Genomic DNA, 115343 nt, shown 5'->3' with positions numbered 1-115343 from the left:
CGGGAAGTCCACGGAGGTCGCGGCCTGCACGGTGGCCGCAGCGATGCCCGGCCAGCTGAAGACGGTCTCCACCAGGAGCGCCCCGGTGATCAGTTCGGGCACACGCGACCCGATGAGCGTGAGGACCGGGAGCATGCCGGAGCGCAGGGCGTGCCCGAGCAGGACGGTCCGTTCGGCGAGGCCACGCGCGCGTGCCCCGCGCACGGGGTCGTCGCCGAGCGCGTCGCCGACGCCTTGACGCACGTAGAGGACGAACCAGGGCAACTGCGAGACCGCGAGCACCCCGGCGGGCAGCACCAGGTGGCTCGCGACCTGCCCGGCGCTCACGGTGGAGCTGGCCGTGTCGGTCAGACCGCCCGAGGGCAGCACGCCGAGCTTCAGCGCGAACAGCCAGACGGCGAGCAGGCCGAGCCAGAACGGCGGCGCCGCTTCGAGGGTGTACGCGAGCGAGGTCACGGCGCGGTCGAGCCAGCCGCCGGGGCGGCGCGCGGCGAGGACGCCGAGCGCCGTGCCGAGCAGGATCGCGACGAGGAACGCGGTCGCGGCGAGCAGCACGGACCAGCCGACGCGCTCGCCGATGACGTCCGCGACGGGCTGGCGCAGCGTGCTGGAGTCGCCGAGGTCGCCGGAGAGGGCCGAGGTCAGCCACTCCCACCAGCGGGTGGCGAGCGGCCGGTCGACGCCGAGGTTGGCGCGCAGCTGGTCGAGGTTCTCCTGCGAGGCGGTGAGCCCGGCCGTGCCCGCGTACGCCTTGACGGGGTCGAAGGGCGAGGCGGCGGCGATGGCGAAGACGCCGAAGGTGACGACGAGCAGCACGGGCACCGCGAAGAGCGCCCGCCGTCCGGCGAGGCGGGCCATCGGCCCCCAGGGGAGGCGACGGCCGGTCGCCTCCCCTGGGGCCTTGGATATCGCCGACGTCACTTCTTCGGCTGCCAGTCCTCGACGTTCCACCAGGGACCGGAGGCGAGGCCGTGGTCGTGCGGCTCGACCTGCGTGGTCAGGTCGCCGAGGCGCTTGTCGACGACGTAGAGGTGGTCGATGTGCGTGAGGAAGGTGTAGCCGGGGTTCTTCACGAGCTCGCGCTGGATGGTGTCGTAGGCGGCCTGGCGCTTGGCGTGGTCGCCGCTCCGGCGGGCGTCCTCCAGGGCCGCGTCGACCTTCTTGTTGTCGTAGTGCGCCATGTTGTTGAAGCCGTCACCGGCGAGGGAGGACTTCAGGAGCGTGTACTGGTCGAAGTCGGGGTCGGCCGGGGAGCCGCCGCCCGCGAGGACCGCGTCCTTCGGCATGCGCGGCTGGATGACCTCCCACGTGCCGGACTGCACCTCGACCTTGATGCCGAGCTTCTTGGCGTCGGAGGCGTAGGCGAGGGCGTGGTCCTGGCGGAGCTTGTCGCCGGAGAGGTACCAGAGGGGGAACGTCGCCCGGACGCCGTCCTTCTCGCGGATGCCGTCCTCGCCCGGCTTCCACCCGGCGTCGTCGAGGATCTTCTTGGCCTTGCCGGCGTCGAACTTCCGCTCGGTGCCCTTGGTGAACCAGGGGCTGTCGGTCGGGACCGGCCCGTAGGCCTCCTTGCCCGCGCCGTCCAGGATCGAGTCGACCATGGCCTTGCGGTCGACGCCGACGTCGAGGGCGCGGCGGATGCCGGTGTCGCCGGTGACCTTGTTGCCGGTGGGCAGCGTCACGACGCGGTAGTCGAAGGTCTTGGCGGCGTACGTCTTCCTGTCGCCGTCGTGCTCGTACTTCTTCGCGAGGTTGGGCGGCAGGATCGCGCCGTCGAGCTCACCGGCGTCGAGCCGGGTGGCCCGCACGTCGTCGTCCTTGATGATCGCCATCGTGAAGTTCTTGATCTTCGGCGCGCCGCCCCAGTAGTCGGGGTTGGCCTTGAAGCTCAGCTTCTCGCCCTTGGACCACTGCACGAGTTCGTAGGGGCCCGTACCGACCGGCTTGGTCGTGAAGGCGCCGGTGTTCACGTCCTGCTTGCCCGCGACGTGCTCGGGGGCGATGGGCAGGACGGTGCGCTCGGCGAACGGCGCGTAGGGGTACTTGAGGTGGAAGACGACGGTGTCCCCCGCGGAGCCCTTCGCCTCGACGCTCTTGATGGCGTCCAGCTCGGTCTTGGACGCGTTGTTGGTCTTCTTGTCGAGGATCGTCTCGTATGTGAAGACGACGTCCTTGGCGGAGAAGGGCTTGCCGTCGCTGAACTTGACGCCCTCGCGCAGCTTGTACGTGTACGTCTTGCCGTCGTCGGTGACCTTGGGCAGCGCGGCGGCGAGCGCGGGCTTCAGCTTCATGTCGGCGTCGTGCGTGAGCAGCCCGTCGAAAATCTTCGAGTTGCCGTCCTTGCCGTAGCCGAGGAGCGGGCTGAGGGTCTCGGGCTCGTACGCGATGCCGACCACCGCCGAGTCCTTCGCGCCCTCGGCGCCGCCGCCGTCGCCCGGCGCCGAGCAGGCGGTGGCCGCGACCGCTATCGCGATGGCCGCGGCCACGCCGCCCGTGCCCCGTATCGATCGGGCCCTCATGCTCCACACCCCTACTGAAGATCAACCGTTATTGCGAACGGCTCGCAATTATGCCCTACGCAGTAGCGGGGCAGAGCCGCGGCCCGCACCCGGCAGGTGTGGGCCGCATCGATCTCTCTCGGGGTGTGTACGCAGGTCAGGGCGCCGGAAGGGCGACCAGCCCGGCCAGGGCCGCACGGTGGTGTCCCGCCGTGCCGTAGGCGATCGAGTCGGCCTTGGCACGCTTCAGGTAGAGGTGGACGGGGTGCTCCCAGGTCATGCCGATGCCACCGTGCAGCTGCAGCGCCTCCTCCGCGGCGCGCACCGCCACCGGTGCCGCGTACGCCTGCGCCAGCGCCGATGCGAGGCCCGGCTCGTCGCTCCCCGTGGCCAGCACGTCCGCCGCGTGGCGCGCGGCGGCACGGGTGTTGACCACCTCCAGCCACAGCTGGGCGAGCCGGTGCTTGAGCGCCTGGAAGGAGCCGACGGGCCGGTTGAACTGGTGCCGCTCCTTCACATGGCGGACCGTCTCGGTCAGGCACCACTCGGCGACGCCCAGCTGCTCCGACGCGAGCAGCCCCGCGCCGGCCCGCAGCCCCTGCGCGACCGCTGGCCGCGCGTCCGGGGCGAGGGCACGCGCGCGTGCCCCGTCGAAGGTGACGGCGGCGAGCGGGCGCGTCAGATCGAGCGAGGACTGCGGTGCGACGTCCACCCCGCTGTCCGCGGCGTCGACCGCGAAAAGCCCTGTGTCGGTGGGCACCAGGAGCACGTCGGCCACGGCGGCGTCCGCCACGCCCGTCACCCGGCCGCGCAGGGCGCCGCTCTCCTCCCGTACGGCGAACCGCCCGTCTACGGAGCCGCTCGACAGCGGCATCGCGAGCACGCCGACCCTGCGGCCCGACGCGAGCGCGGCCAGCAGTTCGCGCGCCGCGTCGCCGTCGCAGGCGAGCAGCGCCTCGGTCGCCACCACCGCGCTGGTCAGATACGGCACGGGGGCGACGGCCCGGCCCAGCTCCTCAAGGACCACGGCGGCTTCGCGGTGCGTGGCGCCCTGGCCGCCGAGCTCCTCGGGGACCAGGAGACCGGCGAGGCCCATGCCGTCGGTGAGCACCTTCCACAGCTCGCGGTCGTGCGGCTCGGCGCTCTCGGTGCGGGCCACGACGGACGCGGCGTCGCAGTGGTCGGTGAGCAGGTCGCGCACCGCGGAGCGCAGTGCCTCTTCCTCTTCGGAATACAGCAGGTCAGTCATCGCGCGAGGTCCTTCCAGGCGACGTCCTTGTCGGTGCGCGGCTCGGAGGGCAGGCCAAGGACGCGCTCGGCGACGATGTTCAGCAGGACCTCGCTGGTCCCGCCCTCGATGCTGTTGCCCTTGGACCGCAGATAGCGGTAGCCCGCGTCGCGGCCGGTGAAGTCGACGATTTCAGGCCGCCGCATCGTCCAGTCGTCGTACAACAGCCCTTCCTCGCCGAGCAGTTCCACTTCCAGGCCGCTGATCTCCTGGTTGAGGCGGGCGAAGCCGAGCTTCATGCCGGAGCCCTCAGGGCCCGGCTGGCCCGCGACGAGCTGCTGGCGCAGCCGCTCGCCGGTGAGCCGGGCGACCTCGGCGTCGACCCAGAGCTTCATCAGGCGCTGGTGGAGATCGTGGGTGCGCAGCTCGGGCCGCTCGCGCCAGACCTCGGCGAGCAGGCCGATCATGCCGCCCTCGCGCGGGATGCGCATGCCGCCGATGGAGACGCGCTCGTTCATGAGCGTGGTCTGGGCGACCTTCCAGCCCTCGCCGACCGCGCCGAGGCGGTGCGCGTCGGGGATGCGTACGTCGGTCAGGAACACCTCGTTGAACTCGGCCTCGCCGGTGATCTGGCGCAGCGGCCGCACTTCGACGCCCGGGTCGCTCATATCGCACACGAAGTACGTGATGCCGCGGTGCTTGGGCTGCTCCGGGTCGGTACGGGCGATGAGGATGGCCCAGCGCGCGGTGTGGGCGCTGGACGTCCACACCTTCTGGCCGTTGACGATCCAGTCGCCGCTCGCCTCGTCGCGGACGGCGCGGGTGCCGAGCGCGGCGAGGTCGGAGCCGGCGCCCGGCTCGCTGAAGAGCTGGCACCACACCTCCTCGCCGGTCCACAGCGGCCGCAGGAAGCGGTGCTTCTGCTCCTCGGTGCCGAAGCCGAGTACGGTCGGCGCGGCCATGCCGAGGCCGATCCCGATCCGGCGGGGGTCGTTGTCGGGCGCGCCCGCGGCCTCCAGCTCGGCGTCCACGACCGCTTGCAGGGAGCGCGGCACGCCTAGGCCGCCCAGGCCCTCGGGGTAGTGCACCCAGGCGAGTCCGGCGTCGAAGCGGGCCTTGAGGAAGTCGGCGCGGTCGGTGCTCTCGGGCGGATGTGCGGCGAGGAACTCCCGCGTACGGGTGCGCAGTTCGGCGGCGTCGGTCATGCGGCACCGCCGTACGGCAGGACGGCCACGCGTCCGGTGGTGACGCCGTCGGCGACGCGCTGCACGGCCGCGGCGGCACCGGCCATCGGCACCCGCTCGCTCACCAGCGGCTTGATGGCGCCCTTGGCGGCCAACTCGGTCAGCTCCTCGTGGCAGCGCGCGATCGAGCGTGGGTCCTTGGTGTTGTACAGACCCCAGTGCAGGCCCATGATCGCGTAGTTCTTCACCAGGGCGTGGTTGAGCGCGGGCGAGGGGATGGCGCCGCTCGCGAAGCCGACGACGACGATCCGGCCCTCGAAGGCCACGCACTTCGCGGACTTGGCGTACGCGTCACCGCCCACGGGGTCGTAGACCACGTCGGCGCCACGGCCGCCGGTGGCCTCCTTGACGCCCGCGACGATGTCGTCCGCGCGCCGGTCGAGGACGAGGTCGCAGCCGAGCTCACGCGCGACCTCCGCCTTGTCCGCGCCGCCGACGACGCCGATGACCTTGGCGCCCGCGGCCTTGCCGAGCTGCACGGCGGCGCTGCCGACGCCGCCCGCGGCCGCGTGCACGAGGAGGGTCTCGCCCTCCTGGAGGTGCGCGCGCCGGTGCAGGCCGAACCACCCCGTCTGGTAGCCGATGTGCAGCGCGGCGGCCTGGGCGTCGTCCAGCGCGTCCGGCGCGGGCAGCAGGGCGGCGGCGTCCGCGACGGCGTACTCGGCGAAGCCGCCGTACGGCAGCGCCGGGTTGGCGATCACGCGCCGCCCGTCCTCGGTCTCGCCGCAGATCTCCACGCCCGGGGTGAAGGGCAGCGGGGGCCTGACCTGGTACTGGCCGCGGCAGAGCAGGGCGTCGGGGAAGTTGATGTTCGCGGCGCGGACCTTCAGGAGCACCTGCCCGTCGCCGGGCCGCGGGCGGTCCACCTCCGCGAGGCGCATGACCTCGCCCGGCTCGCCGTTCTCGTGCACTTGCCATGCCTGCATGCGGGGCCTCCACGGGGCTCTCGTAGACCGGGCTCGTCCGCATACTAAGCGGTCGCTTGCCGCAGGGGAACCGTCAATCGGGAACAGCCACCGGAAGCCGTCAGTCCTGCTTCTCCTTGCGCGTGGGCCGCGCCCGTACGTGCATGCGCTCGCCCTGGGGTCCGAAGAGGCTGAGGAATTCGGCTCCTCCCTCGCTCGTGGCGCCGAACCAGTGCGGGACCCGGGTGTCGAACTCCGCGGCCTCGCCCGGACCGAGCAGCACGTCGTGGTCGCCGAGGATCAGCCGCAGCTTCCCGGACAGGACGTACAGCCACTCGTACCCCTCGTGCGTCTGCGGCTCCGGGGCCGGGGAGGTGCGGGCGGGCTCTATCACCTTGTACGCCTGGAGACCGCCGGGCTGCCGGGTGAGCGGCAGCATCGTACGGCCGTGCCGGACGATCGGCTTGGCCCGCACCCGCGGGTCGCCCACGGGCGGGGCGCCCACCAGTTCGTCCAGGGGGACCTGGTGGGCGCGGGCGATGGGCAGCAGCAGTTCGAGGCTGGGCTTGCGGTTGCCGGACTCCAGGCGGGACAGGGTGCTGACCGAGATGCCGGTGGCGGCGGAGAGCCCCGCGAGGGTGGCGCCGCGCTCCTTGCGGATGCGGCGCAGCCGGGGCCCGACCTCGGTGAGGACCTGGTCCATCTCCTGCGGCGCTTCCGTCTCTTCGTCTTCGCTCATGGCTCCATCATGTCATTTTTTGCGATACCGGCAAGGACGTTTGTCAATAACGCACCTCAGGAGTGATGGTCCAGGGGTAGGCGACGAGAGGGAACCAGATGACGAGAGGAAACCAGATGTCGTACGACGTAGTGGTCATCGGAGGCGGCGCGGCGGGCCTGAGCGCGGCACTTGTACTCGGCCGTTCGAGGCGGCGGGTCCTGGTCGTCGACGCGGGCGAACCCCGCAACGCGCCGGCCGCGCACATGCAGGGCTACCTGTCGCGGGACGGCATGCCGCCCGCCGAGTTCCTCGCCGAGGGGCGGCGGGAGCTGGAGCAGTACGGAGTGGAGGTGGTGCGGGGCCGGGTGGCGGAGGTGGTGCCGGACGGCGATGGGGAGTTCGGGGTGCGGCTCCTGGACGGCGGGGCGGTGCACGCGCGGCGGGTCGTCATGGCCACGGGCCTGGTGGACGAGCTGCCTTCCGTGCCGGGCGTGGCCGAGCGCTGGGGCCGCGACGTGCTGCACTGTCCGTACTGCCACGGCTGGGAGGTGCGGGACGAGGCTTTCGGCGTCCTCGCGTCGGAGCCGTTCAACGCTCACCAGGCGTTGCTTGTCACCCAGTGGTCCAAGGACGTGACGCTCTTCCTGCACACCGTGCGGGAGCTGCCGGACGCGGAGTGGGAGCGCCTGGCGGCCGCCGGGGTCTCCGTGGTGGAGGGCGAGGTCGCCGGCCTGGAGGTGACGGACGACCGCCTGACGGGCGTACGGCTCGCCGACGGCCGGGTGGTCCCTCGCTCGGTCCTGTTCGTCGCGGCGAAGCCGGTGCCGCGCGACGACCTGCTCACCGCTCTCGGCGCCGAGACCAGGGAGACCCCGGTCGGCCCCTACCCGACCGTGGACGAGACGGGCCGCACCACGGTCCCCGGCGTGTGGGCGGTCGGCAACGCCGCGGGCCCGATGGAACAGGTCATCAACGCGGCATCCGCGGGCTACCGGGCCGGCCTCACGATCAACGCCGAGCTGGTCATGGCAGCCATCGACGCGGAGGCCGCGCGTCGCCGGTCAGGCGTCTTCACACCGGAGGCGGAGGCTGCGGTGGCCAGGGTGGTGGCGGGCGGCCGGGAGCACGAGGTGCCGGGCGACCGCGAGCACCAGGTGGCGGGGCGGGTTGCCGCGTGGACTGCCGGCTCCAGGCGTTGAGCCCTCAGCGGCTGAACACCTCGAACCCCACCGCCGGCCTGCCGCCGAAGCGCGGCGCCAGCGCCTGGGCGTTGCCCGTCAGGAACGTACGGCAGTACTTCTCGGGGTCGTCGTCCGTCAACACCTCGATGTACGTACGGTGTTCGAGGAGCGAGGCCACCGAGCGCTCAAGCCCTGCCGACGCGTCCACCGCGTGCGTGGGCGTCGACGAACCCGCGACGGCGACCCACCGCACGCCGTCCCAGGGCTCCAGGCCCTGCTCCTCGATCAGCTCGGGGAAGATCCAGCGGTTGCCCGCGTCCCCCGCCGCGTCCAGCGTGGCACGGCCCACCGCCACGTGGTCGGGGGTGTTCCAGGCGACGCCGCCCCACGTGTCGCGGTGGTTGAGCGTGATGACCAGCTCGGGGCGGTGTCTGCGGATCGCGGCGGCGATGTCGCGGCGCAGCGCCGTGCCGTACTCGATGACGCCGTCCCTGTGGTCGAGGAACTCCACCGTGCCGACGCCGACGACGGCCGCGCCGGCCCGCTGCTCCCGCTCGCGCAGCGGACCGCAGGTGGCGGGGTCGATCGTGTCGATGCCCGCCTCGCCGCGGCTCGCCAGGAGGTACGCGATCTCACGGCCCCCGTCCGTCCAGCCGGCGATGGCCGCCGCGCACCCGTACTCCAGGTCGTCGGGGTGCGCGACGACGGCGAGCGCACGCCGCCAGTCCTCGGGCATGGGGACGAGCTGGGCGGGCTGTGCGGGCGCTGCGGCCTCGGCCACGGGCTGCGACTGCGACTGCGACTCGGTCATGACCGCAGCCTAACCGCCGCCTCTGACAACGAGTTGTCCCACGCCTCGCACCGGGACGGACCTCACGCCTCCCCGCGCGTCAGCGCGAGCAGCCGGTCGAGCACCCTCGGCCCGCCGACCCGCAGCCCGTCGTGCTCGAACTCGTCCGTCACCCAGGTGCGCAGCCCACGGATGGCACGGGCGGTGCGCAGCGAGTGCTCCGTGTCCACGTACATGTCGTCGTGGTAGACCGACGCGGCCACCGGCACCTCGTTCGCCGCGAGGCGGTCCAGGTCGTACAGGCGCGGCCAGTCGGTGCGCGCGGCGAGCAGCTCGGCGGTCTCGCGCAGCGGACGCAGCGCCGGGTCGCTGTCGAACATCCAGCGCTGCACGGCCTCGCCGGTGAACAGCAGAGGATCGTCGCCCGCGAGCGCCTTGCCCGCGTCGAACTGCGGGAATTCGGCACGCACCCGCTCGGCCGCCCAGGCCGTGGGCCGCTCCCCCTGGCCGTAGATGGCCTCGTGCAGCACGGCGAAGAGCGGGTTGCCCGCGTACGAGAGGGCGGCCTGCACGTTCTCCTGGAACGCGTCGGAGAGCGCGGTCCCCGACGGCGTACGGACGAAGGCGTCCTCCAGGAGGTAGTGCAGCCGGTGGCTGCCGTCGCCCATGCCGAGCAGGATGCCCAGGGACTGGAAGGCGGGGACGGTGAGTCGGTAGCCGCCGTTCAGGACCGGCTCGTGCTCGGCGAGGTACGCGGCGACGCGGCGGACGCGCTCGACGTCCTGCGGGTAACGGGCGTAGTGCGCGGCGCTCCTGCGTTCCATGCGCGGGTAGGCCGCGCGGTACACGTCGTCCGCGTGGCCGTCGAGGGTGGGCAGGCCGCCGGTGATGAGCGCGGCGGCCAGGCCCTCGGGCGCCGCCGACAGGTAGTGCGTGGCGCAGAAGCCGCCGAAGCTCTGCCCGAGGACGGTCCAGGGGGCGCCGCCCGTCACCTCGGGGCGGATCGCCTCGCAGTCGCGGACGATGGAGTCGGCGCGGAAGCGGGCCAGGTAGTCGGCCTGTTCGCGGGGGCCGCCGCGCAGCGGGAGCGTCTGGCGGTTGGCGGGCGTGGAGCTGCCGGTGCCGCGCTGGTCGATGAGGAGGACGCGGAAGTCCCGCAGGGCTCGGCCGAGCCAGGACTCCTTGCCGTGGAAGCGGGTCGCGCCGAAGCCGGGGCCGCCCGTGAGGTAGACCAGCCAGGGCAGGTCGGCGCCGCCACGTGACGCGGAGACCACTTCGCGGGCGTAGATCTCGATCCGCTCCCCCGCCGGCTCGTCGTGGTCGAGCGGCACGCTGAAGCGACGGTCGGTGAGGACGACTCCCGGCTGGCGGTACGTGACGGTCAAGGCTGCTCCTCGGCGCTGCGACGAAAGCTGATCTTCCCGCCCCAGTCCAGCACACCGGCGGCGCAGCCGGAACCGGCGCCCAGGAGCTGCACGGCTCCGCTCAGCGCGACGCCAGGCTGGAGCGTCGTACGACCAGCTCCGGAGTGAGCACGACGCGCCGGTGCTCATGCCCTGCCGCGTCCCCCGACTCCGTCTCCTCCAGGAGGAGTTCCGCCGCCATCGCGCCCATGGTGACGGCGGGCTGGCGCACCGAGGTGAGCGGTACGACGGCGGCGGCCGCGAACTCGATGTCGTCGTAGCCGACGATCGCCACGTCCTCGGGGACGCGCACCCCTGCCGCGTACATCGCCTGGAGCACCCCGAGCGCGAGCAGGTCGTTGGCGCAGAAGACGGCGGTGGGCCGCTCCGCGAGGCCGAGGATGCGGGCGCCCGCGTCGCGGCCCGCGGCCACGTCGAGGCGCTCGGTCGGCAGCTCCCGCAGCGCCGACGCGCCGAGGCCGCCCTCGGCGAGCGCCTGGAGCGCGCCCTGGCGGCGGTCCTTGACCTGGTTGAGCCCGGGCGGGCCGCTCACGTACGCGATGCTGCGGTGCCCCGCGTCCACGAGATGGCGGGCGGCGAGCGCACCGCCCATCACGTCGTCCACGGAGACCGAGCACTCGGTGGCCCCCTCGGCGACCCGGTCGACGAGGACGAACGGGATGTCGTGCCTGCGGAAGGCCTCGATGGTCCGCCCGGTCGCGTCGGCCGGGGTGAGCAGGACGCCGCGGACCCGCTGCTCGGCGAAGAGCGCCAGATACTCGGCCTCCTCGGCGGGGCTCTGCCCGCTGTTGCACACCATGACCCGCAGCCCGGCCTCCCGGGCGGCCCGTTCGGCGCCCCTCGCGACGTCCACGAAGAACGGGTTGCCCATGTCCAGGACGAGCAGCGCCATGATGCGGCTGCGCCCCGCCCGCAGCTGCCGTGCCGACTCGCTGCGTACATAGCCGAGCCGGTCGATGACGGCCAGCACGCGGTGCCGGGTCTCTTCGGAGACCATGTCCGGGCGGTTGATCACGTTCGACACGGTGCCCACCGACACCCCGGCGTGCTTCGCCACGTCTTTGATGCCGACCATGCGTTTCAGGTGCTCCATCCTGCTGTGCGGCCGTCCCCGGCCCTGCGGTCCAGCCTACGTTCGTACGGGGTATGAGGCTCAGAACCTGTACCGGTCGACGTTCTTCTTGTCGAACACGGTGGGCTGCCCGAGGTCGACGACGCCGCCGTCGCCGATCGTGAAGGCGCCGAGGTCGCCCGCCTTGAACGTCTCGCCCTCCTTACCGGTGTGGGAGATGAACAGGATCGCGGCGCCCTGTTCGCGCAGGGTGCGTACGACGCCGAAGAGGCGGGCCACTTCGCTGCCGGTGAGCGCGGCGGTCGGCTCGTCCGTGATCAGTACGCGGGCGCCAAAGGACAGCGCCTTGGCGATCTCGACGATCTGCTGATCGGCGACGGAGAGGTCGGGAAAGAGCGTCGGTTGCAGCGAGACGTCCTGGAGAGCGCGGACGGCTCCGAAGGACTTGCTCAGGCCGTACGCGGCCAGGACAGGAGGCTCTCTCATGGGTAGCACCGATCGGTGACGACGGACGACGGGACGACGAGGGATGGTCATGAAAGGTTTCAAGCGAGTGCACGGAAGCTAGACCCGCGCCATCTTCACCGTCAATGGGAACGACGCGATATCTCTGAACCAGCCACCAGGCACCGGGCAAGAAGCCGAACCCCTTGACAGGCGGAATCCGCCTCCCTAACTTCGCCCTCTGTGAAACGATTCATCAGCGAGTCGTCACGGAGCCCCGTTGTGAGTCGGCCCGCTTCCTTACGAAGGGGTTCCTGCGGATGGCGAACGGCTGTGCCGTCTACGCCGCCGCCTCCGGCACCCACCATTTCTCCAACCGACCCACATCGAACAACGCTTGGAAGGCTGCGTGATGACCGCCGGAACCAGTAAGGACGCCGTGAAAGCGGCACTCACCACCCAGGCCTTGGAGACACCGTCCTGGGCGTACGGCAATTCCGGCACGCGCTTCAAGGTCTTCGCGCAGCCAGGCGTCCCCCGCACGACACGCGAGAAGCTGGACGACGCGGCACGCGTGCACGCGTGCACAGGTGTGGCGCCGACCGTCGCCCTGCACATCCCGTGGGACAGGGTCGACGATTACGCGGCGCTCGCCGCGTACGCCGGGGAGCGCGGCCTGAGGCTGGGCACGATCAACTCCAACGTCTTCCAGGACGACGACTACAGACTGGGCTCGGTCACCAACCCCGACCCGGCGATCCGCCGCAAAGCGGTCGGCCACCTCCTGGAGTGCGTCGACATCATGGACGCGACGGGCTCGAAGGACCTCAAGCTCTGGTTCTCCGACGGCACCAACTACCCCGGCCAGGACGACCTGCGCGCCCGCCAGGACCGTCTGGCCGCAGCACTCCGCACGGTCTACGACCGGCTCGGCGACGACCAGCGGATGCTCCTGGAGTACAAGCTCTTCGAACCCGCCTTCTACGCCACCGACGTGCCCGACTGGGGCACGGCGTACGCGCACTGCCTCAAGCTCGGCCCCAAGGCCCAGGTCGTCGTCGACACCGGCCACCACGCACCGGGCACCAACATCGAGTTCATCGTGGCGACGCTGCTGCGCGAGGGCAGGCTCGGCGGCTTCGACTTCAACTCGCGGTTCTACGCCGACGACGACCTGATGGTCGGGGCCGCGGACCCCTTCCAGCTCTTCCGGATCATGTACGAGGTGGTGCGCGGCGGCGGCCTGGCGGCAGGGGCCCCCGGCCAGCCCCCGGTCGCCTTCATGCTCGACCAGTGCCACAACATCGAGGCGAAGATCCCCGCGATCATCCGCTCCGTCATGAACGTCCAGGAGGCCACGGCCAAGGCGCTGCTGGTGGACGCCGAGGTACTCGCCGAGGCTCAGCGCACGGGCGATGTGCTCGCCGCGAACGGGGCGGTGATGGACGCGTTCAGCACCGATGTGCGTCCCCTACTGGCGGAAGTCAGGGAGGAGTTGGGGTTGGACCCTGATCCGCTGAGGGCGTACGAGCGGTCAGGATGGCACGAGCGGATCATCAAGGAGCGGGTCGGCGGCGAGCAGGCCGGGTGGGGGGCGTGAGCGACATGGAGCAGCAGGCGACAGAGCGGCGGCACACGAGTGTCAGGGAGCTGCTGGACCGCGCCCACGCGTTGGGCGCGGATCCGCGCAACACGAATTACGCGGGAGGCAACGCCTCGGCGAAGGGCACCGCACCGGACCCGGTGACCGGCGACGACATCGACCTGATGTGGGTCAAGGGCTCCGGCGGCGACCTCGGCACGCTCCAGGAGTCCGGCCTCGCGGTGCTGCGCCTGGACCGGCTCCGCGCGCTGACGGGGGTGTACGGCGGCGTGGAGCGCGAGGACGAGATGGTCGCGGCCTTCGACTACTGCCTGCACGGCAAGGGTGGGGCCGCGCCCTCCATCGACACGGCGATGCACGGCCTGGTCGACGCGGCGCACGTCGACCACCTCCACCCCGACTCCGGCATCGCGCTCGCCTGCGCGGCCGACGGCGAGAAGCTGACCGCCGAGTGCTTCGGCGACACGGTGGCGTGGGTGCCGTGGCGCCGGCCGGGGTTCCAGCTGGGCCTGGACATCGCGGCGGTGCGGGCGGAGCGGCCGCAGGCCATCGGCTGTGTGCTGGGCGGGCATGGCATCACCGCGTGGGGCGAGACCTCCGAGGAGTGCGCGGAGAACTCCCTACTCATGATCCGCACGGCGGAGCGGTTCCTCGCCGAGCGCGGCAAGGCGGAGCCGTTCGGCGCGGAACTGACCGGGTACGACGCGCTTCCCGCGGCGGAGCGGCACGCGAGGGCGGCGGCCCTGGCCCCCGTCATCCGTGGCCTGGCCTCCCAGGACCACCCCCAGGTGGGCCACTTCGACGACACACCCCCGGTCCTCGACTTCCTCTCCCGCACCGAGCACCCGCGCCTGGCCGCCCTCGGCACATCGTGCCCCGACCACTTCCTGCGTACGAAGGTCAGGCCGCTGCTCCTCGACCTGCCGCCGACCGCTGCCCTGGACGAGGTGATCACCCGCCTCAGGGAGCTGCACGCCGAGTACCGCGAGGAGTACGAGGCGTACTACGCACGGCACGCCGAGCCCGGCTCCCCCGCGATGCGCGGCGCGGACCCGGCGGTCGTGCTCGTGCCCGGCGTGGGCATGTTCAGCTTCGGCAAGGACAAGCAGACCGCGCGCGTGGCGGGAGAGTTCTACGTCAACGCGATCAACGTCATGCGGGGCGCGGAGGCCGTCTCGTCGTACGCTCCGATCGAGGAATCCGAGAAGTTCCGCATCGAGTACTGGGAGCTGGAGGAGGCGAAGCTGCGGCGCATGCCCGCGCCGAAGCCGCTCGCGACGCGTGTGGCGCTCGTGACGGGTGCGGGCAGCGGCATCGGCAGGGCGATCGCGCACCGCCTGGCCGCCGAAGGTGCCTGCGTCGTCGTCGCGGACCTCAACGGAGAGGGCGCGGCAGCCGTGGCCGAGGAGCTCGGCGGGCCCGACCGGGCGGTCGCCGTCACCGTAGACGTGACGAGCGAGGAGCAGATCACCGCGGCGTTCGAGGCGGCGAGCCTCGCCTTCGGCGGGGTGGACCTGGTCGTCAACAACGCGGGCATCTCCCTCTCCAAGCCGCTCCTGGAGACCACGGCCCGCGACTGGGACGTCCAGCACGCCGTCATGGCACGCGGTTCGTTCCTCGTCTCCCGCGAGGCGGCCCGGTTGATGCGGGCGCAGGGCCTGGGCGGCGACATCGTCTACATCGCTTCCAAGAACGCGGTGTTCGCGGGCCCGAACAACATCGCGTACTCGGCGACCAAGGCCGACCAGGCCCACCAAGTTCGCCTGCTAGCCGCCGAGTTGGGCTCCGAGGGCATCCGCGTGAACGGCGTGAACCCGGACGGCGTGGTGCGCGGCTCGGGCATTTTCGCCGGTGGTTGGGGCGCACAGCGCGCGGCGGTGTACGGCGTGCCGGAGGAGAAACTGGGCGAGTTCTACGCCCAGCGGACCCTCCTCAAGCGTGAGGTCCTCCCGGAGCACGTGGCAAACGCGGTGTTCGCCCTGACGGGCGGCGACCTGTCCCACACGACGGGCCTGCACATACCGGTGGACGCGGGGGTGGCAGCGGCGTTCCTGCGGTGACGCGGGCGGGGATGCGGGCGGGGATGCGGGCGGCAATGTGGGCCTACGCCACCCCCTCAGCAACCCGACCCACGCCGCCGCCACCATCCCCCCTCCCCCTCCACCCCAGTACCCTCCGCACCCTTGAGAGCCGCCCCATGGCCCGTACCCGCCCCCAGCCGCCCGCTCCCCGCTTCGCCGCCGTCGATCTGGGTGCGTCCAGTGGACGTGTCATGGTGGGGCGGGTGGGTCCCGACATCCTGGGCTTGGCGGAAGCGCACCGGTTTCCCAACACGCCGGTGCGCACCGGTTCCACCCTGCACTGGGACATCCTCGCGCTCTACGCGGGCGTGCTCGACGGGCTGCGGGCAGCCGGGGAGGTGGCTTCCGTGGGGGTCGACAGCTGGGCCGTCGACTACGGGCTGCTCGACGCGGACGGCGCCCTCCTCGCCAACCCCGTGCACTACCGCGACCGCCGCACCGAAGGCATCGCCGAGAAGGTGTGGGCGAGCGTCCCGGCCGCAGAGCTGTACGCGGCGACGGGGCTGCAGTACGCCCCTTTCAATACTCTGTACCAGCTCGCCGCGGCGGAAGGGACCGTTCAACTCGCGGCGGCGAGACAGTTGTTGCTGATCCCCGACCTGCTCACGTACTGGCTGACCGGCCACCTCGGCACCGAACTGACCAACGCCTCGACCACGCAGCTCATCGACCCCCGTACCAGGGACTGGTCGCGCGAGACGGCCGACCGACTCGGCATCGACCTCGCCCTGTTTCCACCCCTGCGGCAGCCCGGCGACCCCGCGGGCCTGCTGCTGCCCCACGTCCTGGAGGACATCGGCCTGACGGGCCCCGTCCCCGTGACGGCGGTGGCCTCGCACGACACCGCCTCCGCCGTGGCGGCCGTTCCCGCGAAGGACGGCACCGACTTCGCGTATCTCTGCACCGGCACCTGGTCCCTGGCCGGGCTCGAACTGGACGCCCCCGTCCTCACGGAGGAGAGCCGGAAAGCGAACTTCACCAATGAGTTGGGGATCGACGGCACCGTCCGCCACCTGCGCAACATCATGGGCCTCTGGCTCCTCCAGGAGTGCCTGCGCGCCTGGCGCGAGTCCGACCTCACGGCCCTGCTCGCCGCGGCATCCGGGGCGAGGCCGCTGCGTGCGGTCGTGGACGCGAGCGCCCCGGAGTTCCTGGCGCCCGGCCGGATGCCGGACCGCATAGCGCAGGCCTGCCGCGTGACAGGCCAGCCCGAACCCACCACCCGCGCCGAGACGACCCGCTGCGTCCTCGACTCCCTGGCGCTCGCCCACCGCCGGGCCCTGGCGGACGCCCAGCGCCTGACCGGACGCTCGGTGGACGTGGTGCACCTGGTCGGCGGCGGCGCCCGCAACGCCCTGCTGTGCCAACTGACGGCCGACGCCTGCGGTCTGCCCGTCCTGGCCGGCCCGGCGGAGGCGGCCGCGCTGGGCAACGTCCTCGTACAGGCGCGGGCGCACGGAGTGCTGAGCGGCCGCGCCGAAGCACGCGCCCTGGTGGCCCGCGCCCAGCCGCCGACCCGCTATGAACCACGCGGTGACACCGCCCCGTGGCAAGCGGCACAGGAACGGCTGCGCACGGCATGACCACCGGCGACTCCCGCAACGCCGCGCTCGCGCGTACGCTGCACCCATCCGATGATCGACGAGGAGGAACCCGCGATGCGTGTCGCCCTGTTCCTGACCTGTGTCAACGACACGCTCTATCCGGACACGGGCCGCGCGGTGGTGAAACTGCTGACCAGACTGGGCGTTGAGGTCGACTTCCCGATGGCGCAGACCTGTTGCGGGCAGGCGCACTACAACACGGGCTATCGGCATCAGGCGGAGCCGCTCGCCCAGCATTTCTCCGATGTCTTCGGTTCGGACGCGTACGACGCGATCGTGACGCCGTCCGGTTCGTGCGGGGCGATGGTGCGGGAGTCGTATCCGCGGATGGGTGAGCGGGCGCGGGCCGAGGGCCGCGGGGGCGGCCTCGCGCAGAAGCTCGCGCCGGTGGTCCCGAAGACGTACGAGCTGACCGAGTTTTTGGTGGACGTCCTCGGGGTCACGGACGTCGGGGCGTACTACCCGCACCAGGTCACGTACCACCCGACGTGCCACGGTCTGCGCGGCCTCGGGCTCGGCGAGCGGCCCGACCGGCTGCTCGGGGCCGTCAAGGGACTTGAGCTGGTGGAGTTGCCCGGGGCCGAGGAGTGCTGCGGCTTCGGCGGCACCTTCGCCGTGAAGAACTCCGATGTCTCGGCGGCGATGGGCGCGGACAAGGTGCGCCACGCCGAGTCGACCGGGGCCGAGGTGCTGTGCGCGGCGGACAACTCCTGCCTGATGCACATCGGCGGCACGATGGCCCGGCTCAAGAGCGGGGTACGTCCCGTTCATATCGCGGAGATCCTGGCGAGCACGGAAGAGGAGCCCCTGTCATGAGCGGCGGCACATTCGTCGGCATGCCCGCCTTCCCCGAGGCGGCCCGGGAGGCGGTGGGGAACAAGACGCTCCGCGCGAACCTCCGGCACGCCACGCACACCATCCGCGACAAGCGCGCCCGCGCCGTCGCCGAGCTGGCGGACTGGGCGGAGCTCCGCGAAGCGGGCAAGCACATAAAGGACCACACGCTGCGCCACCTGGACCGCTATTTGGTGCAGTTGGAGGAGTCCGTGGTCCGTGCCGGCGGCACCGTGCACTGGGCGGCCGACGCCGACGAGGCGAACCGCATCGTCACCGGCCTCGTCAAGGCGACCGGCGAGACGGAGGTCGTCAAGGTCAAGTCGATGGCCACGCAGGAGATCGGACTCAACGAAGCCCTCGAAGCCGAGGGCATCCACGCCTACGAGACGGACCTCGCCGAACTCATCGTGCAGCTCGGCGAGGACCGCCCCTCGCACATCCTCGTCCCCGCCATCCACCGCAACCGTGGCGAGATCCGCGACATCTTCCGCGAGAAGATGGCCGACTGGGGCCGTCCCGCGCCGGAAGGGCTGACCGACACGCCCGCCGAGCTCGCCGAGGCCGCGCGCCTGCACCTGCGGGAGAAGTTCCTGCGCGCCAAGGTCGGCATCTCCGGGGCGAACTTCATGGTCGCGGAGACCGGCACCCTGGTCGTCGTGGAGTCGGAGGGCAACGGCCGGATGTGCCTCACCCTGCCCGAGACGCTGATCTCCGTGGTCGGCATCGAGAAGACCGTCCCGGCCTGGCGCGACCTGGAGGTCTTCCTCCAGACGCTCCCCCGCTCCTCGACGGCCGAGCGCATGAACCCGTACACGTCGATGTGGACCGGCACCACCGACCAGGACGGCCCGCGCGCCTTCCACCTGGTCCTGCTCGACAACGGCCGCACCGACACCCTCGCCGACGAGGTGGGCCGCCAGGCACTGCGCTGCATCCGCTGCTCCGCGTGCCTGAACGTGTGCCCGGTCTACGAACGGGCGGGCGGGCACGCGTACGGCTCCGTCTATCCCGGCCCCATCGGCGCCATCCTCAGCCCGCAACTACGCGGCACGCGGAGCGAGATCGACGCCTCCCTCCCCTACGCCTCCTCGCTCTGCGGGGCCTGCTACGAGGTATGTCCGGTCGCCATCGACATTCCCGAAGTCCTCGTGCATCTGCGGGAGCGGGTCGTGCAGGGCGGCGAGGTCACACGGCGCGGCGTGAAGGTGACGCTGAAGCCCGCGAAGGGGCACGCGGCGGAGCGGGCGGCGATGCGCGCGGCGGGCCTGGCCTTCGCCCGCCCGCGGGCGCTGCGCCTGGGCCAGCGCCTCGCTTCGCGCACCCGGCGGCTCCACCCGCGCACGCTGCCGGGTCCCGGGCGGGCCTGGAGCGCGAGCCGGGAGCTGCCGAAGGTTCCCGCTGAGCCGTTCCGCGACTGGTGGCAGCGCACGCGGGGCGGCAAGAGCGAGGGCACCGGCGAGGGGAGCCAGAGGTGAGCAGCAGGGACCGGGTCCTGGGCCGGGTGCGGCGGGCGCTGGCCGATGTGCCGGACGACGACATCCCGTACGAGCGGGCGGTGGGCCGCGACTATCTGCGTGAGCACGGCGGGCTTACCGTCCGGGAGACCGTCGACCTGCTCGCGGAGAATCTGGCGGAGTACCGCGCGCTGGTGCACCGGTGCGCCGACGAGGACCTGTCGGGGCTGCTGACGCGCCTGCTCGCGGAGCGCGGCTCGCAGACCGTGCTCGTGCCGCCCGGCCTGCCCCCGTACTGGCTGAAGGGCGCCGGCCCCACCCGCGTCCACGACCGCGCCGCGAGCACTGCGCACGAGCTGGACCGGGTGGACAGCGTCGTCACCGGCTGCGCGGTCGCCGTCGCCGAGACCGGCACGCTCGTCCTGGACGGCTCCCCGGACCAGGGCAGGCGCCGCATCACTCTCGTCCCCGACCACCACATCTGTGTCGTACGCGTCCCCGACCAGGTCGTCCCGTCCGTGCCGCAGGCCCTGGAACGGCTCGATCCGGCGCGGCCGCTGACCTGGATCTCGGGGCCGTCCGCGACCAGCGACATCGAGTTGGACCGGGTCGAGGGCGTGCATGGGCCGCGCACCCTGGAGGTGGTGCTGGTGAGCGGTGGGTGACGGGCGGGGCTAGCGTGAGGGCATGATCCGGTTCGAGCAGGTGACCAAGCGCTACCCGGACGGCACGACGGCCGTGGACGACCTGTCCTTCGAGGTCGCCGAGGGAGAACTGGTCACCCTCGTCGGCCCCTCCGGGTGCGGCAAGACCACGACGATGATGATGGTGAACCGCCTCATCGAGCCCACGTCGGGCCGCATCTTCGTGAACGGGGAGAACATCGCCGACGTCGACCCGGTGCGGCTGCGCCGCCGCATCGGCTATGTCATCCAGCAGGTCGGCCTCTTCCCGCACCGCACGGTCCTCGACAACACGGCGACCGTCCCCGCGCTGATCGGCTGGAAGAAGTCCAGGGCCCGGGCGCGGGCGGCGGAGCTGCTCGATCTGGTGGGCCTGGACCCGAAGACCTTCGGGTCGCGCTACCCGGAGCAGCTCTCGGGCGGGCAGCGCCAGCGCGTCGGGGTGGCCCGCGCGTTGGCCGCCGATCCGCCCGTGCTTCTGATGGACGAGCCGTTCGGCGCGGTCGATCCGGTGGTGCGCGAGCAGTTGCAGGACGAGTTCCTGCGGATGCAGGCGGCCGTCCGCAAGACGGTCCTTCTCGTGACGCACGACATCGAGGAGGCGGTCCGCCTCGGTGACCGCATCGCGGTGTACGGCCAGGGACGCATCGAACAGTTCGATACTCCGGGTGCGGTGCTCGGGGCGCCGAGGACGCCGTACGTCGCCGAGTTCGTGGGCGCCGACCGCGGTCTGAAGCGGCTTTCGGTCACCGAGATCCAGACGGACGATCTGGAGGAGCCGCCGATCGCCCGCCTCGACGAGCCCGCCGCGCAAGCCGCGGCCCGGCTGCGTGAGGAGGAGGCGCGCTGGGCCGTCGTCCTGGACGAGGCCGGCGATCTGCACGGCTGGGTGGGCGTCGACGAGGTCGGGCTGGCCGGCACCGGCGGCACGGTCGGCGACCTGGCGCACCGCATGAACTCCTGGGTGCCGGTCGGCGCCCCGCTGAAGCAGGCGTTCGGGGTGATGTTGCAGCACGACGCGGGCTGGGTCGCGGTCCTCGACGGGGCACGCTTCCTCGGCGTCCTGACCCCGGCGAAGCTGCACGAGGCGCTGCGCCGTTCGGTGGACGCGGACGCGCAGGGCGTGGGGCGGGACGAGGTCGAGTTCGACTCGGTCTCCGACGCGTAAGGCGCCCCCTAAGCACTACAGCAGGCCCTTCTTCTCCAGATATGCCTCTGCCACGTCCTGCGGCAACCGCCGCCAGCTGTCCACCCGTTCGTTCATGGACGCCAGGTCTGCCGTGGTGAGGACGGAATGGAGTCGCCCGAGCGCAGCCGCGACGCCCTCGCTGCCCGCCTGGGAGCGGTTGACGACCGGCACGATGTAGTCGGCGTTCTGCAGATGCTTGTCGTCCTTGAGGAGCGTGAGCCCGAAGTCGTCGAGGGTGGCGTCCGTGGACGTGGTGAGCACCATCTGGTCCCGGCCGCTCTGGACGGCCTTCTTCGCCTGGGTCGTACCGACGCCCTTCGGGTCGACGCCAGTGATGTCGATGCCGTAGACCTTCTCCAGCCCCGGCGCGCAGTAGGGCCGCTGTACGCACTCGTCGCCCGCCGCGAGGCGCACCCTCAGGCCCGCCTTCCCGACGTCGCTGAGGGTTTTCAGGCGGTGCCGCGCGGCGTACGAGGCGGTGACGGCGAAGGCGTTCTGGTCGACCGCCTTGCCCGGGTCGAGGACGGTCAGGCCGCGCGGGGCGGCGAGGCGGCGCAGGGCCCGCATGGTGGTGCCGAGGTCGGGCGAGCCGACGGGCCGCGCGTCGGCGCCGTTCTTCTTGGCGTTCAGCCAGTCCGCGAAGGTCGCCGCGTACTCGGGGACGACGTCGATCTGGCCGGACTCCAGGGCGGGTTCGTACAGCTCGCGGTTGGCCACGGAGAGGATTCGCGTACCGTATCCGGCCTTCCTCAGGAGCAGCGCGTACATCTGGGCGAGCAGGTCGGACTCGGTGAAGCCCGCGGAGCCGATGACGAGGTTCTCGCTGTCGCCGGGGGGCGCGGTGACCTCGCCCCGGTTCTCCAGCGAGGGCCCGGACGCGCAGCCCGCAGTCGGGGTGAGGAGGCCCGCCACCAGGGCGAGGAGGGCGGCGGCCGGGGCGGCGCGCCGCCTCATCCGGCGCTCCCCCGGCCCCGCGCCCACCCGGGCGCGACCCGCTCGGCCACCTCGAAGACGCCCTCGACGAGCAGCGCGAACACGGCCACGAGCACGGCGCCCGCCACGACCTGCGGCGTGCTCGCCAGGTTGAACCCCGCCGTGATGATCCGGCCGAGCCCACCGCCGCCGGCGAGCGCGGCGATGGTGGCGGTGGCGACGAGCTGCACGGCGGCGATGCGGACGCCGCTGAGCACCAGGGGCAGCGCGAGCGGCAGTTCGACCCGCCAGAGCATCTGGCGTCCGGTCATCCCCATGCCGCGTGCCGCGCGCACCACGCTGCGGTCGACGCCGCGCATCCCGACGTACGCGTTGGTGAGCAGCGGCGGCACGGCGAACAGTACGAGGGCGACGACGGTCGGCCCGTCGCCCCACGTGCCGAGCGGGGTCAGGAGGAGCAGGACGAGCACCGCGAAGGTGGGCACCGCGCGGCCGACGTTGGAGATGTTCACGGCGAGCGCGCCGCCTCTGCCGAGATGGCCGAGGACGAGTGCGACGGGCAGGGCGATCAGACAGCTGATCAGCAGGCAGACGACGGTGAGGACGAGGTGCTGGGTGAGCCGGTGCCCGATGCCGTCGTCGCCGGCCCAGTGCGCGGAGTCGGTGAGCCACATCCAGGCGTCGCCGAGTGTCTTCATGCGCGGGCCGCCCGCGTCCAGGGAGTCAGGAGGCGCTGGACGCCGAGCAGCAGCACGTCGGCGGTGACGGCGATGACGACGCAGAGCACGGAGGCGGTGAGCACCTGGGCCTTGAAGTAGGTGTTCATGCCCGTGTAGATGAGGTTGCCGAGCCCGCCGAAGCCGACGATCGCGCCGACGGTGACGAGGGAGACCGCGGACACCATGGCGATGCGCAGTCCCGCCATGGCGGCGGGCAGCGCGAGGGGCAGTTCGACGGTGAGGAGGAGGCGGACCGGGCCGTACCCCATGCCGCGCGCGGCCTGCCGCGTCTCGTCGGGGACGGCTTGGAGCCCGGCGAGGATGTTCCGTACGAGCAGGGTGAGCGAGTAGAGGACGAGGCCCGCGACGACGAGGGACGCGGAGAGCCCGTACACCGGCAGCAGCAGCGAGAACATCGCGAGCGAGGGGATCGTGTAGAGGACCGTGGTGAGCGCGAGGACGGGGCTCGCGGCCCACGGCCAGCGGCGGGCGAGCACGGCGAGGGGCACGGCGACGACGAGCGCGATCAGGACGGAGAGGGCGGTCAGCTGCAGATGCTGGAGGACCGCGTCCAGGACGATCTGGCGGCGCGTGCTCAGATACTCACCGCAGATCCATTCGTTGCGCGCGAGGCAGTCGTCGGGAGGCGCGGTCACCCGTCCATTGAAGGCCGGGGCGGCGGGCGCGGCGCGTTCTGGTGGCCCGTACGGGCGTGTGCCTCGGCTCAGCCGCCGACCGGCCGTACGCCCGGTTCGCGGTTCCTGCTTGATCGGGTGGGCTTCGACGCAGCCGCCCTCTTCGAGGCGGAGCTGGACGGACTGCTCGCCGGAGCCTGAGGGCTCCGGTCAGCGCGAACGCGCCACGAGCAGGGCCACCAGCCGTTCGGTCTGCTCGCGGGGGTCGGGCGCACCGGCCCACCCCGTCATCAGGAGATGGTGGACGGTGCCGACCAGGGCGAGCGCCATCGTGGCGGTGTCGGCGCCGTCCGCCAGGCGGCCGAGCCGCACTTCGGCGTCCAGGTATTCGGTCAGCGCGTCCTGAATCGCGGCGAAGCCCGGCGCGCCCGCCGCCAGCGCCGCGCGGATGTTCCGGGAGGTGGCGTGGCTGGCCATGGCCAGCCCGACGACGCCGGGATCGAGGGAGTTCAGAAGCGCCAGCGCGACCCCGACCAGGTTCTCCTCCACGGCGTTCCGCCCCGCGCGCGCGGGAAGCTTCGCGGCTTCCCGGGCGGTGCGCGCGAACCGGTCGAGCACCAACTCGGCGACGAACGCGTCCACTCCCCCGAAGTGCGTGTGCAGCACCCCCTTGGCACAGTCCGCCTCGCCCGTGATCGCCCTGCTGGTCAGGGCCGACGCACCGTCGCGGACGACGATCCGCTCGGCGGCGGCGAAGAGCCGCTCACGAAGGTCGGGGATCGCTACTCCGCGCGGTGACATGGATTCCGGATTCTCCTCGTACGACAGGGACGCCCCTTGCCAGTATGGGCGCTCGCCCATACTCTATGGGCGAGCGCCCATTCTAGCTGGGAGAGGCGCCTCGAAACCCGAGGGGGCAGGGACATGCGGGACGCACGGACCATGCGGGACATCGTCAACACCGAACAGGCACAGGCGTGGAACGGGTACGAGGGTGACCACTGGGCCCGCAACCAGGACCGTTGGGACGCGGTGAACGCGGGCTTCAACGCCCCGCTCCTGGCAGCCGCGTCGATCGGCGAGCAGGACCGCGTCCTGGACGTCGGCTGCGGCGCCGGGCAGACGACCAGGCTGGCCGCGCGCCGGGCGAGCGGCGGTCACGCCCTCGGCCTGGACCTGTCGGCACCGATGCTGGAGCGAGCACGCGTGACCGCGCGGCGCGAATGCCTGGACAACGTCACCTATGAACAGGGCGACGCCCAGGTCCACCCCTTGCCGGACGGCGCGTACGACATCGCGATCAGCCGCTACGGCGTGCTGTTCTTCGCCGACCCCGCGGCCGCCTTCGCCAACATCGGACGGGCACTGCGCCCCGGCGGGCGCGCGGCGTTCGTCTGCGGCGCGTACGCGCGGGACAACGAGTGGTTGCGGGCCTTCGCCTCGCTGAGCGACATCCTTCCCATCGACGGCTTCGGCGCGCCCGGTGGCCCGGGCATGTTCTCCCTCGCGGACGTCGACAGGACCCGCGGCCTGCTCTCCACCGCCGGGTTCGAGAACGTCGGGACGACGCGTGTGGAGGCGTACGGAATCTGGGGGCGGGACGCGGCCGACGCCGCCGACTTCCTCCTGGGCTCCGGCCCCGGACGCCATCTGACCGGCCAGGTCACGCCCGAGATCCAGGAGCGGGCCCGCCACAGGCTCACGGAGATCCTGCGCCCCTACGAGCGTGACGGCGCCGTCCGGCTGCTCAGCACGGCACTCCTGGTGACCGCCACCCGCCCGAACCAGATGTACCCGGCGGCCAGCAGCTCACCATGATCAGCGACGTTACGGCAGACTCCTCACCATGACCACGTCCACATCCGCATCCGCATCCACATCCACATCCACATCCACATCCGCATCGGACTTCAAGACCGACCTCCGCCTCTACCTGCAGGACGCGCGTGACGCGCTGCTGTGGAAGCTCGAAGGCCTGTCGGAGTACGACATACGCCGCCCGCTGACGCCGACCGGCACCAACCTTCTGGGCCTGGTCAAGCACGTGACCAGCGCCGAAGCCCTGTACTTCGGCGAGACGTTCGGGCGGCCCTTCGACGCGCCGCCCCTGTGGATCACGGGCGACGCCGAGGCGAACTCGGACCTGTGGGCGACCGCCGACGAGACCCGGGAGCAGATCGTGGGGCTCTACCGGAAGGTGTGGGCCCACTCGGACGCGACGATCGAGTCCCTGGAGCTCGACGCGGTCGGCCGGGTGGCCTGGGGCGAGCGGCATGAGGTGACGCTGCACCGCATCCTCGTCCATGTGATCGCCGAGACCGACCGCCATGCCGGGCACGCGGATGTCGTCCGCGAACTGATCGACGGAACCGCCGGCCTGCGGCAGGGCAACGACAACATGGCGCAGGGCGACGGGACATGGTGGGAGGCGCACCGGGACCGGGTGGAGCGGGCGGCGCGTGAAGCCGACGGGGACGCCGGGCGCGCGCAGGGCCCCGGCCCCGGCCCCGCATGAGCCGCGTCAGGTCAGCAGGTCCGTGACGAACTTCCGCAGTCGGCCGTCACGTACGGGCCGCACCCCGTGGATGACCTGCGCTCCGTAGGCGACGGCGACGCCCGCCCCGGCGTCGGTGAGCCAGCGGGTCCGGTCGGCGGCGGCCAGCCAACCGGGGATGCTGTGGTGCGGGCTGCTGTCGGGACCGGGGGCGTGCGGCACGCTCCTGGTCAGCGGCGTCCCCGGAAGGAAGTTCTCCTTCTCGCCCACGACTTCGCCGCTCCAGATGCCGTCGTCGGCCGTGGTCTCGACGTAGAACTCCCCTCCACTGTCCGCCTCCTCCAGTACGACGCCGATCCTGCCGAGACGGCAGTGCTCGGCCCCCGCGTCCGGTATGCCGTCCACGTGCGTGGGCACGCGCCGTCCGGCTGTCAGTACGGTGTAGGCCCAGGGCGCGGCGTAGCGCAGGGACGGGATGGCGCGCCGGAGGGCGGGCAGGGCCCTGGTGGTGGCGTGCTGGAGGATCTCCTGGGCCTGCGGAGGGGCGGTGACGACTTCCGCCTCGAAGCGGGGCGTCCACTCGGCGAGCTGCGGGTCGGAGTCCATGATCTTGCCGAGGGTCGTCAGTTCGTCGGGGGTGAGGAAGCCCTCAACGGTCTGCAGCACGAGGGATTCGCTGATGTGGATCACGGGCGTCTCCTCTGTCGAAGGTGCCGGAGGTGCCGGAGGTGATGCTCCGTCAACCGTCCGGCGTACCGACGAGCCCGTCCATGGCGCCGACACGTCGTTCGGGGGCACGAGGGGCGGTCGACCGGGCGGGCGGGGCGCGGGTGTGCGCCGGTGAGCGCCCGACACTCCGAGCCGAACAGGGGCCGTGGCCGAGGGATGCCCGCGTGCGGCGGGGTCGAGACCTGGGCGGCGGCCTCGTTCAGTCGCGGAGACCCAGTACGAGATTGCCGGGGGCAGCCGCGTCCGTACCCGTACCCGTAGCCGTATCCGAACCGGTATCTGTGCCCGTACCCGTACCCGCAGCGGTATCCGTGTCCGCGCCCGTGTAGTAGTCGATCACCGCCCGCTGCCACTCCTCGACCGTGACCCGCCCGTCCCCGTCGCGGTCCAGCGCGGCGAAGGCGTCCCGGGCCATGGCCGAGGACATACCGGCCGCGCCCTGCGAGCGGATGAACTCGTCCAGCTCGACCGAGCCGCTCCCGTCCCTGTCGACGAGCATGACGTGTGCCTCGACGGACGGGCGCAGGAGTTCGGCGATGGTCCCCTGCCCCTCCGCCCGCTCCAACGCCTGTACGTAGCCGTCCTCCGTCAGCCGACCGTCCTCGGCCACGCCGGCCAGTTCGGCCAGCTGCTGCCAGTACGCCTCGGCGGCCTCCAGGACGGCGACGGCACGCGGCGACCTCATCGGCTCGTCCATGCCGGCGATGAGCCTCTCGGCGCGCCGCAGAATGTCCTCCCTGTCGACCGCGCCGTCGCCGTCGGCGTCCTGCACGTGGAAGCGGTGGATGTACTTGGCCCGCAGCCCGGTGTCCTGCATCAGCGTCGTCTCCCCTTTTCTGACGTGCCGTAACGTGCCATAACGTCATGTGACATGAGGTCTCTTGACATAACGTGACGCTCCACCGTAATGCGGCCGAACCGGTGGCGGACGGGGCGACGCGAGTTCCGCAGGGGTGAACCCCTAGGCCTTGCGGGCCAGCAGGTGGATCTCCTGGAACTGCCGTCGGTCGGTGGGCTGAGGCTCTCGAACCATCCGGGCCACCTCGGCCAACCCGCACTCGTGCAGCATCCCGGCGAGGTGGTCGGGCGACCACCGATAGGCCGGCGCGACCGCGTGATCGAAGACCTGCGTCGGGTGAGACGGGTCTTCGCTCGCCGAAAAGCCGATCAGAAGGTGGCCGCCAGGCGCCAGCACACGGTGGAACTCCGCGAGGATGCCGGGGAGTTCTACCGGCGGGGTGTGGATGATGGACCAACGTGAGAGTACGCCGCCCAACACGCCGTCAGCGATGTCCAACGAGGCCATCGAGCCGACGTCGAACCGCAGTCCCGGATAGGCCCGCCGAGCCAACTCGATCATCGCAGGAGAGGCATCGACGCCGGACGCCGCCAGCCCCAACTCGGACAGATGCGCGGTGATATGGCCGGGCCCGCACCCCAGGTCCGCGACCTGGCCGTCCCCACTCGCGCTGACGACCTCGGCGAAGGCGCTCAATATCGCGCGGTCCAGGGGACTGTCACGCAGGCTGTCGCGGAACAGTTCCGCATAAGTCGTGGCAGCGGCGTCGTAGGACTCGCGGGTGGCTCTGAGGGCATCGTGTTCGACCATGCTCGCGACTGTAGTTCCTGGCGCTCATGCTTGCTTTCACGTACGGCACTGGCCGTCAATACCCTGCCTTCGAATCGGTGGAGCGGAGCCGGTAGCGGGCGCGACAGGGGGCGTTGAGGCGGCGCGGGGACAGGCCGGTGATGGGTGTCGCGGGGTCGAGCAGCTCCATGGAGTACCGGCGCAGCAGCAGGGTGAGGAGGACTTTCGTCTCCAGGCGGGCGAACCGCTGGCCCAGGCAGCGGTGGATGCCGGCGCCGAAACCCATGAGCCGCTGGCTCGCCGTGGGATCTTCCGTGTAGCGCTCCGGGCGGAACGCCTCCGGGTTCGGGAACTCCTCCGGCAGCCGGTGGGTCAGATAGGGCGAGGTGAGCACCATGTCGCCGCGCCGGATCCGGTGGCCGCCGACGGACAGGTCCTGCCGCGCCTTGCGGGGAATCAGGATGGCCAGCGGGTGCAGCCGCTCGGACTCGTACAGCATGTGGTCCAGGTGTGTCAGGCCGTGCAGATCCTTCAGGACCAGTGGGGCCTCTTCCCGCGCATCGAGGTGGGTGCGCTGCTCCGCCAGCAGGGCGTCGTGGTGATCGGGGTGCGACAGCACATCGGTGAGGGCCCAGGAGAGCTGTCCCGCGGTGGTTTCCTGGGAGGCCCAGAGCAGCCCCAGTGCCTGATGGACCAGTGCGCTGTCCGGGACCGGGGTCCCGTCGTCGTAGCGACTGTTCGCCAGGGACTGCAGGAGGTCCGGCTCGGGAAGCGGCCGGGCGCGTCGCTGGGCCAGGCAGTGCAGGACGAGGGTGTGCAGACGGCGGCGTGCGGCGTTGCTGCGCCGCGCGCGCAGTGGGCGCAGCCCGACGGGCAGCAGGAAGCTGATGTTGCCCGAGAACGTTTTGAACAGCTCCGGGGTGTCGGTGAACAGCGGGGCGAACTCCTCGCCGAAGAAGCAGGCGGCGTTGATGCCCAGGCTGAACTCGTCACACATGCGGACCAGTTCCACCTCCCCTTCGTCCCCCAGCCGCGCGATGAGCTGCCGGGCCTGCCGCTCCATCACTCCCAGGTACCTCTGTAGCGCGCCGCTTCGAAAGGACGGCATGAACAGCACACGCTGGCGCTGGTACTCCTCGTCCTCGGCCATGAAGTAGAAGGTGTCGCTGAACATCGAGTTCAGGAACGGATAAGCGGCGCGGATGGACAGGGTGGTCTCGGGCGCCAGAAGGAGCTCCTTGCGGTCTTCCTGGCGCAGCAGTACGACCATGGAGGTGCCGACCAGGCTCAGCCGGAACGATCGCCCGTGTTCGGTATAGCCGCGCCGGAGGACGTCGACCGGATCCTTCACGAAGGCGGGCAGGTGTCCTACGACCGGCAAACCTCCTGACGTCAGCGGGACGACGGAGGCGGGCCCGGTGGGGGCGGGGTCTGTACCGCGCGTCGGTGCGGTGGACATCGCGTGGGCATCCTTCTCGTGGGTGGGTTCGAGGGAGGTCCTTGCTGCGTCACGCCTGGTCGGTCGTACGGGGGGCTGTCCCCATGTCCGCTCCGTTCGCGTCGGGGCTCAGGTAACGACCGAGTGCGCTCAGCGGGAAGAGCAGCCGGTACAGGTGGTAGTTCAGCGGCAGGTCGCCGGGGAAACCGGTTCCGGTGTACTCCGGTTCGTCCCAGGAGCCGTCCTCGCGCTGGGTGCGGGCCAGCCAGCGGATGCCCGCCGTGACCGCCGGGGTGTCGCGTCGCCCGGCGGCGATGAGGCCGAGCAGCGCCCACGCGGTCTGGGAGGCCGTGGACGGCCCCCGGCCCCGCCAGGCCGGATCGGTGTAGGACTCCCAGCGCTCGCCCCATCCTCCGTCGGGGTTGGCGTGCGCCTCCAGCCAGCGCACGCCACGCCGGACGGCGCGGTGCTCGGCGGGCAGTCCCGCGGCGATGAGGGCGGGGATGACCGCGCCCGTGCCGTATACGTGGTTCACCCCCCAGCGGCCGTACCAGGAGCCGTCGCTCTCCTGGTGGCGCAGCAGCCAGTCGAGGCCGCGGCGGGCGGCCGGGTGAGCGGCCCGGCCGGTGGCCGCCAGCATTTCGATGACGTGTGCGGTGACGTCGGCCGACGGCGGGTCGGTGACCTCGCCGAAGTCGCAGAACGGCAGCCGGCTGACCCAGTTGCTGTCGTTGTCGACGTCGTACGCCGCCCAGGCACCGTTCTTCGACTGCATGCCCAGGTTCCAGTCCACGGCCCGGCGCACCGCCGCGTCGACGGCCTCGGGCCGTGGGTGCCGGACCCGGTTCAGGGCGAGGACGACTTCGGCGGTGTCGTCGATGTCGGGGTAGTTGCGGTTGTGGAAGCCGAACGCCCAGCCGCCGGGGGCCAGTCGGGGGCGCCGTACGGACCAGTCGCCCTTCACCCGGACCTCCTTGGCCAGGAGCCAGTCGGTGGCCCCCACCACGGCCGGGGCGTCCGGGGCGACACCGGCGTCGAGCAGCGCGGTGACGGCCAGGCAGGTGTCCCACACCGGGGACTGGCAGGACTCCACCCAGCGCCGGCCGTCGGGAGTGTGCACGGTGAACGCCTCGCTGGCTTTCAGCGCGGCGCGCAGCACCGGGTGGCCGAGGTCGTAACCGCACAGCCGCAGGGCGATGATCGAGTAGACCAGGGGCGGCTGGATGCCGTTGAAGCAGCCGTCCGCCTCCTGGCGTTCGATGATCCAGGCGGCCGCGGCCCGGATCGCCGCGCGGCGCAGTGGGCGCGGGACGACCCTGCGCCACCGGTGCAGTGCGCCGTCCAGGCGGCGGAACACGCGGTCCCAGTACGTCGACGGTCTGTCCGGACGCGGGAAGTCGGGGCGGGCCGGGTCGACGTACAGCTCGTCGATGGAGAACGGTGCGGGGGCCTTCGGACGATGGGCGCAGACGATCGCCAGGGGGACGATGGTCTGCCGGGCCCAGCAGCTGAACTCGTAGATGTTCAGCGGCGCCCACTTGGGCAGGAAGATCATCTCCGGTGGGAGGTCGGGCAGGTCCTCCCAGCGTCCCCAGCCGAACAGCGCCAGCCAGATGCGGGTGAACACCCTGGTACGCGCCACCCCGCCGTGCTCGCGCACCCAGGCCGACGCCGCGGCCATGTGCGGCTCGTGCGGCTCGTCCCCGGCGAGGCGCAGGGTGATGTAGCCCTCGACCGTCGTGGAGAGGTCGCTCGCGCCGCCGGGGTGGGTGGACCACGTGCCGTCCGGCCGCTGTTTGGCGCGGACCCACGCCGCGGTGGCCCGGGTCTGCTCGTCGGTACGGATGCCGAGGAACTCGCGCAGCAGCAGATCCTCCGTCTCCATGGTCACGTTGGTCTCGAAGTCGCCTTTCCACCAGCCCTCCGGGCTCTGCCGGGACAGCAGATGGGTCACGGCGCGGGCGGTGCACTGCGCGGCCAGCGCCTCCACGTCCATGTCCACGTCCACGGCTGGGAGGCATGGTCCCGACAACTGTTCCTCCGCGGTCACGGACATCTCCTCGTCGCTGCCAGGCTGAGAAAGGGCTGCTACCTTTCTACCCTTTTGCTATCCGTATCGCGCGATTTCATCCCCCTTTGCCCGCGGCGTCCGCGGCCACGGGACGAACCGTGTCGGCATGCCGCCGACCGGAGGAGAAGCGGTGCACGCAAGGGCGTTCGACCAGCGTGTACAGCAGCCAGGATCCGGTCAGCGCGAGGGTGAGCGAGACGCAGGCGGTCCAGCCCAGCCCCCATGTTCCGGCCGAGTAGTGCAGGACAGCCGCGATCACCGTTGCGTGCAGCAGGTAGAAGGCGTACGACACCTCACCGAGAAGCACCATGCCCGGCAGCCGCAGCGGCGATGCCCCGCCGCTGATGTCCAGTGCCGCCACCGCCCGGACCAGCAGGGCGACGGGGGCGACCGTGACGGCGGCGAGCAGGAACGGCGACGGCAGCACCACGATGCCGATGTACAGAGCCGCACACAGCAAGCAGGCCGCCTGCACCGCGCCGACGCGGACGGTGAACCCGCTCATGTGCATCCTGGCGAGGAACATTCCCAGGAGGAATTCCGGCACTCGGCACGGCGGGAACATATAGACGAACAGCATCTGCGGTCCTGTGATGTCCCCGGGCAGATACCCCTGGGCGACCAGGGGCCCGCCGAAGCCGAGGGAGACCAGCGGGACCGCCCAGACCGCCGCCACGGAGGCCGCGACCGCGACTGGCAGCCGCTCCCGACGGACTTTTTTGACCAGCGGCAACAACACCGGAAAGAGCAAGTAGAACAGCAGTTCACAGGTGAGCGACCAGGTGACCGCGTTGCCCGCCAGAGCGATCTGCGGAAGCGGGATCAAGCTGCTCACAAGGAGCGCGTTGGCCAGGTCGCCCAGCACCGTGGGGGCGGCCATGGAGTCCACGGTGGTACGCGGAAGCCCGACGCCCCGCATGAGCACCATGAAGCATGCCCAGACGACCAGATGATTCGGGTAGATCTTGACGATCCGCCGACGCCAGAAGGCCCGGGCCGTGTCCGTCTTCCGCGCCGAACAGGTCAGCACGAAACCGCTGAGGACGAAGAAGAGCGAGACGCCGACCGGGCCCAGCAGAAAGAGGAACGGGGACGGCGAGCCGCCTCGACGCGCGGTTTCCAAAAAGGTCACGTGGCAGACGAAGACCCCGAAGGCGGCGACGAAGCGCAGTCCGGTCAGGGAGGGCAGCCGCGCGAACGTCACCGGCGGGGACGATGCCATGCTGCTCCCTGGTGTCCTTGAGGTACCTGTCCACGGTCCACCGTCCTGCCCGGCGCCCGCCGCACCGCTCCGACCCGCGGGAGGGCACACCGGATCGGGGTGGGCGGCGCCGCCGAACGGCTGATCCGGCGCCGGGCCGGAGGGCGCGCACCGTGCGTGCCGTCGGCCGGGGCCGATAGCGTCCGGTCCGCCGCGTCTCCCGCCGCGCCTTGCCCCACCACTCTCGCCGCAGGAGAAGGGAACGCCCCGATGGCAGCGCCGAGCCTGGAAGCCCTCGCGCCACCCGGTACGGACTTCGACTCCGACCCGTACCCGGTCTACGCCCATCTGCGGCGGCAGGGCCCGGTACACCGGGTGAGCACCTCGGCCCATGGGAAGGTGTGGGCGGTTGTCGGGTACGAGGAGGCACGCGCGGCGCTGGCGGACCCACGTCTGCGCACCACCCCGGTACTCCCCCCGGCCCCCGCCGCCGACGGTGGCGGTGACGGCACCGGGCACGGCGAGGAGAGCGACGTGAGCGCCCTGTGCGCGAGCATGCTGCACAGTTCCCCGCCTGAGCACACTCGGTTGCGCGGACTGGTCACCACGCACTTCACCGTCCGTCACGTCCGCGCGATGCGCCCCGGCATCCAGCGGATCGCCGACGAACTGCTCGACGCGATCGCGCCGCTCGGCCGAGCCGACCTCGTCCGGTCCTACGCCGTGCCACTGCCCTCCGCCGTCATCTGCGGCCTCCTCGGCGTGCCCGTCGAGGACCGCGAGCGGTTCCGCCGCTGGGCGGCCGAGATCGTCGCCGCCACCAGCCTTGAGGTGGGGGCCGCCGCGGCCCGGGCCATCATCGAATACCTCAGCTCCCTCGTCGAGACGGAGCGTCGCAGTGCCGGCGAAGACGACCTGCTGAGCACGCTGGCCCACACCACCGACGGCGACCGGCTCTCCCCCGGTGAGCTGCTCAACAACTGTCTGCGCCCTGCTGCGCAACCCCGGCCAGCCGGCCGCGCTGCGCGCCGACCCCTCGCTCGTCGAAGGCGCGGTCGAGGAGACGCTGCGCTACGACGGCCCGGTGAAGGAGTGCACCCTGCGGTACGCCGCGGAACCGGTGGAGTTGGGGGACGCCACCGTCGCGGCCGGCGAGAAGGTGCTCATCGTCCTCTCCGCGGCCTCACACGATCCCCTTCCGGTGCGCTACACCCCCAAGGGCCGTTAGTTGTCCCGGACCAGGTCCGCGGTTCTGACCGAGGCACGGTCGATCAGGCGGGCGAGTTCGGTGACGTACGGCGGCTCGAACAGGGTCAGGTGGTCTCCTTCCAGGACGTGGTGGGTCAGCCGGGCGGGGGCGCAGACACGGGACCAGGAGCGGATCGCGGCGCGCCGGAAGTCCTCGTCCTGTTTCTCGGCCTGGACGAGTGCGACCGGGCCCGCGTACCGCGACGGGTGGTAGGCCCGGGCGGCCCGCAGATGGACGCGGTTGGTGTGCCGTCGGAGGTCCAGCCGGAGCAGCTCGGCGGCGCTCAGGTCCTCCTCCGCCACCATGGGGCCCGACTCCTCCCGGTCGTCGTCCCGGTCGGCGTCCTCGTCGAACTCCGAAAGCTGTGCGGAGAGGTAGCTCTCGACGAGGAAGACCATGTCCGCGCGCTCGCCCCGCAGTTCGAGCAGCCGGGCCATTTCGAAGGCCACCAGGCCGCCCATGGACCAGCCCAGCAGCCGATACGGGCCGGTCGGCGCCACCGCGCGTACGGCCGCCAGGTAGCGGGCGGCCAGCGCCTCGACGCTCCGGTCCTCGTGGTCGGCGCCTTCCGACGACGTCTGGAGGGCGTACAGCGGGCCGCGCAGCTCGTGGCAGGCGGCGAGGTGGCGGAAGCCGATGGCCTCGCCGCCCGCCGGGTGGACGCAGAACAGAGGGGTGCCCTCGCCCCGGGGCCGCAGCGCCACGATGTCGTCAGGGAGGGCGGGAAAGGCAGGCAGGGCGGGCTGAGCGGCGTTGCCCGCCTTGAGCAGCCGGGCCAGGTGCCTCGGCGTGGCCGCCCTCCCGGGCCGCCTCACCTCGTGGGCCGTCCCCGACCACGTGTCCGACCCCGGCTCCGGCTCCGAGAACAGGACGGGGACCGGGAGCCTGGCGTGGAACTCCTCGTTGAGCCGGGCGATCAGCCGCACGGCCAGCAGGGAGTGGCCGCCGAGTTCGAAGAAGTCGTCCTCCGCGCCGACGGGGGCGACTCCGAGCAGTTCCTCGAAGACCCGGGCCACTGCGGCCTCCACCGGGTCGGCCGTCGGCGGGCCCGCCCGACCCACCGACGAGACGGGAGACCCGGTGCCGTCGGCCTGGACGAGTGACCGCACCGCGGCCTGGTCCACCTTGCCGTTCGGTGTGAGGGGTAGCGCCTCGGTCCTGGCATAGGTGGCCGGCACCAGTGGGGACGGCAGCCGCTCGTCCAGGTGGTCACGCAGGGCCCGCGCGGTTGTGGCGTGGACGTCGTCGGCGACGACACAGGCGGCCAGGTGGTCGCCGCGTTCCTCGTCCGCGACCAGGACGACGGCGGCGTCCCGCACGGCGGGGTGCCGCAGCAGCGCGGCCCGGATCTCCTCGGGCTCCACCCGTACTCCGTTGACCTTGATCTGGTCGTCCACCCGCCCCAGATACCGGATCAGGCCGTCCGGACCGACGCAGGCCAGGTCGCCCGAGCGGTACAGACGGCGGCCGGGTTCCGGCGAGAAAGGGTGCGGTATGAACCGTTCGGCGGTGGCGGCGGGGGCGCCCAGGTATCCGCGGGCGAGGCTCGTGCCGCCGATGTGGATCTCACCCGGCACGCCCACCGGCACGGGGGTGAGGTCCTCGTCCAGGACGAGGATCTCGGCGTGGTCCATGGGCCGGCCGATGGGCACGGGGCCGGGGCCGTCGTGGGCGTCCACCTCGTGCACGCACACGCCGACGGCGGTCTCGGTCGGCCCGTACTCGTTGAAGATCCTCGTTCCCGGGGCGTGGGCGGTCCAGATGTCGACCGCACCCCTGTCCAGGGCCTCACCGCCGAGGACGAGGGCGCCGGTGGTGCCGGCCAAGTCCCCCGGCTCCACGGACTGGTTGATCACCTTCAGGTGTGACGGGGTCAGCTTGAGCAGGTCCAGGCCGGTCCGGTCGGCCAGGTCCGCGGAGAGGGCGAGGGCGTCCCGCCAGGCGGGGTCGAGGAGGACGGGACGGCCGGTGACCAGCGGCAGGAACAGACTCGTCACGGTGAGGTCGAAGCCGATCGAGGAGTGCGCCATCGCCCCGCCCTCACCGCCCTCACCGTCCTCATCTACGGCGTCTGAGGCGACGTACGTCCGAGCACTCCACAGCAGGTAGTCGCACACGGCCCGGTGGGGCAGCATCACCCCTTTCGGCGTCCCGGAGGAGCCGGAGGTGAACATGATGTACGCGAGGTGGTCCGGCCCTGCCTCGCACAGCCGTCCGGGTTCGGCTTCCGCGTCCGTAGCCGCGGGCGGCGGCAGGTCGCGCAGGTCGACGCACGCGACGCCCTCGGCCGTCACCGCCTCGTCCGGCCGATCGGTGAGCAGCATGCGGCATCCGGCCCGTTCCAGGAGTTCCCGTGTCCGTAGAGGCGGGAGCCGCGGATCTAGCGGCACATACGCCCCGCCTGCCTTGAGCACGGCCAGCAGCGCCACGATTAGCGCGGCCGAGGGGGCCGCCCGCACGGCCACCGGGGTTTCGACGCGGACGCCCCGGGCGCGCAGCGCTTCGCTCCACCGGGTCGCCCGCGCGTCGAGTTCCCGGAAGGTCAGCCGCTCGGTACCGGCCACGACGGCGAGGGCGTCCGGGGAGCGTCGGGCCTGCCGTTCGACGAGGCCGTGCAGGCAGTGGCCCTCCGCCGGGGCCGGAAGGTGGTCCCGCGTCCGGGCGGCACCGGCCGCGGGAGGCAGGTGCGCCTCGCGCACGGGGGTAGCGGGCGCGGCCAGCAACTCGGCGAGCAGTGTGGCGTACTGGTCGGCGACCACCCGGACATAGGCGTCGTCGAACTGACGGCCGTCGTAGTGCCAGGTCGTGCGGCCCTCCGTCGCGCCCAGGGCGCAGGCCAGCCGCAGGGCGTGGGACTCGGTCTCGACGTCGTCCCAGGCCACGGCGTAGGTGACGCCGTCGGCGCACCGCGGTGCCGACGTGTCCGCGCAGACGAAGCCGATGTCGCGCCCCGCCCGCTCCGCGGCACCGGAGCAGGGGGTGTCCTGCTGGGCCTCCTCGGCGTCGGACAGGGCGCGTTCCGCGCGGGCGGCGAGGGCGTCGAGGACCAGGCCGGGGTCGATCCGCGCGGTGACCTCGGCCCACTGCGCGAAGTGGCCGATGGCGGTGGCCGTCTCCTCGAACTCCCGCCCGTCGAGCAGCACGTCGACGGTGATGTCGGGCTGTCCGCCGATCCTGGCCAGCAGCGTCTGCCAGCAGGCGAGCAGCACGGCCCCCGGCCGCACGCGACGCCGCAGCGCGTAGTCGTGGACGGCGGCCGTGATGCCGTCCGGCAGGGGCGCGGTGACGGTGCGGCGCTCCGGTCGGCCGGAGCCGACAAGCCGGCGCAGCGGCAGGGACAGCCGCGGGGCGGAGCCGCCGGGTGCGGGGTGTGGTGGCTCCTCACCGAACCCGCTGAACTCGCCGAACTCGCCGAACTCCTGATGCTGCCACTCGGCGAACTGGCTGTACTGGAGCACCTCGTCGGTGGGCGGTGTGCCCGCGTACCGTTCGGCCAGTTCGTCGACGAGCAGTCGCAGCGTGTGGCCGTCGGCGGCCAGGGCGGTGGTGGTGAGCAGCAGGGCGTGTCGGCGGGGGCCTAGGGTGAAGAGGGCCGCCCTCAGCACCGGGTCGTCAGGACCGCCGTGGGGCAGCTCTCGCCGGGCGCGGGACTCCTCGTCGATCCTGTGCGCGCGCGCCGTCTCGTCCAGGTGCTCCAGCTCCTCGTAAAACCAGGACGGGCCCGGACGGTCCGCGTCGTGGACGACGAGCAGCGCGGTGCGGGTGCCCGGCACCCGCCGGTAGACGGAGCGGAGGATTTCGTGCCGGGCCACCGTGTCGTGCAGCGCGGACGTGAGCCGGTCCGTGTCCAGTTCGCCGTCGATGGTGACGAGCGCCTGCGCCCAGGACGGCACGCCGAGTTCGGCCAGCTCCCACAGCCGCTGCTGCTGGAACGACAGCCGGAACCCCTCCACCTGCCGAGCCTGCCGCGCCTGCTCCGTCTCCGCCGTCACCGGTAGCTCACCATGCCGCCCATGGCGACGAGGAGTTCGCGTTCGCCGCGGAAAGGGTTGCGGGCGTGGGCGGCGAGGATGTTGTCCAGCAGCATCACGTCACCGCGCTCCCAGGGGAAGGAGACCTCCAGCTCCTGGTAGACCCGCAGGATCTCGTGCATCGCCCCGTCGGGTATCGCGGTGCCGTCGCCGAACCGGCAGCCGCGCGGGAGTTCCTCCGGGGCCATGGTGGACAGCAGTGATTCCCGTGCCTCGGTGGAGAGGCACGCGGTGTGCCAGTGCTGCGCCTGGTTGAACCAGGACCACTCGCCGGTGCGCGGATGGCGCAGCACGGCGGGCCGTACGGCGGTGGTGCGCAGCCGGTCGCCGTACCACTCGTAGCGCAGTCCCTGCCGGGCGCAGCGGGCCTCGGCCTCGGCCCGGTCCCCGGTCCGGAAGACGTCCCGCCAGTCGAGCCCGAGCCCGGTGCCGTAGTTGCGGACGTACATGACCCCCTTGGCGGTGAACTCCTCGCGCAGCGCCGGGTCGAGCGCGCGGTGGACGGCGCGGCTGTCGACCACGGGTGTCTCGCCGCCGGAGTCGGCCGGGCGGGCGCAGCAGAACCAGATGCGGGTGGGGCCCTCGTCGTTGAAGGAGTTCTCGTTGTGCCAGAGCAGCTTCTCCTCCGGCGGGAAGAACACCGGCGTGTAGATGTTGCCGCCGAGTGCGGCGCGCGGGTGCTCGCCGTTCTCGCCGAAGAGGTCGTCGACGAAGACGGAGGCGAAGCGTTCCAGGGCGTCCGGGTCGGTGATGCCGAAGCCCCGGAACAGCAGGGCGCCGTGCCGTTCCAGATCGGCGTCGAGCCGGGTGCGGTGCGCGCGGGCCCAGGCCACCGGGTCGACGTCGGGGCGGGCCGGCCGCAGCACGAGCGGCAGGTCGGCTCCGTCCCGCAGCGGCTCCCGTACGACCACGTCGTCCGAGGCCACGGCGACCTTGGTGGGCTTGATCCCGCGCAGGGCACCGGGGCCTCGCCGCCCGGACCGTCCCGACGCGGAGCGGGCCGGGCGGGTCGGCCGGGCCGTCGTGGGCAGGGGTGCTTCGGCGATCGAGGCGTCCGGTCGGGCGGCCATGTCGGCGACCAGCGTGACGTACCGCTCGCGCAGTTCCTCCATGGTCGACGCGTCGAAGAGGTCGGGGTCGTAGTTGAGGAACCCGGCGATCCCGTCGTCGTCCTCTTCCAGGACGAGGGTGATGTCGAAGCGGCTGGTGTCGATGAGGTCCACCTGGAAGGGGCTCAGCCGCAGGCCGGCCATGGCGTCGGCGGCCCGCCGGTTGTTGTTGAGCACCAGCTTGATCTGGAACAGCGGGCTCTGGTTGCGGGTACGGGGCGGGCTGAGGGCCTTGACGACCTCCTCGAACGGCAGGTCCTGGTGCGCGTAGGCGTCCAGCGCCACTTCCTTGGTGCGGCCCAGCAGGTCGCGCCAGGTCGGGGCGCCGGTGAGATCGGCGCGCAGGACGATCTGGTTGACGAAGAAGCCGATCAGCGGTTCGGTCCTGCTGTCGGAGCGTCCTGCGACGTCCGAGCCCACCACGAGATCTGTCTCCCCCGTCTGCCGGTTCACCACGGCGAACAGCGCGGCGAGCAGCGCCATGAACAGGGTGCTGTCCTCCTCCCGGCACAGCGCGCGCACCCCGTCCGCGGCCGGGGCCGGGATGCGGAAGCGCAGGCTCTCGCCCCGGTGTTCGGGGTGCGCCGGGCGCGGCCGGTCCAGGGGCAGCCCCGGCAGGTCGAGGATGCCGCTCAGGCGTGCGGTCCAGTGCTCCACCAGCCGGTCGAAGTGGCCGGCCTCCGCGAGCCGGCGCTGCCAGACCGCGTAGTCCGCGTACTGCACGACCAGTTCGGCCAGTCGGGGCGAGCGCCGCTCACGGTCCGCCGCGTACAGCTCGGCCAGTTCGTCACGGAGGACGGCGGCCGACCAGCCGTCCACCGTCATGTGATGGGCCGTCAGCAGCAGTACGTGGTCCACCGGGCCGAGTCGGAGCAGCCCGGCCCGCAGTACGGGCCCGGTGGCCAGGTCGAAAGCCTCGGCGTACTGCTCCTTCGCCAGCCGCCGCGCCTCCGTCTCCCGCCGCTCCGGCGGGTACGACGTCAGGTCGGTGAGCGGCAGCGCGGGTGGCTCGGCGGGCAGTACGGTCTGGAACGGCTGCCCGTCACGGACGGTGATCACGGTCCTGAGCACCTCGTGCCGACGTACGATCTCCGCCACCGCCCGGCGCAGCGCGCCGATGTCGAGTTCGCCCGTCAGCCGGACGAAGACCGGGAAGTTGTACTGGGCGGTGTCCGGGTCCATCTGGTGGAGGAACCACAGGCGTTCCTGGGCGAAGGAGGCCGGTACGGCCCCGTCCCGTTCGGCGGGGACCAGGGCGGGCAGCACGGGCCCGTTCTTCTCGGCGGTCAGGCCGTCGACGAGGGCGGCCAGCGCACCGAGGGTCGAGGCGTCGAACGGCCCGCGGATCGGCACCTCCACCTCGAACTCCTCCCGCAGCCGGAACACGAGCCGGAAGGTGAGCAGGGAGTGCCCGCCGAGGTCGAAGAAGTCGTCCTCGGCGCGGATGCCGTCGCGGCCGAGCAGTTCGCTCCAGATGGCGGCCATCCGGTGTTGGGTGGGCGTGAGCGTGGCCTCCGGCCGCGCTTCGGGCGCCCCGGTGGCGTCCGTGTTCTCGGGGTTCTCGGTGGTCAGCGGCAGGTCGGTGAGCGCGGCGCGATCGACTTTGCCGTTGGCGTTGAGCGGGATCCGGCGCAGGACGACGTACCGGGAGGGAAGCAGGGGGCCGGGCAGCCGTTCGGCGAGCCGGGACTCGATCCCGGGCAGTGCGGCGAGCGCCGCGGGGCGCCAGAGCGGTGCGGTCGCGAGCCTGTGCGGTTCCGTGGTGGTGACCACCGGTGGCGGCACCGTCGGGGGCGTTCCGCGGCGGTGCAGCAGCAGGTCGTAGGAGCCGTCGGGCCGTCCCTCGGCCCAGCTCGGTTCGGCGTCGTACCCGTGGTGCCCGGCGAGGCGGCACAGCTCCTCCGGGTCGACGCCCGGTCGTACGGTGTCCGGCGCCGCGCCGGAGAGCCGGGCCAGCAGCCGCAGGTCTCCCGTCAGCCGGGCGTTGGGGATGCCGCGCAGCACAAGCCGGTCGGGGCGCTCGGCGCCGAGCAGCGTGCCCAGGGCGTCCGCGTCCAGGTGCTCCGCCTGCCAGTCCCGCTCCGGCGGTGACGCGGCCTCGGGGCCGTCGTGCGCCGTGCACTCGCCGGTGACCGTGAGGATGACGTCGTAGCGGTACCGGGTCAGTTCGTTGTCGGCCGTTCCCCGCTTGGGCAGGACCCTGACCGGGCCGACCCGCGGCCACCGTGCGGCCAGTTGGCCGAAGAGCCGGGGGTCGAGGCAGAGTTCGTTCTCGGTCTCCACGCCCCAGGTGGTCTCGCCGCGCAGGACGGCGTCGGGCGTGCCCGGCTTCGCCCGGTGGGCGGCGACGGAGGCGTGGAAGGCGTCCAGGAGGGCGAGGTTGCGCAGGTCGCCGAGGAACACATGGCCACCGGCGGGCAGCGCGTCGATCGCCCGCTCCAGGACCGCCAGCAAATAGTCCACGGACGGGAAGTACTGGACCACGGAGTTCAGGATCACGGTGTCGTACGTCTCGCCCGGGCGGATCGCGCGATGGGCGGGGTCGGCCCGCAGCCCGATCCGCTCGGGGGCGTCGACGGTGGCGGCGACCTCGCGCCGCAGCCGTTCGACGACCTGCTCGGACAGGTCGACGCCCTGGTAGAAGTCGCAGTCGGGGGCGGTCCTGGCGAGGATGAGGCCGGTGCCGCAGCCGATCTCCAGGGCGCGGCGCGGCCGCAGCGCGCGTATGCGGTCGACCGTGGCGTCGAGCCACTCGCGCATCCCGTCGGCCTCCATCGGCTCGCCGGTATAGCTGCTGTTCCAGCCGGTCAGATCAAACGACGGGTCGGCGGGGCGCTCCGCGCAGCCGTAGGTGTCCTCGTACAGCGTCCGCCAGTGGTCCACCCAGGCCGTCTCGGCCGCCGCGTCCGACGGTGCGACGGCGTCGGTGTCGGTGTCCGGGCTGACGAAGGCGACCAGTTGCCGGGACTCGGGGGTGGAGCCGTGTGCGATCACGGCGGCCTCCCGGACCGCCGGGTCCCGGGCCAGCGCGGCGGCCACCTCCTGCGGCTCGACCCGGTGACCGCGGATCTTCACCTGGTCGTCGAGGCGGCCGAGGTATTCGAGGTCCCCGTCGGCCGTCCGGCGCACCCGGTCACCGGTCCGGTACAGACGTCCGCCCGGCTCGCCGCCGAAGGGGTCGGGAACGAAACGCTCCGCCGTCGGGCCGGGGCGGTTCCAGTAGCCGTGGCAGACGCCATCCCCGCCGACGTACAGCTCTCCGGGCGCGCCCGGTGGCACCGGGTTCATCGCCTCGTCGAGCACGTACAGCCGCGTGTGGTGCACGGGCCTGCCGATCGGCACCCGGCCGAAGCCGCCGGACGGGTGCGCGCTGTCGTACGCGGCGCAGGCCACGGCGGTCTCGGTGGGGCCGTACTCGTTGACGATCCGGGGCGCTCCGGAACCGGTGCGCCAGGCCGCGAGCCGCTCCTCGTGCAGTTCCTCGCCGCCGACGACCAGGGTGCGGGTCCACGCCCCGGCACGCGCGGGGGCCGCGGAGCCCTCCAGCATCTTCAGGTGCGAGGGGGTGAGCTTGACGAACGCGAGGCCGGTGTCCGCCTCGGCCGAGGAGCGCAGGGCCTCACCGGGTACACCGGAGTCATCGGCGAGCAGCAGGCGCCGGCCGGCAAGGAGCGGGGCGAACAGGCTCGTGACGGTCAGGTCGAAGGAGAGCGAGGAGTGCAGGGGGACGGCGCCGTCCGCCTCGGGCGGCAGGTACGTCTCCACCGCCCACAGCAGGTAGTTGGCGACCTGGCGGTGGGAGAGCATGGCGCCCTTGGGCCCGCCGGTCGAGCCGGAGGTGTACATCAGGTACATCAGGTCGTCGGGCCCGCCGTCGCCTGTGGGCGGGGCCCCGGTCGCCTCCTCGGCCACCCGGTCCGGGTCCAGCGCGACGACCGGGACGTCCGGCACATCCAGGTCGCCCGGGTCGCCGGGCCCTGCTTCGGTGATCAGCAGTACGGCCCCGCTGTCGCGCAGCATGTGGCCGCGCCGGGCCGGCGGATAGGCCGGGTCGAGCGCCACGTACGCGGCGCCGCTCTTCAGTACGGCGAGCAGCGCGACCACCGCCTCGGGCGTGCGGGGCAACAGCACCGCGACGACGCGGCCGCGACCGGCGCCGAGGCCGCGCAGCCGGTGCGCGAGGCCGTTGGCACGGCGGTCGAGATCGAGGTACGTGAGGTCGGCGCGGCCCGGCGCCGACACCGCCACCGCGTCGGGAGTGGTGCGCGCCCGCTCGGCGAAGAGCCGGTCCACGCGTACGTCCTCGGGGCGGGCGGCGGTCGCGCCGTGGCCCTCGCGCAGGACCCGCTCGCGCTCCTCGTCCGTCAGCAGCGGCAGTTCACCGACCCGCGTGTCGGGGGCGGCGGCCACGGCGGCGAGCAGGACGCCCAGCGAACGGGCGAGCCGCTCACCGGTGGCCGTGTCGAACAGGTCCGTGGCGTGGATGAGCCGGCCCTCCAGTCCGGCGTCGGTCTCCCAGATGTTCAGGTCGAGGTCGAAGCGGGCGGCGTCGTGGTCCAGGTGGTCCAGCGGGGCGAGACCGATACCGCCGGGCAGGGTGCGGACCGGGCGCAGTGGCGTGTTGTGGAGGGTGAAGTTGACCTGGTAGATCGGGTTCCGGCCGGGGCCGCGCTCCGGGTGCAGCCGCCGGGCGACCAGGTCGAGGGGCACGTCCTGGTTCTCGTACGCCTCCAGGCACGTCGTGCGGACCTCGGCGAGGAACTCCTCGAAGGACGCCCGCGGTGCGACCCGTGAGCGCAGCGGGACCGAGTTGGCGAAGAAGCCGACCAGATCGTGGAAGCCGCGGTAGCGCCGGTTGGCGACGGGGGTGCCGACCACCACGTCGTCGTGGCCGCCGTACCGGGCGAGCACGATCTGGAACGCGGCGAGCAGTGCCATGAACAGGGTGCTGCCGGTGCGCGCCGCCACCTTGCGCAACTCGTCGGTCACGGGTGCGGGAACGGTGAACACGGTGGATCCGGCGCGCCCCCCGGGCCGCTCGGGGCGGGGACGGTCGGCGGGCAGCGGCATCGGGTCCGGGGCGCCGGCCAGCCTGCGCTCCCAGTAGTCCAACTGTCCTGCGGCCTCGTCGCCTTCGGCCCACTCGTGCTGCCAGCGCGCGTACTCGGCGTACTGCACCGTGGGGGCGGGCGGTTCGGGTGCCCGCCCGTCGAGGCGTGCCCCGTACGCGGTGCCCAGGTCGCTCAGGAGGACGCCCAGCGACCAGCCGTCGACGACCGCGTGGTGGAAGGTGAGCACCAGGACCGCGTCGTCGGCGGCGAGGCGCAGCAGCCGGAACCGCACCAGCGGTCCCTCGGCCAGGTCGAACCTCTCCTCGGCGTCCGCACGGGCGAGCCGCTCGGCCTCCGCCTGCCGGTCGTGGCCGGGCAGCGCGGTCAGGTCGACGACGGGCAGCGGCTGATGCCGGTGCGGCAGGACCCGCTGCACGGTGCGGCCGTCCCGGACCGGCAGGACGGTGCGCAGGACCGCGTGGTGGCGCAGCAGGTCGTTGAGGGCGGCTTCGAGGGCGGTGTCGTCCAGCGGTCCGGTGAGGCGGTGCACGACGGGACTGTGGTAGGCCGCGCTGTCCGGGTCGAGGCCGGAAAGGAACGCCATCCGGCGCTGGGTGAAGGACGCGGGGGCCTCGCCGTCGTCGTCCCATGCGGGCAGCCCGGTCGGGGCTCCCTTCTCCCACAGGCGCTGGCGCAGCAGGGCCCGCTGCCCGGCGGGGAGGCGTTCGATCCTGGCCCGCAGGTCCGCGTCGATCGCGTCGGCCGTCTTGGTAGTGCGCGTCATGCGGTTCCCCCCGCTCGTCCCTCGGCTCGCCGGGGCCCGGCGAGCCGCTCCAGTTCGGCCACCAGGCCGTCGAGTTGTTCCGGGTCGTCGTCCGCGCCCGCGGACGCTCGTACGGCCGCCGCCTCGTCGGTGGCCCGCTCGACCTCGACGGCGAGGCCGGCCAGGGTCGGCGCGTCGAACAGTGTCCGCAACGGCAGGGCCACGCCGAGCCGTTCGCGGATCGAGGCGCGCACCACCGAGGCCAGCAGCGAGTGACCGCCGATGAGGAAGAAACTGTCGTACACCCCGAAGGACCGCACGCGCAGGGCGTCCGCCCAGATCTCCCACAGGGCGCGCTCCGTCGCCGTCCTCGGTGGCACCGTGTCCGCGTCCGGCGGGCCGCCGTCGATCTCGGCGATGCCGGGCAGCGCCCGTCCGTCGATCTTCCCGCTGGGCGTCGTGGGCAGCGCGTCCAGCAGGACGACATGGCCGGGCACCATGTGCGACGGCAGCCGGTCCCGGAGCCGGCCGAGCAGCTCCGGCGGGGACGGCCTACGCCCCGGCGCGGGGACGACGTAGGCGACGAGCCGCCGGTCCTCGGCGACGTCGACGGCGCGCACGACGCACTCGCGCACGTCTTCGCGGGCCAGCAGGGCCGCCTCGACCTCCCCCGGCTCGATGCGGTAGCCGCGGATCTTCACCTGCTGGTCGGCCCGGCCGAGGAAGTCCAGCGCCCCGTCCGGGAGCCTTCGCACCAGGTCGCCGGTGCGGTACATCAGCGCACCCGGCCGGGGAGCGAACGGATCCGGCAGGAAGCGTTCCGCGGTCTGGCCCGGGCGGCCCAGATAGCCCCGGGCGACCCCGAGCCCGCCGACGTACAACTCGCCGGTCACGCCGATCGGCACGGGGCCCAGCTCTCGGTCGAGGACGTGCAGCGTGGTGTTGGTGAGGGCGCAGCCGATGGGCACGCTCCTGGCGTCCTCCGCCAGCCGGTCCGCCAGGTGGGTCGTGGAGAACGTCGCGTTCTCGCTCGGGCCGTAGCCGTTGTGCAGGTGCGCGGGCGGCGCGCCGCCGCGGAGCACCGCACGCGTGCGACGGGGGTCCATCACCTCTCCGACGACGAAGAGATGGCGCAGCCCGCCGAAGGCCGTCGGGTCGATGTCGGCCACCCGGTTGAAGAGCGTGCCGGTGAGGGCGACGATCGTGGGCCGCAGCTCACGCAGCGCGGCCAGCACCTCGTCGGGGCCGAGGGGTTCGTCGCCGGGCAGCACGTCCACCCGTGCGCCGTTGCACAGCGCCCCCCACACCTCGAAGGCGGTGATGTCGAAGGCCGGGTCACCGAGGTGCAGCAGGACGTCGCCGGGGCCGATGGACACGTAGTCGGTCGCGGTGATCAACCGCACGACGGCCCGATGGGGTATCCCGACGGCCTTGGGACGCCCGGTCGACCCGGAGGTGTGCACCACGGCGGCCAGCCCGACGGGGTGCGAGCGCGACCGCGGAAGCGGGCCGACGGCGCCGTCGTGTTCCGCGTCGGTGAGTCGCAGTACGGGTACGCCCGGACCGTGCAGCCAGGCGGGGGGTTCGGCGCGGCTGAGGACGGCCGAGATCTCGGCGTCGTCGGCCATGGACCGCAGTCGTTCCTCGGGGTGGCCGGGGTCGAGGACGAGAGGTGCGCCGCCGGCGAGGAGCACGCCGAGCATGCCCGTGACCAGGTCGGCGGAGCGTCGCATGTGCAGGGCGACGACGGAGTCCTGGGTGACCCCGGCCGCGATCAGGGTGCGTGCGACTCGGCCGGCCCGGTCCCGGAGCTGCGCGTACGTCCAGGTCCCGGTGCGGTCGGTGAGGGCGACGGCTTGTGGGGTGCGGTCCGCCCACACGCGGAACAGCCCGTCCACGGTGGCCGGTTCGGGCAGCGGACGGTCGGTCGCGTTCCAGGCGTCGATCCGGGCCCGGTCCTCGGGCGACAGTACGGGGATGTCCCCGATCCGCCGGTCGGGGTTCTCGGCGAGGACGGTGAGCAGCGTACGGAAGGCGGTCGTCATGCGGTCGGCCGACTCCGGCAGCCAGAGGTCGGACGCGAGGCGCAGCTCGGCCTCGACGTCGCCCCGCCCGTCGGCCTCGGTCACCGTGCACTGCAGATCGTAGGGAACGGTCGTGTCGTCCAGGGTGAGCGCGGACGTGGTGAGCCCCGCCGCGGTGAAGCCCGTACGCCGCGTGCCCGTCACGGCGAGGACCGCCTGGCAGAGGGGGGCTCCGGCGTGCGGCTCCGCCTCGTCCCGGGTGCGCGCGACACGACGGACCGCTTCCCGTAAAGAGGGGCGGCCCGTCAGATCGGCCCGCAGCGGGAGCACATCCTCGTACGGCCCGAACGCCGTCCGCTCGGACGCCGGCGGGCGACGGTCCACGGGGGTGCCGAACACGACGTCGTACCGGCCCGTCCAGCGCGCCAGCAGCACGGCGAAGGCGGCGGCCGGCACCGCCCACGCGGGTACGTCCTCCTCGCGGGCGAGCAGCCGTAGGGCCTCGGCGTGCCGGGCGTCGATGATCAGCCTGCGGACCGTCGCCCGGTGGGTCGGCCTCCTCGGCCGGGTCCGGTCGAGCGGCAGGTCGAGTGGTGGGGCGAGCGGCGGGATCGCCTCCGACTGCCGCTCCCCGTACGGCAGCCCTTCGTCCGTGCCCTCCCGCTCCAGGGCCACCCGGTCCGTGTACGAGGGCGGGGGCTGCGCCGGGCCCTCGCTCAACTCCGCGTAAGTGCGGGCGAGTTCACGCTCCAGCACGGTGAGCGAGGCCCGGTCGGCGACGATGCGGTGGGCCGTGAGCAGCAGCACGTGCCGCTGTTCGCCGGTGTGGACCAGGGTGGCGCGCATCGCGGGCCCGCGGTCGAGGGCGAAGGGCCGGGCGCTCTCCTCGGCGAGCACACCGCGCAGCTCCGCCTCGGGCACGGGCCCGCCCGCGAGGTCCAGTCGCCGCAGCGGCACCTCGGCCGTGGCGCGGACGGTACGGCGCGGCCCGTCCCCGCGCTCGTCGAAGGTGCTGCGGAGCAGTTCGTGGCGGAAGACACAGTCCCGCAGCGCGGACGCGAGCCGGCCTGCGTCCAGTGGGCCCTCGACGAGGGTGGCGGCGGACACGTGGTGGACGGGGGCGCCGACGGCGATCTGCTCCAGGTACCAGAGTCTTTCCTGGCCGTGGGAGAGCGGCAGCCGGGGCGTCTGTGGCGAGTGGGCCGTCGGTCGTATTTCCGGGTCGTCGTGCACGATGGCCTTCCCTGGTTCGCGGTGCGGCGGGCGCGGTGACGGATCGGGAGTCAGTCCGGCCGGAGGCTCTCCTCCCGTGGTGCCGGCGCGTCGGTAGGCCCTTCCAGCGGGGGCTGTACGGCGGTCTTCTCCGGGTGGCGCTGTCGGATGGGAGTGAAGGCGGCGGCCACGGCCACGGCCAGGAAGACGACGGCCACCGCGGTCAGCGGCCCACGTGTCCCGAGCCGGCCGACCAGCGCGGTGAGCAGGGCCGCACCGAGGGGCGCGAGGCTGCCGTGGATCGTCCAGAACGCGGAGGTGACCCGGCCGAGCAGATGGTCCGGCGTGACCTGTTGCCGCAGGGACATCGAGCAGACGCCCGCCAGCGCCATGCCGAAGGAGTACAGACAGATCGTCACGGCCGCCACGGACACCTGCCCGGTGCCGCCGAGGACCAGTATCGACACCGAGCACAGACTCATCGCGCCGAGCCAGCAGCGGCCGAACCCCCAGGAGCGGCGCAGCCTGGCGGTCGCGGCGGCGGCCACGCAGGTGCCGAGCCCGGCCAGCGCGAGGACGTAGCCCACCGTGCGTTCGTCCTGCTCCAGACCGTGCCGCAGGTGGTAGATGAACACGTCGGTCATGCCCAGGCTGAGGAAGGTGGTGACGGTCAGCAGCACGGTGAGCGACCGCAGCACCGGCGTACGCCACAGGAACGCGGCGCCGACCCGGAAGCCGGAGCGCAGGTCCCGCCCCCGCGCCGCCTTGCTCCCGGCGTCCTCGTCCGACGGCCGCGCGGTGGGCCTGAGCCTGATGAACGCCAGGCCCACGAGGGAGATCCCGAAGCTGCCCGCGTTGATGGCGACGGCGGCCGTCGGCCCGAAGAACCCGGCCACCACACCGGCCAGGGCCGGGCCGGCGATGTACGCGATCGCGTTCGTCGCCTCCAGCCGGCCGTTCGCCGCGACGATCTGCTCCTTGTCGACGAGGTTGGCCACGGCGGTGACATAGGTGATCCTGAACAGCATCTCGAAGACCGAGGCCAGCGCCATGACCACGTACAGCAGCCAGATCTGCGGGCTCAGAGCCCAGCAGAGCGGGATCACGCCGTACAGCACAAGACGGGCGGCGTCGCACAGCATCAGCAGACGCCGCCGGTCGAAGCGGTCGGCCCAGGCGCCGCCCACCAGACCGGTGAGCAGCGCGGCGACGCCCGCGACGGCCGTGAGCAACCCCATCTGCGCCGCCGACCCGGTGGTGTGCAGCACCAGCAGCGGGAGCGCCACCAGGGAGAAGGCGTTGCCGACCTCGGAGAGCGCCTGGACCGCCCAGAAGACGGAGAAGTCCCGGTTGGACCGGAGGGAACGCGCGGCGCACATGCGAGGTCTTCCGTCCTGGGGCTAGCGGTCGGGGGTGTACGGCTCCGCCATGGCGACCGCGATCCGGCGGGGCCCCGTGAACGGCTCGCGGCCGTGCGAGACCAGCATGTTGTCGATCACCAGGACGTCGTCCGCTCGGTAGTCGAAGCGGGTCGCCGCGGCTCGGTAGCAGGCCCTCAGATGGTCCATGACGTCGTCCGGGATCGGTGCGCCGTCGCCGTAGTAGGTCTGGCTGGGGAGGTTCTCCTCGCCCAGCATCTCCAGCAGCCCGAGGCGGACCGACTCCGGCAGCGTGGTGGCGTGGAAGACCGCCGTGTGGTTGAACCACACCGGCTCTCCGGTCACCGGGTGCCGGTGCACGGCCTCCCGTACCGCCCGGGTGCGCAGTCCGCCGCCGGGCAGCCACTGTGCCTCGATGCCCCGCTCCCGGCAGTACCCCTCGACCTCCGCGCGGTCCGCGGTGGCGAACGCCTCCTGCCACTCCAGGCCGACCAGGTCGCCGTAGTTGCGTACGACCGTCCAGCCGCGCCGCTCGAACTCCCGGCGCACCCCGTCGTCGACGGCGGCCAGCACCCGGCGGGTGTCGGCCAGCGGGGTGGCGCCCCGGGTGAGCGGCGGGCGCACACAGTGGAAGTACAGCGTCATGGGCCAACTGGCCTGGTACGAGTTCTCGTTGTGCAGGAAGATCTCTTCGCCGGGCGGGTAGTCGGTGGACGTGTAGATGTTCCCCTTGATCACGCTCCGCGGGGAGGAACGCTCGGTGTACGGCAGCGGCTCACCGGAGAGCGCGCGGACGATGTCCGCGAAACCGTCGGCGCCCTCCACGTCGAAGCCGCGCAGCAGCAGCGCGCCGCGTTCGCGCAGCGCGGCCCGGAGCTCTTCGCGGCCGGCGCGCAGCCGTTCGACGGCCGGCTCGCCGTGCCCCTCGACGACCAGCGGGAACATCGGGGTGCTCTCGACCGTCATGGCGGTGCCTCCGGCAGCAGCGGCAACAGCCGCCGGGCGCCGACCGCGGCGGGCTCCTCCCGGGCCGGCTCCTCGATCTCGCCGTCCGCTCCGGTCAGCACGAGGCTCATCACCCGGCCGTTCTCCGCGAAGAGGTACCGCTGCTCGGCGAGCGTGTCCAGGCGCCGCCGCAGGTCGTCCGGCCCCTCCGGCCAGTCCCGGGCCAGCTGCTCGGGCTTGGCCGGCGAGGACAGGCGGCGCAGCAGCCGGCCGGTGGCCGCGTCGACCGGACGCACCCGGAGAGTCCCGGAACGGGAGTCCCGGACCGCGAGCCGGCCGTCGTCATCGGTGACCAGCCGCAGCTCATGACGGGCCGCTCCGTCCTCCCCGTACCAGGCCGCACGCCACTGGGTGATCAGCGCGCTCAACTCGTCGTGCCACTCGACCGCGTCGAGCATGTACGGCGCCAGGTTCTGGTCGGCGAAGAAGTACGCGAGATCGGCCAGCGCCGACTCGTCGAAGGGATACGTGAGGGAGTAGTAGTCCACCGGCTTCAGGGCGAGCCCGTACTCGTCGCTCCGCTTGAAGTAGGGGCTGAAGCGGTCGAAGCGCACCATGTACACGCCGTGCGGCGGCACCAGGTGGACGAAGTCACGCATTTCCTCGACGTACTTGCGGTAAACGTCCGCTTCCTCGCCGGGGAATCCGATGAGCAGGTTCCACTCGGGCTTGATTCCGAACTCCTCGCAGTTCTTGAGGAACTGCAGGTTCTGGAAAGCGGTCGTGCCCTTGCCCATCAGTTTGAGCGTCGAGGAGGACAGCGCCTCGATGCCGGGCTGGACGACGGTGACGCCCGCGTCCGTCATGGCGCGCAGGTCCTGGCGGCTCAGCGGAAGCTTGACCTCGTAGAAGATCTCGGTCCCCGGCGGCGGGTCGAGCCGGGGGAAGACCTCGCGCGAGTAATTGCGTGGCATGACGTTGTCCGTGCAGAAAAGTGAGGTGTATTCGGGCGCGAAGCCGAACAGCCACTCGAACTGCCGGACGGCCAGGTCCGGGGCCATGGCCCGAAAGGCCATGCTTTCGCCGTTCAGTCCGCAGAAGGTGCAGTGTGAACGCTGTCCCCACCAGCAGCCGCGGGACGTCTCGAAGAACAGCATCGGTTTGCTGGTCCCCGTGCGCCGCAGTTCCGGATGACTCTCCAGCGCCTCGAAGAAACTGTCGTAGTCGGGCAGGAAGAAGTCGTCGATATCGCGTTCCGCGCCGATGGCCTTGCGGAAGCGCTGGTCCCGGCAGTTCCGCTCGGAAAGGATTCCCGGAACGGCGTCGGCGCGCTCCACGTCGTCGTCGAGCACACACCGCATGAACGCACCGAAGGTGTTCAGCGCGGGCCCGGAGAAGACGAAGTCGACGGCCGGCACATGCTCGGCGACCACCGAGCCCATGGGCGCCTCGCAGTTCGCCCCGCCGAGCACGACGAGCGTCCGCGGACTGCGCTCCTTGATCAGCCGCGCCAGAGCGATACACGGCACATGCTGGGCGAACATCGAGCTGAACCCCACGATGTCGGCCTCGGCAAGCCGGTAACGGTCGATCAGTTCCTCGCAGAAGTCCCGCAGTCCCTCCCGCGCCGACAGGATCCGCTCACGGAAGTCGGCCCATCGGGCACCCCGGTAGTAGCGCTGGAAGTACTCGGTGGCGGTGTCGGCCTCGTCGGGAAAGGCGATGTGCCGGAACAGCCAGTCCCCGATCCCTGTGTCAACATGATCGTGACTTACCGAGAGGGCCTCGTACAGACGTGTCCCGAAGAACTCGGCCATGTCCTGGTTGAGATAGCACACGCGCGCTTGCGCCTGGTCGTCGAACTCCCGGTGAACGAGAGTGGACAACTGCCCCAGGGCGAATGACGGACGATTCCAGTCGGCGAATGGCATGTTCACTAAAGCGACATGCAACAATTGCGGCCTCCCCGTGATCAATCATGGCGAGTCTAATGCGCCATGGCTTGAGTCGGCAGGGTTGTTCAGGCCAACGGGAGTTCCGACGGGCACGGGATGAGGCCCGGCCGGACCCGGGTTCTCCTCCTGCTGCCGCACAGGTGCGTTCGCCATGGTCGGACGTGTGTTCGCCGAAGATCTCGCGGGCGTGGCGGCCGGTCCTCGCGCGGGACGACGCGGTCGGGGCGGGGGATGATCCGGCCACGTGCGACAAACGCTTGAGCCGGCGGACGGAAGGGCAGTGGCCGAGCAGGCCGATACTGCCCATGACAACAGCACTCCCGCTCACCCGCGACCGACCGGGGCAGTCCGGCGGCCCACCTGCCGAGCCCACCAGGAGGTACCCGTGAAGATGCTGATCAACGTCGCCGAGACGGTCGTCGCCGACGCGCTGCGCGGCATGGCTGCCGCGCATCCCGAGTTGACGGTCGACGTCGAGAACCGCGTGATCGTCCGCAGGGACGCCCCCGTGGCGGGAAAGGTGGCCCTCGTCTCGGGCGGCGGGTCCGGGCACGAGCCTTTGCACGGAGGGTTCGTGGGGCCGGGGATGCTGTCGGCCGCCTGTCCCGGAGAGGTGTTCACCTCGCCCGTGCCGGACCAGATGGTGCGGGCCGCGGCCGCCGTGGACAGTGGTGCGGGCGTGCTGTTCGTCGTCAAGAACTACACGGGCGACGTGCTCAACTTCGACATGGCCGCGGAGCTCGCCGAGGACGAGGGCATCCAGGTCGCGAAGGTGCTCGTCGACGACGACGTGGCGGTCACCGACAGCCTCGGCACCGCCGGGCGCCGCGGCACCGGCGCCACACTCTTCGTGGAGAAGCTGGCGGGCGCCGCGGCCGACGCGGGCATGCCGCTGGAGCGGGTCGAGGCGATCGCCCGGCAGGTCAACGAGAGCGCGCGGAGTTTCGGGGTCGCGCTCGGCGCGTGCACCACGCCGGCCAAAGGCGGCCCCACCTTCGAGCTGCCCCCGGGCGAGCTGGAGTTGGGCATCGGCATCCACGGGGAGCCGGGCCGTGAGCGGCGCCCGATGATGACCTCCCGCGAGATCGCCGACTTCGCCGTGAACGCCGTACTGGAGGACCTGCGCCCGCGCAATCCCGTACTCCTGCTCGTCAACGGCATGGGGGCCACGCCCCTCCTGGAGCTCTACGGCTTCAACGCCGAGGTGCAGCGCGTACTCGTCGAGCGCGGTGTGCCCGTGGCGCGCACCCTCGTCGGCAACTACGTGACGTCGCTGGACATGGCCGGGGCGTCCGTGACGCTGTGCCAGGTCGACGAGGAGCTGCTGCGGCTGTGGGACGCGCCGGTCAGTACGGCCGCGCTGCGCTGGGGCGTCTGATAGTCCCCGTAAGTATGGGCACGCCGATCGCGCAAAGGAGAAACCCGTGCTCGACGCCGACTTCTTCCGCCACTGGCTGACGAACGCCGCCGCGGCCGTCGACCGTGAGGCGGCCCGGCTCACGGAGCTGGACTCGCCCATCGGCGACGCCGACCACGGCAGCAATCTGCGGCGCGGGTTCACCGCCGTCGCGGCCGCCCTGGAGAAGGAGGCCCCCGCCACTCCGGGCGCCGTCCTCACGCTGGCCGGGCGGCAGTTGATCTCCACCGTGGGCGGCGCGTCGGGGCCGCTCTACGGCACGCTGCTGCGCCGCACCGGCAAGGCGCTCGGTGACGCCACCGAGGTCGACGAGGCGGGGTTCGCCGAAGCGCTGCGTACCGGCGTCGACGCCGTGGCCGCGCTCGGCGGCGCCGCGCCCGGCGACAAGACGATGCTGGACGCGCTCCTCCCCGGGGTGGACGCCCTCGGCACCTCCTTCGGCGCCGCCCGGGACGCCGCGCGGGAGGGTGCTCTCGCGACGACGCCGTTGCGGGCGCGCAAGGGCCGGGCCAGCTATCTGGGCGAGCGCAGCGTCGGGCACCAGGACCCGGGCGCGACCTCCTCGGCACTGCTCTTCGAGGCGCTCGCGGAGACCGCGGGGGGCGTGGACGCGCAGCGGGACGATCATGGCTGACGGCCCGTCGGTCGACAGGCCCGGCATGGTCGGCATCGTCCTCGTGTCGCACAGCGGCCCCGTCGCCGAGGCGGTCGCCGCCCTCGCCACGGGGCTCGCCCAGGGCGGCGCCACCGCTCCCGTGGCCGCCGCCGGCGGGACGGAGGACGGGCGTCTCGGTACGAGCGCGGCGCTGATCTCGGCGGCCGCCGCGCGGGTCGACCGGGGCGTGGGCGTCGCCGTCCTGGCCGATCTCGGCAGCGCCGTCCTCACCGTGAAGGCGCTGCTGGCGGAAGGCGACGAACTTCCGGACGGCGCGTGCCTGGTGGACGCCCCGTTCGTGGAGGGCGCGGTGGCGGCCGTGGTGACCGCGTCGGCCGGCGCGGACCTCGCCGCGGTCGCGGCTGCGGCCACGGAGGCGTACGGCTACCGCAAGGCGTGACCCCTGACCCGTGAGCCACCGGTGCTTCCCGGCCCGCCGGAACCGACTCCGCACCGCCCACCCCTTGATGTGGCCCCGTCAGCTGTGTCAAATAGGTCCGGACCAATGCCGTCGAGTGGAAGGCAGCCCCGTGCGACGGACCCCCCAGCTGTCCACCCCCCTGACCTCCCTGTCCTCCCTGTCCTCCATGACCTCCATGACCCTGCTGACCGTCATCGCCGTGGCGGCGCTGAGCGGTTGCGCGTGGACCGGCCAGGACGACCGGCGGGACACCACGCCTCCCGCGGCACCCCGAGGCCTCACCGTGCAGGCGGGCAGCGCCACCACCGCCCACGTCATGTGGAACCAGGCCACCGACGACACCGAGGTCACCGGCTACGACGTGTACCGCGACGCCAAGAAGGTCAAGGCGGTGCCGGGCAGGAAGCACATGGTGGACATCGTGGGCCTGAAGCCGTCGACCACGTACGCCTTCACCGTGCGCGCCCGCGACGCCGAGGGGAACGTCAGCCCGGACAGCAGGAAGCTGTCCGTCACGACGCCCGCCGCGGCCGCCGCCGACCGCAAGCCTCCGACGAGGCCCGCACGGCTGCGGGGCGAGGCCGAGGGGAGCCGGTCGGCGATGCTGTCCTGGGGGAAGTCGTCGGACAACCGGGGCGTGGCCTCGTACGAGATCCATCAGGGCGCCTCGAAGATCCACAGCGTGGGCGGCGGGCAGACCGCGACGCTGGTCACGGGGTTGCGGCCCGGCACCGGCTACACGTTCACGGTCAAGGCGCGCGACGCCGCCGACAACTTCTCGCCCGCGAGCCGCGAGGTCCGTCTCACGACCGCCGCGGGCAAGGACTCGGGGCGCGGCACGGCGCCCACCGGGTTCCGTGCCGCGACGCACCGCGCCGACGGGGCGTACTACATCGATCTGTCCTGGGCGCCGCCACGGACGGGCGGCGCGGTGACGGAGTACCAGATCCGGCTGGACGGCCGCACCGCCACCTCTCTCGTCTTCGGCGGCACGCCGCCACGGGGCAGGGCCGAGCACAGCTTCTACATCGGCAGGAAGGCCGGGGAGCGGCACAAGGTGCGGATCCGCCCCAAGCTGCCGGACGGGACGTGGGGCGCCTACTCCCCCGAGCGGACCGTCACCACGGGCTGAGCCGGAGCGGCACCGGTCCGGCACGCAGGTGACGGCCGGTCAGCTGCGCCGGACGAAGGATTCCGTCACCTGCCCGGAGGCAGTCCGCATGCGGTCCTCGCCCGCTCCACGTTGGCTCTTCGTCAGATGGCACGGGCGTTCCCCGATCCCGCGGCGGCGCATGGGTTGTACCGCCTCCCGTGCCACCGGAGGGCAGACTCATGCGTACTACTCAGATATATGTCCGGGCCGGCCTGACTGTCGCCGCCGCCGCGCTGCCGTGGGGGCTTGCCGCTCCCTCGGCGTTCGCGGGCGGCGGGATCTCCGTCACCGCCTCCGGGTCCACCGTGCAGGTCACCACCGCCGCGTGCGCCACCGGCGGAACGGCCTCACTGATGGGCAACGGCAACGCGAGCTTCGCCGGAGGCCGGCAGGTGCAGCTGACGAACGGCAGCGGCACCTGGCGGAATGTCAGCGCCGGCACCTACACGGTCCTGGTCGCCTGCCAGGACGGCTCGCAGGCCGGGCCTCAGACCGTCACCGTCGGCGGCACGCCGACGGCCTCCTCGACCGCCGCGCCCTCGCGTGGCGTCCGGGGTGGACTCGGGGGCGGTTCTGAGGACCGGGGCACGCTCACGCTCGTCACCGGCGGGACCCTGGTCGCCGCGGTGGCCGCGGGCGGCGGCGTCTGGTACCTGCGCCGACGAGGCGCGGACCACCGGATCTGATCCCGGGTCCGGAGCAACAGGGGCATCAACGGCTGCCGCCCACCCGGCATCACTCCGGGTGGGCGGCTGCCGCCACGTGGCCCCCGCCAGATGGACGTCGATACATGCACATCGGCACATGGACGTCGACACATGGCTAAGGCGCTTCCAGCTCCTCGATCGTCCGTGTGAGCCACTGCGTCCAGAACGTCTCCAGGTCGATGCCCGCGCGCAGGACCACATGGCGCAGCCGGTCCTCCACGGCGTCCTTCTCCGGCGGGAAGTCCCGCCGCTCGATCTCCTCGTACTCCGCCAACTGCCGCCTGTGCAGGTCGAGATGGCGGTGCAGGTCCTCCTGGATGCCGTCCGTGCCGACGACCGCGGCGGCGCGCAGGCGCAGCAGCAGGATGTCGCGCATCGGCTTCGGGTCCTGGCTCGTCGCGGTCCAGCGGGCCAGTTCGGCGCGGCCCGCGGGCAGCACCTCGTACTCCTTCTTCTGCCCGCGTGTCGCCCCCTGCCGCGGCAGCGCGCGGATCGCCCCCTCGCGCTCCAGTCTGCCCAGCTCGCGGTAGATCTGCTGGTGCGTGGCCGACCAGAAGTAGCCGATCGACTTGTCGAACCTGCGGGTCAGTTCGAGCCCCGACGACGGCTTCTCCAGGAGGGCGGTGAGGATCGCGTGCGGGAGTGACATGGGGGCAATCCTAGGGAAGGGCGGGGAACGGGCTCACAGGGCCGCGGCCAGCTCCGTGCCCTGCTTGATGGCGCGCTTGGCGTCCAGCTCGGCGGCGACGTCCGCGCCTCCGATGAGGTGCACGCCGCGCCGGGCGGCGAGCAGCTCCTCGTACAGGCCGCGGCGCGGTTCCTGGCCGGTGCACAGGACGACGGTGTCGACGGGGATCACGGAGGAGACGCCGTCGACGGTGATGTGCAGGCCCGCGTCGTCGATGAGGTCGTAGCTCGCGCCCGCCACCATCGCGACGCCGCGGTGGCGCAGTTCGGTGCGGTGGATCCAGCCCGTGGTCTTGCCGAGGCCCTGGCCGACCTTGGACGTCTTGCGCTGGAGCAGGTGGACGGTGCGCGGCGGCGTGGGCCGCTCGGGCTCCGTCAGGCCGCCGCGCCCGCGGTAGTCCATGTCGACGCCCCACTGGCGGAAGTACGCCGCCGGGTCGAGGCTCGCCTTCTCGCCGCCGTCGGTGAGGTACTCGGCGACGTCGAAGCCGATGCCGCCCGCGCCGATGATCGCGACCCGCTCCCCCACGGGCGCGCCGTCGCGCAGCACGTCGAGGTAGCTGACGACGCTGGGGTGGTCGACGCCGGGGATCTCGGGGGTGCGGGGGGTGACGCCGGTGGCGACGACCACATCGTCGTACGCCGCCTCCTTCAGGTCGTCGGCGGTGACGACGGTGTTCAACTCGACGCGTACGCCGCGCAGTTCCAGCTGGGTGCGGAAGTAGCGCAGGGTCTCGTCGAACTCCTCCTTGCCGGGGACCTTGCGGGCGACGTTGAGCTGCCCGCCGATCTCGGAGGCGGCGTCGAAGAGCGTCACGTCGTGGCCGCGTTCGGCCGCCGAGACGGCGAAGGCGAGCCCGGCGGGGCCCGCGCCGACGACGGCGACGCTCTTCTTGGCGCGGGTCGGCGAGAGCACGAGTTCGGTCTCGTGGCAGGCGCGCGGGTTCACCAGGCAGGAGGTGATCTGGAGGTTGAAGGTGTGGTCCAGGCATGCCTGGTTGCAGCCGATGCAGGTGTTGATCGTGTCGGACCGCTCGGCCTTCGCCTTGGTGACGAAGTCGGGGTCGGCGAGGAGCGGGCGGGCCAGGGACACCATGTCGGCGGCGCCGTCAGCGAGCAGCTGCTCGGCGAGCTCGGGGGTGTTGATGCGGTTGGTGGTGACGAGCGGCACGGAGACCTCGCCCATCACCTTCTTCGTGACGAACGTGTACGCGCCGCGCGGCACCGACGTGGCGATGGTGGGGATGCGTGCCTCGTGCCAGCCGATGCCGGTGTTGATGATCGTGGCGCCCGCGGCCTCGATCTCCTTGGCGAGGTGGATGACCTCGTCGAGGGTGGAGCCGCCGGGGACCAGGTCGAGCATGGAGAGGCGGTAGATGATGATGAAGTCCGCGCCGACGCGCTCGCGGGTGCGGCGGACGATCTCGACGGGGAAGCGGATGCGGTTCTCGTAGGCGCCGCCCCAGCGGTCGGTGCGCCGGTTGGTGGGGGCCGCGACGAACTCGTTGATCAGATAGCCCTCGGAGCCCATGACCTCGACGCCGTCGTATCCGGCGAGCCTGGCCAGCTCGGCGGCGCGCACGAAGTCCTCGATGGTCTGCTCGACCTCGTCGTCGGTGAGTTCGCGGGGCACGAAGGGGCTGATGGGCGCCTGGAGGGCGCTCGGCGCGACGAGGTCCTGGTGGTAGGCGTACCGCCCGAAGTGCAGGATCTGCATCGCGATCCGGCCGCCCTCGGCGTGCACGGCGGCGGTGACGCCCGCGTGCTGCTCCGCCTCGGCCTCGGTGGTCATCCTGGCGCCGCCCTCGTAGGGGCGCCCCGCGTCGTTCGGGGCGATGCCGCCGGTGACGATGAGGCCGACGCCGCCGCGCGCGCGGGTCGCGTAGAACTCCGCCATGCGCTCGAACCCGTTCGGCGCCTCCTCCAGGCCCACGTGCATGGAGCCCATGAGGACCCGGTTGGGCAGGGTGGTGAAGCCCAGGTCAAGTGGGTTCAGCAGGTTCGGGTAACGGCTCATGCGGCCCCTCCGTACGCGGTGTCTACAGGACAGTTGTAGACGACGCGCGCAGCGTTGTGCAACTAGTTGCATAAAGCGTGAGCGGTGTCTCATGGCGGCCGGGTCCCGACCGGTGAGCGCGGTGTCCGAATCCCGCCAGCCGCACCCTCGCGCGGGACGCAGACTGGACTCCAGTCACAGAACGCCGGAGGAGAGTCCGATGACCGTCCACACGACGATCGACAGCCCGCTGGGCGAGCTGCTGCTGGTGGGCGAGGCGTCGCCCACCGCCAAGGGCGGCACCGCGCTCGCCTCGCTGTCCATGCCGGGCCAGAAGGGCGCGGCCGTCGTCCGCGACGGCTGGGCCCGCGACGACGAGGCGTTCACGGCGATCACCTCGCAGCTGCGTTCGTACTTCGCCGGGAGCCTGACCCACTTCGACATCGAGTACGCCGTCGGGGCGGGCACCCCCTTCCAGCGCAAGGTCTGGGAGGCCCTGGACACGCTGGCCTACGGCACCACGACCACCTATGGACGCCTCGCCGAACAGCTGGGCCTGTCCCGCGCCGCCGTCCGCGCCCTGGGTACGGCCATCGGCCGCAACCCACTGCTCGTCGTGCGCCCCTGCCACCGGGTGATCGGCGCCGACGGCTCCCTGACCGGGTACGCGGGCGGCCTGGAGCGCAAGCGACACCTCCTCGACCTGGAGGCGGCGTGACCACCGCGCCGCCGAGCTCCACGACGACGCGGCCCGCTTCCGCTCCACGGTCGACATGGCGCGGCACCGCTGCCGTGGCCCGGGACTGGGCCGCCCGCCTGGGCCGCCCGGCCCCCTGGCCCGACTCCCTGGAGAAGTGGCTGGCGCGGTGCCACGCGGCGGGCCCGCTCCAGGTCGTCATCGGCCTGGACGAGCAGGGCGCCGACTACACCGGCGGCGAGTTCCCGCTCGCGCAGGTCCCTGGGGCTGGTCTTCCACGAGGCGGCCCAGTGGTGCCGCGCCGGCTCTCACTCATGTGGATGACCTGACGGCTGGCCGGGCGGGGGACAGGGCACATATGGCCCGACCGCCGGACCTCGGCCACGTACAGGAGCACTCATGCAGACGTCGGCAACCTCGACCGCCTCGACCGCCTCGGCCACCGCTACCGCGACCGCGACCGCCAAGGGGCACATCTTCACCATGCTGGATGTGGACGGGGACGGAGTCATCTCCCGTCAGGAGTACCTCGCGCGTCCCCGTCGCGCGGCGACCGCCCTGGGACGCGACCAGGACGACCGGCTGGTCGTGGCCGCCCTCGCGGCGCACGAGCGCGTGTTCGCGTCGATGGACGCGGACGGTGACGGCCGGGTCACCTTCGAGGAGTACGCGACGTGGGCGGGCGGCGAAGCCTTCGACGACGTCTGCCGGCAGGCGCTCGGGTCACTGTTCGACCTCGCCGACACCGACGCCGACGGAAACCTGGACCGGGCCCGGTTCACCCGGCTCCGTGCGGCGCTGGGCAACCCGGCCGACAGCGCCGATTCGGCGTTCGACGCGCTGGACACCGACGGCGACGGACGCGTGAGCCGGGACGAGTATCTCGCGTCGATTCGCGCCTACGTCGTCGAGGGAGTCTCGCCCATGGCCGAAGCCCTGCACACGAGCGGCAGCCGCTAGCGGGCGGCGGAGGCCTGCGGCCACGTCCAGTCGGCGACCTCGGGCAGGTCCGTGCCGTGCTCGCGGATCCACGCGTGGTGGCGGGTGCGGGCGTCGGTCATCGCCTGGCGGACGGTCGTGGCGCGGACGGCGAGGCCGGGGACCCGGTCGATGACGTCCATGACCAGGCGGTAGCGGTCCAGGTCGTTGCGGACGACCATGTCGAAGGGCGTGGTCGTCGTACCGGCCTCCTTGTAGCCGCGCACGTGCAGGTTCGCGTGGCCGGCGCGGCGGTAGGCGAGGCGGTGGATCAGCCACGGGTAGCCGTGGTAGGCGAAGATCACCGGCCGGTCCCGGGTGAAGAGCGCGTCGTACTCGGAGGCGGGCATGCCGTGCGGGTGTTCCTCGCGGGGCATGAGGCGAGCGATGTCGACGACGTTCACGACGCGGACGGCGAGTTCGGGCAGCAGCTCCCGCAGCAGACCCGCCGCGGCGAGGACCTCCTGCGTCGGCACGTCCCCCGCGCAGGCCAGGACCACGTCGGGATCGCGCGAGCCGTCGTCCGTGCCCGCCCACTCCCAGACGCCGGCGCCGCGCGCGCAGTGGGCGCGGGCGTCGTCGAGGGAGAGCCAGTCGAAGCAGGGCTGCTTCCCGGCGACGACCACGTTGACGTAGTCGCGGCTGCCCAGGACGTGCTCGGTCACCGAGAGCAGGGTGTTGGCGTCCGGCGGCAGGTAGACGCGTACGACATCGGGGCTCTTGTTGAGCACGTGGTCCACGAAGCCCGGGTCCTGGTGCGAGAAGCCGTTGTGGTCCTGGCGCCACACGTGCGAGGTGAGCAGGTAGTTCAGGGACGGCACGGGCGCGCGCCAGGGCAGGGACCGTGAGGTCTTCAGCCACTTGATGTGCTGGTTGACCATGGAGTCGACGATGTGGACGAACGCTTCGTAGCAGGAGAACAGGCCGTGCCGGCCGGTGAGGGTGTAACCCTCCAGCCAGCCCTGGCAGAGGTGTTCGGAGAGGACCTCCATCACGCGGCCGTCGGGGGCGAGGTGCTCGTCGGTGTCGAGGGTCCGCTCCTGCCACGCCTTGCCGGTGGCGTCGTAGAGAGCCCCGAGGCGGTTGGACTCGGTCTCGTCGGGCCCCACGACCCGGAAGTCACGCCGCCGCGCGGTGTCGGCCATGACCCGGGCGAGCATGCCGCCCGCGACCCGGGTCGGCTCGTGCGAGGTCGCGCCGGGACGGTCGACGGGGACGGCGAAGTCCTCCAGCGGCGGCAGCGGCAGCGGACGGCTGAGCAGGCCGCCGTTGGCGTGCCGGGTCGCGCCCAGCCGGCGCTCGCCCTCGGGCACGCACGACAGGACCTCCGGAGCGGGGGTGCCGTCCGCGCCGAAGAGTTCCTGGGGGCCGTAGGAGCGCAGCCACTGCTCCAACTGCCGCAGGTGCTCCGGGTTCTCGCGGACCTTGGAGAGCGGCACCTGATGGGAGCGCCACGTGTTCTCGACGGGCTCTCCGTCCACGCTCTCCGGGCCCGTCCAGCCCTTGGGGGTGCGCAACACGATCACGGGCCAGCGGTGGCGGCTGTGCGTGCCGCCGCTGCGGGCGGCCCGCTGGAGGGCGGAGATGCGGTCCAGCGCCTGGTCCATGGCCTCGGCCATTGTCTGGTGGACCGTGAGCGGGTCGTCACCGGCGACGTACAGGGGCTCGTGGCCGTACCCCTTGAGCAGCGCGTCGAGTTCGGCGTCGGGGAGCCGGGCGAGCAGCGTCGGGTTGGCGATCTTGTAGCCGTTGAGGTGGAGGATCGGCAGGACGGCGCCGTCGTGCACGGGGTCGAGGAACTTGTTGGAGTGCCAGGAGCCGGCCAGCGGCCCGGTCTCCGCCTCGCCGTCGCCGATCACGCACGCCACGACCAGGTCCGGGTTGTCGAAGGCCGCTCCGTAGGCGTGTGCGAGGGAGTAGCCCAGCTCGCCGCCCTCGTGGATCGAGCCGGGCGTCTCGGGCGCGACATGGCTCGGCACGCCGCCGGGGAACGAGAACTGGCGGAACAGCCGCGCCATGCCCTCCGCGTCCCGGGTCACGGCCGGATACGTCTGCGTGTAGCTGCCCTCCAGCCAGGAGTTGGCGAGCACGGCGGGCCCGCCGTGGCCGGGGCCCCACACGCACAGCGCGTCCAGATCGCGCTCCTTGATGACGCGGTTGAGGTGGGTGTGGACGAGGTTGAGGCCGGGCGAGGTGCCCCAGTGGCCGAGGAGGCGCGGCTTGATGTGCTCGGGCCGCAGCGGTTCGGTCAGCAGAGGGTTGCTCATCAGGTAGATCTGCCCGACGGACAGGTAGTTCGCGGCACGCCAGTGCGCGTCGAGTGCCGCCAGGTCTTCCTTCGCCATGGGCGCCATGAGGGTCTCCTCGCGAGGGTCGCGGGTGTGGCGGGATCCGGGGGTACGTGGCCTCCGGGGTACGTGGCTGGGGCGCGGGTTCCACAAGAGCGCCGGGTCAGTCGTCGGAACGGACCGGCCCGGCATTCTCCCCCAGACGCTGCCACCGCCCGGGGGCCACCGCGAGCGCGGGGAGAGCCGTTCGGCCCCGCCCCCGGAACGCGGGCGGGGTTCGACAGCGATCAGTGGCGCTCAGAGCCTGTTCTGAACCCCCGCCTGCTCAGCGGTGGCCCTTCACCGCCCGCAGCACCACGAACTTCGGATCGCTCGCCACGACGTCCGCGTTGCCGAAGAGCTTGCGGAGCTTCACGTGGTAGCCGAGGTGGCGGTTGCCGATGACCCACAGTTCGCCGCCGGGGCGCAGCGCGGCGCGCGCACCGCTGAACATGCGCCAGGCGGTCGCGCCCGTCGTGGCCTGGTGGCTGTGGAAGGGCGGGTTGTTCAGGACCAGGTCCACCGTCCCCGGCGGTACGGCGGTGAGCGCGTCGCCCGCCACGAACTCGGCCTTGGCGCCTTCGGCGGCGTTGGCCCGGAAGGTGGCCTCGGCGGAGGCGACGGCCTGGAACGACTCGTCGATGAAGGTGACCGTGGCGTCGGGGTCGGCGACGGACGCGGCGGTGCCGAGCACTCCATTGCCGCAGCCCAGGTCCACGACGTGGGCGCCGCCGCGGGCGCGCGGCAGATGCTTCAGGAAGAAGCGGGTGCCGATGTCGAGGCGGTCGGCGCAGAAGATGCCGGCGTGGTTGACGACGGTCAGGCCGGCGCCCGCCCCGGAGTCGGCGGGCAGCACATAACGGCCCGGCCAGGGCGTCGGCCCCGGGGCGCGTGCCGGGTCCGGGGTGCTGAAGACGAGCCGTGCCTTCTGCCGGGCGAGGGAGGTCCTGGTCGGGCCGACGAGCCGCTCGAAGAGCTCCAGCGTCGAGGTGTGGATCTCGGTGACCATGCCGGCGCCGACGACGACGGTGCCTTCGTGCAGGGCGGGCGCCAGCCGGTGGAGCTGGTCCTCCAGGAGCGCGAGGCTCTTCGGTACGCGAATCAGGAGTACGTCGATACGGGCGGGCGGAGTGTCCCTGGTGGTCAGGAGCCGCGCCGCGTCCGGCGCGTGGCCCGCCCGCGCCAGGTTGGCCCGTGTGGCCTCCTGTGCGAGGAAGGAGTCGGTGATCTGCACCGGCACGCGCGCGTGGCCCGCGAGCACGGTGGTCAGCGCCCCCCACCGGTCGCCGACGACGGCCACGGTGCCGGTGAGGTCGACGGCCGGCGTCTCTTCCTCCCCGGCTTCCCCGGCCAGGTGCCGCAGCAGATAGGCGTCGGCCGCCGACCAGGCGCGCAGCTGGTCGCGGGGGTCCTCCGGGAAGCGGGTGAGGTCGTACGCGCCCCATGACGTGCTCAAACGGTTCATCGTGCCCTCAGGCTAACGGAGGTCCCACGGGGCAAGGAGGTCAGCCCGCGAGCGGTACCGCGGGTGTCACCGCCGGCCGGACGGCTCGAACCACGTGGGGCCGTCCGCCTGCGCCTGCTTGATGCGGGAGAGCGAGAACTCGTGCAGGTCCGGCAGCGCGTCCACGTCGAACCACGCCACTTCGAGCGACTCGTCGTCGTTGACGCGCGCCTCGCCGCCGACGGCACGGCAGCGCAGGGTGATGTCCATGTACTGGCATGTGTCGCCGTTGGGGTAGGTGACCGGTTCGAGCGCCTGCACCAGAACGACGCGTTCGGGTACGCAGTGCACGGCCGTCTCCTCGTACACCTCGCGCACCGCGCACTCGGCGGGCTGCTCCCCCGGGTCGGGGATCCCGCCGATCACCGACCACCTGCCGTTGTCGGAGCGCCGTCCGAGCAGCACTCTTCCCTCGTCGTCGAAGACGATGGCGGTGACACCGGGGAGCCAGAGCAGCTGCTGGCCCGCGTCGGCCCGGATGGCGCGGATGAAATCAGGAGTAGCCATGGTCCGACCCTAGCGGCGTCCCGCCGCCGTCCTTGCCGCCCTTGCCGCCCAGCCGAGCCCGCCGACGGCGATCAGCACCAGGACGCCCTCGGGCAGCACGCCGAGGCGGGTGGCCGGGGTCTGCGACGAGCGCAGCGGCACCTCCTCGACGAGCGAGTCGGCGGTGAACCACTTCGTCTTCGCCTTCACCGTGCCGTCCGGCATGATCACCGCGCTGACGCCGCTGGTGACCGGGACGGCGACGGCGCGGCTGTGTTCGACCGCGCGGACGCGGGACATGGCGAGCTGCTGGTACGTCATCTCGCTGCGGTCGAACGTGGCGTTGTTGCTGGGCACCGAGATGATCTGGGCGCCGTTGGTCACGGTGTCGCGTACGGCCCAGTCGAACGCGGCCTCGTAGCAGGTCGCGAGGCCCACCTTGGTGCCCGCCATGGTGAAGACGCCGGGCCGGGAGCCGCGGCTGAAGTCCTGGCGGACCATGTCGACGTCGCTGCTGAAGACGCTGATGAGGCCCCGCAGCGGGATGTACTCGCCGAAGGGCTGGATCTGCCGCTTGTCGTAGGTGTCGGTGGGGCCCTTCTCCGGGTCCCAGAGGATCTGCTCGTTGTACAGCTTGCCGTCCCGCGTCTCGACGACGCCGCCCACGGAGAGCGGCACCCCGATCGCCTTGACGGCGCCCTCGATGACCCGCCGCGCGTCGGGGTTGGTGAACGGGTCGATGTCGGAGGAGTTCTCCGGCCACAGCACCAGGTCCGGGCGCTCGACCTTGCCCGCCTTCACCTCGGCGGCCAGGTGTTCGGTCTCCCGCACGTGGTGGTCGAGGACGGCGCGGCGCTGGGCGTTGAAGCCGAGGCCCGCGCGTGGGACGTTGCCCTGGATCGCGGCGATGGTCGCCGTGCCGTCCTGTGCCTCGTCGCTGACGAGCGGACGCGCGGCGAAGACCCCGAGGAGCGGGACGAGCACGCTGAGCACGGCCGCGGCCGCCGCACCGCGCCGCAGGACGCGCGTATCGCGTACGTAAAGGACCTGACGCACGATCTCGAACAGCCCGAAGCCGCACAGGACGACGGCGAAGCCGAGCACGGGGGTGCCGCCGAGCGCGGCGAGCGGCAGGAAGACGCCGTCCGCCTGGCCGAAGGCGATCTTCCCCCAGGGGAATCCGCTGAAGGGCACACGCGCGCGTGCCGCCTCGCCCGCGATCCACAGGGCCGCCGCCCAGAGCGGGTATCCGGGCAGCCGGGAGACGGCCGCGATGCCCGCGCCCACCAGGGCGACGAAGACGGCCTCGACGGCGGCGAGCGCCAGCCACGGGCCGGGGCCCACCTCGACGCCGGTCCACACCAGGAGCGGCAGCAGGAAGCCGAGGCCGAAGAGGTAGCCGAGGCCGAGGCCCGCCTTCCAGGTGCGGCCGTGCAGTGACCAGGCGAGGACGGCGAAGGCCGGGAGCGCCAGCCACCACAGCGTGCGGGGCGGGAAGCTGACGTAGAGCAGCACTCCGGAGAGGGCCGCCGCGGCGGCGGGCACGAGCCGTCGCAGGACGCGCTCGGCGCGGGAGGCCCGCACGGGCTGCGGATCGAGCTGGTCCGGCTCGTCTACGGGAGTGGTGGTGGCGGTCACCCGGGGAGTCTACGGCGCGTCACCTGGGCGCCGACAGCTCGGCCGGGGGGCGCCCCCGCCGTATCGTTCCCGCGCGACCGGTGCCATGGCGGGGCGTCGGCCGTTAGCGTGTGGCCGAGTCCCTGACGCACGCCCGGCGCACGCCACCGCGGGCCGGTCCGCGCCGTCCGGGGCCGGCGGATACCGGGGGGCGACGGGGTGGGGTCAACGGGTGCGGCCGCGACGGCCGGTCCGGCGGGGGCGCGCGATCGGCGGGGCGCCTCCGACGCGGCGGGCGCGGCGCTGCTCGGCGCGTGTGCCGCCTGGGCGCTGATCACCGCGACACTGCACGGCGGGAGCCCGGAGGGGCTGCTCCTCGCGGTCCTCGCCGTGGCCGCGGGGTACGCGGGCGGGCGCATCTGCGGGACGCTGCTGCCGGTGGCCGCCCCGTGTGCGGGGGCGCTCGCGGGGCTCTGGCTCGCGGCGTGGGCGCCCCGTCTCACGATCGGCCCTTCCTCACCCCTCGGCCACGCCGGTGCGACGGCGGGGCTGCTGGTCCTGTCGGCGGGCGCGGCCTGCTGTGCGGCGTGGGCGGCCCGGACGGCGGCGGCGCGCGTCGCCCTGCGGGTGCTCGCCGCGGGGATCGCCGGTGCCGCGGCGGCACTGGGTTCGCCCGCCGCCTTCGCCGGGTGCGCCGGGGTGCTGCTCTGCTCGCTGGCGGCGGCCCGGACCCGGTGCAGGGGCCTTGGCCTCGCGGGGCTCGCGGCCGCGACGGCGCTGATCACGGGCGCGTCCCTGGCGGTGGCCGACGACATGCTGCCGGACGGTCTGGCGGCTTCCCTGGAGGGCCGGCTCGGCCGGCAGCGCGTACTGCTGTGGCGGGACGCGCTCGGCCTCGCGGAGCGGGAGCCCGCCATGGGCGTGGGCCCCGGGCGCTTCGGCGAGGTCAGCCCGATCGTCACGCGGCATCTCCTGACGGACGGGAAGCCGCATTCGGCGCCGTTGCAGCAGGCGTCGGAGCAGGGACTGGTAGGGGTGGCGCTGCTGGCGGCGGTGTTCTGCTGGCTCCTCTACGCACTGTGGCGTTCGCCGCGCTCCACGCAGGTCGTGCTGTCGGCGGGCGCGGCGCTGACGGCGCTGACGGCCGTGGCGACGGTGGGCAACGCGCTCAGCGTGACGGCGGTGACGACGGGCGCGGGCCTGCTGGCGGGCATCGCGACGGCTCGCCCTCTCCACGACGAGCCTCCGGACGGCGCTCTTCCACAGCGCCGCCGATGAGGGCTGTGCCGGTGATGACGCCCCAGGCGAGTCAGAGCGCCTTGCCCCGGTGCTTCAGCCGGTACCGGATCGCGCGGACCGCGGACTCGGCGTCGTCCACGGTCACCGTGAACTTGTGGCCGTCGCCGAGGCTGATCACCACGCCCTCGCCGCGCCGGACCACGACGGCCGTGCCCTTCTCGGGCCGCCAGCGGTAGCCCCAGCCGCCCCACTGCCGGGGCGTGACGGTCGGGGCGAAATCCGCGCCGACGACGTGGGAGAGCGGGATGTGGCGGCGCGGCAGGCCCAGATGCCCGCAGCGCACCTCAAGGAAGTCCTTGTCGATCTTCACGGCCACATGGACGAAGGCGAGGGTCCCGAAGAGCATCAGGAGACCTACGGCGATGCAGCCCACGACGGACATCACCAAGGGCGCGATGCCCGAGGTCCACATGGAGCCGACCGCAAGCTCGATGCCCAGCGCCAGGCAGGCGGCGCCCGCGCAAGCCAGCAGCCACTGGACGCGGTTGGTCGCGCGGCCGGTCCAGACTTCGGGCTGCCCTTCGGCCGCGGCTCGCTCGCCGTGCTCGTCATGAGCGGCTGGGTCCCTCATGTCTCCGAGACTACTCACGTTCCGCCGCGAAGGCACGGCGTCACGAAGAGTGACCTTCCGGTCCGCGGAACCCCCTGGAACCCCCTGGAACCCCCTGGAACCCCCTGGAACCCCCCGGAAATCAGAGCGCGGGGCTGACCGCCGCGAGCATGCGCCCCTCCGCGTACGCGAGCGCCGCCCCCGGCAGCCGCTCCTCGCGCCCGCTGAGCAGCACGGTGAGAGTGGGCGCCACGGCGTCGTGGGCGGCGCCGGGACGTGCGCCGATCCTGCGCAGCGCCTGGGCGGCGACGGCACCGGCCGAGCCGTGCAGGACGAGGGGCGGCAGATGCGGCTGCTGAACGGCGGCGCGGATGCGTTCGGCCACCAGCTCGTAATGGGTGCAGCCAAGGACGACGGCCCTTACATCGGGCGGGGTGATGGCAGCGGCGGCGGCGATCGTCTCGTCGATGGCCTTCTCGTCCGCGTACTGCACGGCGTCGGCGAGGCCCGGACAGGGCACCTCGGTGACGGGGACGTCACCGGCGAACTGCTCGATGAGGCCGCGCTGGTAGGGGCTCCCGGTGGTGGCGGGCGTGGCCCAGATGGCGACGGGTCCGACGCCCGCGGCGGCGGGCTTGATGGCCGGCACGGTCCCGATGACCGGGATCTCGGGTTCCAGGGCGGCCCGCAGCGCGGGCAGGGCGTGCACGGAAGCGGTGTTGCAGGCCACGATCAGCGCGTCGGGCCGGTGCGCGGCGGCGGCCTCGGCGACGGCGAGGGCCCGCCCGGTGAGGTCCTCCGGAGTACGCGGCCCCCACGGCATCCCGTCCGGGTCCGAGGAGAGCACGAGATCGGCGTCGGGCCGCAGGCGACGCACCACGGCCGCCGCGGCGAGCAGTCCGATACCGGAGTCCATGAGGGCGATCTTCACCCGGTCACCATAGTCGATGCTCCCCACAGCGACCGTCCCGTGGGGCAGACTTCGACGGATGAGCGCCGTTGCGTGGATCGCCGCCGGATCGCTTGCCGCGTGGCTGTGGCTGCTGTTGGGGCAGGGCTTCTTCTGGCGTACGGACGTGCGTCTCCCACCGCGCACGGACCCCGAGCACTGGCCGTCGGTCTGCGTCGTCGTACCCGCCAGGGACGAGGCCGACATGCTGCCGAAGAGCCTTCCGTCGCTGCTCGCGCAGGACTATCCGGGGCGGGCCGAGGTCTTCCTTGTCGACGACGGCAGCTCGGACGGCACGGGCGAGCTGGCCCGCGCGCTGGCCGAGCGGCACGGCGGTCTGCCGCTGACCGTCGGCTCCCCCGGCGAACCGCCCCCCGGGTGGACGGGCAAGCTCTGGGCGATGCGCCATGGCATCGGCCTCGCCCGCGCGCGGGAGCCTCAGTATCTGCTCCTGACCGACGCGGACATCGCCCATGAACCGGACACCCTGCGGGATCTGGTGGCCGCCGCGCACGCGGGCGGCTTCGACCTCGTGTCCCAGATGGCCCGGCTGCGGGTGCGGAGCGCGTGGGAGCGCCTGGTGGTCCCGGCGTTCGTCTACTTCTTCGCGCAGCTCTACCCCTTCCGCCGGATCGCGCGGAAGGGGGCGCGGACGTCCGCCGCGGCGGGCGGCTGCGTCCTGCTGCGCGCCGACGCCGCCGAGCGGGCACGGATCCCCGACGCCATCCGGCACGCGGTGATCGACGATGTCGCGCTCGCGCGGGCCGTGCGGCGCTCCGGCGGCCACATCTGGCTCGGGCTCGCCGAGCGCGTCGACAGCGTGCGCCCCTACCCGCGCCTCGCGGACCTGTGGCGCATGGTCTCGCGCAGCGCGTACGCCCAGCTGCGGCACAACCCGCTCCTGCTCATCGGCACGGTCGCCGGACTGGTGCTCGTGTACCTCGCTCCGCCGGTCTGTCTGGTCGCGGGTCTCGCCATGGGCAGCCCGGCCGCCGTGGCGGTCGCGGGCCTGGCGTGGCTGGTGATGACCGGGACGTACCTGCCGATGCTCCGCTACTACCGGCAGCCGCTGTGGCTCGCCCCCCTGCTGCCCGGTACGGCCTTCCTGTACCTCCTGATGACCGTCGACTCGGCGGTCCAGCACTACAGGGGGCGGGGCGCGGCGTGGAAGGGACGTACGTACGCGCGTCCGGACACCGCTACGGAACCCGCCACCAAGCCCGCCACGGAGCCCGCGCCGGAGCAGCGGTGAGCGGTCACTTCCTGCCCGGCGTCCAGTTCATGCCCCAGCCGTAGGCGTGGTCGATGGTGCGCTGCGGGCTGACGCCGCGCTCGGGCACGAGGTAGCGGGCCTCCCGCTGGACGACGAGGTCGCCGCCGTTGTTGGTGAGGAGGGCCAGCGCGCACACCGTCGAAGGGACCGTGCACTCGTCGAGCGAGAAGTCGACCGCGGCGCCGTGCTGCGGCTGGAGCGTGACCGTGGCGTTGAGGTCGGCGAAGCTGCGCGCGCCCTCGTAGATGGTCACGAAGATGACGATGCGGCGGAAGTCCTTGATGTGGTCGAGGTTGATGGTGAGGTTCTCACCGCTGTCGACCGCGCCGGTACGGTCGTCGCCGTCGAGCAGCATGTACGGCGGCTGGTGCAGCGCCCCGAAGGCGTTGCCGAGGGCCTGGACGACTCCTTTGCGGCCGTCGGCGAGTTCGTAGAGCGCGCAGAGGTCCAGATCGAGGTCGGCGTGCAGGGCGACGGCTCTGCTGAGCTTCGCGCCCCATCCCTTGAACTGCTTGCGCATCTGCCAGTTGAGGTTCACGCGCATGCCGCCCGAGGTGCCGCCCTGTTTCGTCAGTGAGACCGACGGGGCATCCTTCGTCAGGGTGACCTTGGCCAGGCGCACGGGCTCGGCCGGGGCGGGGGCGGGAGGTGCGGAGGCAGGCGCGGGAGGCGTCGCGGCGGGCGCGGGCGAGGCCACTGAGGGTGCGGGCGAGGCCGCGGGGCGCGCCACCTGTTGTGGCTCGTCCACCGTGATCCCGTAATCCGTCGCGAGGCCTTCCAGCCCGGCGCCGTACCCCTGGCCGACGGCGCGGAACTTCCAGGCGCCCTGGCGCCGGTAGAGCTCCCCGAGGACGAAGGCCCTCTCCACGGTCGCGTCCGCGCTGTCGTAGCGCGCGAGTTCGGCGCCGCTCGACGCGTCAAGCACACGGATGTACAGGCCGGGGACCTGCCCGAACGTGCCGCCGTCGGCCGACGCCACGAGCACCACGGTCTCGATCGCGGGCTCCACGCGCGCGAGGTCGACCGTCAGCACATCGCGCACACCACCGTCAACACGCTGCTTGCCCTCGTACCGCACCGCTCCGGAGGAGTGCGCCGGCTGGTTGTAAAAGACGAAGTCCGCGTCCGAGCGCACCTTTCCGGAAGAGGCCAACAACAGCGCGGACGCGTCGGCGTCGGGCAGTCCCGCGCCGGAACGCCACCCCAATTCGACCCGTACCACGGGTGCCGGTACGGGAACATTCGATCCTTTAGGCATTGTCATGTCCGCCCCCATCGCAAGTCGCCGCGTCCGGCGGAGCCGCCGAAGAGCCGTCGATTCCGTTCGCGGCCAACCTATTACCCGGATCACCGGGAGGCCCACGCACCGCGCCCCACGGGCCTTCCGGCCCCTACCACGGCCGACCGGGGGTAACCCGCCGAGAGCTCGGCCTTTACACGATCCGTACGCCGTTCGACGACCGATTTTCCCAAGTTCGCTCGCATTGGGGATCGATCGCCACTGGCGACACGTAAAACAACCCTCTTATCGGTCTCCCCAACCAGCACATCAAGGGCTTAACTTATGGAGCATGACCTCCCCCCGCTCCACCTATGGCGGCGGTTACTACTCCGCGCCGTCCTTCACGGACACTCCGATCTACGACTCCCTCGTCGCAGAGCGGGGCACTCCTCAGATCGCCCCGATTCGGGTCCCTTCCGCGTACGACACGGGCAGCCATCTGCCCGCACTCCCGGCCGCGCTGCCCGCCCTGCCGGCCGCCCCTTCCCACCACAACCCGGTGTACGGCTACCCGCAGGCCCAGCAGCCCGCCCCGCTGCAGCAGCCGCACACGCCGTACATCCCGCAGCAGGCCGCGGGCCCGCGCGGGTACCCGGGCGCCCAGCCCCAGCGGCCGGCCACCGGCACGGGGTACGAGGCGATGCGCCCCGCGGCGCCCCGTCCCGCCCCCGCGCCGTACGAGGATCCGTACAACCGCCCCTATCGCGGGTACTGATCGCCTGGCGCGGACGCCGTTCGCCTGGGGGCATCACTGTCAGTGGCTGCTGGCAGGATGTCCTCATGTCGAATCCAGCACTGCGGTCGATCCACGTCCACCCGCTCAAGGCGGCCCGGGGGCTCGCTCCTCGTGAGGCCGCCGTGGAGCCCTGGGGACTCGCGGGTGACCGACGGTGGATGCTGGTCGACCAGGACGGCCGGTTCGTCTCCCAACGGCCGCATCCGCGCATGGCCCTGACCGCCGCCGAGCTTCTGCCCGGCGGCGGCCTTCGCGTGTCCGCGCCCGGCCGAAAGGCCCTGACGGTCGCGGTGCCCGAGCCCGTCGGGACGATGACGGCGGAGATCCGGCGGGACAAGGTCGAGGGAGTGCCCGCGAGCGCCGAAGCGCACGCCTGGTTCAGCGCCTACCTCGACACGGACGTGACCCTCCTTCACCTCGACGAGCCCGAGAAGAGCCGTCCCCTCGACCCCGCGTACGCCGAGGAGGGCGAGACGGTCAGCTTTGCGGACGGCTTTCCGCTGCTGCTCACCACGCTCTCCTCGCTCGACGCCCTCAACTCCCTGATCGCCCAGGGAGACCACGCGGACGAGGGCCCGCTGCCGATGGACCGCTTCCGGCCCAACGTCGTCGTGGACGGCACCCCGCCCTGGGCCGAGGACGGCTGGAAGCGCGTGGCCATAGGTGACGTCACCTTCCGCGTCGCCAAGAAGTGCGGGCGCTGCGTCGTGACGACCACCGACCAGAACACGGCGGAGCGCGGCAAGGAGCCGCTGCGCACGCTCGCCCGCCACCGCCGCTTCGGCGACCAGCTCGTCTTCGGGCAGAACCTGGTGCCTGAATCGACCGGGACCATCCGCCTCGGTGACGCGTTCAGGATCCTCGAATGATCGGCGTCCGGATGGGGAACCCGGTGGCGGAGCACGCACGTTGGGCTTCGTGGACGCGCCGGGAATCGCCACCCGCGTGTGGGCCGTGCCGTTCCTGGTCGTGACGGACGCGGAAAGGGGTGCAGGGCTGTGCGAGCAGTCGTCGGGCTCTGGCGCTGGCGGCACAATCCGCTGCGCCGCGGCACCGACGTCGTGGAGGCCTGGGTGGCCCTCGCCGCCCTGGTGCTGATCGTCGTCGCCGCCCCCGTCATCGGCACGCTCACCACCGGCCTGACGCGGGACGCCCTCCTGGCCTCGGTGCGGGAGCAGCGCGAGGACCGCCACGCGGTCGTCGGCACGGTCCTGCGGAAGGTCTCCTCTCCCCCGCTCGACCCGGACCCCGAGACCGCGTCTGCGCGCGACGCCCACAGCCGGGTCCTCGCGCGCTGGACGGCACCGGACGGCACCGACCGCTCCGGAGCCGTCGTGGCCAGGCTCGGCGCCCCGGGCCCCGGCGACCGCTTCAGGCTGTGGACAGACGAGGGCGGCCGGGTCGTCGGCCGCCCGCTGGACACCGCGACGGCGACCACGCACGCGGCGCTCGCCGGATTCGGCGCGGCCGCGGCGAGCGCCGCCCTCATCGAGGGCACCCGCAGGCTGATTCTCTGGCGCATCGTGCGCGGGCGTCACGCCCGGCTGGACCGGGCCTGGGCCAAGGCGGGCCCCGACTGGGGCAGGACCGGCACCGGCTCCTGACCCGGCCCCGTGGCCGGGCCGCGCGGCCGGGAGCCTGGCGATCGGGTCAACTCGCCCTGCCCACGCGCGCTACGGTGGACCGGCCGAACTCCTCGGCTCCTTGCGCAGCGAAGCGGCACATCGGCGCAGGGTCCCGCGTACGACCAGGTGGGGGCAGAGCAACTCCATGGCACAGGGCACGGTCCAGGTGACGCACACCGGCACGTCGCGGTGGCGGCGCCGCACCGGCGAATACGCATCGCTCGCCGCCGCCTTGGAGGCCGCGAGCGACGGCGACATACTGACCGTCGCCGCCGGCACCTACCGCGAGAACCTCGTCGTCGAGCGCGCGGTGACCCTGCGCGGCCCCGACGGCTCGGCGGGCTCCGTGCGCATCGCGCCGTCCGACGGAGTGCCGCTCACGGTGCGCGCCTCCGCCGTCGTCCAGGACCTGCACGTCGAGGGCCAGGACTCGTCCGCGCCCGCGCTGCTCGTCGAGGACGGCGCCCCCGAGCTGACCGGCATCCGTGTCGTGACCCGCTCCGCGGCCGGCATAGAGGTCCGCGGCGGCGCCCGTCCCACGGTGCGCCGCTGCACCGTCGACAACCCCGGCGGCATCGGTATCGCGGTGGTCGACGGCGGCGGCGGTGTCTTCGAGGAGTGCGAGATCGTCGCGGCGGGTCAGTCCGGCGTCGTGGTGCGCGGCGGCGCGCACCCCCGTCTGGAGCGCTGCCGGGTGCACCACGCCTCGGGCGCCGGGCTGTCGGTGACCGGCGAGCACACCGGCCTGGAGGCCATCGGCTGCGAGGTGTACGAGGTCAAGGGCTCGGGCGTGCAGGTCACCGGGCGGGCCGCGGCGCATCTGACCGACTGCGACGTGCACCGCACCACCTCCGACGGCGTCACGCTCGACACGGACGCCGTGCTGACCCTGGCGGACTGCCGCATCCACGACATCCCGGAGAACGCGATCGATCTGCGCTCGCGTTCCGTGCTCACGCTGACCCGCTCCACGGTCCGCCGGTTCGGGCGCAACGGCCTGTCGGTGTGGGACCCGGGCACGCGCGTGGACGCCAACCAGTGCGAGATCCAGGAGAGTACCGGCGACTATCCGGCGGTCTGGGTCAGTGACGGGGCGACGGTCGTCCTGGAGTCGTGCCGGGTGCGGGACGTGCCGGACGCGCTGTTCGTCCTGGACCGCGGCTCGCGCGCCGACGTCGTCGACAGCGACCTCACCCAAGTGCGCAACACGGCGGTGTCGGTGAGCGACGGCGCGACGGCGCAGCTCGACGACTGCCGCATCCGCGAGGCCGCCACGGGCGCGTGGTTCCGCGACCACGGCAGCGGCGGCACCCTCGCCAACTGCACGATCGACGCCGTCCAGACGGGCGTGATCGTCACCAAGGGCGCGGACCCCACCATCGAGCGCTGCACGGTCACCTCGCCCGCCGAGGCCGGTTTCTACGTCTCCGCGGGCGGCCGGGGCAGCTTCCACGGCTGCCGTGTCGGCGACAGCGACGGCTACGGCTTCCACGTCATCGACGGCTGCCGTACGACGCTGAAGAAGTGCCGCACGGAGCGGTGCGCGCGCGGCGGCTTCGAGTTCTCGGAGGAGGGCCCGCTGGTCGAGGAGTGCGCGAGCGACGAGAGCGGCGGCCCGCGCACCCCGGTGGCGGCGCCCGAGCCGCCCGCCGCGCAGACGGCCACGCAGAACGTCGGGCTGCTCGGCTCCGTCCCCGTCCAGCAGGCCCTGCGGCCGACGGGAGCCGAGAAGACCGCCCGCGCCTCCAAGGAGGTCCTCGGCGAACTGGACACCCTGGTCGGCCTCGACAGCGTCAAGCGCGAGGTGCGCGCTCTCACCGACATGATCGAGGTGGGCCGCCGCAGGCAGCAGGCCGGTCTGAAGGCCGCCTCCGTCCGCCGCCACCTGGTCTTCACCGGCTCGCCGGGCACGGGCAAGACGACCGTCGCGCGTCTCTACGGCGAGATCCTGGCCTCGCTCGGCGTCCTGGAGAGCGGCCACCTCGTCGAGGTCTCGCGCGTCGACCTGGTCGGCGAGCACATCGGTTCGACGGCGATCCGCACCCAGGAGGCCTTCGACCGGGCGCGCGGCGGTGTGCTGTTCATCGACGAGGCGTACGCGCTCTCCCCCGAGGACTCCGGGCGCGACTTCGGCCGTGAGGCCATCGACACGCTCGTGAAGCTGATGGAGGACCACCGCGAGGCCGTCGTGGTGATCGTCGCGGGCTATACGGCGGAGATGCGGCGCTTCCTCTCCGTCAACCCGGGTGTGGCGTCCCGCTTCTCGCGGACCATCACCTTCAGCGACTACGTTCCCGAGGAGTTGCTGCGGATCGTGGAGCAGCAGGCCGAGGAGCACGAGTACCGCCTGGGCACGGGGGCCGGCGAGGCGCTCCTGAAGTACTTCACGGCGCTCCCGAAGGGTCCCGCGTTCGGCAACGGCCGCACCGCGCGGCAGACGTTCGAGGCGATGGTGGAGCGGCACGCGGGCCGGGTCGCCCAGCTCCCCGAGCCGAGCACGGACGACCTCACCCTGCTGTATCCGGAGGATCTGCCGGAGCTGGTGTGACCGCTTCCGCCGCCGCGGGCCTCGGGGACGGCACGACCGCCTTGAGGCGCGCGAGGAGCCGTGCGCGCTCCTCGGCGAACGCGGGGTCCGCCTGGTAGTCGCTGTGGCCGTGGATCGGTGCCGGGAGCGGGTGGGCCTCCGTACGACCGTAGGCGAGGGGGTCCTTGAGGGCGGCGCGGTCGACCTGTGGGCCGCAGTCGCCGCGCAAGCTGATGGGACCCCCTATCGGGTCGGTGGGGCGGTGCAGATTGCGCCAGCAGTCGACCTCGCGGTGCAGGGAGGTGAGCGCCGTCGGGCCGAAGTGGGCGGGGAACCAGCGGCCGTAGAGGCGCTCCAGGGGCGAGCCGTAGGTCAGCAGGGCGACGCGCCTGCGGACCGAGGGGCGCAGCTGCCAGGCGGCCGCCGCCGCGAGGACGCTGCCCTGGGAGTGCCCGGAGATGACGAGGCGGCCGCCCGTGGCGCTGGTGGCGCGGGTCCAGGCGGCCATGCGCCAGGTCAGGTCGGGGACCGCGCGCTCGGCGTAGCAGGGCGGTGCGAAGGGGTGGGCGGCGCGCGGCCAGAACGTACCGACGTCCCAGAGGATGCCGATGGTGCGGCGGGCCGAGGCGTCCTTGTAGGCGCGTCGGCCCCAGGTGACGAACAGTATGAAGCCGAAGCCGATCAGCCAGGAGCCGAGCGCCTGGGACGTCTCCGCGGCGCCCTCCACGACGTCGGGCGCGCCCTGCGCGGCCTTGGCCGGGACCTTCTCCGTCAGCCACGCGCCGGCGAGGGCTCCCGTGCCGAGCAGCAGCGTGACGGCGGAGACGATGCCGACGAGCAGGGGCGCGCGGTCGGTGAGGGCGGCACACGCGCGTGTCCCCGCGATGCGGCGGGTGCGGGCGGTGTCCTCGGGCTCTCCGGGGTAGTCGGCCGCCACCTGCGCCATCTCGCGGCGCTTGCGTTGGAGCGTGCGTACGCCCAACCAGAGGCAGAGCACGGCGGCGACGGCCAGGAGCGGCGGGATGACGGACGCCTGCCAGGTGAGCAGCACGGGCGGTCCGTCGATGGAGCCCTGGGTGCCGTCCAGCCAGTCGGCCACCCGCTGCGCGCCGCCGCCGGACATGACGCCGCCCAGGGCGCAGGACAGCATGGCGACGGCGGGGCCGCCGAGGCCGCGGATGGCGGTGCGCATGTTCGGCGAGGTGCGGTACAGGGAGTGGGCCACCACCGCGAGGGCGATGACCAGGAGGCCCTGGACGAGGGCGATGCCGCCGAAGGTCGCGTCACCCGGCAGCCTGCCCTCGGACCGCCAGCCGGGGCGTGACCAGCCCGCGTACAGCAGGGTCAGGGCGAGCAGGGCCAGCGCGGCCAGGGGAAGCCCGCGCACGAGCGCCCGGTCCAGCTTGCGGTCGAGCCTGTTCTCGCTGCGTCCCCTGCGGCACACCACCCACACGACGAATCCCCCGCCGAGGACGAGCGTGGTGACGAGGGTCCAGCCGATGACGTGGAGGAGCGCGTGGCCTCCGGGGCGCCGGTCATGGCGTGCGGCCGACGCGCCGACCGCGGCGGCGACGGTGAGCAGCCCCGCTGCGGTGTGGGCGGCGCGCAGCCGGGCGACGAGGCGGCGGCCGTACCAGAAGCCGGGCCTGCCGAGCGCGGTGCGGCTCGTCTCCTCCTCCGGGTCCGGCTCGTGTGGCAGCGGCTGCTGGGACTCGTACGCGCTCCACGTGCGGTGGGAGAGGTACCAGAGCAGGCCGGTGAGCGCGGCGGGCAGCAGGCCGGCGAGGGCCAGGCGGCGGCCGGGCTGCGACCACCAGCCGCCGTGCCCCGCGTCGTCGGTGGCGAGGAAGCCGAGCCAGGCGCGGTCGGCGGCGCACTCGGGGGTGCCCGCGCACTGCCAGGCCGTGAGGTCCAGCGCGACCTCGCAGGCCGCGGCGGTGAGCAGCACGGTGAGGGTGAGGCCGATCAGCCGCACCAGGAGGCCGTAGGTGCGCGCGAGCCGTCGGCGGTGGCGCGAGGTGGGGCGCATCCAGTGGGCGAGGTTGACGACCATGAAGGGCAGCAGCAGGAGCCACAGGGCGCGGGAGCCGTTGCCGGAGGTCAGGTTGCACCAGACGTACGCCTCGGGCACCGGTTTGCCGCGGTAGTCGTCGGGGCGCCGCTCCGCGTCGGCGTCCTCGGCGCGGCGGAAGACGGCCGCCGTGTCGTCGCCGGAGATCCGCACGGTGCGCGGGTCGCCGAGCATCTGTTGCGGTGTGGTTCCCCCCACCCCATGGACTAAAAGTTCCAGGGCGGTCTCGTCCTGCGTCACACGCTCCACTGTTCCGCTTCCCCCGACATGTGCGTGGTGAGGTGAGGAACAAGGATCTCGGCTCTCTGCCGTCGGCGCACCCCTCGTCACGCAATCTCCCCTTCCGGGGGGCGTGGACCCGCGAGCGGGTGCCGGCACGGCTGTCGGTGGCACATGCGAGGATGAGGCTGTGCGCCGGTCGGGCGCGGCGGGTGTGACGGGGCAGAAGGGCCGGGCCTGGCGTGAGTGAGAATCAGAACCTTCTCGCCGAGCAGCGCCGTGCCCTGATCCTCGACGAGGTACGCCGCCGGGGCGGGGTCCGGGTCAATGAACTGACGCGGAAGCTCGGCGTCTCCGACATGACGGTCCGCCGCGATCTCGACGCGCTGGCCCGCCAGGGCGTCCTGGAGAAGGTCCACGGCGGCGCGGTGCCGGTCGTCGAGGCGAGCGCGCACGAGCCGGGGTTCGAGGCGAAGTCCGGCCTGGAGCCGACCGCCAAGGAGGACATCGCGCGGACCGCGGCGTCCCTGGTGGCGCCGGGCTCGGCGATCGCGCTGTCCGGCGGCACGACGACGTACGCGCTGGCGCACCGTCTCCTGGACGTGCCGGACCTGACGGTGGTGACGAACTCGGTGCGGGTCGCGGATGTCTTCCACTCCGCGCAGCGCACCTCGGGGCAGCGGCAGGGCTCGGCCACGGTCGTACTGACCGGTGGGGTGCGCACGCCGTCGGACTCGCTGGTCGGGCCGGTCGCGGACCAGGCGATCGCGTCGCTCCACTTCGATGTGCTCTTCCTGGGCGTGCACGGCATATCGCCGGAGGCGGGCCTGTCGACGCCGAATCTGGCGGAGGCGGAGACGAATCGGCGTCTGGTGCAGTCGGCGCGGCGCGTGGTGGTGGTCGCGGACCACACCAAGTGGGGCACGGTGGGCCTGAGTTCGTTCGCCACGCTGTCGCAGGTCGACACGCTGGTGACCGACGCGGGGCTGCCCGCGGAGGCGCGCGCGGAGATCTCCGAGCATCTGAACCGGCTCGTGGTGGCGGGCGAGCGCGAAAGCCGCGACGACGCGGACGCCGACGCTGACGAGGCAGAGGACATGGGGGACGCCGAGGGGACCCGAGTCCCTTAGCGGCCCCGCAGACATCTGACGGGCCGCCAGCTATGGTGACCGTGCCCGGTCAACTGCCGCACTTCGCTGGGGGGCCACGTTCGATGGCACGCCGACTGAGCCCCGTGGGGCTTGAGTTCATCGAGTCCGCCGCGCTGCGTCTGGTCTTCGCGCGCGAAGTGAACGCCCCGCCCGAGGCGGTCTACCGCGCCCTCGCCGACGACGTGGCGGGCTGGCCCACGTGGTTCACCGCGGTCACGCACTGCCGTCCGACGGACGGGGGCAAGGGCCGCGAGGTCCGGCTCAAGGGCGGTACGCGCTTTCGGGAGACGATACTCGCGGCCGACGAGCCGGGGCGGTACGCCTACCGCGTCGACGAGACGAACGCGCCCGGGCCGCGCGCCCTCGCGGAGGAGTGGCGGCTCACCCCGGCCGGGACCGGCACCCGCGTCCAGTGGACGTTCGCCGCGGACGGCGCCGCGCCCTTCCGCCTCACGCTGAGGCTCGCCCGCGCGGGCCTGGACCGGGCCTTCCGCGACGCGGTCACGACCCTGGACCGGCGACTGGCGGCGGCCTCCGCGTAGGGCGGGACTGTTGTGCGGGCCTGGTGGGGCTTGCGCTACCGAGGCCACCGCCCGGTCGTGAGCAGCGTGTCGATCGCCTCCGCGTAGGGCCTGATGTCCATGCCCTGTTCGGCCAGCCACGCGTCGGAGTAGTACTTGTCCAGGTAGCGGTCGCCCGGGTCGCAGATCAGTGTGACGACGCTGCCCGTGCGGCCCGCGGCCACCATCCCGGCGACGATCTTCAGGGAGCTCCACAGGCCCGTGCCGGTGGAGCCGCCCGCCCTGCGGCCGATGGCCTGGTCCAGGGCGCGCACGGCGGCGACGGACGCCGCGTCCGGGACCTTCATCATGCGGTCGATCGCTCCGGGCACGAAGCTCGGTTCCATGCGGGGGCGGCCGATGCCCTCGATGCGGGAGCCGCAGTCGCTCGTGGCGTCCGGGTCGTTCTTCGTCCAGCCGTCGAAGAAGCAGGAGTTCTCCGGGTCGGCGACGCAGATGCGGGTGTCGTGCTGCATGTAGTGGACGTAGCGCGCGATGGTCGCCGAGGTGCCGCCGGTGCCCGCCGTGGCGACGATCCACGCGGGCTCGGGGTAGCGCTCCAGCCTCAGCTGCTGGTAGATCGATTCGGCGATGTTGTTGTTGCCGCGCCAGTCGGTGGCCCGCTCCGCGTACGTGAACTGGTCCATGTAGTGGCCGCCGGTCTCGACGGCGAGGGCGGCCGACTCGGCGTACATCGTGCGCGGGTCGTCCACGAAGTGGCACCGGCCGCCGTGGAATTCGATCAGTCGGATCTTCTCGGCGCTGGTCGTGCGCGGCATCACCGCGATGAAGGGGACCCCGATCAGCATGGCGAAGTACGCCTCGGAGACGGCCGTGGAGCCGCTGGATGCCTCGATGACCGGACGCCCTGGCCTGATCCAGCCGTTGCACAGGCCGTAGAGGAAGAGCGAGCGGGCGAGGCGGTGCTTGAGGCTGCCCGTCGGGTGCGTCGACTCGTCCTTGAGGTACAGGTCGATGCCCCAGTGTTCGGGCAGCGGGAAGCGCAGCAAGTGGGTGTCGGCCGAACGGTTGGCGTCGGCCTGGACCTTGCGGACCGCTTCTTTCAGCCAGGCGCGGTACTCCTCGTCGCTGTGGTCGACGTCGAGTGTGGGCATCGGCTCGTCGGCTCGATCCTGCTGTGGGGTGCTCACCGCGGGGCTCCTTCGCGTCGTGCCGGACGCGATTCGAACGCGGCCGTACCCCCCGATCTTAAACACCGTCCGCACGCTTCCCACCTGCATAAACACACCTTTGGGCACCTCAAAGGCACTGCTGGCGCAGCGCGTCGGCGGGCGTGCGCCGGAGGGGCGCACGAGGGGCGTCGACGGACTGCCGCGACGTCTCCATGCGCACTGGTGCTCGACGCCTGGTGCGTGCACACTGCACCGCGGGGCAACTGTCCCCATAGGAGCGATTCACCGAAGCGCACAAGGGGGCGGAGCGTCATGGCGGAGCCGGAGTTCACGGCCACGGGCGTGCGAATCGGGCGGCGCTTGCGCTCCCTCACCCGGGCCGGGCAGGTCCGAATCGCCGACGGCAGGCTGGAGTTGCTCACCAGCTACGGCAAGGAGATCGACAGCGCGCCGGTGCAGGCGGTACGCACGGGCAAGCCGTGGTTCGCCGCGGACGACCGCGCGCTGGCCGAAGTGAACGGCAGGCGTTACAAGCTCACCCTCGGCGGGCACGAACCGGGGCCCGGCCAGGGCGGACCCCCGACCGTACACAGGTTCATCGAGGCGGTACGCAGGGCCGGGGAGCGCCGTCGGCGGGGCTGAACGGTGGGACCCCGGCGCCATGGGCCGGTGAGGCCCCCGCACCGCACGCCGCGGTGGGGCCCGGCGCCGCACGCGAGTTGCACACCCGCACCCCCTGGGTCACTCTGGTCTCACATCACTCTGGGTTTACCGGCGATGACGCTGAAGAACCAGCCCGCCGCCGGCCACGTAGCAGGCGGCAGACCAAGCGGCCCCCTGCTCGATCCGAACGTCGTCTTCTTCCGGACCTCAATTCGGGGAGTCGCAGCCGTGATCAGCCAACCAAGCAGGCATTGCACGGTGGAGCTCCAGGCTCTGCCGTCGCGGATCCGCCAGGTCCGCAGAATCGTCTCTGCGCAGTTGCGCTACTGGCATCTCGATCCCTTGATAGACCAGGCCGCCCTCGGTGTGACCGAGTTGCTCAGCAACGTCCACCGGCATGCCGAGCCGGACAAGGACTGCACCGTGGAGATCGAGCTGCTGCTCGACCGTCTCACGGTCTCCGTCCACGACCACGACCCCCGACTGCCCGAGGTCCACGACGCCGAGCCGTTCGCCACCTGTGGCCGCGGCCTCGCGATGGTGGCGGCGGTGAGCGAGAGCTGGGGCGTGTGCCCCCAGGGCGACGCCGGAAAGACCGTGTGGTTCACGCTCCCCGCGTCCGCCCCTTCGGCGACCGTGCCGTCGTACCCCGTGTACGGGTCGGCCGCGAAGACTCCCGCCCGGTCGGCCGTTGCCGGCTGACCGGGCGGTGACCGTACATGCTGTCCGGGCGGTGACCGTACGCGCTGACCGGGCGGTGACCGTACGCCGCGGCCCCGCCCACTGGCGCCACGGCCTCACTCGGTGGCGATGGCCCGCAGCACATCGAGACGTGCCGCCCGCCGAGCGGGGCGCAGGCCCGCCAAGGCTCCCGCGGCCAGGCCCACCAGTGCGACCACCGCGAGCCGCGCCGGCGGCACGGCGAACGCGAAGTCACTGTCGCTCGCGCCGTCGGACACCTTGACCAGCACCCAGCCGAGGAAGCCGCCGAGCGCGAGCCCGCCCGCCGTGCCGAAGGCGGCGACGAGCAACGACTCCCAGCGGACCATGGCGCGGAGCTGCGCCCTGGTCTGGCCGACGGCACGCAACAGGCCCAGCTCGCGGGTGCGTTCATGGATCGCGAGGGTGAGCGTGTTGGCGATGCCGAGCAGCGCGATGAGCACCGCGAGGGCGAGCAGCGCGTAGACGAGGGTGAGCATCATATCGATGCCGCTCGCGGAGGACCGGGCGTACTCGCTCCGCGTCTCTACGCCCGGGTTGCCGTGGTCGCGCGCGGTCTCGGTGACCGCGGCCTTGCCCTCGGCCGTGCTCACGCCGTCCTTGAAGGTGACGGAGACCAGGCTGTCCGCGTCCTGCGCGCGGTGGGGCGCCCAGGCCTCGCGGGTGATGACGTAGTCTCCGGCGAGTTCGGAGCGGCCGTAGACGGCGCGGACCGTGAAGGTCTCCTTCTCCCCGTCGGCGAAGGCCAGTTCGGCCTCGGACCCGACCTTCAGGTCCTGTTTCTCCGCCTCCGCGCGGGTGATCGCGATGCCGTCGTCGCCGAGCGCGTCGAGCGATCCTTCGACCCGGCCGAGGTCGAAGGAGTCGGCGAACGGGCCCGGGTCGGTGACGGTCAGGGCGCGTCCCTCGCCGTCCACCTTCGCGGCGCCTCTGCCGAGGCCGACGGCCGTCTCCACCTCCGGGCGCTCGGCGAGGGCCGGGGCCAGCTTCGGGCTGAGGCCGCTGCCGCCCGCGCCGAAGCCGGGGGTGCTCACCGCGACGTCGCCCGCGAAGGAGCGGTTCACCGTCTGGTCCATGGTCGCCTTCAGCGAGGCGCCGAAGACGGTGAAGAGGGAGACGACGGCGACGCCGATCATCAGCGCGCTCGCGGTGGCGGCGGTCCGGCCGGGGCTGCGCAGGGCATTGCGCCGGGCGAGCCCGCCCGTGACACCGCGCAGCCGGTCCAGGGGCCCGCCGAGAATGCGTACGGCACGGGAGGACGCGACGGGCCCGAGCACCACGAAGGCGGCGAGGGCGAGGACGGCGCCCGTCCCCGCCGGCCAGATGGACGGGGTGACCAGTACGCCCGTCAGGGCCAGGCCCACGGCGGCCAGCGCGAGGCCGAGGCCCGCGACGGCGCGGCTCCGTGAGGTCCCCGAGTGGTCGACCGCGCTCTCGCGGAGCGCGGCCAGTGGTGCGGTGCGCCCGGCCCGTACGGCGGGCAGCAGCGCGGAGCCCAGGCAGACCACGACGCCGACGGCTAGCGGCAGCAGCATGGACAGCGCGCTGATCGCCAAATCGCCCTCGGGGAAGGGGAAACCGATGGCCGGGAAGAGCGCCTGCAGGCCCACCGCGACGCCGATGCCGCCCGCGAGACCCGCGGCCGAGGCGACCACGGCGACGACGCCCACCTCGACGAGGGTCGACACGGTGACCTGGCGTCGCGAGGCGCCGAGCGCGCGAAGGAGCGCGTTCTCGCGGGTGCGCTGGGCGACGACGATGGCGAAGGTGTTGTGGATGCTGAAGGTGGCGACGAGCAGGGCGACGCCGGAGAAGACGAGCAGGAAGCTGGTGAAGAGCGTCAGGAACTGGCCGGAGACGTCGTCCGTGTTCTCCGCGGCCGACGCCTCACCGGTGATGGCCTCGACTCCCTTGGGCAGTACGGGTGTCAGCGCGTCGACGAGTTCCCGCTCGCTCACGCCGGGCCCGGCCCGCACCTGGATGGTCGCGGCCTCGCCGGGCTTCGGCGTCAGGTACTTCTCGGCGTCGGCCTGCGTCATGCCGGTGAAGGTCGTCTGCGCCATGCCGTCCTCGCCGCCGAACGTCGCGAGGCCGACGATCCTGACCTCGACGGGGTCCGGGGTGCGCAGCGTCGTCGTATCGCCGACCTTGAGGTCTCCTGCCTCGGCGGCGCCGCGGTTGACGACGACCTCGCCGGACTTCGACGGGGCGCGTCCTTCGGCGAGACGGTACGCGTTGAGGTCGGCGTCGTCGATCCAGTTGCCGGCGAGCGTGGGCGGGCCCTCGCCGCCGATGGGTCCGCCGTCCTTGGCGAGGAGCTGGCCGGCGCCCTGGATGCTGGGCGAGGCGGCGGCCACGCCGTCGGTCTGCTCGATCTTCTCCGCCAGGGAGGTCTTGACGGGCCTGCGGGTGCCCTGGCTGTCGTCGGGCGTGGTGATCGTGTCGGCGCTGCGGACGACGGCGTCGGTGCCGCTGGTCGCGTTGCCGAACATCGTGTCGAAGCCGGCGCGCAGGGTGTCGCCCATGACGAGGGTGCCCGCCAGGAAGGCGACACCGAGCATGACGGCGAGGAACGTACCGGCGAAGCGGCGCTTGTGGCCACGCAGCGAGGACAGGCTGATGCGGGCGGAGGCGCGCAGTGAACTCCGGGCGCTCATGACGGTGCTCCCTCCGTGCCCGCGCATGCGCCCGCGCGCGTGTCCGCGCCTGTGCGCGTCTCGGCGCCCGCGCCTGCGCCCGGGGCGGGGCCCGAGGCGGGGCTGCTGTCGGTGTCGAAGGACTTCAGCCGGTCCAGGACCGTGTCCGCGGTCGGCGACTCCAGCCGGTCCACGAGGCGGCCGTCGGCGAGGAAGACCACCTCGTCGGCGTGGGCGGCGGCGACCGGGTCATGAGTGACCATGACGACGGTGCGGCCCATCTGGCGCACCGCGCGGCCCAGCAGGTTCAGCACCTCTTCACCGGAGCGCGAGTCGAGGTTGCCGGTCGGCTCGTCGGCGAAGACGACGTCGGGCCGGCCCGCGAACGCCCGCGCCAGGGCGACGCGTTGCTGCTGCCCGCCGGAGAGCTCGGCGGGCCGGTGGTGCAGCCGGTCCCGCAGTCCGAGGACGTCGATGAGCGCGTCGGCCCACTCGTGGTCGCCACGGACGCCCGCGAGGTCCATGGGCAGGGTGATGTTCTCGGCGACGGTCAGCGTCGGCACCAGGTTGAACGCCTGGAAGACGAAGCCGACGCGGTCGCGGCGCAGCAGCGTGAGGCGCCGGTCGTCGAGGGAGCCCAGTTCCGTGTCGCCGATGAAGGCGGCGCCCGAGGTGAGCGTGTCAAGCCCCGCCGCGCAGTGCATGAGCGTGGACTTGCCCGAGCCCGACGGGCCCATGATCGCGGTGAAACGCCCGGCGGGGAAGCCGACGCTCACCCCGTCCAGGGCCCGCACGGCGGTGTCGCCGTCGCCGTAGACCTTCACGGCGTCGGTGACGCGGGCGGCGGCCTCCACGGTGCCGGTGCTGGTGGCCCCGCCGGTTGCGGTGTTCATGCCGCACCGCCCTTGGAGGCCCGGCCGAACTCCTCGTCGAGGATGGAGAGCCGACGCCAGTACTCGTCCTCGTCGATCTCGCCGGAGGCGAAGCGACGGCCGAGGACGGCGATGGGCGAGTTCGCATCGACGCCGGTGGGCCCGCCGGGTGCCCTCAGCGGTCCGCGGCGCCCGCGCCACACGGTGCGGCGGAGCAGGGTGACGGCGCCGATCACGACGGCCGCCCAGATCAGCGGGAAGAACAGGATCCACGGGCCGGGCCCGCCGTCCCAGTGCGCCAGGGTCTGCATCTGAACTCAGCTCCTCAGGGAGTGTTTCTCGTGGTTCCTTCTCGTGGTTTCCGTGCTGCGTCGAGACTCGCTCCCTGAGGGGCCGCACGTCGTCGTACGGCCAGCGGCACCGCGCGTACCACGGCGGGAGTATCCGGCCGGGCCCAGCCTGCTCCCGCCGCCGTGCCGGGGTCGCGCCGCCGTCGCGCCGTCAGTGGATCTCTGTACCTACTGGTATGTACAGTGGTTTCATGAGCACTCCCGAGCGTCTGATCGAGTCCACGCGCGAGCTGCTGTGGGAGCGGGGCTATGTGGGTACGAGCCCCAAGGCGATCCAGCAGCACGCGGGCGCGGGGCAAGGCAGTATGTACCACCACTTCACCGGCAAACCCGACCTCGCGCTCGCCGCGATCCGGCGTACGGCAGAGGAGATGCGCGCCACCGCCGATGCCGCCCTCGCCGGTCCGGGGACGGCGTACGCGCGTATCGAGGCGTATCTACTCCGGGAGCGCGACGTATTGAGGGGCTGTCCGGTCGGGCGGCTCACGATGGACCCGGACGTCATCGCGAGCGACGAGCTGCGCGCGCCGGTCGCCGAGACTCTCGACTGGCTGCGCGACCGGCTCGCGGCAATCCTCGAAGAGGGGCGCGCCCAGGGCGAGTTCACGTCCGCGCTCGATCCTCGGGAGATCGCCTCTGCGGTCGTCGCGACGGTGCAGGGCGGCTATGTCCTGGCCCGCTCGTCCGGTGCACCGACCGCGTTCGACGCGGCGGTACGCGGCCTGCTCGCGCTGCTCGGAGCCTGCGCCGCCCCTCTCCGCACCACCACCGACTCCCACCCCAACTGACCCCGCCGCCAAGGAAGTACGCGATGCACGCCATGCAGTACGAGATCACTCTGCCCGCCGACTACGACATGGGCGTCATCCGCCACCGCGTCGAGTCGAAGGGCCATCTCCTCGACGCGTTCGCCGGACTCGGCTTCAAGGCCTATCTGATGCGCGAGCGCGGCAAGGACGGCTCGCCCGTCAACCAGTACGCGCCGTTCTACTGCTGGAACACCGCCGAGGGCATGAACTCCTTTCTCTGGGGGCCCGGCTTCCAGGGACTCGTCGACGACTTCGGCCGGCCCGCGGTGCAGCACGGGTCGGTCCTCGCGTACGAGGACGCACTCGCGCCCGGGATCACCCCGAAGGTGGCGGTACGCCGCCGCCGACGCATCCCCGAGCCGTCACGCCTCCCCGAGCCGGCGCATGAACTCGCGGAAGACACACGCCGTTTGGTCCGGCAGGCCGGTGCCGTGAGCGCGCTGACGGCCGTCGACCCGCGGACCTGGGAAGCGGTGCACTTCTCACTCTGGGAGCACGAGGCGCCCCAGGGCCTCGGGGACGTCTTCCGGGTGCTGCACCTGTCGGCACCGGAGCACGAGAAGCCCGCGAACGGGCCGCAGTGGTGACGGCGTCCCCGGGCGCCGTCCGTACGGTTCTCGGCGACATCGCCCCGGCGGACCTCGGGGTCTGCGACGCCCATGACCATCTCTTCCTGCGCAGCCCGCGACTCCCGGGCCAGGAACTGGACTCGGCCGGGGCGGCGGCCGACGAGCTGGCGGCGTTCCGCGCGGCGGGCGGGCAGAGCGTCGTGCAGTGGACGCCGCACGGGATGGGACGGCACGCGGGGCGGCTGCCGGAGCTGTCCAGGGCGACGGGCGTACGGATCGTCGCGGCGACGGGACTGCACCAAGCCGCCCATTACACGCCGGAGCTACTGAAGCGGCTCCGCACGGAGGGCCTCACGGAGCTGTTCGTGCGCGAACTCACGGAAGGCATCGGGCACTTCGGAGTACGGGCCGGGCTGATCAAGGTCGCGGGCGGCTTCCACGGGCTCGACGCCCACGCGCGGTGGACGATGACCGCGGCGGCCGAGGCTCATCACGCGACCGGCGCCCCGATCGCCGTGCACCTGGAGCTGGGCACGGCCGCGCTGGACGTACTCGACCTGCTCTGCGACGAGTTGGCGGTCCCGCCGCACCGAGTGATCCTCGGCCACCTCAACCGCTCCCCCGATCTCGCCCTCCACCACAAGGCCGCCGAGACGGGCGCCCATCTCGCCTTCGACGGTCCCTCCCGCGCCCATCACGCCACGGACTGGCGCATGCCGGAAGCGGTACGGTCCCTGGCCGACGCGGGCTTCGGCGACCGCCTGCTCCTGGGCGGCGACACGACCACGGCGGGGGCACGGTCGGTGAGCGGCGGTCCGGGCATGCCGCATCTGCTGCGCGGAGTGCGGCGCCGACTGGAGCTCGCCGTGGGCGAGGAGCTGACGGAGCTGATGCTCACGGTCAACGCGGGGCGGGCGTTCGGAGCGGAGTGGGCCCAGCTGTGAGGTGGGCTCAGTCGTGGAGTGAGCAGCGGAGTGGACCCAGCTTATTGCACCGAGCGTTCCAAAACCGGTACGGTCTCCCCATGGCCCGACCGAGGACTTTCGACGAGGAGCGGGCCCTGGACGCGGCCATGCACGCGTTCTGGGTGAACGGCTACGAGGCCACCTCGACCCAGGACCTGTGTGACGCCACCGGCCTGGGCCGCAGCAGCATCTACAACACGTTCAACAGCAAGCACGATCTCTTCCGGCGCGCCCTGGCCCGCTACATGGACATGATGAACACCGCCCAGATCGAGATCCTGGAGGACGTGGGCCGATCGGCCACGGAGCGCCTCCGCACACTGTTCGCCCGGGTCATCGAGGGGGAGTTCGAGCACCGGGAGGACGGGCACAGCATCGGCTGCCTCACCGTCAACACGACCGTCGAGCTCGCCGCGCGCGACCCGGAGGCGGCCGCAATGCTGGAGCGCGACCTCGCGACGCGGCTCACCGCACTGCGGGCCGCGATCCGCTCCGGACAGCGGGACGGCGACATCACGAAGGGGCGGGACGCGGACACCCTCGCCCGCTATGTCAACGCCGTCATCGGCGGCATGCGGGTCTCCGCGCAGGGCGGCGCCGACCGGGCCGCCCTGGAGGCCATCGCCGACACCGCGCTCGACGCGCTGACGGTGCGCTAGCCGGTACACACCGGACGCCGGTGGGCGGCCCTTCCCCGTACACCGCCTCCGTACACCGCCCCCGCGCGCCACCACCCCGCGCGCCGCTCCCACGCGCGCCGCTCCCACGCCGCCACCCGGCGCGCCTCTTCATGCCCTTGTTTTGTACTGAACTATCTAAAATAACCCGACCCGACAGGAGCACACCGCCATGCCCCGCGCCGTATACGTACTCGCCCTTGGTATCTTCGCCATGGTGACCAGCGAATTCGTGGTCGCAGGACTGATGCCGCAGATGGCCGAGGGACTGGACGCCACGATTCCCGAGATCGGCTATCTCATCACCGCCTTCGCCGCCGCGATGGCCCTCGGCGGACCCTTCCTGACGGTCGCCCTCCTGAGGATGCGACAGAAGGCTGCCCTGCTGCTGCTGTTCGGCATCTTCCTCGGGGGCAACGTGCTCGCCGCCCTCGCTCCCGACTACCGCACCATGCTGGTGGCCCGCGTACTCACCGGCATCGCCTCGCAGGCCTTCTTCGGCGTCTCCATCTCCCTGGCCTCCCGCATGACCCGGCCCGAAGTGCGCGGGCGCGCCGTCGCCGTGGCTCTCAACGGGCTGATGCTGGGCACGCTGCTCGGTCTGCCGCTCTCCACCGTCATCGGTGAACACCTGGGCTGGCGCGCCGCGTTCTGGGCCATCACCGTCCTGACCGTGCTCGCGGCCCTCGCCACGCTCGCCGGAGTGCCGGACGCCGACGGCGGGACCGAGGAGCGCAGCGGCCTGCGCGAAGAGCTGGGCGCCTTCCGCAATCCGCGGCTGTGGCTCACCCTGACCACCAGCACCTTCGTCATCGGCGCCACCTTCTCCGCCTTCAGCTACCTCAATCCGATCCTCACCGAGATCACCGGGTTCTCCAACGGAACCGTCCCGCTGCTGCTCATCGCGTACGGCGCCGCCACCGTCGTCGGCAACACGGTCGTCGGACGGCTCGCCGACCGCCGCGCCATCCCGGTCCTCGTCGTCGGCCTCGCGCTGAACCTGGCCTTCCTCACCGGGTTCGCGCTCCTCGCCCAACTGACCGTGCCCGCCGCGGTGTTGATGATGGGAATCGGCCTGGTCGGGGTCACCATGAACCCGGCGCTCGTGACCCGTGTCCAGCGCACCGGCAACGCACGGCCGCTGGTGAACACGGTCCACTCCTCCTTCATCACGCTCGGCATCATCATCGCCACGTCCGTCGGCGGGCCCGCCATCGAAACCTTCGGTCTGCGGGCGCCGCTGTGGATCGGCGCGGGGCTCGCCCTGCTCGGGCTCGGCACGCTGGTGCCCGACCTGCTGCGCCGCCGGACCGAGGCGCGGACGACCCCGGCGGCGGTGCCGGTCGAGGACGGGCGACCCGCCGGGCGGGATGTGGTCGAGACGGTCTAGCCCAGCGCCCCGAGGGGGTCGTCGAGCACCGGCTGCCAGGCCAGTTCGGCGGCCCCCACCAGGCTGTTGTGGTCCAGCGTGCAGGCGAGGATCGGTACGCTGCCGCTGCGCCCCCACAGGCTCCGGTCCGCGACGACGGCGCGCAGCCGCTCCGGGTCAGCCTCCAGGAGGGCGCGGTGCAGACCGCCGAGGATGATCCGGTCCGGGTTGAGGATGTTGACAAGGCCCGCGAGGCCGAGACCCAGCCGGTCGATCAGCACCTCGGCCGCGCGACGCACGGACGGCTCTCCGTAGCCGTCACGGAGCAGGGCGCGGGCCTGTACGAGCAGCCCCTCGGGGCCGGGCTCGCGGCCCGCCTCCGTCAGGAACGCGAGGGGGTCCGTCTCGACGTCCAGGCAGCCACGGCTGCCGCAGTGACACGGCCGTCCCTCGGGGGTCACCGTGAGGTGGCCGACCTCCAGCGCGAGGCCCGAACTCCCCGTGTGCAGGCGGCCGTCGAGGACGAGGGCGCCGCCCACACCGCGGTGGCCGGTCGCCACGCACAGCAGGTCCCGGGCGCCGCGCCCCGCGCCGTGGCGGTGCTCGGCGAGCGCGGCGAGGTTCACGTCGTTGCCGGCGAAGGCCGGGCCCTCGATGCCCGCGGCGCGCACGCAGTCGGTGAAGATCTCCCGGACCTGCGCGCCCGCGGGCCACGCCAGGTGCAGCGGATTGAGGGCGGTGCCCTCCGGCTCGGCCACCGCGGACGGCACCGCGAGTCCCGCCCCCACACAGCGTCTGCCGGTCTCCCGGAGCAGCCGCGCGCCCGCGTCGACCACGGAACCGAGGACCTGTGCGGGGTCCGCGTCGATGGTCTCGCAGCCGGGCGCGGTCGCGACGGTGCGCCCGCCGAGCCCGACCAGCGCGGCCCGGAACCCGTCCGCGTGCACCTGCGCCGCCAGCACGACGGGCCCCTCGTCCGCGACGGCGAGGCGGTGCGACGGCCTGCCCTGCGACCCCGCGGCCGCGCTCGGCTTCGCGTCGATCCGGATCAGGCCGAGCGCCTCCAGCTCGGCGGCGACGGCGCCCGCCGTGGCGCGCGTGACGCCCAGCTCCGCGGTGAGCACGGCACGGGTCGGGGCGCGCCCGGTGTGGACCAGTTCGAGCGCGGGGCCCAGCGCGCCGCGCCCTCGCTCCAGGCGGGTACGCGTGGTCACTTCCCCCTCGGCGCGAGGGTCAGCCTTGCCGTTCATGAGGGCGAGTCTCCCATGATCCGTACACGGGCTCGCCGTCCGTGCGTCATCCGCTCGTTCCTCCCCTGAAGCGTCTTGTACGTCGCCTGAGACGTCTCGTACATCGCCTGAGACGTCTCGTACGCCGCCTGAAACGTCTTGTACGTCGCCGGCGCGCACCCCTACCCTGACTTTGTGCCGCTACTAAACAAAACCGGGACCGCAGCGCCGCGGCCCGCCGCCCCCGACCTCCGCCGCCTGCGCGCGGCGCTCACCGTCTTCTTCGCCCTCGACGGCTTCGTCTTCGCCGGCTGGGTCGTCCGCGTCCCCGCCATCAAGGAGCAGACCGGCGCGTCGGCGAGCCGGCTGGGCCTCGCGCTGCTCGCCGTGTCCGCCGGTGCGGTCGTCACGATGACACTGACCGGGCGGCTGTGCGCGCGCTACGGCAGCCTCCCTGTGACAGTCGCCTGCGGAGTGCTGCTTCCCCTGAGCGTCGCGCTGCCGCCGCTGACGGATTCGGTCCTCGTGCTCGGAGTCGTCCTGCTGTTCTTCGGAGCCGCGTACGGCGGCATCAGCGTGGCGATGAACAGCGCGGCCGTCGACCTCGTGACCGCGCTGCGGCGGCCCGTGATGCCCAGCTTCCACGCGGCGTTCAGCCTGGGCGGCATGCTCGGCTCGGGGCTCGGCGGCCTGGTCGCGGGGCACCTGTCCCCCACGCCTCATCTGCTCGGCATCACCGTCCTCGGCCTCGCGGTCACCGCGGCGACCGCGCCCGCGCTGCTGCGGCACGGGGCGGCGGATCGCATCCGGGCGCACTCCCCCGCCCGCCCCAAGAGCCCGTCCACCACGCCGGAGGGCGGCACTTCGCGCCGCATGGACCGCCGCACCCGTGGCCTGGTCCTCGTCTTCGGGCTCATCGCGCTGTGCACGGCGTACGGCGAGGGCGCCATCGCCGACTGGGGCCCGCTGCATCTGGAGCAGGACCTCCACGCGCACCCGGGCATCGCCGCCGCCGGCTACGCGTGCTTCGCCTTCGCGATGACCATCGGCCGCCTCCTCGGCACCACGCTCCTGGAACGGCTCGGCCGCACCCGCACGGTGGTCGGCGGCGGCGCCCTCGCGTGCGCCGGGATGCTGCTCGGCGCGCTCGCGCCCTCCGCGGGCCTCGCCCTGGCGGGCTTCGCCGTCACCGGGCTGGGGCTCGCCAACATCTTTCCCGTGGCGGTCGAACGCGCGGGTGCGCTGGCCGGTCCGGGCGGCGTCGCCGCCGCGTCGACGCTCGGCTACGGCGGCATGCTCGTGGGGCCGCCCCTCATCGGTTTCATGGCGGACTGGTACTCCCTGCCCACGGCCCTGACGAGCGTGGCCGTGCTGGCCGGGGTCGCCGCGTGCGTCGGCTTCGCGACCCGGCGCACGGAGCGCGAGCCGTCTACGGAAACGGTCTGACATCTACCGGAGCCTCCCGTTCGAGCGCGCTCCATCCGACACAATCCCCGCATGGACATTTCCCGGCACATTCAAGTAGTCAGCGACGAGGGGCGGTTGCTGGCCCGGGCCGCCGAGGAGGCAGGGCCCGACGCCAAGGTGCCCACCTGCCCGGACTGGGAGGTGCGGGACCTGCTGCGGCACACGGGGATGGTGCATCGCTGGGCGGCGGCGTTCATCGCCGAGCGGCGCACCGAGTTCCGGCTCGGCGGGGAGCTGCCGGACCTGGACGGCGCGGCACTCCTCGACTGGTTCCGCGAGGGGCACGCCGCGCTGGTCGACACGCTCACCACCGCGCCGCCCGACGTCCAGTGCTGGGCGTTCCTGCCCGCCCCTTCGCCGCTCGCCTTCTGGGCGCGGCGGCAGGCGAACGAGACGACCGTCCACCGGGTCGACGCCGAGTCCGCGCGCGGGGGCACGCCGTCACCGGTGGGCGCCGACTTCGCCGTGGACGGGATCGAGGAACTGCTGCTCGGCTTCCACGCGCGCGAGAAGAGCCAGGTGCGCACCGACGTACCGCGCGTGCTGCGGGTGCGGGCCACGGACACGCCCGACGAGCGGAGCTGGACCGTACGCCTTTCCGAGGCGCCGCCGGTCGCGGAGCGCGGCGCGACGGCTCCCGCCGACTGCGAGGTGTCCGGGCCCGCGGCCCATCTCTACCTGGCGCTGTGGAACCGGCTGCCGTTCCCCGAGGTGAGCGGGGATCGCTCGCTCGCGGCGCTGTGGCGGGAGAAGTCGGCCATCGTCATGCGCTGACGGCAGGCGCCGGGGCCGCGTGTCTCCATAGGCGCACCATAGGTGCCCGCCCGGTCGGCCGGGCAACCGCTCAGTCGGCTGGATGCCCGCTCAGTCGTTGAGCATCCGCTTGAGGACAGCCCGCTGCAACGGCCGCACCTCGCGGTGCAGTTCACGCCCCTTGTCGGTGAGGGAGACCCGCACCCCTCGTCGGTCCTCGCTGCACATGCCGCGCTCCACGAGTCCGTCCTTCTCCAGGCGGCCGATGAGGCGGGAGAGCGCGCTCTGGCTCAGATGGATCCGCGCCGAGATCTCCTGCACGCGGAACGCGCAGCCGCCGTCATCCGACGGCCCCTCGGCCAGCACGTCGAGGACCTCGAAGTCGCTCGCCCCCAGGCCGTGCGGATGCAGCTCACGGTCGAGTTCGCACAGTGTGCGCGCATGCACCGCGAGGATGTCCCGCCATTGATCCACGAGCCCCTGCTCGGCCGTTTTCGCCGCCATGACATCGCACGTTAGCAGAGAACGCCCCGTTTGTTGCATCGTAATTAAATGCACTTGCACTCAATGCATCTGCATGTACCTTACTCCGCATGACTTCTCCGCTCACAGCTGTCTCCGCGTCCCCGGAGCGCTGGACCCCGCGCCTGTGGGGCACTCTGCTGGTGCTCTGCGCCGCGATGTTCCTCGACGCGCTCGACGTATCGATGGTCGGCGTCGCCCTGCCCTCCATCGGCTCCGAACTGAACCTTTCCACCTCGACCCTCCAGTGGGTCGTCAGCGGCTACATCCTCGGCTACGGAGGACTGCTGCTCCTCGGCGGACGCGCCGCCGACCTCCTCGGCCGCCGCCGGGTCTTCCTCATCGCGCTCGCCGTCTTCGCGCTCGCCTCACTGCTCGGCGGCTTCGTCGACTCGGGGCCGCTGCTGATCGCCAGCCGCTTCATCAAGGGCCTGAGCGCCGCGTTCACCGCGCCCGCGGGCCTGTCCATCATCACCACCACGTTCGCCGAGGGCCCGGTCCGCAACCGCGCGCTCACCATCTACACCACCTGCGCCGCCACCGGCTTCTCCATGGGCCTGGTCCTCTCCGGCCTGCTCACCGAGGCCAGCTGGCGCCTGACCATGCTGCTGCCCGCGCCCATCGCACTGCTCGCGCTGGTCGCCGGCATCAAGCTGATCCCGCGCAGCGCCCGCGAGCAGAACAAGGGCGGTTACGACATTCCCGGCGCCGTCACCGGCACGGCCGCGATGCTGCTGCTCGTCTTCACCGTCGTGGAGGCCCCCGAGGCCGGCTGGGCGTCGGCCCGCACGCTCCTGTCGTTCCTCGTCGCGGCCGCCCTGCTCGCCGTCTTCATACGCGTCGAGCTGCGCTCCGCCAGCCCACTGGTCCGCCTCGGCGTCCTGCGCTCCGGGCCGCAGCTGCGGGCGCAGCTCGGCGCGATGACGTTCTTCGGCGGCTATGTGTCCTTCCAGTTCCTCGCCACGCAGTACTTCCAGTCGCTGCTCGGCTGGTCCGCGCTGGAGACCGCGCTCGCCTTCCTGCCCGCGGGCGCGCTGGTCGCGCTGTCGTCGACGAAGGTCGGCTCGGTGATCGACCGGTTCGGCACGCCGCGCGTCATCGTGGCCGGGTTCGTGCTGCTCGTCGCCTCGTACGTGCTGTTCCTGCGGATCAGCCTCACTCCGGCGTACGCGGCCGTGGTCCTGCCGTCCATGATCCTGCTCGGCCTCGCGTGCGCCCTGGTCTTCCCCTCGCTCAACATCCAGGCCACCAACGGCGTGGACGACGACGAGCAGGGCATGGTCTCCGGGCTGCTCAACACCTCGATCCAAGTGGGCGGCGCGATCTTCCTCGCGATCGTCACGGCCGTGGTCACCGCGTCGTCCCACGCCGGTGACTCCTCGCCGCAGGCCGTCCTGGACAGCTTCCGGCCGGGCCTGATCGTGGTGACCGTCATCGCGGTCGCCGGGCTTCTGATCACGCTCACCGGGGTGCGGACACGGCGTACGCCGGAGACGGTCGTCGTTACGAAGTCAGTGCCGCTGTCGGACGCCGACCGGGAGCGTGTGGCCGTCCGCGACTGATCCGTCCCGAAGGTGTGAGCCGGGTGCCCGGCGGCGGCCCCTTGCCCGCCGGGCACCCGGCTCCTTGCCCGCGGGGGCCCTGGCTGTGACACTTCCGGGCATGGCACAAACGGGGTGTTCGAGGCGGCGTTCGTCCGCCGAGCGGGACGCGATCACGATCGAGATCGGGTACGCGCTCGTCAGCGGGGCCGTCGTGGCCCTCGCCGTGATCGGTGTGGTGACCGCCGGTCCTCTCCTGGCGTTCGACCCGCCGCGCGCCGTCGCGAGCGCGCTCCGCGTGGTGGGGCCCACGCTCGGCGCGGCGGCGTTCGCCGTGCGGGTGGCCACCGTGCTGTGGAGGTTCCACAGCCGCGGGCGGGGGACGGTTCAGCCCAGCCAGCCGGGGCGGACCAGGCCCGACTCATAGGCCAGTACGACCAGTTGGGCGCGGTCGCGGGCGCCCAGTTTCACCATCGTCCGGCTCACGTGCGTCTTGGCGGTGAGCGGGCTGACGACCAGACGGCGGGCGATCTCGTCGTTCGAGAGGCCGATGCCGACGAGCGCCATCACCTCCCGTTCCCGCTCCGTGAGTCCGGCGAGGACGTCGGCGGCGGTCGGCTCCTTGGAACGGGCCGCGAACTCGGCGATGAGCCGACGGGTCACGCCCGGCGAGAGCAGCCCGTCGCCCTCGACCACCGCCCTGAGCGCGCGCACCAGTTCGTCCGGCTCGGTGTCCTTGACGAGGAAGCCGGAGGCTCCGGCGCGGATCGCCTCGAAGACGTACTCGTCGAGTTCGAAGGTGGTGAGCATGACCACCTTCACGCCGCCCGACTCCGGCTGCTCCGTGATCCCGCGGGTCGCCGCGAGCCCATCCAGCCGTGGCATGCGGATGTCCATGAGGACGACGTCGGGGCGCAGTTCGCGCACCAGCCGCACCGCTTCCTCGCCGTCCGCGGCCTCCCCGGCGACCTCGATGTCCGGCTGGGCGTCGAGGAGCGCCTTGAAGCCCGCCCTGACCAGGGACTGGTCGTCGGCGAGCAGTACGCGGATCACTGAGCCTCCCGGGGTGCCGTGCGGGCCTTGGGGTCCCGGCCCGCCGCCAGGGGCAGCGCGGCCGTCACGCGGAAGCCGCCGTCCGGGCGCGGGCCCGCCTCGATCGTGCCACCCAGGGCGGCGGCGCGCTCCCGCATCCCGGCAAGTCCGTTGCCGCTGCCGCCCGCGTCGGCGCCGGTGGCGGGCCCGTCGTCGTCGACGCGCAGGGTGAGTGCCGCCTCGTCGTGGCGCACCAGCACGCGCGCGTGGCGCGAGCCGGAGTGGCGTACGACGTTCGTCAGCGCCTCCTGGACGATGCGGAACGCGGCGAGGTCCGTGCCCGGCGGCAGCTTCGCGCGGGCGCCCTCTGTGGTGACGTCGACGGTCAGCCCCGTACTCCCGGCCTGCTCGACGAGTTCGGGGAGCCGGTCGAGCCCGGGGGCGGGGGCGCGGGGCGCCTCGCCGGGGGCGCGCAGGGTGTCCAGGACGTGGCGTACCTCGCCCAGCGCCTCCTTGCTGGCGGCCTTGATGGTGGTCAGGGCGGTGCGGGCCTGTTCGGGGTCGGAGTCGAGGAGGGCGAGGCCCATGCCGGCCTGGACGTTGATGACGGAGATGCTGTGCGCGAGGACGTCATGCAGTTCGCGCGCCATCCGCAGGCGTTCCTCGTCCGCGCGCCGCTTGGCGGCCTGCGCGCGCTCGGCACGCTCCTTGGCCCACTGTTCACGGCGTACGCGGCCGAGCTCGGAGACGGCGACGATCGCGACGACCCAGACGGCGACCACGGCCTCCTCGCCCCAGGGGCGGGCCCCGTCGTCGCCGGGCGGCAGCCACCGGTAGAGCCAGTGCGCGATGAGCAGATGCCCGGCCCAGAGCGCGCCGACGGCACCCCATGCGGCACGCCGGCGCCCCGCGACGACTGCGGCGAAGCAGGCCACGGCGACGGCGAGGAGGACCGGTCCGTACGGGTATCCGGCGCCGATGTAGACCAGCGTCACCCCGGCGGTAGTGTACGCCACGGTGACCGGACAGCGGTGGCGCAGCAGGAGCGCGGCCGTGGCCAGGAGGAGCAGCGCCCTGGCGAAGGGGTCGAGTGTCTCGCGGTCGAGCTGGCCGTGCCCGGCGAAACCGGAACCGACCTGTACGAACGCGGTGAGCGCGAGCGTCGTCAGCCAGGGCAGCCGGTGTCCTGTCCTCCCGTCCCGTGTCGCCGGGTTCCACCAGGGCGGGCCGCCGGGCCCGCGTTCGCGCCGCTCGTCCATGACGTCACGCTAGACCGCGCGGGCTACCGCGGGCGTCCGCCAGGCGTGGCGGACGCGCGTACTCCCGCGGGAGTACGCGTGGCCGCTCAGCCCAGGGTGAGCAGGACGACGGCCGCGGCCGCGCCCACCAGGCCGGTCACCTGCGCCCGCGTGACCCTCTCGCCCAGCACCGCGAGCCCCAGGGCCGTCGGGACGGCCGGGTACAGGGAGGCGAGGACGACGGCGACGGCCAGCATCTGCTGCCGGGTGGCCCAGAAGTAGAGGATGAGACCGAGGGCGGCCCCCGCGCCGATCAGCAGGGCGAGACCGGACAGCTTCAGGGGCTGCCGGAACTCGGCCGTGATCCGGCAGGCGCCCGGCAACAGCAGCGCGACCGCCGCGAGGCGCCCGGCGGCGACGGGCCACACGCCGCCGCCCGGGTCGGCCTGGGCGAGGCCGATGTACTGCACGGCCGCTCCCACGCTGGCGATCAGACCGTCCACCGGCAGCCGCTCGGACGGCTTCCCGCCGCCGGAACCGGCGCCCCCGGCGGAGACGAGCCAGAGCGCGGGCACGGTGACGCAGATGCCGAGCCAGGACAGCGCGGTGGGCCGGTCGCCGAGGAACATCACGCCGCACAGCACGGAGAGCGCCACGCCCGTGACGGCGCTCACCGGTACGACCACGCTCATGGCGCCACGGCTGAGCCCACGGTTCAGGAAGTGCATGGCGGCGGCGCTCCCGACACCGGAGACCGCACCCCACGCCATGTCCACGGCCCGAACCTGTTCCGCGGGAACGGCAAGAGCCACGATCAGAGCGAGGACCAGCCCGCCGACCTGCCCGAGAAAGGTGACCACGGCGAAGTGCACGCGACGGGACAGCAGCCCCCCGGCGAAGTCGACGACGCCGTAGCAGCCCGCGGAGGCCAACGCGAAAAGAGCACCCATCCCTTGCAGGTGCCCCGCAGATCACTCCTGACCCGCCGGGCGCCTAGCGGTCTATCGCGCTGAGCGCCCGCCTCGCCAGGGGATGCGTGCGGACCAGTTCCGCCAGCGTCGTCGAGCCTCGGGTGATCTTCGCGAAGGCGTTCCACGCGGGGCGGAAGCCCGTGATCGCCGTGTGCAGTACGCCGGGGCGGCGTTCGAAGATCTGGAGCATGCGGCGGCCCACACTCATCTCCACGCCGAGGCCCGCCTTGATGGCGAAGGCGTAGTTCAGGGCCTGGCGGCGGGCGTCCACCGCGTCGTGCGACTCCGCGATCCGGACCGCCCACTCCCCCGCGAGCCGCCCGGAGCGCAGCGCGAACGAGATGCCCTCGCGGGTCCACGGTTCGAGGAGGCCCGCCGCGTCGCCGCACACCAGCACCCGGCCACGGGAGAGCGGCGAGTCGTCGCTGCGGCAGCGGGTGAGGTGCCCCGAGGAGATGCTGGGCTCGAAGCCCGCGAGGCCGAGCCGGGCGATGAAGTCCTCCAAGTACCGCTTGGTGGCGGCGCCTTCGCCGCGCGCGGAGATCACGCCGACGGTGAGCGTGTCGCCCTTGGGGAAGACCCAGCCGTAACTGCCCGGCATGGGGCCCCAGTCGATGAGGGCCCGCCCCGCCCAGTCCTCGGCGACGGTCGCCGGAACCGGGATCTCCGCCTCCAGGCCGAGGTCGACCTGGTCGAGCTTGACCCCGACATGCGCCCCTATGCGGCTGGCGCTGCCGTCGGCGCCGACCACGGCGCGGGCGAGGACGCTCTCACCGCCCTGGAGCACCACGGCGACGGTCCGCCGGTCGGGCACCTCGGGGCCGTGCTGCTCCACGCGCGCGACGGTGACGCCGGTGCGCAGCTCGGCGCCCGCCTTCTGCGCGTGCTCGACGAGCTGCTGGTCGAACTCGGGGCGGTTGATCAGCCCGAAGAGCGTCTGCCGACTGCGGCGGGTGCGCGTGAACTTGCCGTCCAGCGTGAACGTCACCGCGTGCACCCGGTCCCGCAACGGCAGCTCGAAGCCGGGCGGCAGGGCATCGCGCGTGGGACCGATGATGCCGCCGCCACACGTCTTGTAGCGAGGCAGTTCGGCTTTCTCCAGGAGCAGCACGCTGCGTCCCGCGACGGCTGCCGCATAGGCCGCCGAGGCCCCCGCGGGGCCGGCCCCGACCACGACGACGTCCCACACATACCGGGCGTCGTCCGCTGAGTTCTCGCTGCTCACGTTGGTCTACCGCTCCTGATCCCGCTGTTGGCCGCGCTTTCCCCAGGCATCCTACGGCGGAGCCCTCCGGGCCCCTCCTGTGGGAGGATCGCATGCACCCACATGTACAACGTCGCACCTACGAGGAGCGTGCCCATGTCGCCGAATCCGATCGCCGAGACCGTCGCCTCGCTCATGCCGAAGGCGAAGGCGGAGCTCACCGAACTGGTGGCCTTCAACTCGGTGGCGGACTTCGAGCAGTTCCCGAGGAGCGAGAGCGAGGCCGCCGCGAACTGGGTGGCGGACGCGCTGCGCGCCGAGGGCTTCCAGGACGTCGCGCTGCTCGACACTCCGGACGGGACGCAGTCGGTGTACGGCTTCCTGCCGGGCCCCGAGGGCGCGCCGACCGTCCTGCTGTACGCGCACTACGACGTGCAGCCGCCGCTGGACGAGGCCGCGTGGACCACCCCGCCGTTCGAGCTGACCGAGCGGGACGGCCGCTGGTACGGCCGGGGCAGCGCCGACTGCAAGGGCGGCGTCATCATGCACCTGCTCGCGCTGCGCGCCCTGAAGGCGAACGGCGGCGTCCCGGTGAACGTGAAGCTGATAGCGGAGGGCTCGGAGGAGCAGGGCACGGGCGGCCTGGAGCGGTACGCGGAGGGCCACCCCGAGCTGCTCGCGGCCGACACGATCGTCATCGGCGACGCGGGCAACTTCCGCGTCGGCCTGCCGACGGTGACGTCGACGCTCCGTGGCATGACCCTCGTACGCGTCAGTGTCGACACCCTTGAGGGGAACCTGCACTCGGGGCAGTTCGGCGGCGCCGCCCCGGACGCGCTCGCGGCTCTGGTGCGCGTGCTCGACTCGCTGCGCGCCGAGGACGGCTCGACGACGGTCGACGGTCTGACGGCCGACGCCGTCTGGGACGGACTTCAGTACGAAGAGGACACCTTCCGCAAGGACGCCAAGGTCCTCGACGGTGTCCGGCTGATCGGTGAGGGCACGGTCGCCGACCGGGTCTGGGCGCGCCCCGCCGTCACCGTCCTCGGCATCGACTGCCCGCCGGTGGTCGGCGCGACGCCGTCCGTGCAGGCGGGCGCGCGGGCGCTGATCAGCCTGCGGGTGCCGCCGGGCGTGGACGCCACGGAGGCCACGAAGCTGCTCCAGGCGCATCTGGAGGCGCACACCCCGTGGGGTGCGCGGGTGCACACGGAGCAGATCGGGCAGGGCCAGGCGTTCCGCGCGGACACCACGAGCCCGGCGTACGCGGCGATGGCCGCGGCGATGGCCGAGGCCTACCCGGGCGAGGAGATGCAGTACGCGGGCCACGGCGGCTCGATCCCGCTGTGCAACACCCTGGCTGCGCTGTACCCGCGCGCGGAGATCCTGCTGATCGGCCTGAGCGAGCCCGAGGCGCAGATCCACGCGGTCAACGAGAGCGTGTCGCCCGAGGAGCTGGAGCGTCTCTCGGTCGCCGAGGCGCTGTTCCTGCGGAAGTACGCGGCGAGCTGATCGACTGCGGTCGGACCGGTTCGTGTCAGTCGGGCTGTCCATCGATGGGGACGCCCGCCTCCAGGTAGAGCGCGGCGCCGCGCTCGCGTGCCCGCAGCGCCCAGCGCAGCCGTTCGTAGCGCACCGAGGGCAGCAGATCGGCGGCTTCCCGTTCGGTGACGAAGCGCCAGTCGCGCAGCTCGGGGCCGGGCAGCAGCATGCGGGCCGCCTCTGAGCTGTCGAGCCGGCCGCCGTCGAAGAGGAACCGCATTCCTCCGTAGCCGGGCGGTTTCGGCGGCTCCCAGTCGGCGACCAGCAGGCGGAGGCCGTCGGAGAGGTGGAGGCCGGTCTCCTCGGCGACCTCGCGCACGCCCGCGCGCGCGGGGGCCTCGCCGGGTTCGACGACGCCGCCGGGAAACTCCCAGCCCGCCTTGTACGTGGGGTCGACGAGCAGCACCCGCTCCTGTTCGTCGAAGAGCAGCACCCCGGCGGCGAGGGTCTCCGAGGTGGGCTCCGGCGTCTGCACGATGTCGCAGACGGACGCGGCGCCGGTGCGTACCGCGTCGGCGAGGTGTACGGCGGTCTCGTACGGGGTCAGCGCGCTGGTGTCGACGCGGTGGGCGTCGGCGCCGAGCCAGCCGGCGAGGGCGGCGCGGTACGGCTCGATGTGGTCGAACGCCCACTGGCGCAGGCGCAGATCGCCGTCGGGCAGGTCCGGCGGCACCTCGCGGCCGGATATTCGCTCGCGCAGGATCGTTTCGTCCGGGGCGAGCAGGATGTGACGTACGGAAATCCTGCGCGAGGCGAGGCCGCCGAAGATCTCGTCGCGGTACTCCTGGCGCAGCAGTGTCATCGGCACCACGAGGACGCCGCCGACCTCGGCGAGGAGCGCGGCCGCCGTGTCGACGACGAGGCGGCGCCAGACCGGCAGGTCCTGGTAGTCGCCCACCTCGGCGAGCCGCTTGGGCGGCAGCAGACAGGGCAGTGCGCCGCCGATGACTTCCGGGTCGAAGAGTGTGCTGTTCGGGATCAGCTCGATCAGTTCCCGTGCGGCGCTGGTCTTGCCCGCACCGAACGCGCCGTTGATCCAGACGATCACGGTTCCCCCCTCTGCCGTTGGCCCCCTGTGGCTTGCCCGCAACACCCTGTCATGGAAACCAGGCGCTGATGGATGCGGACGGGTGCCGATGAATGCCGATGGATGCTGGTGGATGCCGATGAGTGAGGAGCACGCCCCACCCAAGACCCCGTCAAGCGGTTCCCTTGATTTTCACCCGTTCGCATGGAGCTCGGTTTTCGTGAATCGTTCCCGCACTCCAGAGCGCGGCGGCCCCCGCTAGCGTGACCCTTCAGGCACCCCAGTCCCCGGTGCCCTGAAGAGGTGGCATTCCGGTGCGCCGCTCCCCGCGGGAGATCGGCGTCGGCGCTGGGGGATTGATTGATGCAGCAGGACGAAGTGAGTGAAGACGCGTGCGAGGACTTCGTCCTACCACGTGTGTACGGGCTCGACCGCGCGATCGTGGTCGAACTGCATGGCGAGATCGACCTCGTGACCTATCAGCGGATGGTCCCGTTGTTCGACGCGGTGGCGTCGGGGCCGGAACCCATCATGGTCGTCGACCTGAGCCAGGTCGGCTTCTTCGACTGCTCCGGCATCTCCCTGCTGATGCGGGCCCACCGGCGGGTGAGTGACAGAGGGGGCCTGCTCTGCATCGTCTGCGCACACCCGCTGACCCTGCGCATGCTGCGCCTCACGAACCTCACCGGGACCCTCTCCCCCGCGCCGACCGTGGGAGCGGCGTTGGCCGCCCTCGGCGATGTCACACAGCGCGACGCTTGAGCGAGCGCGCCGCGCCCCGCCGTCTTACGTTGGCCGGGTAAGCCCCCGGCGAAAGACAGAAGACAGAGGAGAGCAGCCATGGCTGGCAAGGGCAGCATGGACAAGATGAAGGGCAAGGCCAAGGAGATGGGCGGCAAGATCTCCGGCGACGATCGTCGCACCGCGGAAGGCCGGACGGACCAGGCCAAGGGCGGCGCCAAGAAGGCCATGGACTCCGCCCGCGACAAGGCCAAAGGCATGAAGGACTCGATGAAGCGGGACCAATCCTAGAACGGTCCTCGGCCTTGCGGCCCGCCGTGCCCCTCGCCCTGCGCGGGGGGCACGGCCGTTGTCGGCGACGCCGTGATCGGTAAATCTCCCCATGGCGGCGTTTTCGCGCATACGATCACCAACGGCTTCCAGGGGGGAGGCCGTTGCCATGAAGGAGGGGACCATGTCCGGAGTTTCCAGACGTGCCGTGTTGGGTTATTCGGGTTCGGCCGCGGCCGGCGCCGTCATCGCATCGACAGGCTCGGCACAGGCCGCCGAGAGCCAGGCGCCCGTCGCCCAGGCGCCCGTCGCCCAGGCGGCCGACGCGGAGCAGGCCTCAGCGATCGAGTGGGGGCCGGGGGCCGAGTTCAGGGGTTACAGCAGCATCGGCGACGTCGACGCATCGATGACGGTGACGTTCAGCCTGGACATCGAGCACGCGCCGTCGGGGAAGGCCGTCACGGCGCTGGACATCGCGGAGGCCATCAACAAGCTGGTCGAATCCCGCGGTTGGCCCCGGATCCAGTTCCACGGAATGGTGAGCGCCCCGCTGAACTGACGTACGTCCGAGTGCTCCCGCCCGGCGATTGGCACCGTGGGCACAGCCCGCCTGGCGCACTTCGTCAGGCGGTTGTGTCCCCAGCGCTCGCGGGGGTAAGAGGGCAGCAACGTCGGTTTGGCACTAGCCGACGGGGAGAGCCGACTTGCGCAGCCTGTTGGCCCGGTGGTCCTCGTCGGCGAGTCAGGGGTGTCCTCGGCCGATGGGTGCCATAGGCGGTGTGTCAACGTGGGCGGAGGTTCGGACCTTGTTCGAGGACTTCGAGGCCAGGCGAGTTGAGGTCGATGAAGCATCGATCTTCGTTCGCTACGGCGGAGAGGGGCCGCCGGTGGTGCTGTTGCACGGCCATCCCCGGACATCCGCGACCTGGCACCGCGTCGCTCCTCTCCTCGTCCGGCGCGGTTTCACCGTGGTCTGTCCCGACCTCCGGGGGTACGGCCGGTCCACCGGCCCGGCGCCTACCGCGGACCACGCCGGGTATTCCAAGCGGGCCGTCGCCGGTGACGTGGTCGAGGTGATGCGCTCTCTCGGCCATACCAGGTTCGCGCTCGCCGGGCACGACCGCGGAGGCAGTGTCGCGCTGCGTCTCGCGCTCGATCACCCCGATGCGGTCTCGCGGGTGGCGCTCATCGACTGTCTGCCCCTCACCGAGCACCTGTCCCGTATCACGACCGAGTTCGCCACGCAGTGGTGGCACTGGTTCTTCTTCGCCCAGCCGGACATCCCCGAGCGGGTCATCAACGCCGATCCGGACAGCTGGTACCGCGGCGATCCGCAGAGCATGGGACAGGAGAACCACGACGAGTGGCGCGCGGCCATGAGGAACCCCGACGTGGTGCGGGCGATGCTGGAGGACTACCGGGCCGGCCTCACCGTCGACCGGCGACACGAGGAGGACGACCGCGCCGCCGGAGTACGGGTCCGGTGCCCGGCATTGATTCTTTGGTCGCTCCGGGACGACCTCGAGGACCTGTACGGGGACCCGGTGAAGATCTGGCGGCAGTGGGCACCGGACATACGGGGCCACGGCATCGACTCCGGGCACCACGTGGCCGAAGAGGCTCCAGAAGCGCTCGCCTCCTCCCTGGCGGGCTTCTTCGCCGGGCGGCCCGAGTAAGGAAACCTCTCTGGGACCGCTTCCCGCTGGGCTTCCGGGAGCGCGTAATCGGCTGACTGAAGTGCTCAATGCTTGGCAGCCGCGTGTCCTCGAAGCGGATCGCATACCGGTCGAACCACTCAGTCCGATGATCTGCCGGGCGGTGATCTGCCGGGCGGCGGAACGACACCAACGCCTTCGCAAGCACTGGTTGAGCCCATCGACGGCGCATGGCAGGCTCACGGCTCATGATCGATGAATTCGCGAAAGAGCATCTGCACAACGACCTGCGTGAGATCCGCGAGACGATGCTGTGGAAGCTCGACGGGTTAGCCGAATACGACACCCGTCGCCCCCTGACCATGACCGGAACGAACCTGCTCGGACTGGTCAAGCACCTGTCGTTCTGGGAGTCCAGATACTTCGGCGAGGTCTTCGGTCGGCCGTTCCCCGAGCCTCTGCCCCGGTGGGACGACGCCGCCGGGCGCGGCGCCGACAGTTGGGCGACCGAGCACGAGACGCGCGAGGAGATCGTCGACCGCTACCGTCGCGTCTGGAAGCACTCCGACGCGACGATCGACGCCCTCGCCATCGACTCGCCCGGCCATGTGCCCTGGTGGCCGCGGGCTGACGTGAAGCTGTTCAACATCCTGGTCCACGTGCTCACCGAGACCGGCCGGCATGCCGGGCACGCCGACATCCTGCGCGAACAGCTCGACGGCTCCACAGGTACGGCAGCCACGTACGGAAACACGCAGGGCGACGCCGCGTTCTGGGCGGCCCGGCGCGCGACGATCGAACGGGCCGCCCGGCAGGCGAACGAATCCTGAGATGCGGTTGGCGGCGTACGCCGTCTGCGTCGAGGACGGGCACGTGCTGCTCGCCCACGCCGTGAGACCGGACGGGGAAAAGACCTGGACCCTCCCGGGAGGCAGGGTCGAGCACGCGGAAGATCCTGTCGACGCGGTGGTCCGGGAGGTCGCCGAGGAGACCGGCCTCGACGCCGTCGTCGAACGCCTGCTGGGCGTGGACTCAAGGGTGGTACCCGCCGCCGAGCGCCGCTCGCCGGGCAAGCCCGCGCTCCAGAACGTCGGCATCTTCTACCAGGTCCGCACCGTCGGCGGCCGACTCCGGCCCGAGCCGAACGGCGAGACCGCCGAGTCGGTCCGGGCTCCGATCCCCGCCGTCGCTCGCCTCGGCCGGTCGTCGCTGCTCGATATCGGCCTCGCCCTGGCAGAGACCGTTCCGGCGACCGGCCACGTCGCTCCCGTACCGGTCGGCGGCCTGCTCCGGCACTGAGCCATCGCCCGTCGGCCTTGTGTTCGTACCCCTGTTTCCGGAAGAGACTCTTGCGGTGGGAAACGGCCCACGGATAGTAGTGCAACCAGCAGCACGCCATCTTCCGCGAGTCCGGAGGAACGTCACCATGCGTCATCTCCCATCCCGCATCATCCGCCGGAGAGCGGTCGGGGCGCTCGCCGCCGCCCTGCTCTGCGCCGGTGGCCTCGTCGGCCCCGCCACCGCCTCCGCGCGTGACACGGCCGAGCGGCCCGCCACCGATCGCGCCACCGATCCCGTCGGCGATCCCGTCGGCGAACCTGCCGTGCGGCTTCCCGACGGCCTGGCGGACACTCCGCCCATGGGCTTCAACAACTGGAACTCCACGCACTGCAGAGCCGAGTTCGACGAAGCGATGATCAAGGGGATCGCGGACATCTTCGTCGAGAAGGGGCTGAAGGACGCCGGTTATCAGTACGTCAATCTCGACGACTGCTGGGCGCTTCCGGAGCGCGACGCCAACGGCAAGCTGGTGCCCGACCCCAAGCGCTTCCCGAACGGGATCAAGTCGGTTGCCGACTACGTCCACTCCAAGGGTCTCAAGCTCGGTATCTACACCAGCGCGGGCACGAAGACCTGCAACGTGGCCGGGTTCCCCGGCGCGCTCGGGCATGAGCGCAGCGACGCCCGGCAGTTCGCGGAGTGGGGCGTCGACTATCTCAAGTACGACAACTGCAACAACCAGGGCGTGGACGCCAAGAAGCGGTACATCGCGATGCGCGACGCGCTGAAGGCCGCCTCGGAGAGCACCGGCAGGCCCATCGTCTACAGCATCTGCGAGTGGGGTGAGAACAAGCCGTGGGAATGGGCCGCGGACGTCGGACATCTGTGGCGCACCACCGGTGACATCAGCGACAACTGGGCCTCCATGCTGTCGATCATGAAGCAGAACCTGCCGCTCGCGAAGTACGCGGGTCCCGGGCACTGGAACGACCCCGACATGCTTGAAGTCGGCAACGGCGGCATGACGGACACCGAGTACCGCACGCACTTCTCGATGTGGTCGGTCATGGCAGCGCCGCTGCTCATCGGATCCGACCTGCGCAAGGCCTCCCCGGAGACCTTCGAGATCCTCGGCAACAGGGAGGTCATCGCCGTCGACCAGGATCCGTTGGGCAAGCAGGGAGAGGTCATCTCCTCCCAGGACGGCCGCTGGGTCGTCGCCAAGGAGATGAAGGACGGCAGCCGTGCCGTCGCCCTCTTCAACGAGAGCGGCACCGCGCGGACCGTCTCCACCACGGCGAAGGCGGTCGGCCTGCCGGACGCCACCGCGTACACGCTGCGGGACCTGTGGCAGCACAGGAGCTACCACACCGCCGGCAAGATCTCGGCGACCGTCCCCGCGCACGGCACCGTACTGCTGCGCGTATCGGCCGACGGCAAGTGGGCCGAGCACCCGCCGGCCGTCGAACTGGGCCTCGACGGCGATGACCTCTTCGAGGCGGGGAAGAGCACGCCGCTCACCACGTCCGTCACCAACCTCGGGCGTGTACCGGCCCGCCACGTGAGCGCCTCGGTCGAAGCGCCCGGCGGCTGGCGGACCCGGGCGACCTCGCCGAGCACCGCCCGTTCGCTCGCACCCGGTAGGACCCTGCGCACGTCGTGGCAGGTCAGCGCGCCGCCGGGGGCCACCCCTGGGACGTACGACCTGAAGGTGGCGGCGAAGTACCGCTCCCCGTCCGGCACCCGCACCCAGAACGTCCTGCCGCTGACCGCGCGGGTGGTCGTCGCACCGCCCGCGGGCGCCTCGGCGCTCGGCGATCTGCCGTGGCTGTCGATGACCAACGGCTGGGGGCCCGTGGAGCGGAACACCAGCAACGGCGAGGGCGCCGCCGGTGACGGCAGGCCGATCACCATCGGCGGCAAGGTGTACGCCAAGGGGCTCGGCGCGCACGCCGCGAGCGACGTCGGCTTCTACGCCGGGCGTGCCTGCGAGAAGGTCACCGCGGACGTGGGAATCGACGACGAGACGCGTACCGACGGCACGGTCGCCTTCGAGATCTGGGCGGACGGCAAGAAGGCCGCGTCGACGGGCGTCCTCACCAACGCCATGCCCGCGCAGCCGCTCTCCGCGGACGTGAGCGGCGCCCAGGTCGTACGCCTGGTCGTCACCGACGGCGGCGACGGCATCTACGCCGACCACGGAGACTGGGCCGACGCGACGCTCAGCTGCTGACGCGCGCTCCGGTTCGGGGCACCGGCCGTACGCGTAGGCCGCGCGGCCACATCGTGCACAGACGGTACGCACAGGCCGCGCGGCCACATCGTGCACAGACGGTACGCACGGACCGCGCGGCCCACATCGCCCAGCCGAAGCCCCGGCCGACCGCGCCCGCGGTAGGCGGCCGAAGCCCCGGTCAGCCCGCCACACGGTGGGCGTTCGGAGTCCCTGGCCGCCCCGCCGCACGGTGGGCGGTCGAAGCCCCGGTCAGCCCGCCCCGCGGTAGGCGGCCGAAGCCCCGGTCAGCCCGCCCCGCGGTAGGCGGCCGAAGCCCCGGTCAGCCCGCCCCGCGGTAGGCGGCCGAAGCCCCGGTGAGCCCGCCCCGCGGTGGGCGGTCGAAGCCCCTGGCCGCCCCGCCGCACGGTGGGCGGTCGAAGCCGGGTCGGCTCGCCCCGCGGTAGGCGGTCGAAGCCCCGGTCAGCCCGCCACACGGTAGGCGGCCGAAGCCCCGGTCAGCCCGCCACGATGGCCAGCCCGAGGAAAGGCCGTCGAAACCCCGGCCGGCCCCTCCGGCGGCGACCCACCAAGCCCCCCGGGCCCAAGGGCGGGCACTGGAAGCCCCAGTCGGCCGCCGCACGGGTTGGCGGTGAAAACCCAGCCCGCCCCGCCGCATCGGCCACCCCCCGCCTCAGCCCCCCACCACGGACCCCACCCCCACCGCCGCGCCAGACGCCCCGCCGAGCGCCGTCGCCGCTGCTCCTATCAGGCCCGCGTCCGTGCCTGTCAGCGCGGGGGCCACCGTCAGCCGGTGGACGAAGGAGAGCGTGGCGTAGTCGCGCAGGGCCCGGCGCAAGGGGGTGAAGAGGATGTCGCCCGCCTTCGCCACTCCGCCGCCGATCACCGCGATGTCGATCTCGACGAGCGTGGCCGTGGCGGCGATGCCGGCGGCCAGCGCTTGGGCGGCACGTTCGAAGGAGGCCAGCGCGACGGGGTCCCCGGCGCGGGCCGCGCTCGCCACGGCGGCCGCCGAGGTGTCGCCGTCGGGGCCCGGGAGCCAGCCGCCCTCCACGGCACGGCGGGCGATGTTCGGGCCGCTGGCTATGCGCTCGACGCAGCCGCGCGCCCCGCACGGGCAGGGGTCGCCGTCGAGGTCCACGCTGATGTGCCCGATGTGGCCCGCGTTCCCGGTGGGGCCGGGGTGGAGCTTGCCGCCGAGGACGAGGCCGCCGCCGACGCCGGTCGAGACGACCATGCACAGCGCGTTGTCGTGGCCGCGGGCCGCGCCCTGCCAGTGCTCGGCGGCGGTCATCGCCACGCCGTCACCGACGAGGTGGACGGGCAGCCCGCCCGTCACCGCGCGGACCCGCTCCACCAGCGGATAGCCGCGCCAGCCGGGGACGTTGACGGGGCTGACCGTGCCCGCCGACGCGTCGACCGGGCCCGCGCTGCCGATGCCGACGGCGGTGGCCCCGCCCCACAGCTCGCCGGCGGTCAGCTCGCCCAGTACCGCCTCGACCGCCCGCATCACCGTGTCACCGTCCTCGCGCGCGGGCGTGGGCCGCTGGGCGCGCAGCAGGATGCGCCCGCGCCCGTCCACCAGAGCGCCGGCGATCTTGGTACCGCCGATGTCGAGTGCGGCGACGAGGTCCATGTGCATCTGTGTCTGGTCTCCTGGTGTAAGGGCAGGCCGGAGAGTGCGAAGGTCAGTCTCTCTCGCTTCTGACAACGTTGTCCAGGCCCTATGCTCGACGCCACATGCCCATACGCCCCGGGGCGGCCCCACGCCCCGGGAGAGTCCGTGGACGACGACGACAGGACAGGACTGCGCACCGTGGCCGAGACCGCCGCCCGACGACCCGACCACCGCTACGGCAACCGTCCGACCATGAAGGATGTCGCAGCCCGCGCCGGAGTCGGCCTGAAGACGGTGTCGCGCGTCGTGAACGGTGAGCCGGGGGTCACCCCCGACACCGAGCGCCGCGTCCAGGAGGCCATCGAGGCCCTTGGCTTCCGCCGCAACGACAGCGCCCGCGTGCTCCGCAAGGGCCGCACCGCCAGCATCGGCCTCGTCCTGGAGGATCTGGCGGACCCGTTCTACGGCCCGCTGAGCCGCGCCGTGGAGGAGGTGGCCCGCGCCCACGGGGCGCTGCTCATCAACGGGTCGAGCGCCGAGGACCCGGACCGCGAGCAGGAGTTGGTGCTGGCGCTGTGCGCGCGCCGGGTCGACGGGCTCGTCATCATCCCGGCCGGTGACGACCACCGCTATCTGGAACCGGAGATCGCCGCCGGGGTCGCGACCGTCTTCGTCGACCGCCCGGCCGGGAAGATCGACGCCGACGTGGTGCTCTCCGACAGCTTCGGCGGCGCGCGGGACGGCGTCGCGCATCTCATCGCGCACGGCCACCGCCGCATCGGCTTCATCGGTGACCAGCCGCGCATCCACACCGCCATAGAGCGGCTGCGCGGCTACCGTGCCGCGATGGAGGACGCGGACATCCCCGTCGACGAGGCGTGGGTGTCGCTGGGCGTCACCGGTCCGGAGCGGGTGCGGGCGGCGGCCGAGGCGATGCTCTCGGGTCCCGAGCCGGTCACGGCGGTCTTCGCGGGCAACAACCGCGTGACCGTCACGGTCGTCCGCGTCCTGGCCGCTCTCGACCGCCCCGTCGCCCTGGTGGGCTTCGACGACATCGAGCTGGCGGATCTCCTGAACCCCGGCGTGACCGTCGTCGCGCAGGACGCGGCGCGGCTGGGCAGGACGGCGGCGGAGCGGCTCTTCCGGCAGCTCGACGGCGCGTCCGGGGCTCCGGAGCGGGTCGAGCTGCCGACACGGCTCATCACGCGCGGGTCGGGGGAGCTGCCACCCGCGCACTGACGACCGCGGCCCTCAGCAGACGGGCAGGCCCGGCAGCGGCTTGTCGTTGTCGCCGCCCCGGATGTAGACATCACTGACGAAGACGTCGGTGTTGCCGCCTGCCCACGCGGCACATCACGCGCGGGTCAGCGGAACTGCCGCCCGCGCACTGACGACCGCGGCCCTCAGCAGACGGGCAGGCCCGGCAACGGCTTGTCGTTGTCGCCGCCCTTGATGTAGACGTCGCTGACGAAGACGTCGGTGTTGCCGCTGTCGTCGTCCGTCTTCGCCCACCAGACGTTGGTCCACTCGCCGTGCGTCTCACGGCGGCCCAGGTTCTGTTGGCAGTAGAAGTAGTTCGTGCCCGCGTTCAGGGTGCCCACCTCGGCGCCGGAGGCGGTGTACGACGCCGCGGTCCGCCACACCGAGCAGTTGTACTTGCCGCCGCCGGCGGGGTGGCAGACGGGGTCCTGCGCGGAGCCACCGTCGCCGCCCGGCTTGCTCGTGGAGCCGGTCGGCTTGGACGTGGGGTCGGGGCGGGAGGCGGGCTTGTCCCTGTCCTTGGCCTTGTCGTCGGCCTCGCCCTTGTCCCGGTCGGCCGTGTCGGCGCCGTCGTCCTTGCCGTCGTCGTTGGAGCGCTCGGCGTCCGGCTCGCGGGCCTTCTCGTCATCCTTCTTCGCCGGTTCGGGGCGTTCCGACTCACCGCCCAGGGAGCCTCGGCTGTCGTCGTCCTCGGTGGAACCGGGGCCTCCCGGCGTGGTGTCCTGCCGCGCCTGGCTGCCGCTGTCGTCCTTTGCGTTCAGGAAGGCCACGGTCGCTCCGGTCGCCGCGAGGACCACGGCCACGGCGACGGCGGCGAGCAACACCCTGCCCCGGCGCGGACGTTGCGTGGAGCGGGTCTCGCCGAGGGCGACGGGCGGCGTGGTGGTAAGCGGCGCCGAAAGCCTCATCGGGGAAGGCTGCGCGGCCGAAGGCGGCGGTCCGAAGCCCGGCGGTGGCGTGCTCGGGATGCTGCGCTCCGTGGCCTCGCGCGGCCCGGCCCCGCCACCCCCGAACGCGGCCGCGTCCCCGGGGCTCATGGCCGCCACCCCGGCGAGCAGCCGCCGTGCCGACTCCGCGTCGGGGCGCGCCTGGGGGTCCTTGTCCATGAGCTGCCGCAGTACGGGGGTCAGCGGGCCGGAGCGGAGCGGCTCGGGCAGCGGGTCGGCGACGATCGCGGTGAGCGTGGACCACGTCGACGTACGGCGGAAGGGCGAGGAGCCTTCGACCGCGGCGTACAGCGTGGCGCCGAGCGCCCAGACGTCCGAGGCGGGGCCCGGGTCGTGGCCCTGGGCGCGCTCGGGCGCCAAGTAGTCCAGGGAGCCGACCAGTTCGCCGCTGCGGGTGAGGTGTGTGGCCGAGCCGTCGCCGGGGTCGTCCATCGTGGCGATGCCGAAGTCGGTGAGGACGACGCGGCCGCCGGTCTCCAGGAGGATGTTGCCGGGCTTCACGTCGCGGTGCAGGACGCCCACGCGGTGCGCGGCGGCGAGTGCCTCCATGACCTTGGCGCCGATGGCCGCGGCCTCGCGCGGGTCGAGGGCGCCGCGCTCGCGCAGCACGTCGTCCAGGGAGGGGCCGTCGACGAGCTCCATGACGATGAGGGGCCGTCCGTCGACCTCCGCCACATC

Annotated in this window: 95 protein-coding genes and 1 pseudogene (2 of these 96 cut by a window edge); 47 read left to right on the top strand and 49 right to left on the bottom strand. The window is 72.4% G+C overall.

What is annotated here, in order from left to right; translation table 11 throughout:
* From ACWDVB_RS13190 to ACWDVB_RS13165, 6 genes are all read right to left on the bottom strand, one after another.
* On the bottom strand, nt 1-858 hold the 5' portion of the coding sequence (locus tag ACWDVB_RS13190) for an ABC transporter permease (RefSeq protein ID WP_451513813.1). The gene continues 108 nt to the left of window position 1, outside the view; the window shows 858 of its 966 coding nt (coding positions 1-858); the start codon lies at nt 856-858; the stop codon falls past the left edge of the window.
* A 59-nt stretch (nt 859-917) separates the two neighbouring features.
* Entirely contained in the window at nt 918-2519 is a 1602-nt protein-coding gene (locus ACWDVB_RS13185) for an ABC transporter substrate-binding protein (RefSeq protein ID WP_451513545.1), read from the bottom strand.
* A gap of 136 nt (nt 2520-2655) precedes the next feature.
* Complete coding sequence (locus ACWDVB_RS13180) at nt 2656-3747, bottom strand: acyl-CoA dehydrogenase family protein (protein WP_451513546.1); 1092 nt, start codon at nt 3745-3747, stop codon at nt 2656-2658.
* Nucleotides 3744-4931 carry an acyl-CoA dehydrogenase family protein gene (locus ACWDVB_RS13175; protein ID WP_451513547.1) on the bottom strand — a complete coding sequence of 396 codons (1188 nt, stop codon included), beginning with the start codon at nt 4929-4931 and terminating at the stop codon, nt 3744-3746. Before ACWDVB_RS13175 ends, ACWDVB_RS13180 begins: the two co-directional genes overlap by 4 nt.
* Nucleotides 4928-5896, bottom strand: a complete 969-nt coding sequence (locus tag ACWDVB_RS13170) for an NADPH:quinone oxidoreductase family protein (protein WP_451513548.1) — start codon at nt 5894-5896, stop codon at nt 4928-4930. The genes ACWDVB_RS13175 and ACWDVB_RS13170 overlap by 4 nt, the downstream gene beginning before the upstream one ends.
* 100 nt (nt 5897-5996) lie before the next feature.
* Nucleotides 5997-6614: a helix-turn-helix domain-containing protein gene (locus ACWDVB_RS13165; RefSeq protein WP_451513549.1), complete on the bottom strand. Its 618-nt coding sequence runs from the start codon at nt 6612-6614 to the stop codon at nt 5997-5999.
* A 98-nt stretch (nt 6615-6712) separates the two neighbouring features.
* Between ACWDVB_RS13165 and ACWDVB_RS13160 the strand changes: the two genes are divergently transcribed.
* Entirely contained in the window at nt 6713-7795 is a 1083-nt protein-coding gene (locus ACWDVB_RS13160) for an NAD(P)/FAD-dependent oxidoreductase (RefSeq protein ID WP_451513550.1), read from the top strand.
* Nucleotides 7796-7799: 4 nt separating this feature from the next.
* Here ACWDVB_RS13160 and ACWDVB_RS13155 read toward each other — a convergent pair whose 3' ends face one another.
* The 4 genes and pseudogenes from ACWDVB_RS13155 to ACWDVB_RS13140 all read right to left on the bottom strand — a co-directional run.
* Nucleotides 7800-8513, bottom strand: a complete 714-nt coding sequence (locus tag ACWDVB_RS13155) for a PIG-L deacetylase family protein (protein ID WP_451513814.1) — start codon at nt 8511-8513, stop codon at nt 7800-7802.
* A 137-nt stretch (nt 8514-8650) separates the two neighbouring features.
* Nucleotides 8651-9952 (bottom strand): alpha/beta fold hydrolase, encoded by a 1302-nt coding sequence (locus ACWDVB_RS13150; protein WP_451513551.1) that lies wholly within the window; start codon nt 9950-9952, stop codon nt 8651-8653.
* A 100-nt stretch (nt 9953-10052) separates the two neighbouring features.
* Nucleotides 10053-11075: a LacI family DNA-binding transcriptional regulator gene (locus ACWDVB_RS13145; protein WP_451513815.1), complete on the bottom strand. Its 1023-nt coding sequence runs from the start codon at nt 11073-11075 to the stop codon at nt 10053-10055.
* Nucleotides 11076-11261: 186 nt separating this feature from the next.
* Nucleotides 11262-11447: pseudogene (locus tag ACWDVB_RS13140) on the bottom strand (D-xylose ABC transporter ATP-binding protein); the annotation flags it as partial.
* Between the two features lie 472 nt (nt 11448-11919).
* Between ACWDVB_RS13140 and rhaI the strand changes: the two are divergent.
* The 7 genes from rhaI (at nt 11920) to ACWDVB_RS13105 (ending at nt 20937) form a co-directional block, all read left to right on the top strand.
* Entirely contained in the window at nt 11920-13107 is a 1188-nt protein-coding gene (gene rhaI, locus ACWDVB_RS13135; protein WP_451513552.1) for an L-rhamnose isomerase, read from the top strand.
* A 5-nt stretch (nt 13108-13112) separates the two neighbouring features.
* Nucleotides 13113-15170 carry a bifunctional aldolase/short-chain dehydrogenase gene (locus ACWDVB_RS13130; protein ID WP_451513816.1) on the top strand — a complete coding sequence of 686 codons (2058 nt, stop codon included), beginning with the start codon at nt 13113-13115 and terminating at the stop codon, nt 15168-15170.
* A 137-nt stretch (nt 15171-15307) separates the two neighbouring features.
* Nucleotides 15308-16774, top strand: a complete 1467-nt coding sequence (locus tag ACWDVB_RS13125) for a rhamnulokinase (RefSeq protein WP_451513553.1) — start codon at nt 15308-15310, stop codon at nt 16772-16774.
* 75 nt (nt 16775-16849) lie between these two features.
* Entirely contained in the window at nt 16850-17611 is a 762-nt protein-coding gene (locus ACWDVB_RS13120) for a (Fe-S)-binding protein (protein ID WP_451513817.1), read from the top strand.
* Nucleotides 17608-19107, top strand: a complete 1500-nt coding sequence (locus ACWDVB_RS13115; protein ID WP_451513554.1) for a LutB/LldF family L-lactate oxidation iron-sulfur protein — start codon at nt 17608-17610, stop codon at nt 19105-19107. Before ACWDVB_RS13120 ends, ACWDVB_RS13115 begins: the two co-directional genes overlap by 4 nt.
* Entirely contained in the window at nt 19104-19751 is a 648-nt protein-coding gene (locus tag ACWDVB_RS13110) for a LutC/YkgG family protein (RefSeq protein ID WP_451513555.1), read from the top strand. The genes ACWDVB_RS13115 and ACWDVB_RS13110 overlap by 4 nt, the downstream gene beginning before the upstream one ends.
* 22 nt (nt 19752-19773) lie before the next feature.
* A complete protein-coding gene (locus ACWDVB_RS13105) occupies nt 19774-20937 on the top strand; it encodes an ABC transporter ATP-binding protein (protein ID WP_451513556.1) in 1164 nt (387 codons plus the stop codon).
* A gap of 15 nt (nt 20938-20952) precedes the next feature.
* Here the strand turns inward: ACWDVB_RS13105 and ACWDVB_RS13100 are convergent, their stop codons facing one another.
* The 4 genes from ACWDVB_RS13100 to ACWDVB_RS13085 all read right to left on the bottom strand — a co-directional run bounded on the left by ACWDVB_RS13100 (nt 20953) and on the right by ACWDVB_RS13085 (nt 24046).
* Complete coding sequence (locus tag ACWDVB_RS13100; protein ID WP_451513557.1) at nt 20953-21912, bottom strand: ABC transporter substrate-binding protein; 960 nt, start codon at nt 21910-21912, stop codon at nt 20953-20955.
* Nucleotides 21909-22589 (bottom strand): ABC transporter permease, encoded by a 681-nt coding sequence (locus ACWDVB_RS13095; protein WP_451513558.1) that lies wholly within the window; start codon nt 22587-22589, stop codon nt 21909-21911. The genes ACWDVB_RS13100 and ACWDVB_RS13095 overlap by 4 nt, the downstream gene beginning before the upstream one ends.
* Nucleotides 22586-23266, bottom strand: coding sequence for an ABC transporter permease (locus tag ACWDVB_RS13090; RefSeq protein WP_451513559.1), 681 nt, complete (start codon nt 23264-23266; stop codon nt 22586-22588). The genes ACWDVB_RS13095 and ACWDVB_RS13090 overlap by 4 nt, the downstream gene beginning before the upstream one ends.
* Before the next feature lie 189 nt (nt 23267-23455).
* Nucleotides 23456-24046 (bottom strand): TetR/AcrR family transcriptional regulator, encoded by a 591-nt coding sequence (locus ACWDVB_RS13085; protein ID WP_451513560.1) that lies wholly within the window; start codon nt 24044-24046, stop codon nt 23456-23458.
* 141 nt (nt 24047-24187) lie between these two features.
* On the opposite strand from ACWDVB_RS13085, the gene ACWDVB_RS13080 reads away from it, so the two are divergent.
* Complete coding sequence (locus ACWDVB_RS13080; RefSeq protein WP_451513818.1) at nt 24188-25063, top strand: class I SAM-dependent methyltransferase; 876 nt, start codon at nt 24188-24190, stop codon at nt 25061-25063.
* A gap of 28 nt (nt 25064-25091) precedes the next feature.
* On the top strand, nt 25092-25760 hold the full coding sequence (locus tag ACWDVB_RS13075; protein ID WP_451513561.1) for a DinB family protein: 669 nt from the start codon (nt 25092-25094) through the stop codon (nt 25758-25760).
* Between the two features lie 6 nt (nt 25761-25766).
* Here ACWDVB_RS13075 and ACWDVB_RS13070 read toward each other — a convergent pair whose 3' ends face one another.
* The 6 genes from ACWDVB_RS13070 to ACWDVB_RS13045 form a co-directional block, all read right to left on the bottom strand.
* Complete coding sequence (locus tag ACWDVB_RS13070) at nt 25767-26429, bottom strand: hypothetical protein (RefSeq protein WP_451513562.1); 663 nt, start codon at nt 26427-26429, stop codon at nt 25767-25769.
* Between the two features lie 238 nt (nt 26430-26667).
* Nucleotides 26668-27285 carry an EF-hand domain-containing protein gene (locus ACWDVB_RS13065; protein ID WP_451513563.1) on the bottom strand — a complete coding sequence of 206 codons (618 nt, stop codon included), beginning with the start codon at nt 27283-27285 and terminating at the stop codon, nt 26668-26670.
* A 144-nt stretch (nt 27286-27429) separates the two neighbouring features.
* Nucleotides 27430-28077, bottom strand: coding sequence for a class I SAM-dependent methyltransferase (locus ACWDVB_RS13060; RefSeq protein WP_451513564.1), 648 nt, complete (start codon nt 28075-28077; stop codon nt 27430-27432).
* A 55-nt stretch (nt 28078-28132) separates the two neighbouring features.
* Nucleotides 28133-29515: a cytochrome P450 gene (locus tag ACWDVB_RS13055; protein ID WP_451513565.1), complete on the bottom strand. Its 1383-nt coding sequence runs from the start codon at nt 29513-29515 to the stop codon at nt 28133-28135.
* A 49-nt stretch (nt 29516-29564) separates the two neighbouring features.
* A complete protein-coding gene (gene shc, locus ACWDVB_RS13050; RefSeq protein WP_451513566.1) occupies nt 29565-31550 on the bottom strand; it encodes a squalene--hopene cyclase in 1986 nt (661 codons plus the stop codon).
* Between the two features lie 70 nt (nt 31551-31620).
* Entirely contained in the window at nt 31621-32787 is a 1167-nt protein-coding gene (locus ACWDVB_RS13045) for an acyltransferase family protein (protein WP_451513567.1), read from the bottom strand.
* 943 nt (nt 32788-33730) lie between these two features.
* On the opposite strand from ACWDVB_RS13045, the gene ACWDVB_RS13040 reads away from it, so the two are divergent.
* On the top strand, nt 33731-33994 hold the full coding sequence (locus tag ACWDVB_RS13040; RefSeq protein WP_451513568.1) for a cytochrome P450: 264 nt from the start codon (nt 33731-33733) through the stop codon (nt 33992-33994).
* Here ACWDVB_RS13040 and ACWDVB_RS13035 read toward each other — a convergent pair.
* The 6 genes from ACWDVB_RS13035 to ACWDVB_RS13010 are packed head-to-tail and all read right to left on the bottom strand — an operon-like array spanning nt 33991 to nt 52466.
* Entirely contained in the window at nt 33991-38007 is a 4017-nt protein-coding gene (locus ACWDVB_RS13035; RefSeq protein ID WP_451513569.1) for a non-ribosomal peptide synthetase, read from the bottom strand. The genes ACWDVB_RS13040 and ACWDVB_RS13035 overlap by 4 nt on opposite strands.
* On the bottom strand, nt 38004-44990 hold the full coding sequence (locus tag ACWDVB_RS13030) for an amino acid adenylation domain-containing protein (protein WP_451513570.1): 6987 nt from the start codon (nt 44988-44990) through the stop codon (nt 38004-38006). Before ACWDVB_RS13030 ends, ACWDVB_RS13035 begins: the two co-directional genes overlap by 4 nt.
* The gene (locus ACWDVB_RS13025; protein ID WP_451513571.1) at nt 44987-48226 is read right to left on the bottom strand and encodes a non-ribosomal peptide synthetase; all 3240 of its coding nucleotides are present in this window, start codon (nt 48224-48226) and stop codon (nt 44987-44989) included. Before ACWDVB_RS13025 ends, ACWDVB_RS13030 begins: the two co-directional genes overlap by 4 nt.
* Nucleotides 48227-48276: 50 nt before the next feature.
* Entirely contained in the window at nt 48277-49584 is a 1308-nt protein-coding gene (locus ACWDVB_RS13020; RefSeq protein WP_451513572.1) for an MFS transporter, read from the bottom strand.
* A gap of 21 nt (nt 49585-49605) precedes the next feature.
* A complete protein-coding gene (locus ACWDVB_RS13015) occupies nt 49606-50550 on the bottom strand; it encodes a TauD/TfdA family dioxygenase (protein WP_451513573.1) in 945 nt (314 codons plus the stop codon).
* Entirely contained in the window at nt 50547-52466 is a 1920-nt protein-coding gene (locus tag ACWDVB_RS13010) for a RiPP maturation radical SAM C-methyltransferase (protein ID WP_451513819.1), read from the bottom strand. Before ACWDVB_RS13010 ends, ACWDVB_RS13015 begins: the two co-directional genes overlap by 4 nt.
* A 403-nt stretch (nt 52467-52869) precedes the next feature.
* On the opposite strand from ACWDVB_RS13010, the gene dhaK reads away from it, so the two are divergent.
* The 5 genes from dhaK (at nt 52870) to ACWDVB_RS12985 (ending at nt 56816) form a co-directional block, all read left to right on the top strand.
* On the top strand, nt 52870-53862 hold the full coding sequence (dhaK, locus tag ACWDVB_RS13005) for a dihydroxyacetone kinase subunit DhaK (RefSeq protein ID WP_451513574.1): 993 nt from the start codon (nt 52870-52872) through the stop codon (nt 53860-53862).
* 46 nt (nt 53863-53908) lie between these two features.
* Nucleotides 53909-54535 (top strand): dihydroxyacetone kinase subunit DhaL, encoded by a 627-nt coding sequence (gene dhaL / locus ACWDVB_RS13000; RefSeq protein ID WP_451513575.1) that lies wholly within the window; start codon nt 53909-53911, stop codon nt 54533-54535.
* Nucleotides 54528-54956, top strand: a complete 429-nt coding sequence (locus ACWDVB_RS12995; protein ID WP_451513576.1) for a PTS-dependent dihydroxyacetone kinase phosphotransferase subunit DhaM — start codon at nt 54528-54530, stop codon at nt 54954-54956. Before dhaL ends, ACWDVB_RS12995 begins: the two co-directional genes overlap by 8 nt.
* 187 nt (nt 54957-55143) lie before the next feature.
* Nucleotides 55144-56109, top strand: a complete 966-nt coding sequence (locus ACWDVB_RS12990; RefSeq protein ID WP_451513820.1) for a fibronectin type III domain-containing protein — start codon at nt 55144-55146, stop codon at nt 56107-56109.
* Nucleotides 56110-56309: 200 nt separating this feature from the next.
* A complete protein-coding gene (locus ACWDVB_RS12985) occupies nt 56310-56816 on the top strand; it encodes a hypothetical protein (protein WP_451513577.1) in 507 nt (168 codons plus the stop codon).
* 136 nt (nt 56817-56952) lie between these two features.
* On the opposite strand, the gene ACWDVB_RS12980 is transcribed toward ACWDVB_RS12985, so the two are convergent.
* Nucleotides 56953-57486, bottom strand: coding sequence for a PadR family transcriptional regulator (locus ACWDVB_RS12980; RefSeq protein ID WP_451513578.1), 534 nt, complete (start codon nt 57484-57486; stop codon nt 56953-56955).
* 33 nt (nt 57487-57519) lie between these two features.
* Nucleotides 57520-59541: an oxidoreductase gene (locus ACWDVB_RS12975; RefSeq protein ID WP_451513579.1), complete on the bottom strand. Its 2022-nt coding sequence runs from the start codon at nt 59539-59541 to the stop codon at nt 57520-57522.
* Between the two features lie 199 nt (nt 59542-59740).
* Here ACWDVB_RS12975 and ACWDVB_RS12970 point away from each other — a divergent pair, with 199 nt between their 5' ends.
* From ACWDVB_RS12970 to ACWDVB_RS12960, 3 genes are all read left to right on the top strand, one after another.
* Complete coding sequence (locus ACWDVB_RS12970; protein WP_451513580.1) at nt 59741-60238, top strand: methylated-DNA--[protein]-cysteine S-methyltransferase; 498 nt, start codon at nt 59741-59743, stop codon at nt 60236-60238.
* Nucleotides 60235-60546: a 2OG-Fe(II) oxygenase gene (locus tag ACWDVB_RS12965; protein WP_451513581.1), complete on the top strand. Its 312-nt coding sequence runs from the start codon at nt 60235-60237 to the stop codon at nt 60544-60546. The genes ACWDVB_RS12970 and ACWDVB_RS12965 overlap by 4 nt, the downstream gene beginning before the upstream one ends.
* A gap of 70 nt (nt 60547-60616) precedes the next feature.
* A complete protein-coding gene (locus tag ACWDVB_RS12960; protein WP_451513582.1) occupies nt 60617-61177 on the top strand; it encodes an EF-hand domain-containing protein in 561 nt (186 codons plus the stop codon).
* Here ACWDVB_RS12960 and ACWDVB_RS12955 read toward each other — a convergent pair.
* The 4 genes from ACWDVB_RS12955 to lnt all read right to left on the bottom strand — a co-directional run bounded on the left by ACWDVB_RS12955 (nt 61174) and on the right by lnt (nt 67150).
* Nucleotides 61174-63540, bottom strand: a complete 2367-nt coding sequence (locus ACWDVB_RS12955; RefSeq protein ID WP_451513821.1) for a phosphoketolase family protein — start codon at nt 63538-63540, stop codon at nt 61174-61176. The two genes, ACWDVB_RS12960 and ACWDVB_RS12955, sit on opposite strands and share 4 nt — an antisense overlap.
* Nucleotides 63541-63808: 268 nt before the next feature.
* Nucleotides 63809-64987, bottom strand: coding sequence for a methyltransferase (locus ACWDVB_RS12950; protein WP_451513583.1), 1179 nt, complete (start codon nt 64985-64987; stop codon nt 63809-63811).
* Between the two features lie 66 nt (nt 64988-65053).
* Nucleotides 65054-65533 carry an NUDIX hydrolase gene (locus tag ACWDVB_RS12945; RefSeq protein WP_451513584.1) on the bottom strand — a complete coding sequence of 160 codons (480 nt, stop codon included), beginning with the start codon at nt 65531-65533 and terminating at the stop codon, nt 65054-65056.
* A gap of 9 nt (nt 65534-65542) precedes the next feature.
* Nucleotides 65543-67150 carry an apolipoprotein N-acyltransferase gene (lnt, locus tag ACWDVB_RS12940; RefSeq protein ID WP_451513585.1) on the bottom strand — a complete coding sequence of 536 codons (1608 nt, stop codon included), beginning with the start codon at nt 67148-67150 and terminating at the stop codon, nt 65543-65545.
* Between the two features lie 198 nt (nt 67151-67348).
* On the opposite strand from lnt, the gene ACWDVB_RS12935 reads away from it, so the two are divergent.
* On the top strand, nt 67349-68407 hold the full coding sequence (locus ACWDVB_RS12935; RefSeq protein WP_451513586.1) for an O-antigen ligase family protein: 1059 nt from the start codon (nt 67349-67351) through the stop codon (nt 68405-68407).
* A gap of 31 nt (nt 68408-68438) precedes the next feature.
* On the opposite strand, the gene ACWDVB_RS12930 is transcribed toward ACWDVB_RS12935, so the two are convergent.
* The gene (locus ACWDVB_RS12930) at nt 68439-68999 is read right to left on the bottom strand and encodes a hypothetical protein (protein ID WP_451513587.1); all 561 of its coding nucleotides are present in this window, start codon (nt 68997-68999) and stop codon (nt 68439-68441) included.
* A gap of 121 nt (nt 69000-69120) precedes the next feature.
* Nucleotides 69121-69909, bottom strand: coding sequence for a glutamate racemase (locus tag ACWDVB_RS12925; protein WP_451513588.1), 789 nt, complete (start codon nt 69907-69909; stop codon nt 69121-69123).
* Between the two features lie 58 nt (nt 69910-69967).
* Between ACWDVB_RS12925 and ACWDVB_RS12920 the strand changes: the two genes are divergently transcribed.
* The gene (locus ACWDVB_RS12920) at nt 69968-71179 is read left to right on the top strand and encodes a glycosyltransferase (RefSeq protein ID WP_451513589.1); all 1212 of its coding nucleotides are present in this window, start codon (nt 69968-69970) and stop codon (nt 71177-71179) included.
* A gap of 4 nt (nt 71180-71183) precedes the next feature.
* On the opposite strand, the gene ACWDVB_RS12915 is transcribed toward ACWDVB_RS12920, so the two are convergent.
* On the bottom strand, nt 71184-72476 hold the full coding sequence (locus ACWDVB_RS12915) for a TerD family protein (protein WP_451513590.1): 1293 nt from the start codon (nt 72474-72476) through the stop codon (nt 71184-71186).
* Nucleotides 72477-72771: 295 nt separating this feature from the next.
* Here ACWDVB_RS12915 and ACWDVB_RS12910 point away from each other — a divergent pair, with 295 nt between their 5' ends.
* The 4 genes from ACWDVB_RS12910 to ACWDVB_RS12895 all read left to right on the top strand — a co-directional run bounded on the left by ACWDVB_RS12910 (nt 72772) and on the right by ACWDVB_RS12895 (nt 77391).
* Nucleotides 72772-73197, top strand: a complete 426-nt coding sequence (locus ACWDVB_RS12910; protein ID WP_451513591.1) for a DUF6643 family protein — start codon at nt 72772-72774, stop codon at nt 73195-73197.
* 65 nt (nt 73198-73262) lie between these two features.
* Nucleotides 73263-74087, top strand: coding sequence for an MOSC domain-containing protein (locus ACWDVB_RS12905; RefSeq protein WP_451513592.1), 825 nt, complete (start codon nt 73263-73265; stop codon nt 74085-74087).
* Nucleotides 74088-74216: 129 nt separating this feature from the next.
* Nucleotides 74217-74822, top strand: coding sequence for an Rv1733c family protein (locus ACWDVB_RS12900; protein WP_451513593.1), 606 nt, complete (start codon nt 74217-74219; stop codon nt 74820-74822).
* A gap of 166 nt (nt 74823-74988) precedes the next feature.
* On the top strand, nt 74989-77391 hold the full coding sequence (locus ACWDVB_RS12895) for a right-handed parallel beta-helix repeat-containing protein (RefSeq protein WP_451513594.1): 2403 nt from the start codon (nt 74989-74991) through the stop codon (nt 77389-77391).
* On the opposite strand, the gene ACWDVB_RS12890 is transcribed toward ACWDVB_RS12895, so the two are convergent.
* A complete protein-coding gene (locus tag ACWDVB_RS12890) occupies nt 77351-79690 on the bottom strand; it encodes a hypothetical protein (protein WP_451513595.1) in 2340 nt (779 codons plus the stop codon). The two genes, ACWDVB_RS12895 and ACWDVB_RS12890, sit on opposite strands and share 41 nt — an antisense overlap.
* 212 nt (nt 79691-79902) lie before the next feature.
* On the opposite strand from ACWDVB_RS12890, the gene ACWDVB_RS12885 reads away from it, so the two are divergent.
* Both ACWDVB_RS12885 and ACWDVB_RS12880 read left to right on the top strand, forming a co-directional pair.
* On the top strand, nt 79903-80790 hold the full coding sequence (locus tag ACWDVB_RS12885) for a DeoR/GlpR family DNA-binding transcription regulator (protein ID WP_451513596.1): 888 nt from the start codon (nt 79903-79905) through the stop codon (nt 80788-80790).
* Between the two features lie 83 nt (nt 80791-80873).
* Complete coding sequence (locus ACWDVB_RS12880; RefSeq protein ID WP_451513597.1) at nt 80874-81353, top strand: SRPBCC family protein; 480 nt, start codon at nt 80874-80876, stop codon at nt 81351-81353.
* A 35-nt stretch (nt 81354-81388) separates the two neighbouring features.
* On the opposite strand, the gene ACWDVB_RS12875 is transcribed toward ACWDVB_RS12880, so the two are convergent.
* Complete coding sequence (locus ACWDVB_RS12875; protein ID WP_451513822.1) at nt 81389-82486, bottom strand: PLP-dependent cysteine synthase family protein; 1098 nt, start codon at nt 82484-82486, stop codon at nt 81389-81391.
* A 330-nt stretch (nt 82487-82816) separates the two neighbouring features.
* Between ACWDVB_RS12875 and ACWDVB_RS12870 the strand changes: the two genes are divergently transcribed.
* Nucleotides 82817-83146 carry a hypothetical protein gene (locus ACWDVB_RS12870; RefSeq protein WP_451513598.1) on the top strand — a complete coding sequence of 110 codons (330 nt, stop codon included), beginning with the start codon at nt 82817-82819 and terminating at the stop codon, nt 83144-83146.
* A gap of 249 nt (nt 83147-83395) precedes the next feature.
* A complete protein-coding gene (locus ACWDVB_RS12865; protein ID WP_451513599.1) occupies nt 83396-83869 on the top strand; it encodes an ATP-binding protein in 474 nt (157 codons plus the stop codon).
* Between the two features lie 95 nt (nt 83870-83964).
* Here ACWDVB_RS12865 and ACWDVB_RS12860 read toward each other — a convergent pair whose 3' ends face one another.
* Genes ACWDVB_RS12860 through ACWDVB_RS12850 form a run of 3 tightly spaced genes read right to left on the bottom strand, consistent with a single transcriptional unit; the run spans nt 83965 to nt 87706 of the window.
* On the bottom strand, nt 83965-86526 hold the full coding sequence (locus tag ACWDVB_RS12860; protein ID WP_451513823.1) for an ABC transporter permease: 2562 nt from the start codon (nt 86524-86526) through the stop codon (nt 83965-83967).
* A gap of 14 nt (nt 86527-86540) precedes the next feature.
* Nucleotides 86541-87416 (bottom strand): ABC transporter ATP-binding protein, encoded by an 876-nt coding sequence (locus ACWDVB_RS12855; RefSeq protein ID WP_451513600.1) that lies wholly within the window; start codon nt 87414-87416, stop codon nt 86541-86543.
* Nucleotides 87413-87706: an SHOCT domain-containing protein gene (locus tag ACWDVB_RS12850; RefSeq protein ID WP_451513601.1), complete on the bottom strand. Its 294-nt coding sequence runs from the start codon at nt 87704-87706 to the stop codon at nt 87413-87415. The genes ACWDVB_RS12855 and ACWDVB_RS12850 overlap by 4 nt, the downstream gene beginning before the upstream one ends.
* A gap of 230 nt (nt 87707-87936) precedes the next feature.
* Between ACWDVB_RS12850 and ACWDVB_RS12845 the strand changes: the two genes are divergently transcribed.
* The 5 genes from ACWDVB_RS12845 (at nt 87937) to ACWDVB_RS12825 (ending at nt 92155) form a co-directional block, all read left to right on the top strand.
* Nucleotides 87937-88533, top strand: a complete 597-nt coding sequence (locus ACWDVB_RS12845; protein ID WP_451513602.1) for a TetR/AcrR family transcriptional regulator — start codon at nt 87937-87939, stop codon at nt 88531-88533.
* 23 nt (nt 88534-88556) lie between these two features.
* Nucleotides 88557-89141 (top strand): DUF4865 family protein, encoded by a 585-nt coding sequence (locus ACWDVB_RS12840; RefSeq protein WP_451513603.1) that lies wholly within the window; start codon nt 88557-88559, stop codon nt 89139-89141.
* On the top strand, nt 89138-90067 hold the full coding sequence (locus tag ACWDVB_RS12835) for a phosphotriesterase family protein (protein ID WP_451513604.1): 930 nt from the start codon (nt 89138-89140) through the stop codon (nt 90065-90067). The genes ACWDVB_RS12840 and ACWDVB_RS12835 overlap by 4 nt, the downstream gene beginning before the upstream one ends.
* Nucleotides 90068-90147: 80 nt before the next feature.
* The gene (locus tag ACWDVB_RS12830; protein WP_451513605.1) at nt 90148-90747 is read left to right on the top strand and encodes a TetR/AcrR family transcriptional regulator; all 600 of its coding nucleotides are present in this window, start codon (nt 90148-90150) and stop codon (nt 90745-90747) included.
* Nucleotides 90748-90937: 190 nt separating this feature from the next.
* On the top strand, nt 90938-92155 hold the full coding sequence (locus ACWDVB_RS12825) for an MFS transporter (RefSeq protein WP_451513606.1): 1218 nt from the start codon (nt 90938-90940) through the stop codon (nt 92153-92155).
* Here ACWDVB_RS12825 and ACWDVB_RS12820 read toward each other — a convergent pair.
* Nucleotides 92152-93384, bottom strand: a complete 1233-nt coding sequence (locus ACWDVB_RS12820; protein ID WP_451513607.1) for an ROK family protein — start codon at nt 93382-93384, stop codon at nt 92152-92154. The genes ACWDVB_RS12825 and ACWDVB_RS12820 overlap by 4 nt on opposite strands.
* Before the next feature lie 174 nt (nt 93385-93558).
* On the opposite strand from ACWDVB_RS12820, the gene ACWDVB_RS12815 reads away from it, so the two are divergent.
* Nucleotides 93559-94809, top strand: coding sequence for an MFS transporter (locus tag ACWDVB_RS12815; RefSeq protein ID WP_451513608.1), 1251 nt, complete (start codon nt 93559-93561; stop codon nt 94807-94809).
* A 51-nt stretch (nt 94810-94860) separates the two neighbouring features.
* Nucleotides 94861-95604: a maleylpyruvate isomerase family mycothiol-dependent enzyme gene (locus ACWDVB_RS12810; RefSeq protein ID WP_451513609.1), complete on the top strand. Its 744-nt coding sequence runs from the start codon at nt 94861-94863 to the stop codon at nt 95602-95604.
* A gap of 90 nt (nt 95605-95694) precedes the next feature.
* Here ACWDVB_RS12810 and ACWDVB_RS12805 read toward each other — a convergent pair whose 3' ends face one another.
* Entirely contained in the window at nt 95695-96087 is a 393-nt protein-coding gene (locus ACWDVB_RS12805) for a MarR family winged helix-turn-helix transcriptional regulator (protein ID WP_451513610.1), read from the bottom strand.
* Nucleotides 96088-96176: 89 nt separating this feature from the next.
* Here ACWDVB_RS12805 and ACWDVB_RS12800 point away from each other — a divergent pair, with 89 nt between their 5' ends.
* On the top strand, nt 96177-97667 hold the full coding sequence (locus ACWDVB_RS12800; RefSeq protein WP_451513611.1) for an MFS transporter: 1491 nt from the start codon (nt 96177-96179) through the stop codon (nt 97665-97667).
* 100 nt (nt 97668-97767) lie between these two features.
* The gene (locus tag ACWDVB_RS12795) at nt 97768-98073 is read left to right on the top strand and encodes a DUF6332 family protein (protein WP_451513612.1); all 306 of its coding nucleotides are present in this window, start codon (nt 97768-97770) and stop codon (nt 98071-98073) included.
* Here the strand turns inward: ACWDVB_RS12795 and ACWDVB_RS12790 are convergent.
* The 4 genes from ACWDVB_RS12790 to ACWDVB_RS12775 form a co-directional block, all read right to left on the bottom strand.
* Nucleotides 98034-98699, bottom strand: a complete 666-nt coding sequence (locus ACWDVB_RS12790) for a response regulator (RefSeq protein WP_451513613.1) — start codon at nt 98697-98699, stop codon at nt 98034-98036. The two genes, ACWDVB_RS12795 and ACWDVB_RS12790, sit on opposite strands and share 40 nt — an antisense overlap.
* Nucleotides 98696-99937 carry a sensor histidine kinase gene (locus tag ACWDVB_RS12785; RefSeq protein WP_451513614.1) on the bottom strand — a complete coding sequence of 414 codons (1242 nt, stop codon included), beginning with the start codon at nt 99935-99937 and terminating at the stop codon, nt 98696-98698. The genes ACWDVB_RS12790 and ACWDVB_RS12785 overlap by 4 nt, the downstream gene beginning before the upstream one ends.
* Nucleotides 99938-100023: 86 nt before the next feature.
* Nucleotides 100024-100866 (bottom strand): EamA family transporter, encoded by an 843-nt coding sequence (locus ACWDVB_RS12780; RefSeq protein WP_451513615.1) that lies wholly within the window; start codon nt 100864-100866, stop codon nt 100024-100026.
* Between the two features lie 43 nt (nt 100867-100909).
* A complete protein-coding gene (locus ACWDVB_RS12775) occupies nt 100910-102112 on the bottom strand; it encodes a geranylgeranyl reductase family protein (protein WP_451513616.1) in 1203 nt (400 codons plus the stop codon).
* Between the two features lie 135 nt (nt 102113-102247).
* Between ACWDVB_RS12775 and ACWDVB_RS12770 the strand changes: the two genes are divergently transcribed.
* A complete protein-coding gene (locus tag ACWDVB_RS12770) occupies nt 102248-103603 on the top strand; it encodes a M20/M25/M40 family metallo-hydrolase (RefSeq protein WP_451513617.1) in 1356 nt (451 codons plus the stop codon).
* Between the two features lie 25 nt (nt 103604-103628).
* Here ACWDVB_RS12770 and ACWDVB_RS12765 read toward each other — a convergent pair whose 3' ends face one another.
* Nucleotides 103629-104681 (bottom strand): NUDIX domain-containing protein, encoded by a 1053-nt coding sequence (locus ACWDVB_RS12765; RefSeq protein WP_451513618.1) that lies wholly within the window; start codon nt 104679-104681, stop codon nt 103629-103631.
* 342 nt (nt 104682-105023) lie between these two features.
* Here ACWDVB_RS12765 and ACWDVB_RS12760 point away from each other — a divergent pair, with 342 nt between their 5' ends.
* From ACWDVB_RS12760 to ACWDVB_RS12730, 7 genes are all read left to right on the top strand, one after another.
* Nucleotides 105024-105422 (top strand): STAS domain-containing protein, encoded by a 399-nt coding sequence (locus ACWDVB_RS12760; protein ID WP_451513619.1) that lies wholly within the window; start codon nt 105024-105026, stop codon nt 105420-105422.
* 78 nt (nt 105423-105500) lie between these two features.
* A complete protein-coding gene (locus ACWDVB_RS12755) occupies nt 105501-105692 on the top strand; it encodes a CsbD family protein (RefSeq protein ID WP_451513620.1) in 192 nt (63 codons plus the stop codon).
* Between the two features lie 148 nt (nt 105693-105840).
* A complete protein-coding gene (locus tag ACWDVB_RS12750; RefSeq protein ID WP_451513621.1) occupies nt 105841-106230 on the top strand; it encodes a hypothetical protein in 390 nt (129 codons plus the stop codon).
* Between the two features lie 247 nt (nt 106231-106477).
* The gene (locus ACWDVB_RS12745; protein WP_451513622.1) at nt 106478-107347 is read left to right on the top strand and encodes an alpha/beta fold hydrolase; all 870 of its coding nucleotides are present in this window, start codon (nt 106478-106480) and stop codon (nt 107345-107347) included.
* A gap of 227 nt (nt 107348-107574) precedes the next feature.
* A complete protein-coding gene (locus ACWDVB_RS12740; RefSeq protein ID WP_451513623.1) occupies nt 107575-108156 on the top strand; it encodes a DinB family protein in 582 nt (193 codons plus the stop codon).
* 1 nt (nt 108157) lies between these two features.
* Nucleotides 108158-108625, top strand: a complete 468-nt coding sequence (locus tag ACWDVB_RS12735) for an NUDIX hydrolase (protein WP_451513624.1) — start codon at nt 108158-108160, stop codon at nt 108623-108625.
* A 127-nt stretch (nt 108626-108752) separates the two neighbouring features.
* A complete protein-coding gene (locus ACWDVB_RS12730) occupies nt 108753-110840 on the top strand; it encodes an NPCBM/NEW2 domain-containing protein (RefSeq protein ID WP_451513625.1) in 2088 nt (695 codons plus the stop codon).
* Nucleotides 110841-111513: 673 nt separating this feature from the next.
* Here the strand turns inward: ACWDVB_RS12730 and ACWDVB_RS12725 are convergent.
* Nucleotides 111514-112482 carry an ROK family protein gene (locus tag ACWDVB_RS12725; RefSeq protein WP_451513626.1) on the bottom strand — a complete coding sequence of 323 codons (969 nt, stop codon included), beginning with the start codon at nt 112480-112482 and terminating at the stop codon, nt 111514-111516.
* 174 nt (nt 112483-112656) lie between these two features.
* On the opposite strand from ACWDVB_RS12725, the gene ACWDVB_RS12720 reads away from it, so the two are divergent.
* Nucleotides 112657-113697 (top strand): LacI family DNA-binding transcriptional regulator, encoded by a 1041-nt coding sequence (locus tag ACWDVB_RS12720; RefSeq protein ID WP_451513824.1) that lies wholly within the window; start codon nt 112657-112659, stop codon nt 113695-113697.
* A 164-nt stretch (nt 113698-113861) separates the two neighbouring features.
* On the opposite strand, the gene ACWDVB_RS12715 is transcribed toward ACWDVB_RS12720, so the two are convergent.
* On the bottom strand, nt 113862-115343 hold the 3' portion of the coding sequence (locus ACWDVB_RS12715; protein WP_451513627.1) for a protein kinase domain-containing protein. 264 nt of this gene lie beyond the right edge of the window; only the last 1482 of its 1746 coding nucleotides appear in the window; its start codon lies beyond the right edge, outside the window; its stop codon occupies nt 113862-113864.

It is taken from the genome of Streptomyces sp. NPDC003379, assembly GCF_053589195.1.
This window is presented reverse-complemented; position numbering and strand designations above follow the sequence as displayed.

Bases quoted from the DNA above. Each gene is read 5' to 3' on its own strand.
- ACWDVB_RS13185 (WP_451513545.1), bottom strand. From the start codon at position 2,519: ATGAGGGCCCGATCGATACGGGGCACGGGCGGCGTGGCCGCGGCCATC.
- ACWDVB_RS13180 (WP_451513546.1), bottom strand. From the start codon at position 3,747: ATGACTGACCTGCTGTATTCCGAAGAGGAAGAGGCACTGCGCTCCGCG.
- ACWDVB_RS13175 (WP_451513547.1), bottom strand. From the start codon at position 4,931: ATGACCGACGCCGCCGAACTGCGCACCCGTACGCGGGAGTTCCTCGCC.
- ACWDVB_RS13170 (WP_451513548.1), bottom strand. From the start codon at position 5,896: ATGCAGGCATGGCAAGTGCACGAGAACGGCGAGCCGGGCGAGGTCATG.
- ACWDVB_RS13165 (WP_451513549.1), bottom strand. From the start codon at position 6,614: ATGAGCGAAGACGAAGAGACGGAAGCGCCGCAGGAGATGGACCAGGTC.
- ACWDVB_RS13160 (WP_451513550.1), top strand. From the start codon at position 6,713: ATGACGAGAGGAAACCAGATGTCGTACGACGTAGTGGTCATCGGAGGC.
- ACWDVB_RS13155 (WP_451513814.1), bottom strand. From the start codon at position 8,513: ATGCCCGAGGACTGGCGGCGTGCGCTCGCCGTCGTCGCGCACCCCGAC.
- rhaI (WP_451513552.1), top strand. From the start codon at position 11,920: ATGACCGCCGGAACCAGTAAGGACGCCGTGAAAGCGGCACTCACCACC.
- ACWDVB_RS13130 (WP_451513816.1), top strand. From the start codon at position 13,113: ATGGAGCAGCAGGCGACAGAGCGGCGGCACACGAGTGTCAGGGAGCTG.
- ACWDVB_RS13125 (WP_451513553.1), top strand. From the start codon at position 15,308: ATGGCCCGTACCCGCCCCCAGCCGCCCGCTCCCCGCTTCGCCGCCGTC.
- ACWDVB_RS13120 (WP_451513817.1), top strand. From the start codon at position 16,850: ATGCGTGTCGCCCTGTTCCTGACCTGTGTCAACGACACGCTCTATCCG.
- ACWDVB_RS13115 (WP_451513554.1), top strand. From the start codon at position 17,608: ATGAGCGGCGGCACATTCGTCGGCATGCCCGCCTTCCCCGAGGCGGCC.
- ACWDVB_RS13105 (WP_451513556.1), top strand. From the start codon at position 19,774: ATGATCCGGTTCGAGCAGGTGACCAAGCGCTACCCGGACGGCACGACG.
- ACWDVB_RS13100 (WP_451513557.1), bottom strand. From the start codon at position 21,912: ATGAGGCGGCGCGCCGCCCCGGCCGCCGCCCTCCTCGCCCTGGTGGCG.
- ACWDVB_RS13095 (WP_451513558.1), bottom strand. From the start codon at position 22,589: ATGAAGACACTCGGCGACGCCTGGATGTGGCTCACCGACTCCGCGCAC.
- ACWDVB_RS13085 (WP_451513560.1), bottom strand. From the start codon at position 24,046: ATGTCACCGCGCGGAGTAGCGATCCCCGACCTTCGTGAGCGGCTCTTC.
- ACWDVB_RS13080 (WP_451513818.1), top strand. From the start codon at position 24,188: ATGCGGGACATCGTCAACACCGAACAGGCACAGGCGTGGAACGGGTAC.
- ACWDVB_RS13075 (WP_451513561.1), top strand. From the start codon at position 25,092: ATGACCACGTCCACATCCGCATCCGCATCCACATCCACATCCACATCC.
- ACWDVB_RS13065 (WP_451513563.1), bottom strand. From the start codon at position 27,285: ATGCAGGACACCGGGCTGCGGGCCAAGTACATCCACCGCTTCCACGTG.
- ACWDVB_RS13060 (WP_451513564.1), bottom strand. From the start codon at position 28,077: ATGGTCGAACACGATGCCCTCAGAGCCACCCGCGAGTCCTACGACGCC.
- ACWDVB_RS13055 (WP_451513565.1), bottom strand. From the start codon at position 29,515: ATGTCCACCGCACCGACGCGCGGTACAGACCCCGCCCCCACCGGGCCC.
- shc (WP_451513566.1), bottom strand. From the start codon at position 31,550: ATGTCCGTGACCGCGGAGGAACAGTTGTCGGGACCATGCCTCCCAGCC.
- ACWDVB_RS13045 (WP_451513567.1), bottom strand. From the start codon at position 32,787: ATGGCATCGTCCCCGCCGGTGACGTTCGCGCGGCTGCCCTCCCTGACC.
- ACWDVB_RS13030 (WP_451513570.1), bottom strand. From the start codon at position 44,990: ATGACGCGCACTACCAAGACGGCCGACGCGATCGACGCGGACCTGCGG.
- ACWDVB_RS13020 (WP_451513572.1), bottom strand. From the start codon at position 49,584: ATGTGCGCCGCGCGTTCCCTCCGGTCCAACCGGGACTTCTCCGTCTTC.
- ACWDVB_RS13015 (WP_451513573.1), bottom strand. From the start codon at position 50,550: ATGACGGTCGAGAGCACCCCGATGTTCCCGCTGGTCGTCGAGGGGCAC.
- ACWDVB_RS12995 (WP_451513576.1), top strand. From the start codon at position 54,528: ATGGCTGACGGCCCGTCGGTCGACAGGCCCGGCATGGTCGGCATCGTC.
- ACWDVB_RS12990 (WP_451513820.1), top strand. From the start codon at position 55,144: ATGACCTCCATGACCCTGCTGACCGTCATCGCCGTGGCGGCGCTGAGC.
- ACWDVB_RS12985 (WP_451513577.1), top strand. From the start codon at position 56,310: ATGCGTACTACTCAGATATATGTCCGGGCCGGCCTGACTGTCGCCGCC.
- ACWDVB_RS12980 (WP_451513578.1), bottom strand. From the start codon at position 57,486: ATGTCACTCCCGCACGCGATCCTCACCGCCCTCCTGGAGAAGCCGTCG.
- ACWDVB_RS12975 (WP_451513579.1), bottom strand. From the start codon at position 59,541: ATGAGCCGTTACCCGAACCTGCTGAACCCACTTGACCTGGGCTTCACC.
- ACWDVB_RS12970 (WP_451513580.1), top strand. From the start codon at position 59,741: ATGACCGTCCACACGACGATCGACAGCCCGCTGGGCGAGCTGCTGCTG.
- ACWDVB_RS12960 (WP_451513582.1), top strand. From the start codon at position 60,617: ATGCAGACGTCGGCAACCTCGACCGCCTCGACCGCCTCGGCCACCGCT.
- ACWDVB_RS12955 (WP_451513821.1), bottom strand. From the start codon at position 63,540: ATGGCGAAGGAAGACCTGGCGGCACTCGACGCGCACTGGCGTGCCGCG.
- ACWDVB_RS12950 (WP_451513583.1), bottom strand. From the start codon at position 64,987: ATGAACCGTTTGAGCACGTCATGGGGCGCGTACGACCTCACCCGCTTC.
- ACWDVB_RS12945 (WP_451513584.1), bottom strand. From the start codon at position 65,533: ATGGCTACTCCTGATTTCATCCGCGCCATCCGGGCCGACGCGGGCCAG.
- ACWDVB_RS12930 (WP_451513587.1), bottom strand. From the start codon at position 68,999: ATGAGGGACCCAGCCGCTCATGACGAGCACGGCGAGCGAGCCGCGGCC.
- ACWDVB_RS12920 (WP_451513589.1), top strand. From the start codon at position 69,968: ATGAGCGCCGTTGCGTGGATCGCCGCCGGATCGCTTGCCGCGTGGCTG.
- ACWDVB_RS12915 (WP_451513590.1), bottom strand. From the start codon at position 72,476: ATGGGGGCGGACATGACAATGCCTAAAGGATCGAATGTTCCCGTACCG.
- ACWDVB_RS12910 (WP_451513591.1), top strand. From the start codon at position 72,772: ATGACCTCCCCCCGCTCCACCTATGGCGGCGGTTACTACTCCGCGCCG.
- ACWDVB_RS12905 (WP_451513592.1), top strand. From the start codon at position 73,263: ATGTCGAATCCAGCACTGCGGTCGATCCACGTCCACCCGCTCAAGGCG.
- ACWDVB_RS12895 (WP_451513594.1), top strand. From the start codon at position 74,989: ATGGCACAGGGCACGGTCCAGGTGACGCACACCGGCACGTCGCGGTGG.
- ACWDVB_RS12880 (WP_451513597.1), top strand. From the start codon at position 80,874: ATGGCACGCCGACTGAGCCCCGTGGGGCTTGAGTTCATCGAGTCCGCC.
- ACWDVB_RS12875 (WP_451513822.1), bottom strand. From the start codon at position 82,486: ATGCCCACACTCGACGTCGACCACAGCGACGAGGAGTACCGCGCCTGG.
- ACWDVB_RS12870 (WP_451513598.1), top strand. From the start codon at position 82,817: ATGGCGGAGCCGGAGTTCACGGCCACGGGCGTGCGAATCGGGCGGCGC.
- ACWDVB_RS12855 (WP_451513600.1), bottom strand. From the start codon at position 87,416: ATGAACACCGCAACCGGCGGGGCCACCAGCACCGGCACCGTGGAGGCC.
- ACWDVB_RS12850 (WP_451513601.1), bottom strand. From the start codon at position 87,706: ATGCAGACCCTGGCGCACTGGGACGGCGGGCCCGGCCCGTGGATCCTG.
- ACWDVB_RS12845 (WP_451513602.1), top strand. From the start codon at position 87,937: ATGAGCACTCCCGAGCGTCTGATCGAGTCCACGCGCGAGCTGCTGTGG.
- ACWDVB_RS12840 (WP_451513603.1), top strand. From the start codon at position 88,557: ATGCACGCCATGCAGTACGAGATCACTCTGCCCGCCGACTACGACATG.
- ACWDVB_RS12830 (WP_451513605.1), top strand. From the start codon at position 90,148: ATGGCCCGACCGAGGACTTTCGACGAGGAGCGGGCCCTGGACGCGGCC.
- ACWDVB_RS12825 (WP_451513606.1), top strand. From the start codon at position 90,938: ATGCCCCGCGCCGTATACGTACTCGCCCTTGGTATCTTCGCCATGGTG.
- ACWDVB_RS12820 (WP_451513607.1), bottom strand. From the start codon at position 93,384: ATGAACGGCAAGGCTGACCCTCGCGCCGAGGGGGAAGTGACCACGCGT.
- ACWDVB_RS12810 (WP_451513609.1), top strand. From the start codon at position 94,861: ATGGACATTTCCCGGCACATTCAAGTAGTCAGCGACGAGGGGCGGTTG.
- ACWDVB_RS12805 (WP_451513610.1), bottom strand. From the start codon at position 96,087: ATGGCGGCGAAAACGGCCGAGCAGGGGCTCGTGGATCAATGGCGGGAC.
- ACWDVB_RS12800 (WP_451513611.1), top strand. From the start codon at position 96,177: ATGACTTCTCCGCTCACAGCTGTCTCCGCGTCCCCGGAGCGCTGGACC.
- ACWDVB_RS12795 (WP_451513612.1), top strand. From the start codon at position 97,768: ATGGCACAAACGGGGTGTTCGAGGCGGCGTTCGTCCGCCGAGCGGGAC.
- ACWDVB_RS12785 (WP_451513614.1), bottom strand. From the start codon at position 99,937: ATGGACGAGCGGCGCGAACGCGGGCCCGGCGGCCCGCCCTGGTGGAAC.
- ACWDVB_RS12780 (WP_451513615.1), bottom strand. From the start codon at position 100,866: ATGGGTGCTCTTTTCGCGTTGGCCTCCGCGGGCTGCTACGGCGTCGTC.
- ACWDVB_RS12770 (WP_451513617.1), top strand. From the start codon at position 102,248: ATGTCGCCGAATCCGATCGCCGAGACCGTCGCCTCGCTCATGCCGAAG.
- ACWDVB_RS12760 (WP_451513619.1), top strand. From the start codon at position 105,024: ATGCAGCAGGACGAAGTGAGTGAAGACGCGTGCGAGGACTTCGTCCTA.
- ACWDVB_RS12755 (WP_451513620.1), top strand. From the start codon at position 105,501: ATGGCTGGCAAGGGCAGCATGGACAAGATGAAGGGCAAGGCCAAGGAG.
- ACWDVB_RS12750 (WP_451513621.1), top strand. From the start codon at position 105,841: ATGAAGGAGGGGACCATGTCCGGAGTTTCCAGACGTGCCGTGTTGGGT.
- ACWDVB_RS12740 (WP_451513623.1), top strand. From the start codon at position 107,575: ATGATCGATGAATTCGCGAAAGAGCATCTGCACAACGACCTGCGTGAG.
- ACWDVB_RS12735 (WP_451513624.1), top strand. From the start codon at position 108,158: ATGCGGTTGGCGGCGTACGCCGTCTGCGTCGAGGACGGGCACGTGCTG.
- ACWDVB_RS12730 (WP_451513625.1), top strand. From the start codon at position 108,753: ATGCGTCATCTCCCATCCCGCATCATCCGCCGGAGAGCGGTCGGGGCG.
- ACWDVB_RS12725 (WP_451513626.1), bottom strand. From the start codon at position 112,482: ATGCACATGGACCTCGTCGCCGCACTCGACATCGGCGGTACCAAGATC.